A 115343-nucleotide genomic window follows, 5' to 3' on the forward strand; every position below is an offset into this window, starting at 1 on the left:
CGGATTGGTCGGGGCCGGCCGGGTCGGGAGGGGGCGCGGGTCAGTGCGGCAGTCCCACGGCCCGTTCGCCGCTGCGCCGCTGCTGGATGGCGACAGCCGCGACGAGGAGCGCGCCCTGGGCGACGTTCTGCCAGAAGGAGTTGATGCCCTCGACGGTGAGCCCGTTCTCCAGGCAGCCGAGCAGCGCGACCGCCAGCAGGGTGCCGCCGATACCGCCCTTGCCGCCCTTGAGCGCGGCGCCGCCGAGCGCGGCCGCGGTGATCGCCTTGAGTTCGAGACCTTCACTGCCGGAGACCGGCTGGCCCGATCCGGTACGCGCGGTCAGCAGGATTCCGGCGATCGCGGCCACCACCCCGATCAGGGCGTAGACACAGATCAGATACTTGTTGATCTTGATTCCGGCGAGGCGGGCGGCGGTGTCGTTGCCGCCGATGGCGTACAGGTTGCGGCCGATGTCGGTGTACTTGAGCAGCAGGTGCACACCGACCGCGACGACGACCAGAATCCACACCATCACCGGGAGCCCCGCGATCTTTCCGCGGCCGAGGAAGACGAAGACGTCGTCGTTGAGGACATAGCCCTGTGCGCGGCCGCCGGAGAAGAGCTGGGCGACACCCTTGTAGGCGGCCAGGCCCGCGAGGGTGGCGATGGTCGGGTTGACCCGTCCGTACACGATGATCAGGCCGTTCAGCACCCCGATCAGGATGCCGACGCCCGCCGCGGCGGCCATGCCGAGCAGGGCGTTGGAGCCGGTGCTGGTGAAGACCATGGCGCTGACCACCGAGGCGACGCCGACCTGCGAGCCGACCGAGATGTCCAGGCCGCCGCAGATGATCACCACGGTCTGGACGATGGCGAGCAGACCGGTGATGGTGGCCGCCTCGGCGACGACCTGCATGTTGTCCAGGCTCAGATAGTTGTCGTTGAGGATCCCGAACAGGGCCAGTACGGCGACCAGTGCGCCGACGAGAGAGAGGTTCTGCCCGCCGATGCCGCTGAGCAGTCTCGGTACGTCGAGCGAACGGGCGCCGCCCGTCGGCTTGTTCAAGGCCGGGGGAGGAGTGCTGGTGAGGGTCATGACGTGGCTCCAGGGGCGGCCTTGGCCAGGTCGTCTGCCATGGCCAGTTCGAGGATGGATGCTTCGTCGGCTTCGCCGCGGTCGAGTTCGCCGGTGATCCGCCCGCCCTGCATGACGACCACCCGGTCCGCCAGGCCGAGGAGTTCGGGCAGTTCGGAGGAGATGACGAGCAGCGCCACGCCCTCTTCCGCGAGGTCGGCGATGATCTGGTAGATCTCGGCCTTGGCGCCGACGTCGATACCGCGGGTGGGCTCGTCCAGGATCAGCACCTTCGGCCGGTGGGCGAGCCAGCGCGCGAGGACGACCTTCTGCTGGTTTCCGCCGGAGAGCTTGCGCACCTCGTGGCGGATCGACGGGGCGCGTACGCGAAGCCGGTCGCTGTACTGCTGCGCCAGTTCCCGCTCCGCCGTACGCCGGACGAAGCGAAAGCGCCGCAGCCGGTCGAGTACGACCAGCGAGGTGTTGTCGCGGATCGACTGCTGGAGGAACAGGGCCTGCGCCTTGCGCTCCTCGGGGGCCAGGCCGAGCCCGGCCCGGATCGCGGCGCCGGGACGTCCGCCGGGGAGGGACTGTCCGTCGAGCGTGACGGTGCCGCCGCGCACGGGCAGATCTCCCGCGAGCGCCAAGGCGAGTTCGGAACGCCCCGCCCCGACGAGCCCCGCCAGACCGACGACTTCACCGGCCCGGACCTGCAGGGAAATGTCCGTCACCGCGTCGGTGGTGACGTTCTTGACGTCGAGTACGACGCGGTCGGTGGCCACCCGCTGCCGTACGAACATCCCGGCGAGGTCGCGCCCCACCATCAGGCGGACCAGCTCGCGTTCGTTGGTGGCGGCCGCTTCCTGCACGCCGACGAGGCGCCCGTCGCGCAGTACGGCGATGCGGTCGGCGAGCCGGAAGATCTCCTGCATGCGGTGGGACACGTAGACCAGGGCGATGCCCTCGTCGCGCAGGCGGCGGATGAGCGCGAAGAGCGCCTCCACCTCGTGTTCGGAGAGCGAGGAGGTCGGTTCGTCGAAGGCGATCAGACGGGGCGGCGTGTCACCGGTCAACGCGCGCATGATCTCGACGAGTTGACGCTGGGCGGGGGTGAGCCGGGAGCCGAGCAGGCGGGGGTCGAGGACCTCGGCGAAGCCGAGCCGTGCCAGGTCCTCGGTGATCCGGCGGTGCAGTTCCGCCCGGTTCAGGACGCGTCCGCGTTTGCGGGGAAGCGAGCCCGCGTAGACGTTCTCCGCCACGGACACATGCGGGATGATCTCGGGTTCCTGCGGGATGATCCGGATCCCCGCGGCCCGGGCGTCCGCGGGGGAGCCCAGGTCGATACGTTCGCCGTCGACGGTGAGGTGGCCCTCGGTCGGCCGGTGGTCGCCGGTGAGGATCTTCAACAGGGTGGACTTTCCCGCCCCGTTCTCCCCCATCAGGGCGGTGACCTGCCCGCTGGGGAAGTCGAGGGTGACACCGCTCAGGGCCTGTACCGGACCGAACCGCTTGGTGATCCCGTGGACGCCGACCGCGCCTTGGGGGGCGGGGGCGCCGTGCGGTGCGGACGGCGGGCCCGAGCCGGTGGGCGGATCGGGGGCTCTGGTCATGTCGGTTCACCTCGAAGCAGTCGGGCGGGGGTGTTGGTGGCGGCGGCCCCGGCAGGGGGGCAGGGTGCCGGGGCCGCCGGGCCGAGGGCCGCCCGTGGGGTTGACGGCCGTCGGCGGGGGGATGGTCGGTCGGCGGCGGGCTGCATGCCGCCGCCGGGCGAGCGGTGCTCAGTGGCGACCGAGAGCGATGCTCAGTGGCAACTCAGGCCGGACGACTTCCAGTTGGTGCGGTCGACCATGGTCGTCGGGGCGAAGCCCTCGGCGGGGAACTCCTTGCCGTTCTTGAGCTTGTCGTACATGGTCTGCACCGCCAGGGCGCCGACGTCACGGCCGTTGATGAACAGCGCGGCCTTCATTCCCGTCGACGCGTCCGTGCCCCACTCCTTGCACGCCAGATAGCCGCCGAGGCCGACGCCGATGATGCGGGAGGAAGCGATGCCGGAGTTCTCCAGGGCGGTCACGCCGCCCATGGCGTTCTCGTCGTTGCAGCCCCAGACCACCCAGTTCTTGACCTTCGGGTTGGCGGTGGCCGTCGCGGCGACCTTGTCCTGCGCGCCGGTCGGGGTGTTGTCGGTCGGGACGTCGATCACCTTCACGCCCTCGACCTCGGCACGGAACGCCTTCTCGGCGGCCTTCACGCGGTCACCGCACACCGTCACGTCCTGCTTCCAGGCGGAGACGACCCGGGTCTCCCCGGCCTTCCAGCCCGCCTTGCGGAACTCCTTGGCGGCGCGCATGCCGACCTCCCGGCCCATCTGCTCGCCGCTGAAGCCGATACGGGGCACCAGGTCCTGCTTCTCGCAGTCTGCCGGGTCGGGACCGGTGATGCAGATCTGGTCGTCCGAGGTGAGCAGCGCGACCTCGGCCTCCCGCGCGGTCTGCACGACCTGCGGCCCGACCGCCGGGTCCGGGACGACGACGATGACGCCGTGGGTCTTCTGCGCGATGGCCGACTGCATCTCGCTGATGGTCTTGTTGGCGTCGTTGCCGAGGTTGACCACCTTGAGGTCCACCCCCAGCTCCTTCGCCTTGGCCTTGGCCCCGGCGGCCTCACCGACGAAGTACTCCTGGTCGCCCTGCTTCTGCAGATAGGTGAGGGAGATCTTGCCCTCCACCTTGTCGACGGAGTCGTCCCCGGTGCTCTCCTTGCCGGAGGAACAGGCCGTGGTCAGTCCGAGGGTGAGCAACAGGCCTGCGGCGGCTGCGCGTTGACGGGACGTACGGAACATCTCGGACTCCTTTGAGCGAGGCCGCGACACTTGGGCCCGAGCGCGGGCGAGTCGCGTGGCGAGGAACTGCGGGTGACCGGTGCGAGCGGCCGGAAGGAAAGGGTGGCCTCGAGCGCTCAAAACATCCGGAACAGAAACAGCACGTTCACGTGTGTGGGTCATATTGGCACTCACGCATACGGGAAATGTCAAGTGCGGTGAGGGTGCCGAGAGTTATTCGGGAGAAAATACCTGCCGCGCGATATGCGCCCGGCCGAAGGCATGCCGAAATCCGCCCTCACGAGCTTGTGCACAAAACGCGGAATGCAACTCGGGTGAGGACGGTCGGTCTTGGTGTGGAGGGGGACGGAACTCGGTAGGTCACCGGGCTCCGTGTGCCGCCGACCGGCCAGGTCGAACCGGCCGACGGCACACGGGATCAGGGGTGCTCAGCCACCCGGAAAACCCGCTCTACTTGTTGACGGTAAAGCCTTGTTCCGTGCCGTACTTGACGCTGGCGTCCTGCCAGGACTTCAGCGCCTCGGCGAGTGGCTTCGAGGAGACGTACGCCTTTCCTGCGGTGTCGTTGAAAATGGAGTTGGCGTACACCTGGTAGGGCAGGTACGACCAGCCCGTGCCGACATTGCGGGCGGAATCGGCGAAGATTCTGTTGGCCTGCTGCCCGCCGAAGTACGGGAATTCCTTCTTCTGGAATTCCTGCGACTCCAGGTCGGCGCGGGTGGCCGGGAAAGCACCGTCGGCCACGCGGGCGGCGGCACCGGCACCGGTCGTCGCGTACTCGATGAAGGCGTATGCGAGCGCCTTGTTCTTCGCGCCCTTGGGGACGGCGAGGGAGCTGCCGCCGTTCTCGGCGCTGGACTTGTCGCCCTTGGTCCACTGCGGGAGCGGGGCCACGCGCCAGTCGCCGGAGGCGGAGGCGACGCCCGAGGCGAAGTTGGCGGGCATCCAGGCGCCGATGGACAGGGTGGCGATGCTGCCGTCGGCCAGGCCCTTGTACCACTCGTCGCTCCAGGAACTGACGGGCGCGAGAAGGTCGTCGTCCAGGAGCTTCTGCCAGGTGCTGGTGTACTTCTTGCTGCCCGCGTCCCGGAAGTCGATGTCGACGTCGGTGCCCTCGGACTTGTAGGGGCGGCCGCCCGCCTGCCAGATGAGGCTGGTGGTCGCGCCCGCGTCGCCGGTGTCGTTGGTGATGAACACCTTGGGGTCGGCCTTGTGCAGCTTCCGCGCCGCCTCGACGTACTCGTCCCAGGTGGTGGGGACTTCGATGCGGTGCTTGTCGAAGACCTTCTTGTTGTAGAACAGCGCCATCGGGCCGGAGTCCATGGGCAGGGCGTACACGGCCTTGTCGTACTTGACCGCGTTCCAGGGGCCGTTGGTGAACTTCTTGGCGTGGTCGGCGGCGCCGTACCCGGCGAGGTTCTCGACGTTCTCGCCGATGGCGAACTGTCCGAGGGCGTAGTACTCGACCTGTGCCACGTCGGGTGCGCCGGAGCCGGCCGATATGGCGTTCTGCAGGGCGGTGTACTGCTTGTCGCCGGTGCCCGCGTTGACGAGTTCGATGTCGACCTTCGGGTGCTTCTCCTCGAACTCCTCGGCCGCCTTCTTCAGGGTGGGCTCCCAGGCCCAGACGGTGACCTTGCCGCCCTTCTCCAGTGCTGCGGCGACATCGTCCGGGCTGCCGTCGGCGGAGGGCTCGGAGGAGCCGCAGGCGGTGGTGCCGACGGCCATGGCACAGACCGTGACGGCCGCGGCGATCAGCCGCCGGGTGCTGTTCGTTCTCATGAGTGGTGCTCCTGGTTCGGTGTGCGGGAGAGCAGGGAGAGCAGGGAGAGCAGGGAGAGCAGGGAGTGCGGGGAGAGCGGGGAGAGCGGAGAGGGCACGGGGCGCGGGCGGGCGGCGGGTCGCGCCGCCGGGTTCATTCCTTGACGCTTCCCGCGGACAGGCCCGATTGCCAGTACCGCTGGAGCAGCAGGAAGACCGCGACGATCGGGACGATGGTGAGCAGGGAGCCCGTGATGATGAGGTCGAAGACGGCCTCGCCGCCCGCGGTGCGGGCCTGGGCGCTCCAGGAGTCGAGCCCGAGGGTGAGCGGGTACCAGTCCGGGTCCTTGATCATGATCAGCGGCAGGAAGTAGTTGTTCCAGGTCGCGACCATGGAGAAGAGCAGCACGGTCACGGTGCCCGGCATCAGCAGCGGCAGCGCGACCGTGAAGAAGGTGCGCAGTTCGCCGGAGCCGTCGATGCGGGCCGCTTCGAGGAGTTCGGTCGGTACCGCCTCGGAGGCGAAGACCCACATCAGGTACAGGCCGAAGGGGGAGATGAGCGAGGGGATGATGACGGCCCAGGGGGTGTTGGTCAGGCCCAGCTCGCTGAACATCAGGAAGGTGGGTACGGCCAGGGCGGTACCGGGTACCGCGACCGCGCCGATGACGACCGCGAACACCGCGCGCCGCCCGGGGAATTCGTACTTCGCCAGCGCGTAACCCCCGAGCACGGCGAGCACCGTGGCGCCGCCCGCTCCCGCGGCCACGTACAGCAGGGTGTTGAGCAGCCAGCGCACGAAGACGCCGTCGTCGTAGGTCAGGGTCCGGGTGATGTTGTCCCAGAGCTCGAAGTCCTCGCCGAACCAGAGGCCGAAGGAGTCCATCAGGTCCTTCTGGTTCTTGCTCGCGTTGATCACCAGCCAGGCCAGCGGGAGCAGCGTGTAGAGCAGGACCAGGCCGGTCACCAGCGTCAGGGGAATGCTGGGTCGGGGGTTGAGCGGGGTGTGCGGCCTGCGGCGGGGGCGAGCGGCGCGGGCGGCGACCGCGGTGTGCGCGCGGGCCGGCGGCTCGTTGGGCGTGGCCGGCTCGGTGGAGTCGGCGGTGGCACCGGCGATGTGGGTCGTCATGGCTCAGCCCTTCCGCATGCCGCGAAGCTGGACGGCGTAGGCGATGATCGCGGTGATGACACCCATGACGATCGCCACCGTCGCGGCGTAGTTGTGCTGCTGGCCGGAGAAGGACAGCGAGAAGGTGTACAGGTTCGGGGTGAAGTCGGTGGTGATCGCGTTCGGCGCCAGCTTCTGCAGGATGCTCGGCTCGTTGAAGAGCTGGAAGCTGCCGATGATCGAGAAGATCGTGGCGATGATCAGCGCGCTGCGGATGGCGGGCAGCTTCACCGAGGCGATGATCCGCCACTCGCCCGCGCCGTCGATCGCGGCGGCCTCGTAGAGGGAACGCGGTACGACCTTCAGCGCGGAGTAGAAGATCAGCATGTTGTAGCCGACGAACTCCCAGGTCACGATGTTGCCGATGGAGGCGAGTACGAGGTCGGGGGAGAGCGGGTCGGGCAGTTCGGTGCCGAAGGTGTCGTTGATGTTGCCGACCAGACCGAACCGGGTGCCGTACATGAAGCCCCACATGAGGCTGGCCACCACGGCGGGGACCGCGTACGGGAGGAAGATCGAGACGCGGAAGAAGGACTTGCCGTACAGCCGCCCGCTGTCGATGGCCAGGGCCACGAGCAGGGCGATACCGAGCATGATCGGTACCTGGATCGCCAGGAAGAGTCCGACCCTGGTCAGGCCCTCCCAGAACCGGGTATCGGTCAGCGCCGCCTCGTAGTTGTCGAGGCCGACGAAGGACGTCCCGCCGATGAGTCGGTCGCGGTAGAGGCTGAGGTGGATCGCGTAGCCGATGGGAGCGAGGAACACCAGCGCGAAGACCGCGACGAACGGTCCGGCGAAGCCCCATCCGGTGAGCGCCTGCCGACGGAAACGGGGACGGCGTGGTCGAGGCGGCGGCATGGCCTTCGCCGACGTCGGCATGAGCGTCATGTTGAATCCTTGTGTCGGTGACCGACCGGTCTGGGGAATGGAGGGGCCTCAGGCCGGAAGCGGCCGATCAGGGGCTGGACCGATGAGGAATGTTTACGTAATCATCGGTAGCGTGATGGTGGCACTCACACTGTGGGGCGTCAAGCACGAGGTGATGGTGAAAAGAAGGGATTTCGGTGACGGAGAGGGACAGGGCTGCCGAGGCGGAGCCCGGCGGCGGCGGTCGGCGCGGTGGCGGAAAGCGGGCCGGATCCCGGGTGTCGATGGCCGATGTCGCACGCCTCGCGGGTGTCTCGTCGCAGACGGTCTCCCGGGTGTCCAACGGGGACTCGGCGGTCGTCGAGAAGACGCGGCTCAAGGTCCTCGCCGCCATGGAGGAGCTGGGCTACCGCCCCAACAGCGCCGCGCGCGCCCTCAAGCGGGGCGAGTTCAGGACGATAGGCGTCATCACCATGGACCTCTCCAGCACCGGCAACGTCCGGACGCTGGAGGCCATCGCGAAGTGCGCGTCCCACGCCGGGTACGCGGTGACGCTGATGCCCCTCGACACCCCGACCCAGGACAACGTGCGGGGCGCCTTCACCCGCCTCGGCGAGCTCGCGGTGGACGCCGCCGTCCTCATCATGGAAGTCCATCTCCTGGACAGACAGGCGCTCACGCTCCCGCCCCATGTGAAGGTCGTCGTGGTCGACTCCGACGCCGGTGACCGCTTCCCCGTGGTGGACACCGACCAGCGCCAGGGTGCCGAGCTAGCGGTACGCCACCTCCTGGACCTCGGCCACCGCACCGTCCGCCATGTGGCCGGTCCCGAGGAGTCGTTCGCGGCGGGCCGCCGCGCCACGGCCTGGGAGGAGACCCTGCGCATGGAGGGCCGTCCGGTACCGGAGCTGCTGCGCGGCGACTGGACACCCGAGTCCGGCTACCGGGCCGGGCTCGAGCTGGCCCGGGATCCGCAGTGCACGGCGGTGTTCGTGGCCAACGACCAGATGGCCCTCGGTGTCCTGCGCGCCCTGCACGAGAGCGGGCGCCGGGTGCCCGAGGACGTGAGCATCGTCGGATTCGACGACATCCAGGAAGGCACCGCCTTCACCCCGCCCCTGACCACGGTCCACCAGGACTTCTCCAAGGTGGGGGAGCTGTGCGTGGAGACCGTCCTGAGGGAACTGCGCGGAGAGACCGTCGCCGAGGGCGCGCGGCTGGTACCGACCCGGCTGGTGGTCCGGGAGAGTACGGCGCCGCCGCCGCGCGCGGCGAAGAAGGCACGGAAGTAGCCCTGGGCGGGCGGGAGTTGGCGGGTTCGGTGGCGTCATCCGGTGGCTGCGGAGCTGCGTGAGGTGAGTTCCGGAGCGCGGTGGGGGAGGTGCGCGGCGCCAGCCCTGACCTCGGGCCGACCTGCCCGGGCTTCAGGCGACCCGCCCAGAATTGAGGCCGAGCTGCTCTTACCTCAGGCCGAGGCCCCGGGCGCTGGCGGTGCCGTACTGGAGCGCACCACCAGGACGGGCTCCACGGCCATCCGGCGTGCCCGGTCGCTGCGGTTGTTGATCTGGTCGAGGAGCAGTGTCACGCAGTGCTGCCCCACCAGGTCGAAGTCCTGGCGGACGGTGGTGAGCGGCGGCGGGAAGAAGGCCGCTTCCGCCATGTCGTCGAAGCCGACGACACTCACGTCCTCGGGCACCCGGCGTCCCGCCTCGTGCAGGGCGCGTACCAGGCCGAGCGCCATCTGGTCGTTGGCGGCGAACACGGCCGTCAGTTCGGGCAGCCGGGCCAGCCGCTGCCCGGCCCGGTACCCCGATTCCGCGGTCCAGTCGCCGTGCAGCGCGGCGGGTACCGGGGCTCCGGCCGCATCGAGCGTCTGCCGCCAGGAGTCCGCCCGCCGCTGCGCGGCGAAGGAGTCCGCGGGGCCCGCCAGGTGCCAGACCGTGCGGTGGCCGAGATCCAGCAGATGACGGACGGCGCTACGGGCGCCGAGCGCCTGGTCGAAGTCGACGTTGGAGTAGCTGTGCCCGGTGTCCCCGTCGGCGACGACCACCGGCATCGCGGGCGGCAGGTGCAGCGACGGGGTGTCCAGCATCTGTGACTCGACCAGCACGATGCCGTCCACGGACTGCAGCATCAGATGCCGGAACGCGTGCTGCACGGCCGCCTCGGTCTGTGCGCGTATGCCCATGAAGTTCACGGAGAAGTCGGCCTCGCGGGCGGCGTCCGCGATGGCGCCGAGGGTACGGGCGTTGCCGTGGGCGCCCACGTCGAAGCTGATCACGCCGAGGGCGCCGAATCTGCCGGTGACCAGCGCGCGGGCGGCCGTGTTGGGGCGATAGCCGAGCGTCCGCATCGCCGAGAGCACTTTCTCCCGGGTGCCCGCTTCCACGTTCTCCCGGTTGTTGGCGACCCGGGAGACGGTCTGCGAGGAGACGCCCGCCAACTCGGCGACGTCCGCCATCGACGGCCACTGTTTGGGCGGCCGTGAACGCAGGGACCTGCCCCTCTTGTCCGTCGTCATGGGTCCTTCCCGCGTCCGGCGGCAGTGGGTGGGCGCTGCACGGGCGCCCTGCGAATGTTGGCGTAAACATCACTGGCGGGTCAAGCGGGGGAGGTATCCCTGCCCAAGCTCTTGACACTCACTTGGGGTACTCCCACACTCTCCCCAAGCGCCGTTGTTTACGCAAACATTAAACAGTTGTCCCGTTCGCGTAACACGACGACGCGTCTCCGCGCCCCTCGTAGGGCCCGGGCTTTCCCCGGCTCGGACCGCGTGCCCGCTCCCCCGGGACACCCGGAACTCCGGCGCCGACCCGCACTGCCCGACAGACGGCAGCCCACACTGCCCGACAGACAGCAAGGGACACCCGACCATGCGCAGCAATCCACCAGGTACCGCACGGACCTTGGCCGTTCTCTCCGCCCTCGTGCTGGGATTCCTCGGCACCACCGGTACCGCCCAGGCGGAACCCGTCACCGTCCCCAACGGGACGCAGTTCACCGATCCGAACGGCGAGCCCGTCCACGCCCACGGCGGCGGCGTGGTGAAGGTGGGGGAGTACTACTACTGGTTCGGCGAGAACCGGAACGCGGACAACAGTTTCCGCTATGTCTCCGCCTACCGCTCCACCGACCTGAAGACCTGGGAGTTCCGCAAGCACGTACTGACCCAGGAGACCGACCCGGAGCTGAAGGGCGCCAACATCGAGCGGCCCAAGGTCATGTTCAACAAGAGCACCGGCAAGTTCGTGATGTGGATGCACAAGGAGGGCAGCCCCACCGACTACTCCGAGGCGCGCGCCGCGGTGGCGGTGTCGGACACGGTGGACGGGGACTACAGCTGGAAGGGCAGCTTCCGCCCGTTCGACGAGCACATGTCCCGTGACATCACCACGTTCGTGGACGACGACGGCACCGCTTACATGATCTCGGCCGCGAACGAGAACCGCGACCTGCACGTGTACCGGCTGAACTCCGACTACACCAAGATCGAGGAACAGGTCCAGAAGCTGTGGGCGGGCCAGTCCCGCGAGGCACCGGCCATGTTCAAGCGTGACGGCGTGTACTTCCTGCTCACCTCGGGAGCCACCGGCTGGGGGCCGAACCAGCAGAAGTACGCCACCGCGAGCAGCGTCACCGGCGAGTGGAGCGGGCTGCAGGACATCGGCGACAACACCACCTACCGCAGCCAGACCGCGTACGTGCTGCCGGTGCAGGGCACCAAGGGCACCGACTACATGTACATGGGAGACCGCTGGGGCAACTCCATGGGCGGCATGGTCAACGACTCCAAGTACGTCTGGCTGCCGCTGGAGTTCCCCACCAAGACCACCATGACCATGGACTACTCGCCGAACCTCACGGTGGACACCGAGGCGGGCTCCGTCTCCGGCATGGACGTCACCTGGGAGAAGCTCACCTCGCGCAAGAGCGGAAAGTGCGCCGACGTGAGCAGCTTCGACACCAACGACGGGGCCCAGTTCGTGCAGTGGGGCTGCGGTTGGGGCGTCAACCAGCACTACTGGTTCAAGAAGCTCGACTCGGACCACGTGCAGATCATGGCCAGGCACAGTGGCAAGTGCCTCGACGTGAAGGACGCCGCCACCGAGGACGGCGCCTATGCCGTGCAGAACACCTGCGACGGCAGGGAGTCCCAGCAGTGGAAGGTCGAGCAGACCGACACCGACGGCTATGTCCGGCTGATCGCCAAGCACAGTGGCAAGTGCCTGGACGTCGTGAACGAGTCGACGGCCGACGGCGCCGCTCTTCAGCAGTGGACCTGCGGCAACGGCGACAACCAGAAGTGGGAGCACTCGGCCGCCTGAGCAACTCGGCCATCTGAACGGTCGGCGCGTACGCGTCCTGGCCCTCGCGCCCACCATCGGCGCTCACCACCCCGCCCCTCACCAGGCGCTCACCACGGCGTACGCGCCCAAGTGCCCCGCGCGCTTCCCGCGCGGGGCACACCTCTGCGGCCCCAAGTCGGCGCCCCCTCCCCGGACCGCCCGGCCACCCGCCGCCGTACGTCGCCCCCTCACCCGAACCCGAATTGGAGCAGCACGTGTTCGCCATCCGCAGACCATCGGTGACCCGCCGCACCGCGGCGGCCCTCACCGCCGTGGCGGCCGTCACCGCCGCCGGGGTCGCAGCGCCCCACGCCGGGGCCGAGACCTCGGCCGCGGCCCTGACCGTCCGGCTCGATCCGAGTTATCAGCAACAGCCGTTCCAGGGCTGGGGAACCGCCCTGGCCTGGTTCGCCAATGTCACCGGCGGCTGGCCGGACGCCCAGCGCGAGCGCCTTGCCGACGACCTCTACGGCAAGGACGGGCTCGGCTTCACCATCGCCCGCTACAACATCGGCGGCGGCGACAGCCCCGAGACCCAGCCCTACATGCGCGCGGGCGGTGCCGTACCCGGCTACTGGAACCGGCCCGGCGAGGAGTCGCCGAACTGGTGGGACCCGGCCAACCCCGAGCACTGGAACCCCGAGGCCGACGCCAACCAGCGCTGGTGGCTCAAGGCGGCCAAGGAGCGCGGCGCGAAGACCTTCGAGGCCTTCTCCAACTCGGCCCCGTACTTCATGACCGAGAGCGGTCTGGTCTCCGGCCACAACGACCCCTGGAAGGACAACCTGCGGTCCGACCAGTACGAGAGGTTCGCCCAGTACCTCACCGGCGCGATGAAGCGCGCGCAAAACTCCACGGGCGTCACCTTCGACTCCCTCTCGCCGGTCAACGAACCGGGCACCGACTACTGGCGCGCGGGCGGACGCCAGGAAGGCTCGCACTGGGACCCGGCCTCCCAGGCCCGCATGGTCTCCACCCTGCGCGCCACCCTCGACAAGGAGGGCCTGCCCACCGGCATCGCGGCGATGGACGAGACCAACTCCGGCTTGTTCCGCAGCAATTGGGAAAGTTACGAGAGCTCCGTCCGGGACGCCGTCGGCCGGCTCAACACACACACCTACGGCACCGGCGGACGCACCGGCGCACGCGACATCGCCAAGGGCGAGGACACCCCGCTGTGGATGTCCGAAGTCGACCTGGGCGGCAGCGCACCACAGAGCTTCACCGACATGAGTCCGGCCCTGGACCTGGCCCGTCACATCAACGACGACATCAGGGAACTGGAGCCGAGCGCCTGGGTGTTGTGGCAGGCGATCGAGGACTACGAGAACATGACCCCGGAGCACGAGAACTCCAACTGGGGCCTGATCCAGACCGACTTCACCCCGGCCGACGCGGCCAAGGAGCCGCTGCGCAAGAACAAGAAGTACTGGGCCATGGGCAACTACAGCCGCTTCATCCGTCCCGGCGCCCGTGTCATCAACACCGACGACCCGGAAACCCTGGCCGCGATCCGGCCCGAGGGAGCGGGGACCGTCGTCGTGCACACCAACCCCACCGACTCCGAACGGGAGATCACCCTCGATCTGGAGGGCTTCCAGAACGTCGGTGACGCTCCCGTCGAGCGCTGGACCACCGACGGTGAGAAGAATCTGCACCGCGACAGCGACCTCAAGACCGAGGGCAGGACACTCAAGGCAGTCGTCGGCCCCGGATCGGTCACGACCTTCGTCCTCCCCGGCGTCGACGGGGTGAACCCCGAGACCGCCACCGCCCCCGTGGGCGCGCCGCGCCAGATCGTCAGCGACCACAGCGGCATGGCGCTCACGGCGTCCGAGGCCGACGGGACCGTCACACCCACCCAGCGCAACGCGAACCCGGACGACCCGTCGCAGCAGTGGACCTTCACCAAGCTGTCCGCCGACGACTGGGGCAACACCGCCACGTACCGCGTCACCAACAAGAAGACCGGCAAGGCGCTTTCGGTGTCCTCGGGCGCCCTCACCTTCGCCGAGCCGGGTAGCTCCGCGGAACAGCAGTGGCTGCGCTCGACCACCGGAAACGGCCATCAGACCCTGGTCAACAAGGCCACCGGCGAACTGCTCGACGTCATCAACGAGGCCACACACGACGGCGCCGCGGTCGGCGTCTACCGGCCCACGACCGGCAACAACCAGTCCTGGTCACTGCCGAGCGCCGGGTCCCGGAAGCGGTAGCGAGCCGTGAGCCGAAGGCCCTGACTCGAAGGCCGTAAGCAGGGCGACCTCAAAGGGCCGGGCACCGATCCTAGGATCGGTGCCCGGCCGCTGCATGTCTGCCGTTCGGCGCCTGTCGTTTGGCGTCTGGCGTGCGCCGGACGGCGGACGCCAAACGCCAGGCGCCAAACGCCAGGCGTCCTACTCCTCCGTGGGCCCGAGGTCGTGCGACTCGCGGAAGTCCACCGAGCGCGCGCGGGGGGCCGCGTGCAGTTCCAGTACGACGAGTTCGTTGGTGCCCGTGCGCAGTACCGGAGCGGGTACGTACAGGGACCGCTGGGGTCCGCGGGACCAGTACCGGCCCAGGGCGAAGCCGTTGACCCAGGCGTTGCCCTTGGTCCAGCCGTCGAGGTGCAGGAAGGTGTCGGCGGTCGCGGTGAGTTCGAAGGTGCCGCGGTGGAAGGCGGGGCCGGTGCGGGGGGCCGCGGTGGCGGTGAAGTCCAGCCCGTCCAGGCTGTCCAGTCGCAGTGGCCGACTGGTCCAATCGGCCAACTCGACGCCGTCCAGCAGGACTTGTCCGGGCAGTCCCTTGCGGTCGTGGATGCCGGGCCCGTAGTTGACGCGACCCTGGTTCTCCACGAGCACCGACAGGACACAGCCCGCGCGCGGCACCGTGAACGCGAGGGCGCGCTCGTGGTTCTCGCGCTCCAGCACTCCGACGGGCTGGCCGTCGAGGAAGAACTGGGCCCGGTCACGGACCTGTTCGACTTCGAGCAGCACCGGGCCCTCGGCGTTCAGGACCGTCTCGTAGAGGACGAACCCGAAGTCCTGTCCGAGCTGCTCCATGGTCAGGGGCCGGGGCCCCGCGACGGCCTCGCCGAGCACGGCAGCGGACTCGCGGAGATCCGCGCTGTGCGTCAACTCCAGGTTCTCCAGGGTGAGTTTGCCTGCCCTCGGCGGGACGGGCTCCGTCGGAACCGGTGCGTACTTGGCGATGACCTTGCGGAAGGCCCAGAACTTCTCGGTCGGGTCACCGGCCTCGTCGAGCGGGGCGTCGTAGTCGTAGGAGGTGACGGTGGGCCGGTAGGTGTGCTTGTCGTTGGCGCCGTTGGTGAAGCCGAAGTTGGTCCCGCCGTGGAACATGTAGAAGTTGACGGACGCGCCCGCCGCCAGCAGATCGTCGAGCTCCTGCGCCGCCAGGTCCGGCTCGCGGACCACATGGTGGCTGCCCCAGCGGTCGAACCAGCCGATCCAGAACTCCGTGCAGAGCAGCGGCCCTTGGGGCTGCTCGGCACGGAGCGCCGCGAGGTTCGTGACGGAGCGGCTGCCGAAGTTGGCCGTGGCCAGCGTGCCCGGCAGGCGGCCGCGCGCGAGGTCCGCGGGCTGGTCGCAGGTGAACAGCGGCACATCGACGCCGTTCTCGCGGAGCGAGGCGGCGAGGTGCTCCAGATAGCCGCGGTCGTCACCGTAGGCCCCGTACTCGTTCTCCACCTGCACCGCGAGAATCGGACCGCCACGGGTGGCGAGGTACGGCTGCAGCGGCGTGAGCAGCCGCGTGAAGTAGTCGTCGACCGCGGCGAGATAGCGGGGGTCGCGCGAGCGCAGCCGGATGTCCGGCTCGGCGAGCAGCCAGGAGGGCAGACCACCGCCCTCCCACTCGGCGCATATGTAGGGCCCGGGGCGGAGCAGTACGTGCAGGCCCTCGGCCGAGGCGAGATCGAGGAAGGCGGGCAGGTCGAGCGCGCCGTCCATCCGGAACTCGTCGGGCCGGGGCTGGTGAAGGTTCCAGGGCACATAGGTCTCGACGGTGTTGAGACCCATCAGCCGGGCCTTCCGGAGCCGGTCCGCCCACTGCTCCGGGTGCACCCGGAAGTAGTGCAGCCCTCCGGACAGGAGCCGGAAGGGTTCACCGTCGAGCCGGAACCCGTCGTCGATCTGAAGAAGGGGCATGTGCTGGTGCTCCTGTGCTGATTGCGGGGGCGCGCCGGTCGGGCGCAAAGGCGGGAAGGAGTTCCGCCCTAGTATGTTTGCGTAAACATAGTGAATGTGGCAAGACGTGGGTGAAGTGATCGAGCTCCCAGTCCGCGGGCCCTTGGAGTGTTTCGGCGTCAGAACGGCCGAAGTTGACGGGGTGGAGGGCGAACCTCCAGGTCGGCGGCGGCTCGATTGTCCTGGGCGCGGCTCCCGCTGTCCGAAAATCCCTTACTTCAAGTGACGTCTCACCTACGGGTTGTCACTGCCTCGTGCTCTCATACGACCTGCACGGGGATATGCCAATCGGCTTGTGAAGAGGGGTAGTTCTGCCATGTCGGCCACGAGGTTCACGTCTGCTTCGACGATGAGGACGGACGCGCGGTGAGCGGCCGCCGCCCGGTGCGCCGTGCACCCCGGCGCAGTCCCGTCCGCAGGGGCGGGAAGCGGAACCAGAAGTCTCCGTTGTGGTTGCCGGTGGCGGCGGGGGCGGGCGCGACTCTGGTGCTGGTGCAGTGGCTGCTCACGCATGTGTGGGTGCTCGTCGGTGTCGGCGCGGTCGCAGCGGCAGCGGCCGCGCTCCGGGTGCGCACAGCCCGTCGGCGCGCGGAGTGGGAACGCGTACGGGCGAGGGCGCTGCGGCTGCGCATCGCGGAACTGGACTCGCTGGACCACCGGTCCTTCGAGTTCGCGATACGGGACCTGATGCGCCGGGACGGCTGCGACGCGGAGCAACTGGGCGGCGCGGGCGACAACGCCTGCGACGTACGGGCCGTCGATCCGGCGGGCCGGGTCTGGGCGATCCAGTGCAAGCACCGGCGGGACGGCGATGAGGGCTCGGCCGTGGGCGTGGGCGTCCTCCAGCAGGTCAACGGCACTGCCCGGCAGATCCACGGCGCGGACGTCGCGGTGGTCCTGACCAACGGCCGCTTCTCCTCGAAGGCGGTGCCCTGGGGCAGGGAACACCGCATCCACCTGGTCGACCGTCGCGTACTCGGGACGTGGGCGGCGGGTTCCAGACCGCTGTGGGAACTCCTGGACCGCATCCCGCCGCCGCGCCGGCCGTCGGCTCTCTCGTGAGCGGGGCGGGTGGGGGCCGGAGTTGACCAGGAGAGTGAGAAGGGGAGCGTGGAGGTGTGTGGGTGGGGTCGGTGCCTGCTCCGCCGCGCGGGGAACAGGTCGTTCCTCCGCCTGAGAGGGGTATGCCCTACTCGACGTGCGTGCGGTGCGAGCTCCCCGTCGTCGCGCTCCCCGTGGGGCGACGACGGGGAGCTCACACCGCACGGGGCCGGGCTGCGAAAGGCCTGCCCCCCAGCCCGCACCCCGGCTTCACCGACGCCCAGGTAAGGAGCCCACCGTGCCCCTCAACCGCCGCCTGCTGTCCCCTCGCCGCTGGAGCCCGCCCCCGGCCCCGGCCGACAGTGGCCGTACGGCTGTGACCGGCCCCTTCACCGTCGACCGCCGGCTCGCGACGGGCGGTCACGGCCCCGAGGACGTCGTCTTCGACCGGCACGGCGCGCTGCTCACCGGCCTCGCCGACGGCAGCGTGGTGCGCATCGACCCGGACACCGGCTCGCGCACCGTGGTGGGGAACACCGGCGGGCGGCCTCTGGGGCTCGAAGCCTGCCCCGACGGCGGTGTGTTGGTCTGCGACCACGACCGGGGGCTGCTGCACATGTCCGCCGACGGCTCGGTCCGGGTGCTGGTGGACACCCTCGCGGGGAAGCCGCTCACCTTCGCCAGCAATGTGGTGCGGGCCCCGGACGGAACCCTCTGGTTCACCGTGTCCACCACGCGCTGGGACCTGGAGCACCACATCGGCGACATCATCGAGCACTCGTGTACGGGCATGCTCGTACGGCGCGACCCCGACGGCACCGTCACCGTCCTCCTCGACGACCTCAAATTCGCCAACGGCCTCGTCCTCGCCCCGGACGCCTCACATCTGCTGGTCGCCGAGACCGGCGGCTACCGGGTGCGCCGCTACTGGCTCACCGGTCCCAAGGCGGACACTCTTGAGCCGTTCGCCGAGAACCTCGCGGGGCTGCCGGACAACATGAGCCTCGGCAGCGACGGCCTCGTACGGGTCGCCGTGGCGGCCCCGCGCAACGCCCTCCTGGACAGGCTCCTGCCGCTCCCCGGCCTCCCGCGCACCTTGCTGTGGAACCTCCCCGAGGCCATCCGCCCCAAGCCGGTCCCGATCGCCTGGGTCATGGCCTACGACCTGGACGGCCGCCTGGTCCAGGACCGCCGCACGGACGACGGCTCGTACGGCTTCGTCACCGGCGTCGCCGAGTACGAGGGGACGGTGGTGGCGGGGAGCCTTCACGAGGAGGACGTGGTCGTGCTGACGTCGTCGTACTGACGGCGGCCCGACGGCTCACTGCCGCGCGTCAGCTCCTCAGAGCTTGCTCCACGCCTCGACGAGCACATGCCGGATGATCTCCTCCATCTCGTCGAACACGGCCTGGTCGGCGATCAGCGGCGGGGCGAGCTGGATGACCGGGTCGCCGCGGTCGTCGGCCCGGCAGTAGAGGCCGTTGTCGAAGAGGGCCTTGGAGACGAAGCCGTAGAGGATGCGTTCGGACTCCTCGTCGGTGAAGGTCTCCTTCGTCGCCTTGTCCTTGACGAGTTCGATACCGCGGAAGAATCCGTCGCCGCGGACGTCACCGACGATCGGCAGGTCGCGGAGCTTGTCGAGGGTGCGGGCGAAGGGCTCCTCGTTCTTGAGCACGTGGTCGCACAGGGCCTCGCGCTCGAAGAGGTCGAGGTTGGCCAGGGCCACGGCGCAGGAGACCGGGTGCCCGCCGAAGGTGTAGCCGTGCAGGAAGGTGTTGTCGCCGCGGTAGAAGGGCTCGGCGACGCGGTCGGACACGACGGTCGCGCCGATGGGGGAGTAGCCCGAGGTCATGCCCTTGGCGCAGGTGATGATGTCGGGGACGTAGCCGAGTTTGTCGCAGGCGAAGAGGGTGCCGAGGCGGCCGAAGGCGCAGATGACCTCGTCGGAGACCAGCAGGACGTCGTGCCGGTCGCAGATCTCGCGTACGCGCTGGAAGTAGCCGGGCGGGGGCGGGAAGCAGCCACCGGCGTTCTGTACGGGTTCGAGGAAGACAGCGGCGACCGTCTCAGGGCCCTCGAACAGGATCTGCTGCTCGATCTGGTCGGCCGCCCAGCGGCCGAAGGCCTCCGGGTCGTCGCCGTGCAACGGGGCCCGGTAGAAGTTGGTGTTGGGGACCTTGCGGGCGCCGGGAACCAGGGGCTCGAAGGGTGCCTTGAGCGCGGGCAGGCCGGTGATGGAGAGTGCTCCCTGCGGGGTGCCGTGGTAGGCGACGGCGCGGGAGATCACCTTGTACTTGGTCGGGTTGCCGGTCAGCTTGTGGTACTGCTTGGCCAGTTTCCAGGCCGTCTCCACGGCCTCGCCGCCGCCGGTGGTGAAGAAGACCTTGTTGAGGTCACCGGGGGCGTGCGAGGCGAGCCGTTCGGCGAGTTCGATCGCCTTGGGGTGGGCGTAGGACCAGACCGGGAAGAAGGCCAGTTCGCCGGCCTGCCGGGCGGCCGTCTCGGCCAACTCCCGTCGCCCGTGGCCTGCTTGGACCACGAAGAGGCCCGCGAGGCCGTCGAGGTACTTCCTGCCCTGCTCGTCCCAGATGTGCACGCCCTCGCCCCGCACGATCACCGGCACCCGGCCGGACTCGTAGGAGGACATACGGGTGAAGTGCATCCACAGGTGGTCGTACGCGCGCTGCGAAAGTCCTGCTGCGGCGGTCATCCGGTTCTCCAGGTGTAGGTCTGCTTGCGGAGTTTGAGGTAGACGAAGCTCTCGGTGGAGCGAACGCCGGGCAGTGTGCGGATCCGTTTGTTGATCAGTTCGAGCAGGCCCTCGTCGTCCTCGCACACGGCCTCGACCAGCAGGTCGAAGGAGCCTGCCGTCATCACTACGTAGGCGATCTCGGGAATCTCGGCGAGCGCCTCGGCCACCGGGTCGACGTCGCCCTCGATCTTCAGACCGACCATGGCCTGACGGTGGTAACCGATCGTCAGCGGGTCGGTCACGGCGACGATCTGCATGATGCCCTGCTCGGTGAGCCGCTGGACGCGCTGCCGGACGGCGGCCTCCGACAGGCCCACGGCCTTGCCGATGGCTCCGTAGGACCGGCGGCCGTCCTCCTGGAGCTGCTCGATGATCGCCTTGGAAACCTCGTCGACGGCGGGTGGACCGCCGCTCCTCTCACGTGCTGTCACACCTCCAGCCAAACATGAACCATGTCTGCCACGCAAGGCTTGAGAGACTAATTTCGTTGTGATGGCCCGTATTGACAACTGATTTCGATGCAGCGAGGGTCTAGAGCGACTCTTATAGTCGTTGCTTTGGACCCCCTCCGGTGGCCGAGGCCGACCGGCGGGACCCGTACGAGGAGAGATACGTATGAGCGAGCCGTATGTGCTGCGCAACCACATCGCCGGGGAGTTCCGCCCCGCGGCGGACGGGCGGACCATGGACGTCGAGGACCCCGCGACAGGTGAGGTCTACGCGACCGCACCGCTGTCGGGTACCGCCGACGTCGCCGCGGCGATGGCGGCCGCCGCCGGGGCCTTCCCCTCCTGGCGGGACACGACTCCGGCCCGGCGCCAGAAGGCGCTGCTCGACATCGCCGACGCGATAGCCGCACGGTCAGGTGAACTGCTCGCGGTGGAGTGCCGCGACACGGGGAAGCCGCCCGCGCCCACCGCCGAGGAGGAACTCCCGGCGCTCCTTGACCAGATCCGCTTCTTCGCCGGAGCGGCACGGGCGTTGGAAGGCAGGTCGGCGGGCGAGTACATGGCGGGCATGACCTCGTACGTGCGCCGGGAACCGGTCGGTGTCTGCGCGCAGATCACCCCGTGGAACTACCCGATGCTGATGGCCGTGTGGAAGTTCGCTCCCGCGCTCGCGGCGGGCAACACCGTGGTCCTCAAACCGGCCGAGACCACGCCCGCCTCGACCGTCCTGCTGGCGGGCATCCTGGCGGAGGTGCTCCCGCCGGGAGTCTTCAACGTGCTGTGCGGCGACCGCGAGACGGGCCGGGCCATGATCGAGCACCCGGTACCGGCGATGGTCTCCCTCACGGGTTCGGTGCGCGCCGGGCGGGAGGTGGCCTCGGCCGCGTCCGCCGGCCTCAAGCGCGCGCATCTCGAACTGGGCGGCAAGGCGCCGGTCGTGGTCTTCGAGGACGTCGATCCTGCCGCCACCGCGCGGGCCGTCGCCGAGGCCGGGTTCTTCAACGGCGGCCAGGACTGCACCGCCGCCACCCGGATCCTCGTACAGGAATCCGTGTACGAGGAGTTCGTCGCCGCGCTGACCGAGGCGGCCAGGGGCCTCGCGACCGGGCCCCCGGAGAGCCCCGGCGTGTTCTACGGGCCCCTCAACAGCGCCGCCCAACTCGACCGCGTCCACGGTTTCATCGACCGGCTGCCCGCGCACGCACGGGTCGAGACCGGCGGTGAACGCGTCGGCGACAAGGGCTACTTCTACGCCCCGACCGTCGTCTCCGGCCTCAGGCAGGACGACGAGATCGTCCAGGAGGAGGTCTTCGGGCCGGTCGTCACGGTGCAGTCCTTCCGCGACGAGGCGGAGGCCATCGCCTTCGCCAACGGTGTCGAGTACGCCCTGGCCTCCTCGGTCTGGACCCGCGACCACGCCCGCGCGATGCGGCTGTCCAAGCTGCTCGACTTCGGCTGTGTGTGGATCAACACCCATATCCCGCTGGTCGCCGAGATGCCGCACGGCGGCTTCAAGAAGTCCGGCTACGGCAAGGACCTCTCCGGCTACGGCTTCGAGGACTACACCCGCGTCAAGCACGTCATGACGTCCCTGGACGGCTGAGCCCCGGCGTACGAGTGCCCGCCTCCGTAGGCGTACGGAGGCGGGCACGGTGCGGCGGCGCGCGAGGGACTACCCGGCCGCCTCCTCGGCGCGCGGTTCGGCCCGGACTCCCGCGACCACCACGGTGAACACGCAGAAGGCGATGACCGGTTCGACCCAGAGGAAGGCGAGGTAGTCGAGCAGGCACCCGATGGGCGGGGCCCCGGGTGCGGTGTTGCGGAAGGCGGCCAGGGCGAACAGGGTGGCGGCCATCCAGCCGAGGGCGGGCCAGACCAGTCCCTTGCGGCCGCTGAGCAGGAACCAGGTGGCGACCAGGACGCCGACCGCCAGGGCCCACATCGCCGCCATCATGAAGAGGGCGAACAGGAACACACTGCTGGAGCGCTCCAGGTTCAGGTCGAAGACGGCGGCGCCGTCCGCCGTGTCGGCCCGTACGTTCACCGCGAAGAGCGCGTCGTTGTTGGACACGCTCATACGGACCGGCACCTCCCGGCCGCCCGCCTCCGCGCTGAACTCGAGGGCCGTCCGGTAGGAGTCGAACGGGTAGTCCGTGATCGAGCCGTCGGTCAGGGTGACCGGAACCTGGGCGGTCGCGATTCTGCTGTGCGCGGGGAAGGACAGGTCGCCGCGGACCGCGGAGGAGGTCTGCAGCACCAGGTCCCGGGCCGGTGAAAGACCCCCGGCCTCCGCCAGCCCGCCCCTGGGTGTGACCAGGACCCGCAGCGTCAACTGCCGTGCGGCGGCGTCCACTTTCTGCACCGAGGTGGTGATGTCCACCCGGTCCGCGGCGCCGCTGCCGGCGGTGTGCCGGGTGTCGGCACCGATGCGTTCGCCGTACTGCAGCCAGACACCCAGCGCGACGGCGGTGGCCACCGCGAGCGCGACCAGGCCGGGAGCGAAGAGCTTCCGTGCCACGGAGGCCGTACGACTGGTCCGGGTCACGATGCTCTCCGCTCGCGGCAGTTGGGGTCGGCTCAGGCGGCGGGCTTGCCGGGCTGGTCGTGGGTGGCGCAGTGGATACCGCCACCGCCCGAGGCGATGGTGTCGATCCGTACCGGCACGATGTCGCGGTCGGGGAAGTGCTCCTGGAGGATGCCCTTGGCCCGGTCGTCGGCGCGGGCGTCGCCGAAGCGGGGCATGAACACCGAGTCGTTGGCCACGTAGAAGTTGGCGTAGGTGGAGACGAAGTCGTCGCCGGCACCGGTGATCTTGTCGAGGTCGGGCTGCGGGAGGTCGATGACCTCCAGCTTCCTGCCGCGGGCGTCGGTCGCCTTGCGCAGGACCTTGCGGGCCTGGTCCGCCGAGCGGGACCACACGTCCGGCGGGGTGCCGGGGAAGGCCTTGTCGACGAGGACGACGCCCGGGGCCGTGAAGCGGACGAGACTGTCGACGTGGGCGTCCGTGATGTCCTGGCCGCGCACTCCGGCCAGCCAGATCACCTTCTTCACACCGAGGGCCCGCTTGAGTTCGGCCTCGATCCGGTCGCGGCTCTTGCCGGGGTTCCGGTTGGCGTTGACGATCGAGCTCTCGGTCACCAGGAGCGTGCCCTCGCCGTCCGTCTCGAACGAGCCGCCCTCACCGATGAGCGGGGCCTTGCTGCGGGCGATGTCGTACTCGGCCAGCACACGGCGGCCGACCAGGGCGTCGTTCTTGTGGACCTGCTTCTTGCCCCAGCCGTTGAAGTTGAAGTCGACACCGACGAGCTTCCCGCCTTCCTCCACGAAGACCGGAACGGTGTCACGGGCCCACAGGTCGTCCACCTCCAGCGGGATCACCTCGACCTGGGAGCCGCACGCCCGCTGCGCCGCGTCGGCCTGGCCCGGCCGGGCCATCACCACGACCTCCTCGTACTCCCCGATCGCGCGGGCGATGCGCGCGATGTCCTCGCGTACGTAGGGCAGGTCCTCCGCCCACACCGAGTCGAGGGCGGGCCAGGACATGAACGTACGGACGTGGCTGTCCCATTCCGCACCAAAGTGCCGGGAACCGGCGGAGGTCGAGGTCGTCGCACCGGCGTCGTCCTCCGGACCGCAGGCGGCGGCACCGAGGGCGAGCGCGCCGACTCCGGCGAACGTACGCAGGACACTGCGGCGGGACATCGGGTCAGGGGACACGGAAATCTCCAATGGTTCGGTGAAGCGGCGGTTCCGGACGGGACTTCCGGATTCCGCCCCGGATCAAGCTATCCGGCAATTGATTCGTACTCAGTTGTCTGCGGGTTTGTGTCGGATCAGGGCAGGGGTTCCTGCATCGTGGAGCAGTGAATTCCTCCGCCGCCCGCCATGAGCCGGTCGACGTCGATCTGTACGATCTCGCGGCCGGGAAATGCTCCGGCCAGGGCGTGACGGGCCGCGGCGTCCTTTACGCGGTCCCCGAACTGGGCGGTGACGACGGCGCCGTTGACCACATGGAAGTTCATATAGGAATCGACGAAGTCCCGCTTCCGTGAGCGCACCGAGTCGGGGCCCTCCACCGTCATCACCTCGAGGCGGCGTCCGCGGGCGTCGGTCTCCCCGGAGAGGATCCTGAACTGCTCGCGTGCGTCACGTGCCCACACGTCGTTGCGGTCGGCGGGCGGCAGCTGCACCATGACGACGCCGGGCCGGATGAACCGGGAGGTCACATCGATGTGGTTGTCGGTGATGTCCTTTCCCCGCACGCCCGGTACCCAGATCATCCGCTCGGCGCCATAGACATCGAGAACGGCGTCCTCGATTTCCTGCCGACTCATTCCGCGATTCCGGTTCTTGTTCACCAAGCTGCTCTCGGTGGCCATGACCGTGCCGTCGCCGTCGGTTTCGATCGATCCGCCTTCGCCGACGAACTCCGCGGTATGGAAAGGGAGGTCGTTCCATTCGGCGACGCACTCCGCCACGTCGGCGTCGTACGCGTGTTTTTGTTTGTTGCCCCAGCCGTTGAAATTCAGGCCGACCGCGTCGAGGTGCCCGTGGTCGTCGCTGCGGAACACGGCACAGATGTCGCGCATCCAGAGATCGTCGGTCCAGATCTCGTCGATGACGGTGACCGAAGAGCCGCAGGCCGCCCGGGCGTCGGCGGCGGTGTCGGCGTCGGGCGCGCACAGGACGACCGGCTCGAAGGCGGCGACGGTGCGGGCGATGAGGGCGATGTCCTCCTGCACTCCGCCCAGGTGCCGGCCCCAGACCGACCTGCGGGACGGCCAGGACATCCAGGTCCGCGTGTGCGGGACGTCGTCGGCCGGTACGTACCAGCCGGAGTGGCCGCCTTGGTGGTACGAGTCCCGCGGGGTGGGACGCGTACCGAAGGCGGCGTCGAACATGCGCCTGACCACGGAGTGTTCGTTCATGGGGGCTCCACATCGTGCTGGGCCGTCGAGCGGGCCGAGCCGTCGGGTGTGCGAGGGCTCAGCCTGCTCGCCGGTGCTGCCTCGGTGGTGGCGGCGCGCAGGCCGCCGTCCATCCACCCACCGTCGGCGTCGGCCGCTCGGCCTCGGTGGGGTCCGACGGGGGTCCCGGCAGGTGCGACAGGGTCCGGCGGCGATGCGCCGGGGGAGTCGCTGCCGGACCGGGCGGGTGGACGGCTCGGATCCACTTTGACACTGACTGGATTTTCAGTCAAATGAAGGTGGGGTCGCTCGTCGGGTGGGGCGTGCCCAGTGGCGGTGTGTCGCCGGAATCGCGAGGTCGCGTGCCCAGGAGGCGCCGGCCAGGTTTCGGGGCGCGTTCCGCCCGACCTCGGTCATCCCGCTCTCTTGACTGAAACTTCAGTCAGGTGCACGATGCGCTGAAACACCCGCCGACCCAGGAGCCCGACGGCCCAGTCGCCACCGCCCTCGCCGTCTCGCGAAAGAGCACCCCCGTGACCCTCCAGCCCGCCCACCCCAACCGGCACACCGGCCTGCCGCCGTTCGCCGCCCTGACCGCAGGCGATCCGCAAGAGATCGGCGGCTACCGGCTGTGCGCCCGGCTCGGTTCCGGGGGAATGGGGCACGTCTACCTGGCTTATACGCCCGCGGGGCGGCCGGTGGCGCTGAAGTCGGTGCGTCCCGAGCTGGCCGCGGATCCGGAGTTCCGGCGCCGTTTCGCCCAGGAGGTCGCCAGCGCCCGGCGCATCCACGGCCTGTACACGGCCCAACTGGTCGACGCCAGCACCGCGGCGGCGACGCCCTGGCTGGCCACCGCCTACGTGCCCGGACCCTCGCTGCACGACGTGGTCCGGCTGCACGGTCCGCTGCCCGAGCGCGCCGTACTGCTGCTGATGGCCGGTGTCGCCGAGGCGCTCCAGGCGATCCACGGCGCGGGCGTGGTGCACCGAGACCTCAAGCCCGCCAACGTCCTGCTCGCGGCGGACGGACCGCGCGTCATCGACTTCGGCATCGCCCGGGCCGCCGACGCGGTCGCGCTCACCGGTGCCGGGCTGCGGATCGGCACTCCCTCGTTCATGGCGCCCGAGCAGGCCACCGGCCGGCCGGCGACCGCCGCCAGCGATGTCTTCGCCCTGGGCGCGCTCGCCGTGTACGCGGCGAGCGGCTCCCCGCCGTTCGGCGCGGGATGTCCCGAGTCGGTGGCGCTGTACCGCGTGGTGCACGACGAGCCCGAGCTCGGCCGGGTGCCCCACGAGGTGCGCGAGCTGATACGGGGGTGTCTGGCCAAGGACCCCGGGCAGCGGCCCACGCCCGGTGGGCTGATCGAGGCCGTGCGCCGTCACCCGGCGGTGGGCGGGCGGCTGCTCTTCTCGGACGACTGGCTGCCGCCCGCGGTGCGTCACGAGACGGCGCTGCGCGGTGAACTCCCGGAGCCGGTGGAGTCACCGCACGCCCAGCCCACCGTCGCGGCGCCGCAGGCGACGCTGCACGCCGGGTCGCTCATGTCGGGGCCGGGCGCGTACCCCACGCCGGGTCCCCCTTCAGGCCCCGGCACCTACGCCGACCCCGAGCCGTATCCGGTCGCCGGAGCCCCCGCGACGCCCCACCACCTTGAGGCGCGTACCTACGACCACGATCCCGAAGCCGCGCCCGCCGAGCGCGGCCGAGGCAGCGGAAAGCGCCTGCTGAAGAGGCTCCTGCTCACGCTGCTGGTCGTCGCCCTGCTCGCCGCGGGCGTCGCCGCCTACCGGCACACCCGCGCGGGAAACGAACCGGAGGCGCGCCCGGACCGGACGGGCTCGGCGTCGCCGCAGCCGACATCCGAGCCCTCGCGAAAGCCGACCACCGCGCCGCCGCCCGAGTTCCGTGCGGGCTATCAGGAGGCCGAACTCACCGCGCCCGACGCCAGTTACGAGTTCGATCTGCGCAGTGGAACGGTGGCTCCGGAGTCGACCGCGGACTGGTATCTGGCGCCCGGGGCCGACGCCTTCGAGTTCCCCGAGGACAGCGACGCCTACATCGGGCAGGGCGAGGACCTGACGCCCGAGGAGTGCGTCGAGGGGATCGAGAGCGAACCGGTGACCGAGTTGCCGTACGCCGCTCTCGCGAACGGCGACACCTTCTGTCTGCGCAGCGCCGACGGCCGTGAACTCGTCCTCGGCTGGCTGGTCGAGGTCGCGCCGGACAGCGACTCGGTGACGGTCGCGGTGAGCCACTACCGCAGCAGCTGATCGGCGCCGGCCGAACCGTACGTACCGCTCGCCCCACCCGTCCGGAACCCCGTACCGCACGAGCCCGCACCGCACGAGCACAAGCCCGTACCGCAAAGACCCCCACCGCAAAGACCCGTACCGGAGGAGACCCCCATGCGCACCTGGCCACCGACCCGAACTCCCGCCCCGGCGGGTCGTGTTCCGGAGTCGCGGTCATGCAACTGACCCCGACCGAACGCGACCGGCTGCTGTTGCGGAGCGCGGCCGAGCTCGCCCGGGCGCGCCGGGCCCGTGGATGTGTGCTGAACGTGCCCGAGGCGACCGCGCTGATCGCGGACACGGTGTGCGAGGCGGCCCGTGACGGAGCCCGGCTCGCCGAGGCGATCGAGGCCGCCCGCGGGGTGCTGTCCGCGGCGGACGTACTGCCGGGGGTGCCCGACGTGGTGACGGACGTTCATGTGGAGGCGGTGTTCGACGACGGCACCCGGCTGGCCGTGGTGAGCGACCCGTTCGGCGGCGGCGGCCTCGGTGCGGGTGCCCCCGGTGCGTTGCTGCCCGGCGCCGAGGAGCCCGTAGTGCCCCAGCCGCAGCGGGTGTTGACGGTCCGCAACACGGCACCGGTACCGATCAGCGTGACCTCGCACTTCCACTTCTTCGAGACCAACCCCCGGCTGCACTTCGACCGCGCCGCCGCCTACGGCATGCGGCTCGCCGTCCCGGCCGGGTCGTCGGCCCGCTTCGACCCGGGGATGACGCGCGAGGTGGGCCTCGTCGCCATCGGCGGCGACCGGGTCGCGATCGGTTTCGCCGGCCTTGTCGACGGGCCGCTGGACGCGCCGGGGGCCAAGCGCGAGGCGCTGCGCCGCGCGGCCGCCTGCGGCTACCTCGGGGCGACGGCGGGAATGGGAGAAGCGGAAGAACAGGAGGGGGCGACGTGACCCGCAGTGCTGCCGACTCGTGCGGCAAGGCCACCGGTCCGGCCGGTGCCATCGATGCGTACGAATACGCGGCCACGTACGGACCGCGGGCCGGAGACCGGGTACGGCTCGGCGACACCGGGCTCGTCGTCCGCGTCGAGTCCGACTCGCAGGCGCCCGGGGACGAGTTCCTGGCCGGTTTCGGCAAGACGGCACGGGACGGGCTGCATCTGAAGGCCGCCGCCGTCCGCGACACCTGTGACGTGGTGGTCAGCAATGTGCTGGTGATCGACGCGGCGCAGGGGATCCGCAAGACCTCCATCGGGATCCGGCAGGGGCGCATCGTCTCGGTCGGGCGCGCGGGCAACCCGGACACCCTCGCCGGGGTGGAGGTGGTGGTCGGTACCGGGACCACGATCGTCTCCGGGGAAGGGCTGATCGCCACCGCGGGCGCCGTGGACACCCACGTGCACCTGTTGTCGCCGCGCATCATGGAAGCCTCGCTGGCCTCCGGGGTCACCACGATCATCGGGCAGGAGATCGGGCCCAGTTGGGGAGTGGGGGTCAACTCGCCGTGGGCGCTGCGGCACGCCTTCAACTCCTTCGACGCCTGGCCGGTCAACATCGGCTTCCTCGGCCGGGGTTCGTCCTCCGACCGGGCTCCGCTGGTGGAGGCCCTGGCCGAGGGCGGGGCCTGCGGGTTCAAGGTGCACGAGGATCTCGGTGCGCACGCCAGGGCGCTGGACACCGCCCTGCGGGTCGCCGAGGAGCACGACGTGCAGGTCGCGCTGCACTCCGACGGACTGAACGAGTGCCTCTCGGTCGAGGACACCCTGTCGGTGCTGGAGGGGCGCACCATCCACGCCTTCCACATCGAGGGCTGCGGCGGCGGACACGTGCCCAACGTGCTGAAGATGGCGGGGGTGCCGAACGTCATCGGCTCGTCCACCAATCCGACGCTGCCGTTCGGCAGGGACGCGGTCGCCGAGCACTACGGGATGATCGTCTCCGTGCACGCCCTGCGCACGGACCTGCCGGGCGACGACGCCCTGGCCCGGGACCGGATCCGGGCGGGAACCATGGGCGCCGAGGACGTACTGCACGACCTCGGGGTCATCGGGATCACCTCCTCCGACGCCCAGGGCATGGGCCGGGCGGGGGAGACGGTGCGCCGCACCTTCGCGGTGGCCGGGAAGATGAAGGCCGAGTCCGGGCCGCTGGACGGCGACGGCCCGGGCGACGACAACGCACGGGTGCTGCGCTACATCGCCAAACTCACCGTCAACCCCGCCCTCGCGCACGGTCTCGCCCACGAGGTCGGCTCGATCGAACCCGGCAAACTCGCCGACATCGTGCTGTGGCGGCCGGAGTCCTTCGGCGCCAAACCGCAGCTCGTCCTGAAGGCCGGCTACCCCGCCTACGGCGTGACCGGCGACCCCAACGCGGCCAACGACCGGTGCGAACCCCTCGTCCTCGGCCCGCTGTTCGGGGCGCACGGCGCGACGGCGGCGGACCTTTCGGTGGCCTTCGTCAGCCGCGCGGCCGCCGAGTCCGCCTCGTTCGGGCGGCCCTACGACGCGCTGGCGACGCGGCGCCGAAGGGTGGCCGTACGCGGTACCCGGGGCATCGGCCCCGCCGACCTGGTCAACAACGCACGCCTTGGCGAGGTCCAGGTCGACGCCTCCAGCGGCCTGGTCACCCTGGACGGGACGCCGATCCGTTCGGAGCCCGTCGACGAGGTGTCCCTGAGCCGTCTGTATTTCCTGTAGGTGAGGCGGGGGGGATCGGAACGGGCTCGTCCTGTTCAAGCTATTGACTGAATTTTCAGTCTGGACCACGATGCGGGTGCACCGGGCCCGGAACCGTGCCCCGGCCCCGGACCGCGAAGAGCGTCCCCGGCCCCTGCGCCCGCGGAACTCCTCCCGCCGCGCCTCTTCGACCGACACCGAACACAACCGGACGACCTCCGGAGAAACGAGTTCCGATGACTTTCCGTATGCCCGCCGAGTGGACCGCGCACGAGCGGTGCCTGATGGCCTGGCCCACCCGGCACGACCTGTGGGGCCGCGTCCTGAGCACGTTGCAGGAGGAGCACGCGGCGGTGGCGCGCGCGATCGCCGCCTTCGAGCCGGTGACCGTGGTCGCGCCGCCCGGACACGGGGAGAGCGCCCGGGCGCTGTGCGGTGACGGCGTCGAGATCCTCGAACTGCCCCTGGACGACTCGTGGTTCCGGGACTCGGCACCCATCTTCACGCTCGGCCCCGACGGCACCCGGGCGGGCGTGGACTTCCGCTTCAACGCCTGGGGCGGCAAGCACCACCCCTACGACGCCGACGACCGGATCAGTGCCCTGCTCCTGGACCACCTCGGCGACCCGGCCATCCGCTCCGAGATGATCCTGGAGGGCGGAGCGATCACGGTGGACGGCGAGGGCACGCTGATCACCACCGAGCAGTGCCTGCTGCACCCCAACCGCAACCCGGGGATGAGCAGGGCGGAGATCGAGGCCGAACTCACGCTGCGGCTCGGCGTCAGCAAGGTCATCTGGCTGCCGTACGGCGGTCTCCTGGACACCGAGACCGACGGGCACGTCGACGGAGTCTGCGCCTTCGTCGCCCCGGGCAAGGTCGTGGTGCAGCTCCCGGACGATCCGGAGCACCCCGACCACGCCCGGATGCGGGCCAACAGGGCGGTCCTTGAGGCCAGTCGCGACGCGCGGGGCCGCGCCCTGGAGATCGTCGACCTTCCGCAGAGTGCGTTCACCGAGGTGGACGGCAAGCCGGTGGAAGTGGGCTACCTCAACTTCTACCTGGCCAACGGCGGCGTCGTGGTTCCCGTCGCCGGTCTGCCGCAGGACGACGAGGCCCTGGCCGTCATCGCGGCCGCCTGCCCGGACCGCAAGGTCGTCGGGGTCGTGGCCCGCACCCTCGCGTACGGCGGAGGCGGCGTCCACTGCATCACCCAGCAGGTACCCGCCTCGGTGCTGCACGTCTAACCCGAGCCGCCCGCCTGCCCGCCGCCGGGCCCGCAAGGTCCCGGCGGCCCCCGCCCCCCGCCGTACGGAGAGGAACCGCGCCGATGCCCACACCGCCGCCCCGGCCCACCGCACGCAGAACCAGAACCCACCACCGGCTCGCCCTGGTCTCCGCGGCCCTGGCCGCCGCCCTCCTTCTGGTCTCCGCCTGCGCGGGACCCCCACCAGGCGGCCCCAAGGGCGACTTCCGGCTGTCGAAGGGCACCCCGGCGGCGACGGGCGGGATCGACTCGTTCCGCTGGGCCCTGTACGCCGAACCCCCCACGCTCGACTGGGTCTCCGCCTTCGACTACCCGCAGAACATGATTCTCTCCAACGTCTGCGAGAGCCTGCTGCGGTGGACCCCGGACCTCAGGACGGCCCCGGGCCTGGCCCGCAAAGCCACCCACCCCGACCCGCTGACCTGGGTCTACGATCTGCGTCCCGGTGTGCGCTTCCACAGCGGCGGCGTACTGGACGCCGACGACGTGCTGTTCAGCCTCGGCCGCCAGCGCGACCCCGACAGCGGATCCGCCTGGGCCGACGTCTTCCGGAACGTCGCCTCGCTCACCAAGACCGGCCCGCTCCAGGTCACCGTGAAACTGAAGCGCCCCGACTCGCAGTTCCCCCAGTACATGGCGACCGCGGCCGGAGTCGTGGCCAGCGAATCCGCGGTGCGCGCCGCGGGACGGGACTACGGCACCTCGGGCGGCCTCGGCTGCACCGGCCCGTTCGCACTCGGCTCGTGGAGCAAGGGCCAGTCGGTCGAACTGCGGCGCTTCGACGGCTACTGGGGCAGCAGGGCCAAGTCCGCCAGGGCCGAGTTCGTGTTCCTCACCGACCCGTCGGCCCGTACCAAGGCGATGCTCAGCGGCGAGGTGGACGGCGGCTATCTGCTCCCCACCGAGAGCTACGCGGCCCTGCGCGCCAGCGGCATCGGCAGCCTCTACTTCGGCGAGGGCCTGAGCACCGTCAACGTGAACGTCACCAGCATGCGGGGCGCGCTCGGTGACGTCCGTGTCCGGCGCGCCCTGTCCCTGGCGCTGGACCGCCAGGGGTTCGTCGAGGCCGGGCTCGGCGGCGCGGGCAGCGTCACCGCCTCGCTCACCACCAGGGCGGCCTGGGCGAGCGCACCGGAGCGGACGCGGCGGGACGCCTTCGGCCAACTCCCTTCCACGGAACGGGACATCGAGAAGGCGAAGCTCCTCGTCGAGCAGGCGGGCGCGCGCGGCAAGAAGCTGACCGTGGCGACCAGCTCGATCGGTCTCGACGTGTCACTGCTGGCCACCGCCGTCCAGGACGCGGGCACCCGGATCGGACTCGACATCCGGCTCAAGACCATCGCCCCCAACGCCTTCACCGCGCTGTTTACCGATCCCGCTGCACGCAAGGGAATCGACATGTTCCCGGAGACGTACTACCAGTCCATCACCGACCCCCTGGACCTGCTCGGCAACTTCCGCACCGGCGCCTCGCAGAACTACGCCGGGTACAGCAGCCCCGCGTACGACCGCCTGGTGGACAGGACGCGGGCCGCGCAGAAACCCGCCCAACGCATGGCCCTGGCGGCCGAGTTGCAGCAGAAGGCGGCCGACGAGGTGCTCTGGATACCGGTGGCCGAATGGCCCACGGCGGTCTTCCTGAACAAGCGGATCACCGGGGCGCCCACCACCATCTCCTACCTCTACTCCCCGTGGGCGGCCGCAGTGGGAGCGGCGACGTGAACTTCCTCAGATTCGCCGCCCGGCGACTGGCCGAAATGCTTGCCACCCTGCTCGGCGCCTCGTTCGTCATCTTCGGCGCGATGTACCTGGCGCCGGGCAGCCCGGCGAGCTTTCTGCTCTCCGGCAAGTCCAGTTCGCCCGCCGCCCTGGAGGCGGTCAGGGAGCAGTACCGTCTCGACGAGCCGTTCGCGACGCGCTACCTGCACTGGCTCTCCGGTGTCGCGCAGGGCGACTTCGGCCGGTCGCTGACCTATCGCACCGACGTCTCCCGCCTCCTGGCCGACCGCCTGCCCAGCACCCTGCTGCTCGTCGGGATGGCGCTGACGCTGGTCCTGGTCGCAGGACTCGCCCTGGGGCGCCTCGCCGCCGTGCGCGGAGGCACCGTCGACGCGACCGTCCTGGTCACCACCACCCTCGCCGCGGGAACCCCGTCCTTCGTCGCCGCGGTCATGCTCCAGGGCCTGTTCGCGGTCCGGCTGGGCTGGTTCCCGGCGGGCGGCACCGGCGAAGGGCTCGTGGACATGCTCTGGCATCTGACGCTGCCCGCGGTGGCGCTCGCCCTGTACCTGATCGGCATGCTCGCCCGGGTCACCCGCAGCGCGATGCTCGACGTCCTCGGTCAGGAGCACGTCACCGTGGCCCTCAGCCGCGGCGTGCCGCGTGGCAAGGCCGTCGGACGCCATGTGTTCCGCAATGCCCTGGGCACCGTGCTCACCACCGTCGGGCTGATCGTCGCCACCCTGCTGGTGTGCACCGTCCTGGTGGAGTCGGCCTTCGGCGTCGGCGGCATCGGCCAGCTTCTCGAACTGTCCATCACCACCAGGGACTTCCCCACCGTGCAGGCCATCTCGCTGACCATGGTCGCGCTCTTCATGGCGGTCAATCTCCTCGTCGACCTGATCCATCCACTGATCGACCCCCGTGTCGGACCCGGCAGCGGGAGGCCCGCCGTATGACCACCACCGCCCTGTTGCGCAGACCCGGTCTCACCCGAATCCGCACCGCCCGCGCACCCCTGTTCGTGCTCAGCCTGGGGTTCGCCGCCCTGGTCGTCCTGGCGGCGCTGCTCGCACCCTGGCTGGCACCGGCCGACGCCAACGCCGTCGACCTCGGCAACGCCCTCGCCGGACCATCCGCCGCCCATCCGTTCGGCGTCGACGCCTCCGGCCGTGACACCCTCTCCCGGCTGCTCCTGGGGGCGCGGACCTCGCTGCTCGGGCCGCTCGGCGTGGTGGTCTTCTCCACCGTGGCGGGCGTCGCGATCGGCGCCACCGCCGCCTGGAACGGGGGCTGGGCCGACTCGGCGCTGTCCCGCTGCACCGAGGTGATCTTCGCCTTCCCCGGGATGCTCCTGGCGATCCTCATCGTCGCCGTGTACGGCGAGGGCCTCCTCGCCCCGGTCCTCGCACTCGCCGTCGCCTATCTGCCCTACGTCAGCCGGCTGACCCGCTCCCTGGTGGCGGCCGAACGCCAACGCCCTTACGTCAGTGCCCTGTTGGTGCAGGGACACAGCGGTTTCCAGGTCTGTCTACGGCATGTGCTGCCCAATGTCGCGCCGGTCGTCCTGGCCCAGTCCACCATCAACTTCGGCTACGCCCTGATCGATCTGGCCGGTCTCTCCTTCCTCGGCCTCGGCGTTCCGGCCCTCACCCCGGACTGGGGCCGGATGGTCTACGACGGCCAGAGCGCGGTACAGCAGGGCTACCCGCTCGCGGCGATCCTGCCGTGCGCCGCCCTCGTCCTGACCGTGGTCGCGTTCAACATCGTCGGCGAACGCTGGGCCGACCACGTAGCGGGGAGGAACCGGTGAGCATTCTCGCCCTGCACGATCTGCGGCTACGGCTGCCGCGTACCGCCCGTCCCGTACTCGACGGCGTCGACCTCACCATAGGACCCGGCGAAACCGTCGCCCTGGTGGGCGAGTCCGGCTCCGGCAAGAGCCTCACCTCGCGCAGCGTCCTGCGTCTGCTGCCCCCGGGGGCAGCTGCCGAGGGGCGCGTGGAGGTGGCCGGTGACGACGTCCTCACCATGACCGCCGCACAACTGCGCCTGCTGCGCACCAGCACGGTGTCCATGATCTTCCAGGACCCCCGTGCCGCCATGAACCCCCTGCGCCGTACCGGCGACTTCCTGACCGAGAGCCTGCGCCTGAACACCGGGATGCCCGCGGCCCGTGCCACCGAACGCGCCGCCGAGATGCTCGACGCGGTCGGGCTCGACGCCGCCGTACTGCGCCGCTATCCCGGCGAGTTGTCCGGCGGCATGCTCCAACGCGTCATGATCGCCGCCGCGTTGATGGGGGAGCCCGCCCTGCTCCTGGCCGACGAGGCCACCACCGCCCTCGACGTCAGCACCCAGGCCGAGGTGGTGGCCCTGCTCGAGGACCTGCGGCAGCGCTTCGGCACCGGACTGCTCTTCGTCACCCACGACCTCGGGCTCGCCGCGGCCATCAGCGACCGGGTGTACGTCATGTACGCGGGCCGGATCGTCGAGACCGGCCCCGCGGCGACCGTGTTCGAGACACCCCGCCACCCCTATACGGCCGCCCTGCTCGCCGCCACGCCCCGGCTCACCGGGGCACCCGGCCGACTGGCCGCGATCGAGGGCCAACCTCCGGATCTGCGCCAGGAGTTGAAGGGGTGCGCGTTCGCACCCCGGTGCGCGTACGCGAGCGGTCTGTGCGCCGAGAAGACGCCCGCCGTCCGCGATGCGGCGGGGATCTTCGCATCCGACGGGGACGGTGCCGACGCGCATCTGGTCGCCTGCCACCACAGCGAGAGCCTTGAAGGGAGCACCGTTCATGGCTGAGCTTGCCGAGTCCGCCGAGTCCGCCGAGTCCGCTGAGTCCGCCGGGCCTGCCGAGTCCGCCGCGCACGCCGAGGCCGTGCTTGAGGTCGCCGGTCTGTGCCGTTCCTACGGTGGGACGCGCGCCGTGGACGACGTCTCGTTCCGTCTGCCCGCGGGCGGATCCCTGGGCATCGTCGGCGAATCCGGTTCGGGCAAGACGACCACCGCCCGGATCGTCGTGGGTCTGGAACGCGCGGACGCCGGCCGGGTGGTCGTCGGCGGCACCGAACGCACCGGCCGGGTACGCGGCCGCGCCGCCCGGCTCGCGCGGGCCCGCGAGGTCCAGATGGTCTTCCAGGACCCGTACCAGTCGCTCGACCCGCGCATCACCGTGGCGGCGGCCCTTCGGGAGACCCTGCGGCTCCACTTTCCGGACCGCGACCCCGCACGCCGCCTCACCGAACTCCTCGACCAGGTCGGACTCGGCACCCATGCCGCGGACGCGCTGCCCCGGCAGCTGTCGGGCGGACAGCGCCAGCGGGTCGCCATCGCCCGGGCGCTCGCCGTGGAACCCGCGGTCCTCGTCCTGGACGAGGCCGTCGCGGCCCTCGACGTCTCGGTGCAGGCGCAGATCCTCAATCTCCTCGCCGACATCCGCCGCGAGCAGCGCATCGGTTACCTGTTCATCACCCACGACCTCGGGGTGGTGCGCTGTGTCACCGACGACGTGGTCGTGATGCGGCGGGGCGCGATCGTCGAGTCGGGCAGCACGGCCCGCATCCTCGCCCAACCCGGGCACCCCTACACACGGTTGCTCCTGGACTCCGTACCCCGCCCCGGCTGGGACCCCCACGCCATCGCCGCGGCACGCCGCTCCCTGTAGCCGTCGGCCCACCCGGTACCACGCATCTCGCACCACGCACAGCGAACGGCCCCCCACCCGGACCACCGGTGTCATCAGGACCACCGGGATCTCGTACGACTGATCGGAGAGCTGAGATGAACTCCCCCCGCACTCCCCGCACTTCGGGCGCTCCACGACTCGGCAGGCGCGGCTTCCTCGCGCTGACAGGGCTGACGGCAGCCGGTGCCGCCGTGACCGTGGCCGGAAGGGAACGCGCGCACGGCACGCCCCCGCGCACGTCCGCCCGCGCGGGTTTCGCGGTGCCGCTCGACACGGTCCCGCACACCCGCACCTGGATGGCCTGGCCCGACAGCAGCGCCATCTGGGGTCCCCAACTGGGCGGAGTGCAGGCGGACATCGCCCTCATCGCCCGGACCGTCGCCGCGTACGAACCCGTCACGATGTGCGCCAACCCCGACGCGGCGGCAAAGGCGCGCGAGGCCTGCGGTTCCGAGGTGACGGTGATCGACTCGATTCCGGTGGACGACTGCTGGATGCGCGACAGCGGCCCCGTCTTCCGTACCGACGGATCCGGCGGGCTCGACACCGTCGGCCTGAGCTTCAACGGCTGGGGCGACAAGCAGACGCATGCGCGCGACGCCCTGGTCGCGGAGCGGATCGCGGCCGAGGTGGGGGTGCCCTTCACCCTGGCCGATTTCGTCGGCGAGGGCGGCGCCGTGGAGACGGACGGCAGGGGCACGCTCATGGCCACCAGGAGCAGCCTCGTCAACCCCAACCGCAACCCCGATCTGACGGAGCAGCAGATAGCGGACGCCATGTGCGAGGCCTTCGGGGCGACCCAGGTGATCTGGTTCGACGGCATCAGCGGCGAGGACATCACCGACGACCACGTGGACGCCACTTCCCGCTTCCTCGCCCCGGCCGAGGGCCTCGTCCAACTGCCGCTCGACTCCGAGACCGGCCCCTGGCCCGAGGACGCGCGTGAGCAGTACCGGATCCTGTCCGCCGCGTCCGGCGCCGGGGGAGAGCGCATCACTGTCACCCGGCTCCAGGGCCCGGACTACGACCTCATCCGCTCCAAGGACCCCGACTTCCTTGGCTCGTACGCGAATTACTACGTGTGCAACGGTGCGGTGATCTCGGCCCAGTTCGGCGACGAGCGTGCCGACGCGGCGGCCAAGGACACACTCCAGCGGCTCTTCCCCGACCGCGTCGTCGAGCAGCTGAACATCGACCATCTGGGCGCCGGTGGCGGAGGCATCCACTGCGTGACCCAGCAGGAACCCAAGCCGTAGGCACCGGGCCGCTCCGCACGCGGCACGGGCGTGACCGTCCTCGGCGGTCACGCCCGTGACACCGCCGGAGCGTCCAACCGGACTAAAGTTTCAGTCAACACACAACAGTTCTGTACGAAAGGTTGAGGGCGGACGCATGGCTTCCCGCAGCACCCAGATCCTGGAGGCGGCCGCACGACTGGTCGCCCGGCGTGGCGTCCGCGGCCTGCGCGTCGAGGAACTCGCCGCCGAGGCGGGTGTGTCCACCGGACTGATCTACTACCACTTCAAGGATCGCACCGGCATCCTGCGCCAGACACTGGTCTTCATCAACGACCGTGCCGCGCGCTACACCCAGGACCTGGCCCTCGACGCCGCACCGCTTGACCCCCACGAGGAACTGGAACAGGCCCTGCTCCTCGAACTCCAGGACACCCCCGAGGTCAGGGAGAACAGCTCCGCCTGGGGCGAGCTGCGGGCCAGCGCGGTCTTCGAGCCGGTACTGCGCGAGGACCTCGCACGGGCAACCCTCGTCTGGGTACAGGAGATCGCCTCACTGCTCGGCAAGATCCACCCCACCGCCTCGCCCGCCGTCCTGGCCACCGCCGCGGAACGGCTCACCGCCCTGGTGGAGGGCCTCAGCATGCGCTGGCTCAGTGGGGGCCTGACGACCGACCACGCACGCACCCTGGTGACGGACGCCGTCGCGACCGAACTGCTGCGGCTGGCGGGGGCTCGGAACTCCTGACTCTTCAGGCACGCCCCCGGACCCGTCGGCCACCTCCCAGACCGCGTCGACTACGTCCCGGGCCCCCCGGCGTCCGACCGCACCCCGGTCCTGGCGTCGGGGGCCGTCAGCCGCAGAACTCCGCCTCCAGCACCGCGTCTTCCGTGGCCTGGCTGCCCCAGTCGCCGTTTCGGTTGAGGGCCAGCACATGGCGGCCGTCGCGGGCGGCGGCCACCCGCGACAGGGAACCGGGCACCTGACCGCCGTGGCCCCAGACGGTCACGCCGCAGGAGAGCGTGTCCGACCGGATGCCCAGCCCGTAGAAGGCGGTGGCACCGGCATCGGTCCGCGCCCGGCGGGAGGTGCCCTCCTCCTCGACGATGGGCACGCCGGTCAGCATCTCCCGCAGCTGAGGGCGGGGGAGGAGCTTCCCTCGGAGCAGGGCGCCGTAGAAGCGGTTGAGGTCATGGGCGTTGGAGATGATCCGCCCGGCGGCACCGGCGACCGAGGGGTTGAACTCCGTGACGTCGTGCACGGGTGCGTTCGGGTCGTCGTCGTAGAGCTTCGAGTAGTGCCGGCCGTGCGGGTGCGGCACCGCGGAGGAGGAGCCGGGCACGGTGGTGGACCGGAGTTTCAGCGGCCCGATGATCCGCCGCCGGACCTGCTCGGCGTAGGAGTCACCGGTGGCCTGCTCGATGACCATCCCGGCGAGGATGTAGTTGGTGTCGGAGTACGCCCAGCCCGTGCCGGGCGCGAACAGCGGTGGATGGGACAGGCCGATCCGCACCAACTCGTGCGGGGTGGCACCGTCGTAGCGGTGGACGAGGAAGGACTCGCCGGTGAACCGGCCGAGGAATCCCTCGTCGCGGTTGTAGTTGAAGATTCCGCTGGTGTGGTTGAGCAGTTGGCGCAGGGTGATCTTCCGGCCGTCGTTGCCGTTGCCCCGCACGAGCCCCGGCAGCCAGTCCTCGACGGTGTCGTCGAGCGAGAGGACGCCCTGTGCGTCGAGTTGCAGCAGCACCGTGGCGGTGAACGTCTTGGTGACGCTGCCCACCCGGAAACGGTCGGCGGGCCGACGCCGTTCGCCCGTGCCGAGGTCCGCCACCCCCGCGTTCCCCGACCACCGCTCGCGATCCTCGCGCACGGCGGCGAGCGCGCCGGGCGTGCCCTCGGCGACAATGGCGTTCAGCGCCGCCCGAGTTGGGGCGTGCCGCCCGTGCGGGCCCCCGGACCGGTCGGCCGCGTCATCGGCGGTGGCCGGCACCGCCGCCACGGCGCCGACCGCCAACAGCGCGCCCACGGACGCCAGTACGGCGAGCCGACGTCCCGCGCCGCCCCGTTTGGCGGCGCGTGCTTTCCGCCTTGACGCGTGCCTGGGATCAGTCGTGGGATCAGTCGCGAGATCGGTCATCGGATCGGTCATCGGATCGGTCATTGATGTTCATTCCCCCCCCCGGGTCCTCGGCCACGCGGCGGTCCCCGCGCTCCTGTGGTCTCAGTGAACCGGGATCATCTGCCGACGACGTCGGGGATCGCCCCGGAACGCCCCCGAGGCGTGCCCGGAGCCTTCCCCGAGATCGGTGCGCGGTTGAGTCGCGGTCGGCCGAACTTCGTTGCCCTGGCGTCGAGTTGCTTAGTCGAGTTGCTCAGACGAGATGCCCAATCGAGTTGCTCAGCTGATCGCGCGGAACCAGCCGGACGCCGTTCGGTCCTTCGATCGGACCACGTAGCGGATGAACTGTTCCGGAACGGCCAGGCTGTACGGGCGCACGGATTCCTCGTACAGGTCCTCGGAGATCCCTAGGACGAGGTCGGCGCGCTCAAAGTGGCTGCTCCGGGCGCTGTCGGCATCGGCCAGTTGTACGGCGTCGGTGACCGTCCGGCCCAAAACCCCCTCCGGGCCCGAAACCCCCTCGCGAGACAGGCCGACCGCACCTTTCCGCGCTCCGACGCGAAGCCGGAGGCCCTGGCCGTCGGCCTTGGCCCGCTGCAGTTCCTCGTGCAGCAGACGGACCCACATACTCATGACGTAGGGAGTGGGCACAGAGGGCGGGAACAGCAGGAGATACCCGTCTCCCGTGTCCAGTCGGTGAATGCGGTGCGGCTCGACCTGCAGAGCTGAGGTCGAAGCATCGAGAGCCTCGGCGAGACGCTGATGCAGGGCAGCCAGCCAGCCGTCGTGGTGGTCCGCGGCGCCTGCCAGGTCGACCGCGACCACCAGTCGATTCGACGTCATACGCCCGGGTGAAGCATCCGTGTTGCGCCCCAAGTCCGTGCGCTGTGTGGGCTGTTGCTCCTGCTCCTCCTGCTGCTCCTGTTTCTGCCGGGGCGGGCCGTCGTGGCCAAGGGGAGATGCCTGAGGAGTCGCGGAGGTCTCGGTCACGGGTGCCGAACTGCCTTTTGCTTCCGGCTCGTTCGCCGTCACCGCGCCGCCGTTTCGCCGACGGGGAGGTCGAAGTGCTGCGAGGGCCACCCACTGTTCGCGCCACTCTGCCAGCTCGGTGGCTCGGCGGTCGGGCGGGGCGCACTTCTCGCCGTACTCGTCCCAGGAGAGCAACGTGCGCACGAGCAGCATCAGCTTGTCGAGGCTTACGTACTTGGCGCCGAAGGCGGCGCTCTGGGTCGAGATCGGCAGGGAGGTGTTCTCTCCGAACAGTGTCCGCGCGCGCACCTCGATGACGCGCAGGGAGGGATCACCGCGCTGCACCTTGAGCTGCTTGAGGCGGTTCGCCTGATCCTGGAGCCTGGCCTCGTAGGTGCTCACGCCCGTCGTGCCGTCGCGTTCCGCCATGTTCGCGTCCTCCCCCTGCCACTGCGGCAGCAGGCTAGCGTCCCGTTGTCGGAACAGTGCCGAACTTGACCGAACACCCCTGAACAATGCGCGAGTTGGCTTGCCGTTCGGCTGAACACAGTGGCTGTACGGGCGTGTTCCGCCGTTGATCGGTGTTCTGCGAATACGTTCCCTCCGTGCAGGTCGGCTGCCCGAGAACGGTCACAGTCGCAGCATGACGACACCTCAGAATCCTCGGCGGGCCAACCCGCCTGTCCAGAACGAGACTTCGCCCCCGCCGGAGCCCTTCCTCTCGCTGCACTCCGCGGTCATCCTCCTGGCCGGGCTCGTCATCGGCCTGGTCATCGGCTGCCTCACCGTGCTCGGCGGCGCGTCCGTGGCCGTCGCGGTCATCGCCGGACTGACGAGCGCCGGGGCGAGCATTCCGGTCCTGCGCACCCTCATCTGGTGAGGTGGGCGTTTCTGACTGCCCGGCCGGGTGCGGCCGGGCACCGAAGGGTGCACTTCCCGTTCCGACCGTTCCGACCGTTCCGAGAGACTCTTCGATCCCGTCCGATCGGTCGGGAACCACCTCGTGCCGTGCCACGTTTTCCCGACTGTGAACGTGTGTTCAGGATGATGAGAACTACGGGGGGAGGGGCGACTGTGGCGGTATGGGCCATGTCGTTCCCGGCTTTTGCGTGTCTGGTGGCCGTGTTCGCCCTGGTGGAGACTGCCTGGCGATGGTTCACCGGGCTGGGCTTGTTCCCGTGGCTGCGCAGACGTTCGGGACCGCCGCTGTCGAGCGTGGCTTTCGACGAGATCACCACGGTCATGAACGGGAACAAGGCCGCCGAACTGGAGCAGCGACGCGTGGAGTTGCTGAAACGCGACGACGAGAGCGACGGCGCGCCGCCGCGCTCCAGCATCGACCTCACCAACGGCACGGCGTTCATAGTGCTGCCGCAGGAAGCGCACGATCGGCGCACTGAGCCTGGTGCTGGTGCTGGTGCTGGTGCTGGTGCTGGTGCTGGTGCCGGTGCCGATGCCGCCGAGAGCCGACCATGAACCGTACGGCGGACTCGGCAGACTCGGTGGCCTCGGCAGAGCCGGTGGCCTCGGCGGCCTCAGTGACCTCACCGAGCGAGGCACCCCCGACCATGGCCGGGCGGATCGCCTGCGCGTGGGCGCTCGTGTTCGCCGCGGCGCACTTTTACTGGGCACTCGGCGGAGACGCGGGGCTGAGCGTCTCCGCCGGTCCGTTGGCCACCGAGCGTCCCCTCTGGTTCGTGTTGACCGGCCTGTGGGGTGTGGGCGCACTCTGTCTGCTCGGTGCCCTGCTGGCCTGGCAGCTCGCCCGGCCCGACATCAAGGGTGTTCTCCCCGCTCGGCCGGCACGGTGGCTGGGGTGGGGCGTCAGCGCCTGCCTCCTGGCCCGCGGTATCGGCCTTGAGGTGCTGCTCCTTACCGGCACGGCGCACCTGGACAGCTCCGTGAGCGAGGCACAGCGGGCCTGGACACTGGCCCTGTGGAACCCGTGGTTCATCGCCGGGGGAGTGGCCTTCGGTCTGGCGGCGCTGCGGTTCGGCAGGCGTACCGGGCAGGAAGCGGTGCACGCCTCGTAAGCGGGAGCGGGCGCGTGAGGTCGTGAGCGGGGCCCGGCTCCGGAAAGCGACGCGGCGACACGAGCGCCGTCGGCGCCCTGTTCAGAGCCTGACCGCGATCCCGGCGTGCGGCCGTTTCCCCCGCCGGGCGACGGTCGCCGGCCAGTCGGCCAACCACCACTGCCAGGTGTACTTGCGGGCCAGCCGCTTGCGCACGGCCTTGAGTCCGTCCGCGTCCAGCAGTCGGCCCGTGCCCGCCAGTTGTGTCGCGCCATCCGGGATCCGGCCGCGTACGTCGCACACGGCCACCACGACGCGCGGGTCGCGGCGGAGCCGTTTCACCTTCCAGGAGTTGACGTTGGTCCACACGTACAACTCGTCGCCCTCGGCGGCGGACCACACCGGTGTGGCCACCGGCGTCCCGTCCTTGCGGTACGTGGTCAGGCTGACGTAACGGGCCCGCCTCAGTTCATCGGGAATCATCGCGCGGTGCTCTTCCTCTCGGTCATGCGGGAGCGGTACGGGGTGTCTGCGCGGCCGCCGACTGCGACGTCACCGGCGAAGCACTGAACAGCGCGCGGACGGCACTGCCGACCTGCTCGGAGACGAGCTCGGGAGTGGAGGCGTCGAGTTTGCCGTCGAGGTGCAGAAAGGCGAGGCCGTGGACGAAGGCCCACACCGCGGTCGCCAGGGCCTCCGCTGATTCGGCGCCGGGAAAGGCGCGGCGGACGATGTCGACGACGTACTCGGTGATGGCGGCGGTCGCGGCGACCCGTTCCGCGTCGTTCGGGTCGCAGGGCTCGGCGAACATCACCCGGAACATCGCCGGATGCTCGATGGCGAAACGGACGTAGGCGACCGCGATGGCGGCGAGGTCGTCGACGGTCTCGGGTGAGGGGTGCGCCGCTGCCAGGTATCCGGCGAGTTCGCGGTAGCCCTCGGCGGCGAGCGCGGAGACCAGGGATTCGCGGTCCGGGTAGTGGCGGTAGGGGGCCGTGGGCGACACCCCGGCCCGGCGCGCCACCGCGCGTACCGACAGGGCGGCGCCGCCGTCCTCCTCCAGCAGCTCACGCGCCGCGCGCAGGCAGGCCGCGCGCAGGTCGCCGTGATGGTACGAGGCACTGGCCTGTGCCATGGGTCACCCTCCTGAATGTTTGCGATGCTTACATCATGCCCTAATGTGAGTGGTGCATACATCGTAGGTGATCGACAGGGAAGAGGGAGACGGGATGACCAGGAAGTTGTTCTCGCCACTGCGCCTGAGTTCCGGGCAGGTGCTGCGCAATCGGATCGCGAAGGCGGCCATGGAGGAGAACATGGCCGGCGACGGCCAGCTTCCCGACGAGCAGCTCTTCACGCTGTACCGGAGCTGGGCCGCCGGTGGTACCGGACTTCTCCTCACCGGCAATGTGATGGTGCACGCCGAGGCGCTGACCGGCCCCGCCGGTGTCGTCCTCGACGAGCACGCGCCCCTCGAACCGTTCATCGAGTGGGCCAAGGCGGGCAGGTCCGGGGGCGGTGCGATATGGATGCAGATCAACCACCCCGGCCGCCAGGTCGCCTCCGACATGCCCGGCGTCGTATGGGGGCCTTCCGACGTCGGCGTCTCCCTGGGCAAGCACAGCAGCCGCTTCGGCCGCCCGAGCGCCATGACCCCGCGGCAGATCCAGGACACCGTCGCCCGGTTCGCCGTCACGGCGCAGCGCGCCGAAGAGGCCGGGTTCGACGGCGTCGAGATCCATGCCGCGCACGGCTACCTGCTGTCTCAGTTCCTGTCCCCCCTGGTCAACAACCGAACCGATCAGTGGGGCGGCTTGCTGGAGAACCGGGCCCGGATACTGCTCGATGTCGTCCGCGCCGTCCGGGCCGCCGTCGCCCCCTCCTTCGCGGTCGCCGTGAAGCTCAACTCCGCCGACTTCCAGCGCGGCGGCTTCGACGCCGAGGACGCGCGTCAGGTCATCGGGATGCTCGAACCGCTCGGCGTCGACCTGGTCGAACTGTCCGGCGGCAGCTACGAGAGCCCGGCCATGACCGGCCGCCCCGCCGACGGCCGCACGCAGGCCCGCGAGGCCTACTTCCTGGACCTGGCCAAGGACCTGGTCGCCACCAGCCCGCTGCCGCTGATGCTCACCGGCGGCATCACCCAGCGCGCCACCGCCGAAAGGGTCCTCGACAGCGGTGTGGCGGTCGTCGGCATGGGTACGGCCCTCGCCGTCACCCCCGACCTGCCCGAGCGCTGGAAGCAGGACCGCGAGGCCGACCGCCGGATGGGACCGGTCACCTGGTCCGACAAGGCCCTCGCCTCGGCCGCGAGCATGGCGAAGGTCCGGTACCAGATGCGCCGCCTCGCCCGTGGACGCAAGCCCAGGCCCGGCACCCATCCTGCGGTGGCCCTGATCTCCGAGCGGCGCAAGCAGCGTCGGGCCCTGCGCGGTTACCGCGCCTGGCTGACCAAGGCGCAGAGTGCCGCGCGCCCGTGAACGTGCCCTCGTGACGATGTCACCGGAAGGTGCCCGGTGTCCCCGCTCGGTCGGGGGCATCGGGCACTTCCGCATGCGGCTCTCGGGCGCTGTCCGGTGTGGCCTGTACGACCCTCCGCAGGTGGGTGCCGGGGCGGAGCGATCGTCAGGCCGGACATGCGGCACCCTCCGCCGGGTGATGCGGCACACTTCGCCGGGTGATAGTGATGCAGCCCGTCCTGGAGATCTGCGTTCCTGACGGTTTCGCTCTCTGGCCTGTCGCCGAGATCGAGCCGTTCGGCTTCCTGCCTCTCAGCGGCGCGCTCTCTCCTGCCGAGGTCAGGACGGCGGTGATGCTCATCGCCGGTTGCAACGACATCGACCCCGACGGGGATCGCCCGGCCCGTCCCGCCGGTGCACTCGACTCGTTCCTGCACGGTCTCCTGACCTTCGAGGCCCCCTTCGCGTCCGGCGGCCTGCGCGTCGTCGACGATTCCACGGGTGTCGGTTTCGTACCCGGTTGCTGCGACGGGCTGGAGGACTGGCGCGACTGGTATCGGCTCGTCGAAGACGGCAGCGTGCTCGGGTTCGGCCACGACCCCGTGTCGCCGGTGGCGGAGTGCTTCGGCGACACGGTCCGGCTCACCGTCAACGCCGAGCAGAGCGACAGTCCGGTGATCGAGCTGTCCGTCGCCGAGATCCGCCACCTGCTCGCCGGGGCCGAACAGGACCTGGCCGACTTCCTCGCGCTGGCGGCTGTCTGGGCCTCCGAGCATGTGCCGGACCACGGCGCTCCCGTGACAGCCGCCCTCGCCCGCGTCCTCGGCTTCCCCGTGTCGGCAGTGCCGCGGGGGTCGTAGGGCGGTGGGCCCGGCCGCGGTCGGGCAGGTACGCGGAAGAGGGCGGGCCCGTCGTGTGGACGGGCCGCCCTCCTTTTTCATGGCGTGGCCCGATCGGGGCCTGGCCGGTTGGGAGTTGTTGTTCAGCGCATACCGGCGGCCTTCATCACCTTCAGTGCGTTGGTGAGCAGCACGGCCCAGGTTTCGGGGGAGATACGGGCGGGCGGGGTGAACCCCTGGATGCGCTGGTGGGCGACGGTCTGGGCCTCGGTGTACTTGAGGATGCCGTCGGCGCCGTGGCGGCGGCCGAGGCCGGAGTCGCCCATGCCGCCCATCGGTGCGTCGATGCTTCCCCAGGCGGCGGCGAAGGCCTCGTTGATGTTGACGGTGCCCGCGTGCACACGGGCGGCGACCGCACGGCCACGGGCCGCGTTGCGGGACCAGACGCTGGCGTTGAGGCCGTACTGCGTGGAGTTGGCCAGGGCGAGTGCCTCCTCGTCGTCGCGGAAGGAGTAGATCGAGACGACGGGGCCGAAGGTCTCGTGGTCGTAGAGCGTCATGTCGTACGTGATGTCGGTGAGGATGGTCGGCTCGTAGAACAGTGGCCCGAGGTCCGGCCGTGCCTTGCCCCCGGCGAGTACGGTCGCGCCCTTGGTGACGGCATCGTCGACATGCTCGGTGACGGTCTTCAGCTGGGACGCGGTGGTGAGGCTGCCGACGTCGACGCTGTAGTCGTACGCGGCGCCCATCGTGAGCTTCTCGGTGCGGGCGACGAACGCGGCGACGAACTTGTCGCGGATGGACTCGGCCACGTAGAGGCGCTCGATGGAGACACAGAGCTGGCCCGCGGAGGGGAAGCAGGCGGCGATGGCGCCGTCGGCGGCCTTGTCGATGTCGGCGTCGTCGAGGACGAGCATGGCGTTCTTGCCGCCGAGTTCGAGGGAGGCGCCGATGAGGCGTTCACCGGCGTCGCGCGCGATCTGGCGACCGGTGGCGGTGGAGCCGGTGAACATCATGTAATCGGCGTTGTCCATCAGGGCGCCGCCTATGGAGCTGCCCCGGCCGATCACCATCTGCCAGACATCCGCCGGGAGTCCGGCCTCGTGCATGAGGTCGAGCGACCACAGCGCGGTGAGCGCGGTCTGGGTGTCGGGCTTCTGGACGACGGCGTTCCCGGCCATCAGCGCCGCGATGACGTCGCTGGCGGCCATGCTGAGCGGGTAGTTCCACGGGGAGACGACCGCGACGACGCCCTTGGGATGGCGCAGTTCGGTGGTGTGGGTCAGCAGCGGGATAGCGCCCCGACGCCGCTTGGGGCTCAGGTGCTTGGCGGCGGTGCGGGCGTAGTAGCGGGAGACGATCCCGATGTCGACGACTTCGAGGAAGGCGTCGCGGCGGGTCTTGCCGTTCTCGGCCTGCATGAGGTCCAGTGCCTCGTCCTGGCGGGCCAGGACGAGGTCGTGAAAGCGCAGCAGGATCTTCTTGCGCTGGGCGATGGGTGTGGCGGCCCAGGACTTCTGGGCGGTGTGGGCGCGGGCGAAGGCGTCCTCGACGTCGTCGGGTGTGGAGACCGGAAGGTCGGCCAGCGGGACCCCGGTGTACGGGGCGTGGGTGGTGACCCGAGCGGCGTCCGGCGACGCCGAGACTCGGGCGGCCAGCCGTTCGATCCGGGCGGGGGTCAGCGAGGCGGGCAGGCCGGAACCCCGGCCGGTGGGGAGGATGGTGTCAGTGGTGGTCATGACAGGGGCTCCTGGCTACTTGTTCCGGCTCTGGACCGAGGTGGGGACGGGCATGTGCAGGGCGAGTTGTCCCTCGGTCATCACATCGAGCTGCACGGTCCTGATCGGCTTGAGCGCGCGCAGATCCTCGGACATGCGGCCCTCCCCGAGCTCCAGGGCGACCTCGCGCGGAAGGCGCGCCGTCCCCGCGGCCAGCACATTGGTCTGGCTCAGGGTCGAGTGCCAGGCACCGTTGATCGACGTGTACGAGGTGAGCGAGCCGACCCGCTCACCACTGCGGTAGGTGGTCTGGACGGGCGTGGGCACCGACAGCGACACATCGGTGCCGCCGGAGTCGTTGGCCACGCGGGCGCCGGTGCGCTGTGCGTCGATGTCGACGTCGAGTTCGGTGACCCACTTGGGGAAGCCGTACCCGTCGTGGCCACGGACCTGGGCGATCTCCGTGCTCACCGGCAGCGACAGCACGTACGAGTCGAGGTGCTCGTTCTTGAGACCGGTGACCAGGTCGAAGAAGCCGAGCCTGCCGTGGCGTGCGGGCTTCACGGCGATGCCGACCGCGGCCTCGGTGTAGAAGTCGATGTCGCACACGTCGTAGCGGAAGAACATCACCGACGCCAGGCCGAGGCCCGGAGCGACCTCCAGCGGTGCCAGCTCCGCGGGCAGGCGGCTGCGGATCGCGCGGGACGGCGCGAGCATCGTGAGCCGGGCGGTCGAGACGCGGTAGTAGAAGTTCGGCGTGAGGGTCGAGCCGATCGGGGAGTCCACCCTGGTCTTGGGCAGCCGCCGGAAGAAGTCCACGCCACTGACGCGGGGATCGCGGGCGACCTCGTCGAGATCGGTGTCCATCCGGAAGCGGTCGTACAGACCACCCTTCGGCACGTTGACGGTACGACCGCCGAGGTCGTACTTGACTGTTTCCTGTTCCTGCGCGGACGAAGACATGGGCGCGGCTCCCGGGCTCGAATGTTAGCGGTGACCACATCAGAGTAGGGATGAATGTAAGCACCGTCAACAATGGGGTGGGGTGAGCTCTTCGGACGGCCGCGGAAACGCGGAAACGGCCCGGGCCCGCCCGCGCCGCGGAGGGCGCCGGTGGACCCGGACCGCCGTGCATCCGTACCCGGACCCGTGTGCGGGTTCGGCGGGCTGGACTCGGGGCGTTTCAGCCGTCGTGCAGTGCTTCGGTCAGGGCGTCGACCGCGAGTTTGCGGGCGACATTGGCGGCGCGGGTGTCGCGCAGGCTGTCCAGGAGCAGGAAGTCGTGGACCATGCCGGCGACGCGGACCGAGGTGACGTCCACACCGGCCTCGCGCAGCTTGTTCGCGTACAGCTCGCCCTCGTCGCGCAGCACGTCGGCCTCGTCCGTGATGACCAGCGTGGTGGGCAGCCCGCGGAGCTGGTCCACGGACGCCTGCAGCGGGGCTGCGTACGGCTCGGAGCGCTGGGCGGGGTCGGTGGTGTAGGCGTCCCAGAACCACTTCATCCCGTCGCGCGTGAGGTAGTAGCCCTCGGCGAACTGGAGGTAGGACGGGGTGTCGAAGTCGGCGTTGGCCACCGGGTAGAGCAGCACCTGCGCCTTGAGGTCGATCCCGCCGCGCTCCTTGTTCATCAGCGCGAACACCGCCGACATGCAGCCGCCGACCGACTCGCCGGTGACCGCGATCCGCGAGGTGTCCAGGCCGTGCTCGGCGCCGTGCTCCATGACCCACTGGCCCACGGCGTAGTTCTGCTCGACCTGGGTCGGGTACTTCTTCTCCGGTGCCCGGTCGTACACGGGGAACACGCCCGCCGCGCCCGCTCCGACGGCGAGTTCGCGGAAGAGGCGGTCATGGGTCTGGTTGTCGCCGAAGACCCAGCCGGCGCCGTGGATGTAGAACACCACCGGCAGCGGTCCCTTCACGCCCTTGGGCCGGATGATGCGGGTACGGACCATGCCCCACTTCCCGGCGTCCACGTCGACCCACTCCTCGTCGACGTCCGGGCGGGGTACCCCGGACTCGGTCTGCAGGCCGAGCAGGATGTCGCGCCCCTGCTCCGGGGGTACTTCGTAGATACGCGGGTGCGGGTCGGTGGCCTCGGCCAGTTCCTTCGCTTCGGGTTCGAGGTACGGGGCGAGCGGCGGCGCGGTCATGGGCACTCCCTGTCGCGAGTGGATGCGTGCTCTCTCGTACGGCCTCACCGGCTACTTCTGATGCAGCCGGGGCCGACCCCCCCCGTCCATCGTGATGCCTTCTGCGCGAGGTGCAAATCGTCACAGAAGTGTGCAGACGGGATGTCGTGTCCCGGCGGGGTGGTGTACCTGGGGGGAGTGCTCGATCAGGCGTGGGGGAACCGCACGAACCCGAAGACTTCGTCAACGAGGGTGACGAGCGAATGCTCGGCGCCGTTGTCGGACCACCGCATGAGGGCGACGTCGAAGCAGCCCAGCGCCGTGTTGATCATCGTCTGGGCCTGCAGCGCGGGGTCGGGGACCACGGGGTCGATCCGGGGCGCGATCTCCGGTACGAGGGCGTCGGTCCAGGCGAGGTGCTTCTCCAGGTAGCGCGCGCGCAGCCCGGGAGTGTGGCAGATGACCCGGGTGGCCCGCTTCCAGTGCCCCGTGTCCTCGTCCATCTGAAGGGCGCCCACACGGAACGTGGCGTGCAGCGCGTCCCAGACCGGGCGCCCGTCGAGGTGCTCCAGCAGCGCCTCCCGGACTTCCGGGGCGGAGGGGATGCGGTCGCCGAAGACGACGTCTTCCTTGTTGGTGAAGTAGCGGAAGAAGCTGCGCTGGGAGATGCCGGCCGCCGCGACGATGTCGGCGACGGTGACCTGGTCGAAGCCGTTGGTGTCGAAGAGTCCGAGGGCTGTGTCCGTCAGCGCTTCCGTGACGGCTTGGCGGGTCTTCATGCGCAGGCCGGATGCGGTGGTCTCCCTCATGTGGTCAGGTTATCAGTGCCAGTCCTGGCAGTCTGTGCCAGAAATGACGTATGCTGTCGTCACGTGAGGTGCGAGGTCGCCGACGGTGATCGGTCGCTCGGGCCCTTCTCCGGGCCGATGATGATTTTGAGGCACTCACGCCACATCTCTATCGATTTGTCCCCGGCGTCGGCAGTGGGGACGTCCCGGCGGGAGGAAGTGGTCGTCATGACCAAGGTGCTGTTCGTGGTGTCCGCGGCGGATCGTTGGACGCTGCGCGACGGGGAGGTGCATCCGTCGGGGTTCTGGGGTGAGGAACTGGCGATGCCGCACAAGATCTTTTCCGGGGCGGGGTGGGAGACCACGATCGCGACGCCCGGCGGGAAGGTTCCGACGCTGGACAGCCTGAGCATGTCGCGTACCGCCGGGTGGCCGTCGAAGCTGCGCGAGGTGGCTTCGTATCTGGAGGCGATCGAGGGGGAGTTGAACAGTCCCCGGGTGCTGGCGGAGATCGATCCGGACGACTTCGACGTGGTGTTCTACCCGGGTGGGCACGGCCCGATGGAGGATCTGTCGGTCGACCCGGTGTCGGGTGCGCTGATCACACGGGTCCTGCGTTCGGGCAAGCCGCTGGCCTTGTTGTGCCATGCGCCGGCCGCGGCTTTCGCGGCGCAGAACGAGGACGGGTCGTGGCCGTTCACGGGCTACCGCATGACGGGGCTGTCGAACCTGGAGGAGAAGTTCAACAGCTTCGGCCGGAAGGCGGTGTGGCTGCTGGAGGACCGGCTGCGGGAGAGCGGCGCGGAGTATTCGAAGGCCCGGCTGCCGCTGCGGCCGTACGTCGTCGTCGACCGCAATGTGTACACCGGTCAGAACCCGCCGTCCTCGGAACGTCTCGCCGAGCGGCTCGTCGCCGATGTGAACGCGGCGTCGAAAGCACGCTAGCCGCCCCTCGGCCCGAACACCGCCCCCGCCCCCGCCTGGAAGGCTCGTGCACCCATGACCGGCACCGCTGTTCCCGTCGCACCGCAGGACCTGTACATCCCGGAGACCGTCGATCGGCTGCGGGCCACCTTCGACTCGGGCGTCACCCGCCCCGCGGCCTGGCGCCGACGCCAACTCCGCGCCCTGCGGCGCCTGTTGACGGACCACACCTCGGACATCGAGGAAGCGCTCTACGACGACCTGCGCAAGGGGCGTACCGAGTCGCACCTCACCGAGATCGGGCAGGTCCTGGCCGAGGTCGAGCACGCCCTTGGCCACCTCGACCGCTGGATGAGGCCGCGCCGGGTCGGCGTGCCCCTGAACATGAAGCCGGCCACGGCCCGGATCCACCCCGAACCCCTCGGCGTGTGCCTGATCATCGCGCCCTGGAACTATCCGCTGACACTCACGCTGAACCCGCTGGTCGGCGCGTTGTCGGCCGGGAACGCGGCCGTCGTCAAACCGAGTGAGCTGGCTCCCGCCACCAGCGCCCTGCTCGCCGAGCTGCTGCCCCGCTACCTGGAGGCCGTCGCCGTCGTCGAAGGAGCCGTGGAGGAGACCACCGAGCTGCTCGCCCAGCGCTTCGACCACATCTTCTACACCGGCAACGGCACCGTGGGCCGCATCGTGGCCGCCGCCGCGGCGAAGAACCTGACCCCGATCACCCTCGAACTCGGCGGCAAATCACCCGTCTTCATCGACGAGACGGCCGACATGACCGTCACCGCGCGCCGACTGGCCTGGGGCAAGTTCACCAACGCCGGCCAGACCTGCGTCGCACCGGACTACGTCCTCGTCACCGAGGCCGCCCGCGACTCGCTCCTTGCGGCACTGCCCAAAGCCATCGGGGAGATGTTCGGGCCCAACCCGCGGGCCAGCGCCGACTACGGACGCATCGTCAACGACCGCCACTTCCGGCGCCTGACCGGCCTCCTGGCGGAGGGCGACCTGCTCGCCGGAGGGGTGTCCGACGCGGGTGAGCGCTACCTTGCGCCGACCGTGCTGGCCGACGTACCGCAAGGCGCCGCGGTCATGGCCGAGGAGATCTTCGGACCGATCCTCCCGGTGCTGACCGTGCGCGACGTCCACGAGGCCATCGACTTCATCAACGCCAGGGACAAGCCCCTCTCCCTCTACGCGTTCACCCACGACAGGGAAGCCCGGCAAGCCCTCCTGGACAAGACCTCCTCCGGAGGACTCGTCTACAACGCGCCGGTGATCCACCTCGGCGCGCCGAACCTGCCGTTCGGCGGTGTCGGCGAGTCCGGCATGGGCGCTTACCACGGCAAGACGTCCTTCGACACGTTCAGCCACCGCAAGTCGGTCCTCTCCAAGCCCACGCGGCCCGACACACTGCGCCTGCTCTATGCCCCGCACACCTCCCGCTCCTTCGCCTTCATCGCCAAGGCCGTCTCCCGTACCCACCCCCTGGTGGGCAGGAAGCGATGAGCGGCCGCATCATCCTGCTCGGCGCCACCGGCTACACGGGCGACCTCGTCCTCGACTCCCTCCTGCGCAGGGGCGTACGACCGACGGTGGCCGGACGCAACCCCGCCGCTGTGGAGGGCGTGGCCCAACGCGCGGGCGGCCTGGACCACTTGGTCGTCGACGCCGCCGACTCCGACGGCCTGAAGAAGCACCTGCGACGCGGCGACGTCCTCATCACCACCGTCGGCCCCTTCGCACGCTTCGGCTTTCCCGTCGCACAGGCCGCCGCGGATGCGGGCGCCCACTACATCGACTCCACCGGCGAGGTCGGATTCGTCCAGGCCCTGCACGACCGGCATCACAGGCGTGCCCGGGAGACCGGCGCGGTGATGCTGCCCGCCTTCGGGTACGACTACGTCCCAGGCGTCCTCGCCGGTGCACTCGCCCTCCAGGAGGCGGGAGCCGCCGCGCGCGCACTCGATGTCGGCTACTTCTCCACCGGCCCGATCTGGCGCGGGATCAGCCAGGGCACCCGTACCACCATGCGCGACGGCATGATCCTGCCCTCGGCGCGCTGGCACCGGCACCGGCTGGTCGACGAGCGCACCGCCTCACGCGTCCACCGCTTCACCGTCCGGGGCCGCCGCAAGTCCGCGTTCCTCGTCTCCGGCACCGAAGTGCTGTTCCTGCCCCAGGAGTTCCCGGCACTCGACGACGTCACCGTCTACAACGGCTGGTTCTCCGGGCTCAGTCGGCCTGTCTCCTTTTACTCGGCCTTCGCCAACGCCGTCACGCGCCTTCCGGCGGGCCGCAAGCTGGCCGACGCGCTGACCCGCCCGCTGCTCCTCGGCCCACCGGGCGGTCCCGACGCGGCCCTGCGGGCACGGATTCCCTCCTACGCGGTCGCCGTCGCCTCCACCGGCGTTCCGGGCAGCGCCCCGCTCGCGGAGGTCCACCTGGAAGGCCCCAACCCGTACAGCCTCACCGGTGAACTCATCGCCTGGGCCGCCGACCACATCGCGGCGGGTTTTGACGTGACACCCGGCGTCGTCGGACCCACGGCGGCCTTCGGACTCGACACACTCCGGCAGGGCTGCGCCGAAGTCGGGCTCGTCACGGTCTGACCGGCCGACTGCGCCGGAGCGAGCGTGCTTCGGCGCCGTCGGCGGCGAACGGTCGCGCTCACTCGGCGTACTGGGCGGCCCTCTCCAGGAGTTGGGGGACGCCCGCCTCCAGGGACGGCCCGAAGACCGTGTCGTCCGGGCGTTCGCCACGCCGCCAGCGGGTGTGGATGGCTTCGCAGAAGATCGCCGCTTTCCACAGCGCGAGAGTCTGGTACCAGGGGAGCGGGGTGAGATCGAGGTCCGTGCCCGACCGGTAGCGCTCTGCCAGCTGGAGCCTGGTGAGGTAGCCGGCAGCCCGGGTCACCGGGGTGAGTTCAAGCGGAGTGGCGGGGGCGCCCTCCTCGGAGTAGGTGGCGGTCAGATAGCCCAGGTCCGCCAACGGGTCGCCCAGTGTGGCCATTTCCCAGTCCAGGATCGCGACGATCGCGGCGGGCGACCGGTCGGTGGACCGGGGAGCGAACATGAGGTTGCCCATGCGGTAGTCGCCGTGGACCACGGAAGCCGCCTGGCTCGTCGGCAGGTTGCGGCCGAGCCAGTCCGCTATCCGTTCCACCGCGGGGAGTTCGCGTGAGGCGTTGACCTCCCACAGTCCGCGGAAACGGTCGACCTGGCGCCGGAGATACCCGTCGGGGGAGCCCAGGGAAGCGAGCTCGCCTTCGGTCACATCGATGCGGTGCAGGGCGAGGAGAGCGTCGACGACCGCCGCACTGGTGGCCCTGCGGTGTTCGAGGGAGGAGAGATGGGCCGGGATCGTCTCGGTGATGACCGTCCCGTCGAGGTGGGCCATGACGTAGAAGGGCACGCCCAGGACCGAGTCGTCCTCGCAGACGGCGAGGATCTCCGGCACCGGCACCCCGTGCCGGTGGAGGATCTTCTGGATGCGGGCCTCGCGCACCATGTCGTGCGTCGACTTCGGCAGCGGCGGGCGGGGACCACGGCGCAGGACGGCCAACTCGCCGCCGCGCTCGATCAGATAGGTGATGTTGGAGTGGCCGTCGCCGATGCGCTGCCATGCGAGCGGACCGCGTCCGATGCCGTGCGCGTCGAGGAAGCCGGTGACCGCGTCGACGACCAGAAGCGGCGGGCTTTCCAGCTGCCGGGCCCCCTCCCGGTCCGCGACGACCTCCACTCCGTCCGGGACGGTACGCATCACACGCCCCCGCTCCGGCCGACGACGGCGTCGCCCCGGTACCGCTCCCCGGCCTGGACCGCCGCGCGCCGACCGGCCGAGGCACGGCGGGAAATCGCCCACTTGTGGGTCTCGTTGGGGCCGTCGTAGATACGGAATGGACGGACCTCGCTCAGGTACTGCGCCAGCGGGAGCCCGTCGGAGACCCCGTCCCCGCCGCAGATCTGGACGGCCCGGTCGACGACCCGGAAGATCGCCTCCGAGCAGTGCACCTTCGCGATCGAGGACATCGCGGACCCCGCCTTCGGATCGGCGTGCAGCAGTGCCGCGGTCTTGGTGATGATCGCGTCGGACGTCTCGATGTCGATCACCGACTCCGCGATGAGTTCCTGAGCCAGACCGAGCGAGCCGAGCGAACCGCCGAACAACTCCCGCGTCTCGGCCCGGTCCAAGGCGATGTCCAGCGACCGCCGCGCCAGTCCCAGCCACCGCATGCAGTGGGTGAGCCGCGCCGGACCCAGCCGCACCTGGGCGTAGCGGAAGCCGAGTCCCACCTCGCCGAGCACCGCCTCGTCGGGGACGAAGCAGTCTTCGAGGTAGAGGTGCGGGTGGCCGCCGTCGATGGCGCGGTCGACGGTGTGGATCGCCTCGCCGACCCGGACACCGGGGTCCGCCATGTCGACGAGGAACATGGTGGCCCCCTCGGGGGCCCCGTCCACGGCCGGGGTCCGCGCCATGACGATGACGAATCCGGCGCCGACGGCGCCACTGATGAACCGCTTGTGGCCGTCGATGATCCAGCCACCACCGGTACGGACGGCCTTCGTCCGCAGGGCCGCCGGGTCGGAGCCCGCTCCCGGGTGCGGCTCGGTCATGGCGAAGCAGGACCGGATGTCTCCCGCGGCCAAGGGCACGAGATGGCGCTGCTTCTGGTCCTCGGTCGCGATCAGATGGAGCATGTGCATGTTTCCCTCGTCGGGAGCCATGCAGTTGAGCACACTGGGGCCGATCGGCGAGTACCCGGCCTCCTGAAGGACCGGGGACCAGTGCTCGATCGACAGCCCCTGCCCGCCGTACTCCTTCGGCACGTGCGGCGCGAAGACGCCCGCGTCCTTCGCCGCTGCTTGCAGCCGCTCGCGGGTGGCCCGGTGGAGTCGGTCGCCCGGCGCGGGTTCCGCGTCGATGACGACCTCGCGTACGAACCGGCGTGTGCGTGCGTACAGTTGGGCCACATCGGGAGGGAGGTGAGTGAAGGTCATGGCTGTCCTGCCTTTCGGAGCCGGGCCGGTCGTTACGCGGTGCCACCGGCGACCGCGAGGCCGCCGTCGACGGTGAGGATGTGGCCGGTGACCCAGGAGGAGTCGTCCGAGGCCAGATAGGCCACCGCGGAGGCGACGTCGGAGGGGACACCGAGCCGCTTCATGGGGTACTGCTCGGCGACTGCCTCCTCCTTGCCCGCATAGAGGGCCTTGGCGAACCGCGTCTTCACCACGGCCGGCGCCACCGCGTTGACGCGGATCCCCGGACCGAGTTCGACGGCGAGAGTCCTCGTCAGGTGGGACACGGCCGCCTTGCTCACCCCGTACAGGCCGATACCGGGCGCCGGAGTCTCTCCGGTCACCGAGGAGAGATTGACGACGGCCCCCTGACGTTCGGCGAACCGGAGATCCCGGTGGGCCACCGCGCCCTGGACCCAGGCGAGCGTGGCGAGGACGTTGACCTCCAGCACCTTGCGGGCGACGTCGAGGTCCAGCTCGGCGACGGGACCGTAGGCAGGGTTGATACCGGCGTTGTTCACGAGGACGTCGAGCCCGCCGAACTCGCGGGCGACGGTGTCGAAGACTTCGCGACGATGCTCGGGATCGTCCGCCTTGCCCGCGACGGTGATCACGCTGCCCCGGGGCAGCGCGGCCGCGGCCTCTTCGAGTGGTCCGGCCTTGCGCGCGGTGAGGCACACCCGCGCCCCCTCGGCCACGAGCCGTTCGGCGATCGCGAGGCCGATTCCCCGGCTCGCGCCGGTCACGACGGCGCTGCGGCCCGAGCAGCGGCCGTTCTGGTTCAGGTTCAGATCCAGGTTCAAGGGTCAGTCCTTCTTCGGCGAGGACGGCCCGGTGCCGTCGCTCTCGCGGAGTCCGGTGCCGCCGCTCTCGCGGAGTGCGGCGCGCCGGATCTTGCCGCTCTGGGTCTTGGGCAGGTCGGCGACGAGGTGGATCCGCCGGGGGCACTTGTAGGCGGCCAAGCGCTCGCGGCAGAAGGCGATCAGCTCCTCCTGCCCGGCGCTCCGCCCCGCCTTGAGCGAGACGTAGGCGGCGACCGTCTCACCGCGGTAGTCGTCCGGCACCCCGATGACGGCGGCCTCATGGACCGCCGGGTGCTCGTACAGCGCGTCCTCCACCTCGCGGGGCCAGACCTTGTACCCGGAAACGTTGATCTGGTCCTTGAGCCGGTCCACCAGAAAGACCCAGCCCCGCTCGTCGATGACGGCGACGTCACCGGTGCGCAGTCGCCCCTGCGGCATCGTCCGGCGCGTGGCCTCGGGCTTGCCCCAGTACCCAGGCACCACCTGCGGCCCGCTCAGTTCGAGTTCGCCCTCCTCCCCGTCGGGCACCGGCCTGCCGGACGAGTCCACGACGCGTGCTGTGAGGTGCGGCAGCGGCAGCCCGATCGACAGGGTTCCGCTCGGCGGGTGGACCGGCGCCCTGCCTCCCAAGGGCACGGCGATGACGGCGGAGGTCGTCTCGGTCATTCCGTAGACGTTGTGGATGTACAGGCCGAATCGCTCCCGGAAGCGCTCGACGGTCGCCGGCGGGATCGGCGCGCCTCCGGAGTACAGGGCCTTCACGGACGAGAAGTGGTGCGCCCCGGCCTGCGGCAGCTCGTAGAGCGCGTTGTACGCCGTGATGGAGCCGATGGTGAAGGTCACCCCGTGCTCGGCGATGGCCTCCAAGGCGACTTCGGGGTGGAATCGGCCCGCCAGGACGAGCGTGGTGTCGTTGAGCAGGGAGAGCGCCGCGTTGACCACCGCGCCGGTGATGTGGAACAGCGGAGCGACGGCGAGCACCACGTCACCGTCGCTCAGGCCGGTCCACGCTCCGTAGGTGGACACCACGCCGAGGACGTTGCCGTGGGTGTTCATGGCGCCCTTCGGCGGTCCTGTCGTGCCGGAGGTGTAGGTCAGGAACGCGACGTCGTCGGGGCCGAGTTCGACGGGCGCGGGCCGGGAACCGCCGAACTCCTCGATCAGCGCGAAGAGATCGCCGTCCGGAGCCGGGGCGGGGCGCTCCGTCGTCGCGAAGACCCGCGGATCGTTCCGCGACTGGCAGTCCAGCGCCGAGGTGCTGATCAACCACCTGACCGTGCCGCCCCTCAGGGTGCCGAGGGTCTCCTCGACGTCGGTGTCCGCGCAGACCACGCCGACCGCCCCCGCGTCGTCGACGATCCGGCGCAGCTCCTGACGCCGGTACATCGGGTTGAGCCCCAGTGCCGTGGCCCCCAGCTTCCACAGGGCCAGCAGTACGAGGGCGTACTGCGGGACGCTCTGCAGGTACACGCCGACGCGGTCACCCCGTCCGGTCCCGAGGGCCTCGAATGCGGCGGCCAGGGCGTCCGACGCCGCGTCCACCTCCCGCGCGGACAGAGCGCCGTCGAAGTAGCGCAGCGCCGTGGCATCCGGATTGTTCGCGACCCGTGCTTTCCAGGCGGCCACGAGCGAGTCGTGGACGTCACCCGTCCCCGTATCCGGCTCGGCCGGGGGGAGGGCGTCCGGCCGCGGCTCCTCGTCCAGCGTCATGTGCTGTCCTTCCTGCCCGCATCTGTCCCGGATGCAGGGCTACCGAGCGGCCGCTCGGCTACCGAGCGCTCGCTCGGTAAAGTGAAGAGGTGCGCCGAGGGCATGTCAAGAGGTCCGTACTCCGGCGGCCGGAGCGGCGCGGCATACTGTGCCGATGCGACGAGGGCCCGCGGGGAGTGGAGCGTTGTGACGAAGACCGATGCCGGGGCGGACTGGAGGGCCTACTCGGGCAGCGGGCTGCCGCCGATCCTCGACGCCGCGCTGGACTGCTTCGTGGAGCACGGCTATCACGGGACCACGATCCGCACCGTGGCCTCCCGCGCGGGACTCTCGGTGCCGGGGCTGTACCACCACTACGCCTCCAAGCAGGCGCTGCTCGTCGCGATCGTCTCCTACGCCATGGACGACCTGTGGGTACGCAGCAGCGCGGCACTGGAGGAGGCCGGAACCGACGTCCGGGGGAGGCTGGACCTGCTCGTGGAGTGCCTCGTGCTGTTCCACGCCCACCAGCGGGACCTCGCCTTCATCGCCGCCAGCGAGATTCGCAGCCTCAACGGAGAAGCCCGCGACACCTACATCGCCGCCCGTGACCGCCAGCAGCGACTGATGGACCAGGTGATCGCGGCCGGCGTCGCGCAAGGTGTCTTCACCACCGCCTATCCGCGCGAGGTCAGCAGGGCGATCGTCACCATGTGCACGGGTGTTTCCCAGTGGTACCGCGCGGAGGGTGAGCACACCCCCCAGGAACTCGCCGCGCGATACTGCGAGATGACACGTAGGACGGTGGGTGCCCTGTCACCGTCCCGGTCATGAGCAACCGGGCCCGGTGCGCGTGCCCTTGACCGGGCGAGCACGCGGCGCAGGTGGGCGTTGGTGAAGGTGCCCTGCGGATCGAGTCGCGATCGGATCGCCTGGAACCGTTCCCACTCGGGGTAGCGGGCGTCGAGTTCGTCCGCCGTCATCAGATGCCGTTTGCCCCGGTGCGGCCGGCCCTCGAAAGCCAGGGCGATGTCCTGGGCGATCCGGAAGTACCGCTCCCAGGGCATGCCCCGGTACATTTGCACGGCGAGGTAGGCGGTCTCGCGCCCGTAGGCCGGGCTCAGGTGGGACAGCTCGTCCGCGGCGACGAACCGCACCTCGATGGGGAAGCCCACGTCAGGCGTTCGCGGTCGATGGCCCGCAGGATCTCCTGGAGAACTTCGGCGCGGGCGGCCCGGGGCACCGCCCATTCCCTCTCCGTGAAGCGCACCGAACGCCGGCTGGCGCCACTCCCGGAGTGAGGAAGTGGAAGTCGTCGCCGCCGGGATGGCCTGCAACATCACCCCCGTGGCGGCACATCGCCACTCGCCTCACCCCAGCGTCCGGTTCGTCCCGAACGGCGACCACCCCGGCCCGGCCCGGCCCGGCCCGGCCCGGCCCGGCCCGGTCCGCGGCAGGCGGACGTGCGGACGAGTGCCGGATCAGCCGCGCTGCAGGGTGGCCGCCGCAGCGCGGATGAAGGTCATGGCGGTCTCGAGGTCGCCCGGACCGGACCGGTGCCTCAACTCGGCGATCACGCTCGCCACCGTCGACGCCAGGATGCGCGGGGCGAAGTCGTCCGGACCCCGGCCCTGCTCCTCGGCGAGGAGGCGGGTGCCCTCCTGGATGGCGTCCGTCAGCCGGCCTCGGCAGAGCCCCTTGAGCTGAGGGTTCGACTGGAGCATCCGGTCGTGGAGCACGTCGAACTCGTCCTGCGGTGCCGTCTGTTCGCGCAGCCACTGCTCCAGAGTGTCGATGATGCCCTGCCCCATGGGCCTGGCGTGCAGCGCCGCGGTCAGCCGGTCGACGAAAGCGTTGAAGTGCGCCGTCGCCAGTTCGAGCTTGGTGGGGAAGTACAACGTCACCGTGCGCGGCGAGACCTCGGCCGCCTCGGCGATGTCCGCGATGCTCGTGGCGTCGAAGCCGCGCTCGGCGAACAGCTCGTAGGCGGCGGTGAGGATCGCTTCCCTGCGCCGCGCCTTGCTGCGTTCCCTCAGGCTGTCACCCGTCATGGGGCGAGTTTACCAGCGGTAGCGAAGTTACCGGCAGATGTGAATTTACAGTCAACGGTAGAAATGCATTACCCTGCAAGTCTGCGGAAGTGCCTCGATCTGCTCCGCTGCTTCCGTTACCTCCCTTATCCCTGTTTTGCTCCTCGGTCGTGGCACGACCGGTTAGGAAGTCGTCGATGGCCTCATGCCTGTACGCCTGGGCGCGGTGGATGGTTCGCCGCCGCCGCTGGGTGATAGCCGCCTGGATCCTCCTTCTTGCCGTCGTCGGCGGCATGGGAGCGACCTTGCACGGAAAGACGTCCACGGAGTTCACCGTCCCCGGTGTGGAGTCCCAGCAGGCGCAGGACCTGCTGAAGGAGAAGTTCCCCTCGGCCGCCGGCGGTGTCGTGCGCGTAGTGGTCGCCGCCCCCGAGGGGAGGACCGTCACGGACCCGGCGCAGCGGCAGGCGCTCGACGGCGCCCTGCGCGAGGCGGCGAAGGTACCGGGTGTCGTCAACGTCACCCGGCCGGCATCCGTCGGTGCGGTGTCGTCGGACCGGACCATCGCGTACTCCGACGTCCGGTTCGCCGAGGAGGCCGCCGAGGTGCCCGAGGAGGCCAAGGACGAACTGGACACCGTGGTGCAGCCCCTGCGTGAAGCAGGGATGCAGGTCGAGCTGGGCGGATCGGCGATGCTTCCGCAGGCGGAGGCGGGAGGTCCGGCCGAACTGGTGGGTGTCGTCATCGCCTTCGTGGTCCTCGCCGTCGCGCTCGGCTCCCTCGTGGCGGCCGGACTGCCGCTGGTGACCGCGCTCCTGGGTGTGGCCGTCGGCGTGCTCGGCACGATGTTCGTCTCCCGCTTTGTGGAGATGACGGGCACCGCGACCGTACTGGCGCTGATGATCGGCCTGGCAGTCGGCATCGACTACGCGCTGTTTGTCATCTCCCGGCACCGCGAGCAACTCGTCGACCCGGACACCGGCTGGGAAGAGTCGATCGCACGCGCCACCGCCACGGCCGGCGGCGCGGTCGTGTTCGCCGGTGCCACGGTCGTCATCGCGCTGGCCGCATTGGCCATCACCGGTATCCCGTTCCTCACCGTCATGGGCCTGGCCGGCGCCGTGACCGTACTGATAGCCGTTCTGGTCGCCATCAGCCTGCTCCCGGCAGTACTCGGAGTGTTCGGCGAGCGGATGCGCCCGCGCCGCAAGCGGAAGGCCAAGGGCAGGGACCGTACCCCCGGCGCCTGGGGTCTGGCCTGGGCACGTACGGTCACCCGCGCACCCGCCGTCGTACTGCTCGTCGGTATCCTCGGCCTGCTCGCGCTCGCCCTGCCCGCCCGCGACCTGCGCCTCGGCCTGCCCAGCTTCGCCTCCCAGCCCGAGGCCACCACACAGCACAAGAGCTATGACCTGCTCACCGAGGGATTCGGACCCGGCTTCAACGCCACCCTCACCACCGTGGTGGACACCGGCGGGATCCCGCAGGGCGAGCGTCAGGCCACCTTGACCCAACTGCGCGGTGCGCTGGCCGCCGACAAGAACGTGGCCGCCGTCTCGCCCGTGGTGTCCGGCCCCTCCGGCGGCATCGTGGTCATGTCCGTCGTACCGAAGTCGAGCCCCGACGCCCAGGCCACCACCGACCTGGTCCACCGCATGCGCGACCAGGCACCCAAGGTCGCCGAGGCGGGCGGTGCCCTCTATGTCACCGGGCAGACGGCCATGGCCATCGATGTCGCCGGCAAGCTCGGCGACGCACTGCCCCTGTTCATCGGCGTCATCGTCCTCCTGGCCCTGATCCTGCTGGCCATCGCCTTCCGGTCGGTGCTCGTGCCGCTCAAGGCCGCGCTCGGCTTCCTGCTCTCGGTCGGTGCGAGCCTGGGCGCCGCGGTCTGGGTCTTCCAGCAGGGCCACCTGAACGGTCCGCTGGATGTGGCGGCCGCTGGTCCGGTCACCAGCTTCCTACCGGTACTGCTGATCGGTGTGCTCTTCGGGCTGGCCATGGACTACGAAGTGTTCCTCGTCAGCCGGATGCGTGAGCACTACGAGAACAGCAAGGATCCCGCCGAGGCGATCGCGCAGGGTGTCTCGCGCAGTGCAAGGGTCGTCGTGGCCGCCGCGCTGATCATGGTCGCGGTCTTCGGCGGATTCATCTTCAACGAGGACCCGATCATCAAGTCCATCGGCTTCGCACTCGCCTTCGGCGTGTTCGTCGACGCCTTCGTCGTCCGCATGACGCTCGTGCCCGCGGCCATGGCTCTCCTCGGGCGGCGCGCCTGGAGCATGCCCGGGTGGCTCGACCGGCTGCTCCCGGACGTCGACATCGAGGGCGCACGGCTGCCGGCCGCGAAGCCGGCCGAACCCGCCACCGGCGCGGCGGGCAACACGCGGAAGGACTCGTCGGAGGACATGGGCGCCGTCCGGGTCTGACCCAGTCGGCGGCGGCCCTTCCGCCCTCGCCAATGTTGACACTGCATACTTTCACCCGTAATGTATGCAGCGTCAACATTCGGCTCGGGTATAGGCCACCAAAGTCGGGCATTCTTGCCGTGCCCGGTATCGCGTGACGGTGCGTTTTGACGCATGTTGGCGCCGGCCGCCCCGGGGCAGCGTGCCGCGAGCACTCTGCCCCCGGTCGCCGTAGGAGCCCTTCACCCCCAGTCGTAGGAGCGGAGAACCATGAAGGCTGTATCGATCAAGGAACCCGGTGGCCCCGAGGTCCTGGAGTGGATCGACGTCGAGGACCCGACACCCGGCGCAGGGGAAGTGGTCGTCGACGTGGCGGCCGGCGCCCTGAACCGGGCAGATGTCATGCAGCGGTGGGGCCTCTACCCGCTGGAGCCGGGCACTTCCCCATACCCGGGGCTCGAAGTCTCGGGCCGTATCAGTGCCGTGGGCGAGGGAGTCACCGGCTGGCAGATGGGCGACGAGGTCTGCGCCCTGCTGACCGGGGGCGGCTACGCGCAGAAGGTCGCCGTGCCCGCGGGGCAGCTGCTGACCATCCCCAAGGGGGTTGGCCTGGTCGAGGCGGCCGGTCTGCCGGAGGTCGCCTCGACGGTGTGGTCCAACCTCGTCATGACCGCGGGCCTGAAGGCGGGCGAGACCCTCCTCGTGCACGGCGGCGCCGGTGGTGTGGGCACCTCGGCGATCCAGATTGCCAAGGCCCTGGGAGCCCGTGTCGTCACCACCGTCGGCGGGCCGGAGAAGGCCGCCCAGGTCCGGGAGTTGGGTGCCGATGTGGCCGTCGACTACCGCACCGAGGACTTCACCGAGCACGGCCCCTACGACGTGATCCTCGACGTCATCGGCGGCGCCTACCTGGACCGCAACATCGGATCCCTGGCGGCCGACGGCCGCCTGGTCGTCATCGGCCTGCAGAACGGACTCGAAGGCCAGCTCAACCTCGCCGAGATCGTCTTCAAGCGGATCTCCGTGTACGGCACCACCCTGCGTACCCGCTCCAAGGAGCAGAAGGCCGCCATCGTCGCCGAGGTACAGAACAACGTCTGGCCGATGATCGAGAACGGCACCGTCCGGCTCGTCATCGACAAGACCCTGCCCATGGCCGACGCCGCCGAGGGGCACCGGCTCATGGAAGCCGGAGGCCACCTCGGCAAGATTCTCCTGGTCAACGACGAAGGCGTATGACGCTTTCGGCACCAGAGGCGAGCCCGTCCGCCCGGTCCCGGCCCGAAGTGCCAGAGAAGTCCCAGGAGGCCGCCGCGCTCCCTCGGGACCCGCATCGGCGCAGGTCACGCGAAGTGCGGCGGCATCTGAGCGCGGCGGCATCCGCCGTCAGATGTCCCGAAAGATCTCGATCTGTGCCCCCACCGAGTTCAGCCGCTCCGCCAGATCCTCGTAACCCCGGTTGATGACATAGACGTTGCGCAGCACAGAGGTGCCGTCGGCGGCCATCATGGCGAGGAGGACGACCACGGCGGGGCGCAGGGCGGGCGGGCACATCATTTCGGCGGCGCGCCAGCGGGTCGGGCCGTCGACCAGGACGCGGTGCGGGTCGAGCAACTGGAGCCTGCCACCGAGGCGGTTGAGGTCGGTGAGGTAGATGGCGCGGTTGTCGTAGACCCAGTCGTGGATCAGGGTCTGGCCCTGGGCGGCGGCGGCGATGGCCGCGAAGAAGGGGACGTTGTCGATGTTGAGGCCCGGGAAGGGCATCGGGTGGATCTTGTCGATGGGCGCCTCCAGTTTGGAGGGACGCACGGTGAGGTCCACCAGGCGGGTGCGGGCGTTGTCCGCGACGTACTCGGCCGAACGGTCGTGGTCCAGGCCCATCTCCTCCAGGACCGCGAGTTCGATCTCCAGGAACTCGATCGGCACCCGGCGTACGGTCAGTTCGGAGCCGGTGACCACCGCGGCGGCCAGCAGGCTCATCGCCTCGACCGGGTCCTCGGAGGGGGAGTAGTCCACGTCCACGTCGATCTCCGCGACGCCGTGCACGGTGAGGGTCGTGGTGCCGATGCCGTCGACGCGTACGCCGAGTGCCTCCAGGAAGAAGCACAGGTCCTGGACCATGTAGTTGGAGGAGGCGTTGCGGATGATGGTCTTGCCGTCGTAACGGGCGGCGGCCAGCAGGGCGTTCTCGGTCACGGTGTCGCCGCGCTCGGTCAGCACGATGGGGCGGCCGGGGGCGATGTCGCGCTCCACCTCGGCGTGGTACAGGCCCTCGGTCGCCGTGATGTCCAGGCCGAACCGGCGCAGGGCGATCATGTGCGGTTCGATGGTGCGGGTGCCCAGGTCGCAGCCGCCCGCGTAGGGCAGCTTGAAGTGGTCGAGGCGGTGCAGCAGCGGGCCGAGGAACATGATGATCGAGCGGGTGCGGCGGGCCGCGTCCGCGTCGATGGCGTCGAGGTCGAGCTTGGCGGGCGGGACGATCTCCAGGTCCACCCCGTCGTTGATCCAGCGGGTGCGCACGCCGATCGAGCCGAGCACTTCGAGGAGCCGGTAGACCTCCTCGATACGGGCCACCCGGCGCAGCACCGTCCGGCCGTTGTTGAGCAGCGAGGCACACAGCAGGGCGACACAGGCGTTCTTGCTCGTCTTGACGTCGATGGCGCCCGAGAGGCGGCGGCCGCCGACGACTCTCAGGTGCATCGGGCCCGCGTAACCGAGCGAGACGATCTCGCTGTCCAGGGCCTCGCCGATCCGCGCGATCATCTCAAGGCTGATGTTCTGGTTTCCGCGTTCGATCCGGTTGACCGCGCTCTGACTTGTGTTGAGCGCTTCCGCCAACTGCGACTGGGTCCAGCCCCGGTGCTGCCGGGCGTCACGGATGAGCTTGCCGATGCGTACGAGGTAGTCGTCTGCCATGACGGCAGGCTATCTCAGATATGAGATGCCGTCCGCGTGGCGGGGCCGATCGGGTGAGCCCCTTGTGTCGCGCCCGCGGCACCTTTGACGCTCCGTCGGGTCTCCGGCGGCGCGCTCACCGGGCACGGGCCGTGGCTGCCGTCGCCTTCGGCGGGATCTCACCCGCCGCCGACAACGGCTCCCGGTCGCGGGTGGCGCGCGCCAGTCGGCGGGCCGTTTCGGCGAACAGTCCCACCGTGCCTCCCCCTTCGCCTGCCCGCCACATGAGTCCGTAACCGAACGGCGCGGCATCGGCCAGCGGCAGGTACGTAACGCCGGGCCGGGCGAAGTAGGCAGCCGTGTGGGCGGCGACGATCAGGGCGCCGCGACCGCCGGAGACGAGGGTCAGTGCCTCCTGGAGGCTGGTGACTTCCAGGCCGTGGTGGACCGGGCGGCCCGAGGGCGTGTGGCGGGGCATCCGCTCGTCCAGCCAGTGGCCGGGTGTGTCGGCGGGCAGCGAGAGCAGGGTGAGGTCGCCGAGGTCCTCCAGGTCGAGGAACTCGCGTTGGGCCAGGGGGTGTTGGGATGGCAGGGCCAGTGCCCGGGTCTCGGTGAAGAGCACCGGGCCGCCCTCCACGTCGGCCTCCCGCGCCGGGAAGTCGGTGAGCTGTACGTCGAAGTCCCCTCTGCGCAAAGGCCCGTAGGGATCGGCGAAGGGCACCTCGCAGATCTCCACGCGCAGTCCGGGGTGCTCGACGCGCAGCACATCGGCGGCGCGCATCGCGTGTTCGCCCGCGAGCGGGGTCGTGAAACCGACGTGCAGCAGACCGCTGTGGCTGCGTGCCGCAGCCACGGCACGGTCGAGGGCGGAGCGGATCCCGCGGTGGTGCGGGGCCAGGTCCGCGTACAACTGGCCGCCCAGTGCGGTGAGTTCGACCCTGCGGCTCGTACGGTCGAACAGGCGCCCGCCCACGCGCCGTTCCAGGCGCTGCACCAGCTGGCTCACCCGTGCCCGGGACAGCCGCATCCGCTCGGCCGTGCGGCCGAAGTGCAACTCCTCGGCGAGCAGCAGAAAACACTCGAGTTCCTCGCGTTCCACGGCCACCCTCCGCCTCGCGTCCGATCGGTAAGCCTGGCTGAACGAACAGCGTGCGGTTCGCCGTTGTTCCGCCCGGCCCGCCGCCGGAGGGTGGAGTCACAGCCAACTCCCTTACTTCTGCGAGGAATTGCGATGACTTCGCCTGCTTCGAGAAACTCGCTGACGGCACGCCAATGGGCCGTGCTCTTCGTCCTGTGCGGCGCGATCTTCCTGGAGGGCATCGACGTCGCTATGCTGAACGTCGCCCTGCCCTCCATCCGGGCCGATCTCGGCCTGTCCACCGGCGAGTTGCAGTGGGTGATGAGCGCCTATGTCCTCGGCTACGGCGGCTTCATGCTGCTCGGCGGCCGGGCCGCGGACCTGTTCGGGCGACGTACGGTCTTCATCGCCTCGCTCACCGTCTTCCTGCTCTTCTCCGGCCTCGGCGGTCTCGCCGACGAGGGCTGGACACTGATCCTGGCCCGCTTCGTCACCGGCGTCGCCGCCGCGTTCATGACGCCCGCCGGACTCTCCCTGATCACCACCGGCTTCGCCGAGGGCCCCGAGCGCAACCGCGCGCTGATCGTCTACTCGGCCACCGGAGCGGCGGGCTTCTCCACCGGTCTGGTCATCGGCGGGCTGCTCACCTCGCTCGGCTGGCGCTGGGTCTTCTTCGCGCCCGTCGTGCTCTCCGCCCTCATCCTGTGCGCGGCGCTCGCCAGCATTCCGCGCACGCCGCGGCCCGACGCCGCCGGACGCGTCGACGTCGCCGGAGCGATCACCGGCACCGGAGCGATCGTGCTGCTCGTCCTCGCCGTCGAACGCGCCGCACACAGCGGCCTCGGTCTCACCTCGGCGGTACTCGGCGCCGGACTGCTCCTGCTGCTCGCCTTCGTGCTCGTCGAGCGGCGCTCGGCAACTCCCTTGGTACGCCTGGGAATTCTGCGCAGCGCGTCGCTCGTGCGGGCCAATCTCGCCGCGCTGCTGTTCTCGGCCGGGTTCTTCGGCTTCCAGTTCCTGGTCGTGCTCTACCTCCAGGAACTGCGCGACTGGTCGACGCTGCGGACCAGCCTGGCGATGATCGTCATCGGCGTCGACGCGATCCTGGCGCCCACCCTCACCCCGCGCCTGGTGGCCCGCTTCGGCAACGGCCGGGTGATCGTGGTCGGCCTGCTGCTCGCGGCGGCCTCGTACGCGCTGTTCCTGCCGGTGACCGAGGACTGGTCGTACGCGGCGATGTTCCCCAGCCTGATCGTGCTCGGTCTGTCCTTCACGCTCACCTACGGGCCGCTGACGATCGTGGCCACCGAGGGCATCGCCGAGGAGGAGCAGGGTCTGGCGGGCGGGCTGTTCTACACCTCGTTCCAGTTCGGCGCGGCGCTCGGCCTCTCGGCGGCCACCGCCGTCAACGTCGCGGCCACCGACACGGGCAGTACGGCCGGACTCCTCGACGGCTACCGGGCCGGACTCCTCGTCCCGCTGGCCGCGGCTCTGCTCGCGGTCGCGGTCAGCCTGCCGGGCCTGCGGAGCGCCCGGAGCGTCGTCGTCGCCGGGAAGGAAGCGGCCCCGGGCGAAACGCCGGGCGCGGCCGGGATGCCGAGTGCGGCGGGCGCGCCGGATGCGGCCAAGGGCGCGGGAGAGGCGGCAACCCGATCGGCCCCGTGACGGCGAACGCGTTTCGCTCGCTCACCGGTGGTCCTCGACAGCGGCGCCGGACGGGCGCCGCTGTGCCGCCTGCGTAGATCGGGTCGGCCGGGGTTTGTCGAGGTGGGAGCCGTGAGGGGGCCGCGCGGCGCGACGAGGAGGGTCCGCGCATGACCGAGCGGCGGCGATGTACTAGAGTTATCTCGACATCGAGATATCTACGAGGCACACCGCAGCCGCCACTTGGTAAGGGTGACCTTACTTAGTCTTGCCTCAGTAAGCCAGTCGGAAGCTGTGACGGCAGGATGCGGTGGAACGCGCACACATATGAAGGAGACTGTCGTGTCGGCGAACAGCTTCGACGCCCGCAGCACGCTGCGCGTGGGCGACGAGTCGTACGAGATCTTCAGGCTGGACAAGGTCGAGGGCTCCGCTCGCCTTCCCTACAGCCTGAAGGTTCTCCTTGAGAACCTGCTCCGCACCGAGGACGGCGCGAACATCACCGCCGACCACATCCGGGCGCTCGGCGGCTGGGACTCGCAGGCCCAGCCCAGCCAGGAGATCCAGTTCACGCCGGCCCGCGTGATCATGCAGGACTTCACCGGTGTTCCCTGCGTGGTGGACCTCGCCACCATGCGCGAGGCGGTCAAGGAGCTGGGCGGCGACCCGGCGAAGATCAACCCCCTCGCCCCGGCCGAGCTGGTCATCGACCACTCCGTCATCGCCGACAAGTTCGGCACCAACGACGCCTTCACCCAGAACGTCGAGCTGGAGTACGGCCGCAACAAGGAGCGCTACCAGTTCCTGCGCTGGGGCCAGACCGCCTTCGATGAGTTCAAGGTCGTCCCGCCCGGCACCGGCATCGTCCACCAGGTCAACATCGAGCACCTGGCCCGCACCGTCATGGTCCGCAACGGACAGGCCTACCCGGACACCCTGGTCGGCACCGACTCGCACACCACCATGGTCAACGGCCTCGGTGTGCTCGGCTGGGGCGTCGGCGGCATCGAGGCCGAGGCCGCGATGCTCGGCCAGCCGGTCTCGATGCTGATCCCGCGCGTCGTCGGCTTCAAGCTGACCGGCGAGCTCAAGCCCGGCACCACCGCCACCGACCTGGTGCTCACCATCACCGAGATGCTCCGCAAGCACGGTGTGGTCGGCAAGTTCGTCGAGTTCTACGGCGAGGGCGTCGCCGCCACCTCGCTGGCCAACCGCGCCACCATCGGCAACATGTCGCCGGAGTTCGGCTCCACCGCCGCGATCTTCCCGATCGACGACGAGACCCTGAACTACCTGCGCCTGACCGGCCGTGACGCGCAGCAGGTCGCGCTCGTCGAGACGTACGCCAAGGAGCAGGGCCTGTGGCTGGACCCGGCCGCCGAGCCGGACTTCTCCGAGAAGCTGGAGCTGGACCTCGCCACGGTGGTCCCGTCCATCGCCGGTCCCAAGCGTCCGCAGGACCGCATCGTTCTGGCCAACGCCTCCCAGCAGTTCGCCCAGGACGTGCGCAACTACGTGAGCGAGGACGAGGAGGCGGGCAAGGAGTCCTTCCCGGCCTCCGACGCCCCGGCCTCGGCCAACGGTGTGCCGACCCGTCCGACCACGGTGACGGCCCCCGACGGCTCGACCTACGAGATCGACCACGGCGCCGTCACCGTCGCCGCGATCACCTCCTGCACCAACACCTCGAACCCCTACGTCATGGTGGCCGCCGCGCTGGTCGCCAAGAAGGCGGTCGAGAAGGGCCTGACCCGTAAGCCCTGGGTCAAGACCACCCTGGCCCCCGGCTCCAAGGTCGTCACCGACTACTTCGACAAGGCGGGCCTGACCCCCTACCTCGACAAGGTCGGCTTCAACCTGGTCGGCTACGGCTGCACCACCTGCATCGGCAACTCCGGCCCGCTGCCGGAGGAGGTCTCCAAGGCGGTCAACGAGCACGACCTGGCCGTGACCTCGGTGCTCTCCGGCAACCGCAACTTCGAGGGCCGGATCAACCCCGACGTCAAGATGAACTACCTGGCCTCCCCGCCGCTGGTCGTCGCGTACGCCCTCGCGGGTTCCATGAAGGTGGACATCACCAAGGACGCCCTGGGCATCGACCAGGACGGCAAGCCGGTCCACCTCGCGGACATCTGGCCGACCGAGGCCGAGGTCAACGACGTCGTCGCCAACGCCATCGGCGAGGACATGTTCAACAAGTCCTACCAGGACGTCTTCGCGGGCGACGCCCAGTGGCAGGCGCTGCCGATCCCGACCGGCAACACCTTCGAGTGGGACGCCGAGTCCACCTACGTCCGCAAGCCCCCGTACTTCGAGGGCATGCAGATGGAGCCGGCGCCCGTCAAGGACATCTCCGGCGCCCGTGTGCTCGCCAAGCTGGGCGACTCGGTCACCACCGACCACATCTCCCCGGCCGGTGCGATCAAGGCCGACACCCCGGCCGGCACGTACCTCACCGAGCACGGTGTGGAGCGTCGTGACTTCAACTCCTACGGCTCCCGCCGAGGCAACCACGAGGTCATGATCCGCGGCACCTTCGCGAACATTCGCCTCCGCAACCAGATCGCGCCGGGCACCGAGGGCGGCTACACCCGCGACTTCACGCGGTCCGCCGAAGGTGAAGGAGGTGCGCCGGTCTCCTTCATCTACGACGCCTCGCGCAACTACATCGACCAGGGCATCCCGCTGGTCGTCCTCGCGGGTAAGGAGTACGGCTCCGGTTCCTCGCGCGACTGGGCGGCCAAGGGCACCGCGCTGCTCGGCGTCAAGGCCGTCATCGCCGAGTCCTACGAGCGCATCCACCGCTCGAACCTCATCGGCATGGGCGTACTGCCGCTCCAGTTCCCGGAGGGCGCCTCGGCCGAGGCCCTTGGCCTGACCGGTGAGGAGACCTTCTCCTTCGCCGGAGTGACCGAGCTGAACAACGGCACCACCCCGCGCACGGTCAAGGTCACCACCGACACCGGTGTCGAGTTCGACGCGGTGGTCCGTATCGACACCCCCGGTGAGGCCGATTACTACCGCAACGGTGGCATCATGCAATACGTGCTGCGCAACCTGATTCGCGGTTAGTTCCCGCGCCGCGCGAGCGGCACAGGAGCCACGTGGAGGGCCGCATCCCCGGATTCGGGGGTGCGGCCCTTTTCGTGTGCCACACGGCGGGGTACGCACCCTTCGCGCGTCGCCGCGAGGCCGAATCCTGCGGTGGCGGAGGGTGGGGCGGACACGTATTTCTGAAGGATGAACTGGCGCGGCGAAAGGAGCTCCGTGCAGGTCTGGCCGAAAATTGCCGAGGTCTCAACTCGGGAAAGACTGACGGTCAACCCTGCACCCGATCTTGCTCCCGTTTCGCAAGTGGACTATACCTATCGGCACACCAACTGGCCGTCGACCGCCAGAGGGACGGCCAGGGGCCGGTGGAGCCGTACGCATGGGGGCGTCGCTCCGGTCCGCAACGAACCCCTGGCCACGGAGCACCAGTAACACAACCGCTCGAATCGCCGCGGTGCCGGAAGGGTCCGGTTCACCGCCTGAGTCCTGGAGAAGGCGAGGACTTAGCATGGGTTCCACTTCCGACAACAGTCACGAAGGCGTCGGCCGCCGCGATCTGATCAAGCGGTCCGCCGCACTCGGCCTGATCGCCGTACCCACGATGGGTTTCCTGTCCGCCTGCGCGAGCAGCGACAGCGGTGGCGAGGACAAGGTCAAGGACGGCAAGAAGTCCGCCAAGAACCCGCTGGGTGTCAACGACACCGCGGGCCTCGAAGTGGTCATCTTCGACGGTGGCTTCGGTGACCAGTACGCCATCGACGCCGAGGCGATCTACAAGAAGAACTACCCGAAGGCCAAGGTCAGCCACCGCGGCATCCAGAAGATCCAGACCGAGCTGCAGCCGCGCTTCAACGGCGGCACCCCGCCGGACCTGATCGACAACTCCGGCAGCGCGCAGATGGACCTCGGTGTCCTGGTGAGCAAGAAGCAGCTCACCGACATCACCCCGCTGATGGACGCGCCCTCCCTCGACGACCCGAACGTCAAGGTGCGCGACACCCTGCGCCCCGGCGTCCTGGAGATGGGCCAGTTCGACGGCGACGCGGTGTGGGTCATGTACTACGCGTACACCGTCTACGGCATCTGGTACTCCCAGACCAACCTCGAGAAGCTCGACGCCGAGTACCCCGAGACCTGGGACGACATGCTCGCCCTGTGCGCCAAGGCGAAGAAGCAGGGCGTCGCCGGCTGGACGTACCCGGGTGTCTACCCGTACTACATGCCGTTCTCGCTCTTCGCCTTCATCGGCAAGATCGGTGGCCGCGAGGTCCTCGACGCGATCGACAACCTGGAGCCGAACGCCTGGAAGCACCCGGCGGTCAAGGCGGCCTTCGACGCGTACTACGAGCTGGTCCGCAAGGGCTACCTCCTCAAGAACAGCTCCGGTTACACGCACATCCAGGCCCAGACCGCGTGGAACCAGGGCAAGGCGCTGTTCATCCCGAACGGTTCCTGGGTGGAGAACGAGTCCTCCAAGACCACGCCCAAGGACTTCAAGCTGGCGGTCGGAGCGCACCCGAGCCTCGACAAGAGCGACAAGATGCCCTACGGCACCATCTGGGCCAGCGGCGGCGAGCCCTTCATCGTCCCGGCCAAGGCCAAGAACCCGGTCGGCGGCATGGAGCAGTTGCGCATCATGCTCGGCAAGGAGTCCGCGCGGAACTTCTCCAAGCAGGTCTCCTCGCTCACCTCGGTCAAGGGCAGTGAAGAGGGCCTGACGCTTCCGCCCGGCCTCACCTCGGCCGTCGCCGCGCTCGACAAGGCCGGTGACAACGTCCTCAACCCGCGGCTGCAGGACTGGTACGTCGAGCTCAACAAGCAGCGGATCGGCGTCGGCTGTCTCGGCGAGCTGATGGCCGGCCGTATGACGCCGGACGAGGCCATCAAGAAGATCCAGAAGTTCGCGGACGAGACCGCGAACGACAGCGACATCGTGAAGTTCAAGCACGCGTGAGTACGTGTTCCCAGCGGCGGCAACAACGCAGAGACCAGGACCGGTAGATCATGCAGCACGGCAAGTACCGTTTCATCGCGGGATTCCTCGTACTCCCGCTGGCCTTGTATGCAGTCTTCGTCATCTGGCCGTTCATCCAGGCGATCTACTATTCGTTCACGGACTGGACCGGTCTGAGTTCGGACTTCCAGATGGTGGGATTCCGCAACTACGAGAAGATGCTCGACGACGAAGTGTTCTGGAAAGCGCTCCAGCACAGCGTCCTCTTGGCGCTGTTGCTGCCGCTGGTGACGCTCTCACTGGCGCTGTTCTTCGCCTACATGCTCAATGTCGGCGGGCGGCGGCGTAAGAACTCCACTGTCGGCGGTGTACGCGGGGCGGGCTTCTACAAGATCGCCTACTTCTTCCCGCAGGTACTGTCCATCGCCATCATCGCCCTGCTTTTCCAGTTCGCCTACAACCCCGGAAACGGCGCCATCAACGGCGCCCTCGACATGGTCGGGGTGGAGGGACCGAACTGGCTGGGCGACCCGGACATCGCCCTGTGGTCCGTCACGGCCGTTCTGGTGTGGAGCACCGTCGGATTCTTCGTGGTGCTCTTCTCCGCGGGCATGGCGTCCATCCCGAAGGACTTCTACGAAGCCGCGCTCCTCGACGGCGCGAGCCGGGTCACCACCTTCTTCAAGATCACCCTGCCCCTGCTGTGGGACACCGTGCAGTCCGCCTGGGTCTACATGGGGATCCTGGCGCTCGGCGCGGAGGCGTTCGCCGTCGTGCAGATCATGACCGTCGGCCCCGGAGGCCCGGCGGACTCGACGACGGTCCTGCCGCTGTACGTGTACCAGAAGGCATTCTCGGGCGGTCAGGCCGCCTACGCGACAACGATCGGTGTCGCCCTGCTCTTCGTGACGCTGCTCTTCGCGGCGATCGTGATGCGGCTGGGCCGGCGCGAGCGGCTGGAGTTCTGATGAAGACGACCGACACCCCTCCCGCGGCTCCGCTGGAGGACCAGCCGCCGCAGGTGAACAAGACCGCCCCGGAGCCCGCCCGTAAGAAGCAGGGCGCGGGTGAAGGCGTCCTGAACCTCTTCTCGCACGGTGTCCTGATCATCTGGGCGATCCTGGTGGTCTCGCCACTGCTGTGGGCCGTGATGACCTCGTTCAAGAAGGACAAGGACATCTTCGGGTCCCCGTGGTCGCTGCCGGACAAGCTGCACTTCGAGAACTGGTCGCGTGCGTGGTCCGACGCGCACATGAGCGACTACTTCCTGAACACCGTTCTGGTGGTGGCCTGTTCGCTGGTGGGCACCCTGGTGCTCGGCTCGATGGCGGCCTATGTACTGGCCCGGTTCGAGTTCCCGGGGAGGCAGTTCATCTACTACCTCTTCATCGGTGGCATGAGCTTCCCCATCATGCTGGCGCTCGTGCCGTTGTTCTACGTCATGAACAACACCGGTCTGCTGAACACCCTGCACGGCCTGGTCCTGGTGTACATCGCCTACTCCCTGCCGTTCACGGTCTTCTTCCTGACCTCCTTCTTCCGGACGCTGCCGAACTCGGTGGCGGAGGCGGCGTTCGTCGACGGTGCCTCGCACACCCGGACCTTCTTCCAGATCATGCTGCCCATGGCCAAGCCGGGCCTGATCAGCGTGGGCATCTTCAACTTCCTCGGGCAGTGGAACCAGTACATGCTGCCGACGGTCCTCAACACGGACCCGGACCGGAAGGTGCTCTCCCAGGGTCTGGTCGAACTCGCGGTCAGCCAGGGGTACAAGGGCGACTGGTCCGGTCTGTTCGCCGGTCTGGTGATGGCGATGCTGCCGGTGCTCGCCGCCTACATCATCTTCCAGCGACAGGTGGTGCAGGGCCTCACGGCGGGCGCCGTGAAGTAACCCGACGTCCGTCCGAGCGCCCGGTACCACGATGTGCCGGGCGGTCCGGAATCCGAATGCGCGGCTCCTTTGTGGGGGGTGCCGCGCATTCGGCGTTCCCGGGGAGGGGGCGCATGGCTGAGCGGGTGCGTACGGGGCCCGGTGGGTGCGTACGGCCCGGGCCGCACGCACCCACCGAACTCGCCCTGTCAGCGCAGCAGTTCCACCTCCGCGACATCCGCGGGCGTGTCGAACACCAGCCGGTAGCTGCGGTACGTACCCGGTCGCGGAACCGAGAAGACCCGGGTCTGGCCGGTCCAGTCGAAGTCCTGGTCGCGCCGCCGGTCCAGGCTCGTAAACCGCTTCCCGTCGTGCGAGCCCTGAAGGGTCCAGCCGCGCGGTGCGGCCCCCTTGTCGGCCGAGGTGAGCGTGTACTGCACCGCGCGCTCCGGCCCCGGCAGCGGGAGTTCGGCAGTGGCGGTGCGGGCCGAGGTGGCCGAGGTGTTGTCGGTCAGCGGGCCCGAGACCGGCAGGGCGTCGGTACGGGGCTCGGGCACCCGGTCGTCCTTGGTGATCGACTCCGGAGCCGCGTGCGCACCGCTGCCCCAGGCCGAGGGTCTCGGGCCCATGTCGAACTCCAGGACCGCGCCGCGGGCGAGCAGCTTGTGCGGCAGCGCGGTCGAGTTCCAGCGCTTGCCGTTGACCTTCAGGCCCTGCACATAGACGTTCTCGGCGCTGTTGTCGGGCGCCTTGACCACCAGGTCACGGCCGTTGTCCAGGTGCACGGTCGCCTTGGTGAACAGCGGGGAGCCGACGGCGTATTCACCGCTGCCCATCACCAGCGGGTAGAAGCCGAGCGCGGAGAAGAGGTACCAGGCCGACTGTTCGCCGTTGTCCTCGTCGCCGTGGTAGCCCTGCCCGATCTCGCTCCCGGTGTACAGCCGGGACAGCACCTCGCGCACCTTCTCCTGGGTCTTCCACGGCTGCCCCGCCGCGTCGTACATGTACGTGGCGTGGTGGGCGACCTGGTTGGAATGGCCGTACATGCCCATCCGTACGTCACGCGCCTCGGTCATCTCGTGGATGATGCCGCCGTAGGAACCGGCGAACTCGGGGGAGGCGGTCTCCGGGGTGGCGAAGTAGGTGTCGAGCTTCTCGCCCAGCGCCGCACGGCCGCCGTAGAGATTGGCCAGGCCCCGGCTGTCCTGGACCGCGGTGAAGGCATAGCCCCAGCCGTTGGTCTCGGTGTAGTCGTGGCCCCAGACGCGCGGGTCGTACTTCTTCGAGTCCAGCCGCCAGCCGCCCTTCTCGTCCTTGCCCTGGAAGAACCCGGCCTCGGAGTCGAAGAGATGGACGTAGTCGCGGGCGCGGTTCAGGAAGTACTCGGACTCCTCGCGGTAGCGCTTCTCGCCGGTCTTCTCGTACAGCGCCCGGCCCATCCGCGCGATGCCGTAGTCGTTGAGATAGCCCTCCAGCGCCCAGGACAGGCCCTCGTAGGTCTCGGTGCTGGTGTAGCCGAGGAACGGTGAGGTGCGCATGCCCTTGCGGCCGACGCCCGGTGTCGGCGGGACCACGGAGGCGTTCTTCACGGCGGCCCGGTACGCGGCCTCGGCGTCGAACTTCACGCCCTTGACGTACGCGTCGGCGAACGCGACGTCGGAGGAGGTGCCCGTCATCAGGTCCGCGTAGCCGGGCGAGGACCAGCGCGAGATCCAGCCGCCGTCCTTGTACTGCTGGACGAAGCCGTCCACCAGTTCACCCGCCTTGCCGGGGGTGAGCAGGGAGTACGCGGGCCAGGTGGTGCGATACGTGTCCCAGAAGCCATTGTTCACGTACGGCTTGCCCTCGACGATCTTGGCGCCGGTGTGGGTCGGGGTGTCCGGACGCTCCATCGGGGAGAACGGCGAGGCGTACTTGTGCGTTGAACCGACCTTCTCGAAACCGGAGTTGGGGTAGAGGTAGAGCCGGTAGAGGGAGGAGTACAGCGTGGTCCGCTGGTCCTCGCTCGCGCCCTCCACCTCGACCTTGCCGAGCAGCCGGTCCCACTGCGCGCGGGCGTCGTCGCGTACCGACTCGAAGGACCTGTCCTCGGGGATCTCCCGCTCCAGATTGGCCTTGGCCTGCTCGGTGCCGATCAGTGAGGTGGCCAGGCGCAGGGTGACGGTGCGGTCGGTACCGGCGTCGAAGCGCAGATGTCCCTTGACGCCCTCGGCGTGCCCGTCGGTGACCGGCTTGTCGAAGACGCCGTACACGAACAGCCGGGTGGCGCCCGTCGAAAGGCCCGACTTCACGTCCGAGAAGCCGGTGACAACGCCCTTGTCCTTGTCGAGGCTGAGCCCGCCCTGCTCGGAGACGTTGTCGAAGAGGACGCTCGCGTCGTCGCCGGGGAAGCGGAAGCGGAGCGCGGCGGCGTGGTCGGTCGGCGCCATCTCGGCCTTGATGCCGTTCTCGAAGCGCACCCCGTAGTAGTACGGCCGCGCCGTCTCGTTCTCGTGCCGGAAGGCGAGGGCACGGTCGGCGCGGGCGGTACGCGGGGAGCCGGGCGCCGCCGACGGCAGGAGCTGGAAGGTCTGGCGGTCGCCCATCCAGGGGCTCGGCTCGTGGCTGGCGCTGAGCGCCTCCATCGTCGGCAGGTTGTCGGCGTTGTTGTCGCGGGAGTAGTCGTACAGCCAGCTCAGGGAGCCCGCGTTGGTCACCGGCGTCCAGAAGTTGAAGCCGTGCGGCACCGCGGTCGCCGGGAAGGTGTTGCCGCGCGAGAAGGCGTTGGAGGAGTTGGTGCCGCGGCGGGTGTCGGCGTAGTCCGACAGATGCGCCTTGGGCTCCTCGCGCGGTGCCTTTCCGATCCGTACGTCGTCCAGCCAGCCGCGGAACTTGGCCGGTCCCTCGGGGGAGTCGTACGCCACCAGAACCCGGTCCACCGTCCGGCCCGCCGCCACACTCCCGATGTGCGAGGCGACCGCGTTCCACTGGTTCACGTACAGCCGCTTCGCCTCGCCCTGACCGCGCGGGGTGAGCGGGCCGCCGTGGCTGTCCTTCGCGCCGAGATCGCTGAGGTAACTGCCGTCGGTGAAGGCGAGATCGACACTGACGTGGGTGGCGTCGTAGTCGCGGTCGCCGTCCGCCATGCCCGGGAAGATCCGGTACGACAGCTCGGTGTCGCGCGCGACGGCCAGGTTCACGTCGAAGACCTTGTTGTACGAGTACGCCCGGCCCTTGGCCCTGTGGGTGCCGGTGTAGCGCAGCGCGCGCTTGCCGGTGAAGCCCACCCGGGCCTTGGCGGTGGGGGAGCCGGTGGGGCCGCGGTCGACCAGGGACAGCATGTCCTTGGGTACGGGCTCATCGGTCTCGCCCGTGGCCAGGCGCAGGTCGGCGAGCTGGGTGGCGTCCTTCGCGCCGTTGTTCTCGCTGATCTCGAACCGGAAGTGCCGGTAGGAAGCCGGTTCGGCGAGCTCGAACTTCCTTGTCTGGAAACGCTGTTCGAACTTCTCGCCGGTGCGGGTGTCCAGCGTCTTCCAGTCCTTGCCGTCGGTGGAGCCCTGGAGCGTGAAGTCGCTCGGGTCCCGTTCGGCGAAGTCGTTGGCCGAGGTGAGCGCGTAGGTGGTGATCTCGGCAGGTTCCTCCAGCGTGTACTCGATCCAGCCGGTCGGCTTCAGGGTGAGCCACTTGGTGCCGGGCGCGCCGTCGAGCAGGTTCTCCTTGGTCTCGCCACCGGCCGTGTTCTCGTCGCTGGCCCTGACCTCGGCCACCTTGTCGCTGACGTCGCCGGGAAGTCCGCCGCTGTATCCGCCGTCCACACCGTGCGCGCGCGGTGAGCCGTCCGGCCCCGTCTCCACGGTGCTGACCCAGTCGGGCGCGGGCTGGCCCGCCTCGAAGGAAGTGCTGAACTCCCGTTCGGTGGCGGGTTCCTGGGCGGGCAGTGTGATCGCGGCGCTCTCGGCCGTGGCGAGCAGCAGCAGGGCGGCCGCACCCACGGCGGCCCGGTACCCGGTCGCGGGTCTTGGTTTCAACGGCATGCGTAGGGGCCTCCGAGCACTTGGACACACATGGACAACGTTGTCGGGCGGTAGTGCCGGATCAGTTGTGGCCCAAGTGACCTTTGTTGTCAAGGGTATTGGCGGGAGGTCGGATCATGTCCGTGCGCGCCGGGGGCGGTCGGCCGGGGGCCCGACCGGCTGAGCTTCGGGCGCCGGACCGGTTGAGCGCCCTGCGCCGGACCGCCTCAGCCGAGCAGTCGCGAGGCCATCTCCGCGAGCGGCTCCTCCAGCGCGCGCAGACCGTCGATGTCGTTCGCGACGATCCTGTCGGTGGCCAGTTGCGCCGCGGCGGAGACCACGGCCTCACAGAGGAACCGGGCCTCGTCCGACTCGCGGTGGAAGATCTCCGCGATGGCTTCCGCGTACTGCATGTGCGCGGCCCGGCGCCGCTCGAAGGCCTCGGGGCCCACGGCGTAGACCTCGACGAGGAACAGCCGGGCCAGTGCGGGCTGGTCGGCCACGGCCTGGAGATACTTGCGCAGCAGTTCCCGGAAGATGTCCGCGGGCGGGCGGTCCCAGTCCGTGACGGAGTCCGGCAGCCGGGAGATGAACTGAAGGGCGCTGTCCAGGGCCTGGAGGAAGCAGTCCTCCTTGGAGCGGAACTGCTGGTAGAAGGTCTCGCGTGACACGCCCGCGCGTTTGATGATCGCCGAGACCGGGGTGCCGATGTAGCCCTTCTCGCGCATGGCGTCGGCCATGGCGGCCATCATCCGGTTGCGCTGCGAGGTGACGACCTGCTCACGGGAGAGCCGGTGCCGGCCGCTGGGCAGCGGACCGGCCGGTGGAGCGTCCCGTGAGGTCCTCATCACGTCTTGGGTGCCTCCGCTCGGCGAGTCCGGTCGGGCTCCAGCCGGAGCACTCTGAGTGTGGTGGCCAGCATGTCGTAGTGGCCGACCAACAGCAGGAGCTCGATCGTAGCGGCATCGTCGAGATGTGCCCTCAGGGCATTCCATTCCGTTTCGTCGAGGTCGCCCCGCCCGAGCAGCGCGTCCGTCGCGTTCAGCAGGCTCAGCTCGCGTTCCGTCCAGCCGGTCGCCCCGGGCCCCTTGCGCACGCGCTCGACGTCCGCGGCCGTCACCCCCGCCCGGCGGCCGAGACGGACGTGGTGCGCGAACTCGTAGGCGCACTCGCGCAGATGGGCCACCCGCAGGATCACCAGCTCCGACTCGCGGCGGGGCAGCCGCCCGCCCGGCATCAGCCGTCCGGCGAAGCGCAGCCAGCCCCAGAACAGGCGGCGGTTGCGGCCGAGGACCCGGAACAGTGCCGGTGGTTCGGTGCCGGTCACCCTTCCGGCCAGGGCGCTGAAGGCCCAGATGGGGAATCCGGTCTCGGCGCGGCGGCCGGGGCGGATGCGCGGGGCGCTCATCGCTTTGCCGCCGGGCTCTGGTCTCCGGTTCGCGGCGGTCGCTCGTGGCGGGCCGGTGCGAGCAGCCGGTGGAAGGCGCGGTTGAGGGCGTGCATCGCGGCGGCGTAGAGGGGCGGCGCCCACCGTTGCAGGAGGTGCAGTGCGCGTACGGCGCCGGAGGTGTGGACGAGGTATGTGTTCCGGGCGACCGCGTCGAGGATGCGGGCCGCGACCTCCTCGGGCGCCGCCGCCGTACGACGGAAGCCCGCCCGCAACCGGCGGAAGCTGCTGCTGTCCTCGTCGATGCCGCGCACTCGTACGGTGTCGACGAGCGGGGTGTCGACCGCGCCGGGGCAGACCAGGCTGACCCCGATGCCATGGCGCCCGAGGTCGAAGCGCAGGACCTCGCTCACTCCGCACAGGCCCGACTTTCCCGCCGTGTAGGCCGCGTGCCAGGGGAGCCCGAGCAGACCGGCCGCGGAAGCGACGTTGACCAGATGGCCGCCGCGGCGTGCCGCCACCATCGGCGGCACGAACGCGGAGATGACGTGCACCGGGCCCATCAGGTTGACGTCGACCATGCCCCGCCAGTCGTCCGGGGTCAGTTCGCTCACGGATCCCCAAGTGGCCGCGCCCGCCGCGTTGATCACGAGGTCCATCGGGCCCTCGGCGGCCGAATGCACATGACGGGCGAGGGCGTCCACGGCGTCCCGGTCGGTGAGGTCGGCGCTCTCGGCGTGTACGACGCGGCCGCCCTCGGCCCGCAACTCCGAGGCCAGCGCCGCCAGTTTGGGCCCGTCGAGGTCGGTCAGGAAGAGCAGGGCGCCGTCCCGCGCGGCGAGCCGGGCGGTGGCCCGGCCGATGCCGCCCGCGGCGCCCGTGAGGAGCACGTTCCGGCCGTGCAGATGGCTGAGGTCGGGTCGGCGCATGGCACTCCTCGGGGAGGGTGGGGCCGTGAGGGGGAGCTGCGGGGTGGGCGTGAGGGTGCGGCTGCGGGGGTGAGGCTGTGGGGTGGTGGCCGGTGGGACGCGAGGAGTCCTCGCGTCCCACCGGTCCTGTCCCGCCTTCTTCCGCCCGGGTGGGTCGTCTCGTCCGTTCGTTCCTGCCGGTCAGGAGTCCTCGCGGCGCGGGATCTCCACGCGGACGGGGTCGGCGCCTCGGTGGCTCACCTCGGCCTCGTGCTCCATGTGCCCTCCGGTCAGCAGCGTCCATGCGTACGCGGGGCGCGTACAGACCTGGCTGTGCTTGGTCACCTCGTCACCGCCCTTGACGGTGCCGAAGGAGACCGGCTCGGAGGTCACCGTGCCGAGGTCGAGGCCGAACAGGTCCCGCACCTTGGTACGGAAGACGATCTCCCCCTCGGTGACCGGCTGTTCGCCGGTGTTGGCCAGGGTGAGGGCGATGTCCTCGCACCACACGTGGTCGCCGGGGTTCCGCTTCGGGTCGCGGACCTCGAGACCGGCCGCGGTCTCGGGCGGCGTGGGATCGGGCGCGGGCGGGGAGGGCTCGCCGGGTTCCCCGGGCTCTCCCGGCTCCGGGGCCTCGGGATCCGTACCGGGCTCGTCGGTCCCGGGCTTGTCCGAACCGGGCTTGTCCGACCCGGGTTTGCCGGGTTCGGGTGTGCCGGACCCCGGCTTGCCGGAGGTGTCCAGGGGCTTGCCGTCCCAGGCGGGGGGCAGCTTCGTGAACGGGATCGGCTCCCCGCCCGTGCTGATGCGCAGCCCGTCGAGCACCAGCTCGTCCGCGGTCACCAGGGCCTGTTCGGCCTTGACCTTGGTGAGGAAGATGAGCGGCGGGATGATCGGCGGCGTGGGCAGACCTTCCGGGGAGAAGGTCACGCAGATCAGGCCCTCGATACAGCCGGAGAACTTCTTCACGTAGAGCTTGACGTTCCCCTTCAACTGCAGGTCTTCCGCGGCCAGTTGCTCCTGCGGTCCGTCGCCGTCCCGGGTCTGCAGGCGGTAGTCGGTCAGCGAGGCCGACCGCATGGAGAGCACCAGGACCTTCATCGGCCCGCGGGCCGTGGGGATCTCCTTGATGCCGGAGAAGGTGAAACCGTGCGGGGAGAACCGGGTCGCCGTGACCTGTGGGGCGGTGGCCGCCACCATCGGCACCTCGGCGGGTTCGGCCCGCGCCTCTCCCGCGGCGGGGCCGAGCGTGGCGCCGGCGAGGGCTACGGGCAGCAGTACGGCCAGGGTGCCGCGGACGCCGCCGGTGGCACCGGAGCCCCGCTCACCGCTCGGTTCGTCCGCGCTCTCGCCGTCGCCGGTCGCGCTCTCCCCGTCGGGGTCCGCGCCCGGGTCCCGGTCGGCCGTGCCGCTACCGGACCCCTTGCGCGGACGCCTTCCCCGCCCCGCTGATCCTTTTCCCGCGCCTTCGCCCTCCTGCCACCCGAAACCGAGGGCACTGCCCGCGACGCCGAGCAGGGTGCCGAGCAGGAAGCCGCCCAGGTTGGTGGCCGCGAAGGAGAGCACCGAGAGGATCATCGCGTTGACGCTGACGTACGTATGGGCGTGCGGCGCCGCCCACAGGAACACCCCGGCGACGATGAGCGCGAGACCGATACCGATCGCCGCGATCCCGCCGATGCCGAGGTTGATCAGGACGTCGAACGGGGACAGCGGGACGATGAGGAGCTCGGCTCCGGATGCCATCAGCAACGCGCCCGCCCAGAAGGGCCGACGGCGCCGCCAGTCGCGCAGCCGCGCCCGTGGTCCCGGCCAGGGCAGAAGCGCGTCGATACGGCCGCCGGAGCCGCGCGCCACCGCGGACTCCGGCCGGCCTGTCCGCCGCCTCAGAAGCATTCCTTGCCGCCCAGACCCACGTTGATCTTCAGGCCCTTGAGCTTGAAGTTGCCGCCCATCGCCGACCACGCGTGGGACTTGACCCCGGACACGCTGACGCCCTTGACCTGGAGGCCGAAGCTGCCCGGCTTGCCCTGGGTGCCCGGCACGGCGTCCAGGGTCGAGGCGTCCCGGCCGATCTCGACCTTGCCGAACTTGGCGTCACCGGCCAGGTCCTCGGCGTCGATCACCAGGCTGTCCGCGGTGACCTTTCCGGCGTCACCACCGGCCGACAGACGGAAGGTCACCCTGCCTATCGGGGTGTTCACACCGGTCGACTGGCAGATGTCCGACAGCGCCGCCTGCTTGAGGGAGAGCAGGGAGACCGGGTGTCCCTTGCCGTCCACCGAGCGGTCGACCTCGACATAGGAGGCGAGCGCGTCACTGGTCAGTTCGCCGGAGGTCACCTTGAAGTTGGTGCCGGAGACGGCGAAGGTCGCGGCCATCGCGCCCTGCGCCATGGCGATTCCCATGGCGCCGATCGCGACGAAGGCGGGCACGGCGAGCACCGCCGCCCGCTTGTAGGAGGTCCGTCCGTGGGCGGCACCGTGCGTCTCCGCATCCGGTGTCTCGTTTTCGGTCACTGCTGCTCCCGCCAAGTCGATCCGAGCTGAATGTTCCGAAAGTGCTGTGGTCGAGCCGAAGGGCTGCGAATGCCGGGGTGGGGGCCGTACGGCGCCGGTGCGTGGGGCTCGCCCGGGACCGGGCATGGCCCGACAGAACCGGTGGCGTGGAGCGGCTCGGGCCACCGGCTTCCGGTCAGTATGAGAGAACACTCACGTACATGGAAGACCATTGGTGTACGTGTATTTTTTGTAATGAGCTTGCGATGGTGCTGTGTTGGCAGAGAGTGAAAGCGGTGCAACCGGCTCCGCGAGCGGGCTGGCGCCTCGCGCCGACGGTGTGCGGCGCCCGCCGCCGCTGCCGGAGCGGCACGTCTCACCTGGCACTCCCGCTCCGTTCATCTCCCCGCGCCGCGGAAAGCGACAACAGGTCGGTCAGGGGAGTCCAAGGGTCCGATTGCCTCAAGGACTTGACGGCCCCACCCTCCAGACCCGAGCTTGGTCTTCACAACTTGTAAACGACGGGGTCGGGCTGCTTGGGGCTGCTCCGGCCCACGTCACGGGTGGCACGGGGTGCGCCCGGCAACGGGGCAGGAGTGGATGGTCCGATGGAGACTCCGGGGTCGCAGTCGTCGCTGCACAGGGCGAATCTGGAGCGGGTCGTACGCGCCGTACGCCTGGCCGGTTCGCTCACCCAGGCCGAGATCGCGCGGACCACGGGCCTGTCCGCGGCCACCGTCTCCAATATCGTGCGCGAGTTGAAGGAGGCCGGGACGGTCGAGGTCACGCCGACCTCGGCGGGCGGCCGCCGGGCCCGCAGCGTCTCGCTGAGCGGGGACGCGGGCATCGTGATCGGCATCGACTTCGGCCACCAGCACCTGCGGGTCGCCCTCGGCAACCTCGCCCACCAGGTGCTCGCCGAGGAGTCCGAGCCGCTCGACGTGGACGCCTCCGCGGCGCAGGGCTTCGACCGGGCCGAGGAACTCGTCGGCCGCCTGATCGCCCAGGCCGGGGTGGACCGTTCCAAGCTCGCCGGGATCGGCCTCGGCGTACCGGGCCCGATCGACCTGGAGTCGGGCACCCTCGGCTCCACCTCGATCCTGCCCGGCTGGGCGGGGACCCGGCCCGCCGAGGAGATGCGCGGCAGGCTGGGTGTGCCCGTCCATGTGGACAACGACGCCAACCTCGGCGCGCTCGGCGAACTCGTCTGGGGCAGCGGCCGCGGAGTGCGCGACCTCGCGTACATCAAGGTCGCCAGCGGTGTCGGCGCGGGCCTGGTGATCAGCGGGCAGATCTACCGGGGTCCCGGCGGCACCGCGGGCGAGATCGGGCACATCACGCTGGACGAGGCGGGGCCGGTGTGCCGGTGCGGAAACCGCGGCTGCCTGGAGACCTTCACGGCGGCCCGGTACGTACTGCCTCTCCTGGAGGCCAGTCACGGCACCGACCTGACGATGGCCCGGGTGGTGCGGCTCGCCAAGGACGGTGACCCGGGCTGTCGCCGGGTGATCGCGGACGTGGGCCGGCACATCGGCAGCGGAGTCGCCAATCTCTGCAATCTTCTGAACCCCAGCCGGGTAGTGCTTGGGGGAGACCTCGCGGAGGCGGGGGAGTTGGTGCTCGGTCCGATCCGGGAATCCGTGGGGCGGTACGCGATTCCCAGCGCCGCGCGTCAACTGTCCGTACTCCCCGGGGCACTTGGCGGTCGCGCGGAGGTGCTCGGCGCGCTCGCCCTCGCGTTGAGCGAGATGGGCGACTCGGCGCTGCTCGACGGCACGCTCCAGTCGACGGCGCCCGTCTTCACTTAGTTCACGCATGGCACCGTTGTCATCTCGTTAAGGATTTACTCCTTGACGGCGTTGTCGGGGCCGAGTTGACTTCCAGCCACCTCAGGCCGCGACGGCGCGGCCTCGTGTCAGGGAGGCATCCGGATGAACGCAATGGCGCGTCGCGCCGTCATAGGCACGGTCGCGGTTGCCATGGCACTTGCCACTGCCGCCTGTGGCAAGGCCGGTGACGGAGACAAGGCTTCCGAGGGTGACGGCAAGACGATCGGTCTGCTGCTGCCCGAGAACAAGACCACGCGCTACGAGACCTTCGACCGCCCGATCATCGAGTCGAAGATCAAGTCCCTGTGTTCCGAGTGCGAGATCAAGTACAACAACGCCTCGCAGGACACCGAGACCCAGAAGAAGCAGTTCGAGGCGCTGCTGACGCAGGGTGTGAAGGTGATCATCCTGGACTCGGTGGACTACAAGGCCACCAAGTCCTGGGTGAAGAAGGCCAAGGACCAGGGCGTCCAGGTCGTCGCCTACGACCGGCTCGCCGAGGGTCCGCTGGCCGCGTACGTCAGTTACGACAACGAGAAGATCGGCCGTCTGCAGGGCGAGGGCCTGGTCGAGGCGCTCGGTCCGAAGGCCGCGTCGAGCAAGGTCGTCATGATCAACGGCTCGCCCACCGACCCCAACGCGCCGTTCTTCAAGAAGGGCGCGCACACCGTCCTGGACAAGAAGGTCGACGAGATCGTCTACGAGCAGGACATCCCCGACTGGTCCCCCGACGAGGCCAACCGGAAGATGTCCAGCGCCATCGACAGCCTCGGCAAGGACGGCTTCCAGGGCGTCTACTCCGGCAACGACGGCATGGCGGGCGGCATCATCACCGCACTCGAACGACGCGGCATCAAGGTCCCCGTGGGCGGCCAGGACGCCGAACTCGCGGGCCTCCAGCGGATCCTGAAGGGCGAGCAGGCCTTCACCATCTACAAGCAGATCAAGCCGGAGGCCGAGACCACCGCCTCCATCGCCGTCAGCCTGCTCAAGGGCAAGGAGCTCGGCACCCTGGTGGACACCAAGGTGGACAGCCTCAGCGGCGAGTTCAAGGGCATCCCCGCGAAGCTGTACGACGCGCAGATCGTCACCAAGGACGACATCGCCGACACCATCATCCGGGACGAGGTCTACAAGGCGTCCCAGATCTGCAAGGGCGACTACAAGAAGTACTGCGCCGAGGCCGGTATCAGCTAGCTCCAACCGCCCTGCCGGGCAAGGCGGTTCACCCGAGGTGGACCGCCGCCCCCCGGTGCCCGCCCCTGTTCGCCGGGGGCGGGCACGACCCCCCGCACCCGCAGTACGCGCTCCCGCCGGGGCGCGCCCGTCCGCCGCCCACGCGGCGTGAGGAGATGATTCACGTGTCCGCTACGCCCGTGCTGGCGTTGCGCGGAGTCTCCAAACGGTTCGGAGCCGTCCAGGCGCTCACGGACGTCGAACTGGAGATCCACGCCGGTGAAGTGGTCGCCCTGGTGGGCGACAACGGCGCAGGGAAGTCGACCCTCGTCAAGACGATCTCGGGGGTCCACCCGATCGACGAGGGCGCCATCGAATGGGAGGGCAGGCCGGTACGCATCGGCCGCCCGCAGGACGCCCAGGGCCTCGGCGTCGCCACCGTCTACCAGGACCTCGCGCTCTGCGACAACCTCGACGTCGTCGCCAACCTCTTCCTCGGCAGCGAACTGCGCACCGGCCCGGTGCTCGACGAGATCGCCATGGAGAAGCGGGCACAGGAACTCCTGGACACCCTCTCCATCCGTATCCCCAGCGTGCGCATCCCGGTCGCCTCGCTCTCCGGCGGCCAGCGCCAGGTGGTGGCCATCGCCCGCGCGCTGATCGGCGACCCGCGCGTGGTCATCCTGGACGAGCCCACCGCCGCGCTGGGCGTCGAACAGACCGCCCAGGTACTCGACTTGGTGGAGCGGCTGCGCGAACGCGGCCACGGCGTCATCCTCATCAGCCACAACATGGAGGACGTACGCGCCGTCGCCGACCGGGTCGCGGTGCTGCGCCTCGGCCGTAACAACGGTGTCTTCACCGTGGCGGACACCACACACGAAGAGATCATCGCCGCGATCACCGGCGCCACCGACAACGCCGTGACCCGCCGCCGGGCCCGCACGCTCACGAAGGAGGACGCGTCATGAGCGACCTCGCGCAGAACACCGACGACGAGCGGTCCGGCGGGCCACAGGACGCCGGACCCGCCGTGAAGGAACCGGCCGTGGAGCCCTCCGCGGCCCCGATACCCGCCGTCGACCCGCGCCTGCTGGTCCGCGAGGAGGGCTTTTGGGGCTACTGGACGGAGTTCGTCCGCAAGATCCGCGGCGGTGAACTCGGCTCGCTGCCCGTCGTGGTGGGCCTGATCGTCATCGCGCTCGTCTTCCAGACCCAGGACGACAGCTTCCTGTCGGCGAGCAGCCTCGCCAACATCGCCGTGTTCACCTCCGGCATGGGCATCATGGCCGTCGGCATCGTCTTCGTCCTGCTGCTCGGCGAGATCGACCTGTCGGTGGGTTCGGTGGCCGGTATGGGCGCCGCGGTCTGGGCCGTACTGAGCGTCAACCACGGCTGGAGCGACTGGAGCGCCGTCCTGTTCGCCGTCCTCGTCGGAGCGGGCATCGGCGCCCTGCACGGCGTCTTCTTCGCCAAGGTCGGCGTGCCCGCCTTCGTCGTCACGCTGGCCGGATTCCTCGGCTGGAGCGGCCTGCAGATCTGGCTGATGGGCAAGGAAGGCAGCATCAACACCCCCGAGGGCAGCCTGGTCGAGGACCTGACCGGCTACTTCTTCGAGTACAAGATCGCCGCGTACGCACTCGCCCTGGTCGCGGTCGTCCTCTACGCGGCCTCCCTGCTCGTGGAAGCCCGGCGCCGCCGCGACGCCGCGCTGCCCACCCGGCCGTTCAGCGAGATCCTGCTGCGCACCACCGTGGTCGCGGTGATCGCCTTCGTCGTCGCCTACGAGCTCAACGAGCCCTCGGGCGCCCGCGGTCTGCCGCTCGCCCTGGTGCTGTTCCTCGCGGTCCTGGTGATCGCCGACTTCGTGGCCCGCCGTACCACCTTCGGACGTCAGGTCTACGCGGTCGGCGGCAACGCCGAGGCGGCCCGCCGCGCGGGCATCAACGTCGATCTCGTACGGATCGCCGTGTTCAGCATCTCCGGCATGCTCGCCGCCTTCGGTGGCCTGTTCATCGCCAGCACCGCGGGCGGCGCCACCAAGAACCTCGGCTCCGGCAACACCCTGATGCTGGTCATCGCGGCAGCCGTGATCGGCGGCACCAGCCTCTTCGGCGGCCGCGGCAAGGTCTGGTCGGCGCTGCTCGGCATGCTCGTCCTGCAGTCCATCCAGCAGGGCCTGAACCTGCTCGGCATGGCCAGCGAGATCCAGTACATGATCACCGGTGCGGTGCTGCTCGCCGCCGTCGTGATCGACTCGGTCTCCCGGCGCACCCAGAAGACAGCCGGGCGCGCCTGACGGCTCCGCCCGACCGCACCAAGAATCGCTCCGGCTCGTACGGAGAATTGCCCGGCCCCGCGAACTCGCCGAAGGGGCCGGGCACTTCACTGTTCCCGTGGCCGTGGTCAGTTCCCCGCCCCGCGCGGCCCGGGTCGGCCTCCCGCGCGGTCGGCGGCCCTGATCAGCAGGACCAGGGTCACGGCGACGACCGCGTAGCCGACGGCGAGGATCTCCATCGCGGTGTCGGCGCCGGCCAGTTCGTCCCCGGCGAGGGCCAGGAACACCCCGCCGACGAGGGTCACCCCGAGCGAGTTCGCGAACTGCTGGGCGGTGTTGAGGGTGCCGGAGGCGGCACCGGCCTGCGCGGACCGTACCCGGCTCAGGGCGGCGCCGAGCAGCGGCGGCAGCAGGAAGCCGTTGCCCATACCGACGAGCGCCAGCGGAGGGATCAGCCACCAGCTCGACAAGTCCCCTTCACTGACCGCGAGTTCGGCGACGATCAGCAGCATCCCGGCGACCACCAGAGAGCCCCCGGCCGTCGGTACCCGCGTCCCGTACCTGGCGACGAGCCGCCCGCCGAGCATCGAGGCCACCGTGAACAGCAGCCCCTGGAGCAGGAACACCACCGCCGCCTGGTCCGCCCCGGCGCCGAGCCGCTCCTGGACCAGCAGCGGCACCGCGAACAGGAAGCTGCCGAAGTACAGCTGGTAGAGCGAGGCCGCGAGCAGTAGCAGCGCGTACGGGCGATTGCGGAACAGCTCGGGGTTCACCACCGGGTCGCCGCCCCGGTCGGCCAGGGTCCGCTGCCAGCGCATCGCCAGGAACCCGGTCGGCACCGCCGCGCCGACGCAGAGCCACGCCCACACCGGCCAGCCCTGCTCCCGGCCGAGCGAGAGCGGCACCAGGACCAGGGCGAGCGCCGAGGAGACGGCGAACGCGCCGACCGGGTCGAAGCGGGCGGTGCGGCCGTGCGGCCCCTTCGGCAGGACCCGCAGCGCGAGCAGCACCGCCACCAGGGCGAGGGGCACATTGATCAGAAAGATGGTCCGCCAGCCCAGCCCGAAGGCGTCCGCCGCCACGAGCACACCGCCGAGTATCTGCCCGGCGAGCGAGCCGAGACCGGTGATCGCCCCGTACCAGGCGGTCGCCCGCCCCCGGTGCGACGCCGGAAAGGTGACCGTGATCAGCGAGAGCACCTGCGGCACCATGGCCGCCGCCGTCAGCCCTTGCAGCAGCCGCGCCGCCACGAGCTGGCCGGGCGAGAGGGCCAGCGCGCACAGCAACGAGGCGACGGCGAAGGCGCTCATGCCAAGCACGAACATCCGGCGGTAGCCGAACCGGTCACCGAGCCGGGCACCGGTGACCAGACCGGCGGCGTAGGCGAACGCGTACCCCGACACCACGAGTTCGAGCGAGGCGTCGCCCGCGTCGAGATCGGCACGGAGCGCGGGCGTCGCGATGCTGACGATGAACAGATCGAACACGGCCATGAACGCCGCACTCAACGCCACCGCCAGGATGCGCCATTCACGGGGGCCTGGCGGCGTCCCGTCCTCGGGGACCGTCGTCGCATCGGAGCGGGTGAGGGCCATGCCGTTCTCCCAGGGGTCGTTTCCGCCCGGACAGACACAGGGACGCAGAGGATGCAGAGAACACAGAAGACGCAGACGGATGCAGCCGGACGCGGACTGATACGGACGGACACGGGATGTCTACCAAGACGGGATGCCCGCCAGGGAAGGCGGGTCCGCGTTCAGCCCGGGGCAGTCGTACCGCCCGGGGCAGTCGCAACGCCCGGTGGGGAGAATCGCGCTACTTATTCGAAAGGTGAAGAAGAGGGTGATATCGGGCGATGATGCAGCATTCGCCCCATCCATCCACCCTGTTGTGTCTCGAAACCGCCACAGCGAAAGCGCCCCGAATCCGCCCCCCGGAACGGCGCTCCGGCGTCCCCGCCGAGCAGTGCCGCCCCGCTCGCGGGCCGCACCCGAGTGCTTCCGGCACCGCGACGACCTGGGACGGAACGCCGTGCGCCCCCCTCCGCCCCGTCCCGCACTCCGGCGCGGACAACGCTGCCGCGTGCATCGATTGCACCCGGCTGGGCGAGGCCGAAAAGGATGGGCTGCCCGTCAAGGGTGAAGTCAGAACATTAGACTCCATGGACCCGGCAATGCTCGAAGAGCTCTAGCGCAAGGAGGCACGGGTGCCGCTGCTGACCCGCATCACGGGACCGCGCGATCTGGACCGGCTCAGCCCGCAGGAGCTGGTCCGGCTGGCCGAGGAGATCCGGAGCTTTCTGGTCGACGCGGTGTCCAGGACCGGCGGCCACCTCGGCCCGAACCTCGGCGTCGTCGAGCTGACCATCGCCCTGCACCGTGTCTTCGACTCGCCGAAGGACAAGGTCCTCTTCGACACCGGACACCAGTCCTACGTACACAAGCTGCTCACCGGCCGCCAGGACTTCTCGGGTCTGCGGGCCAAGGGCGGCCTGTCCGGCTACCCCTCGCGCGCCGAGTCCGAGCACGACGTCATCGAGAACTCGCACGCCTCCACCGTGCTCGGCTGGGCCGACGGTCTCGCCAAGGCCAACCAGGTGCTCGGCCGCCGCGACCACACCGTCGCCGTGATCGGCGACGGCGCCCTCACCGGCGGCATGGCCTGGGAGGCGCTGAACAACATCGCAGCGGCCAAGGACCGTCCGCTGGTCATCGTGGTCAACGACAACGAGCGCTCGTACGCCCCGACCATCGGCGGTCTCGCCGACCACCTGGCGACCCTGCGCACCACCGACGGCTACGAGCGCTTCCTCGCGCGTGGGAAGGATCTGCTGGGGCGCACCCCGGTCGTGGGACGCCCCCTGTACGACACCCTGCACGGGGCGAAGAAGGGGCTGAAGGACTTCATCGCTCCGCAGGGCATGTTCGAGGACCTGGGCCTGAAGTACGTGGGGCCGATCGACGGCCACGACATCGAGGCGCTGGAATCCGCCCTCGCCCGCGCCAAGCGCTTCGGCGGCCCGGTCATCGTGCACTGCATCACCGAGAAGGGCCGCGGCTACAAGCCCGCCGTCGAGGACGACGCCGACCGCTTCCACGCGGTGGGCGTCATCCACGCCGAGACCGGCCTGCCGACCAAGGCCGCGGGCCTGGACTGGACGTCCGTCTTCGGCGAGGAGATGGTCGAGCTCGGCCGCGAGCGCGAGGACATCGTGGCGATCACCGCGGCGATGCTCCAGCCGGTCGGCCTGAAGCGGTTCGCCGAGGAGTTCCCCGAGCGCATCTACGACGTCGGCATCGCCGAGCAGCACGCCGCCGTCTCCGCCGCGGGCCTGGCCACCGGCGGACTCCACCCGGTCTTCGCGGTCTACGCGACCTTCCTCAACCGGGCCTTCGACCAGATGCTGATGGACGTGGCGCTGCACAAGTGCGGCGTGACCTTCGTACTCGACCGTGCCGGAGTGACCGGCAGCGACGGCGCCTCGCACAACGGCATGTGGGACATGTCGATCCTGCAGTGCGTGCCCGGGCTGCGGATCGCCGCCCCGCGCGACGCCGACCAGTTGCGGCGCCAGTTGCGCGAGGCCGTCGAGGTCGACGACGCCCCGACCGTGGTGCGCTACTCCAAGGGTGCGGTGGGTCCGGCCGTGGAGGCCCTGGCCACCGTCGGCGGCATGGACGTCCTGCGCAGGCCGGACGAGAACGTGACCATCGGGGGCACCGGGGCCGATGTGCTGCTGGTCTCCGTCGGCGCGCTCGCACCGATGTGCCTGGAGATCGCGGACCTGCTCGACAAGCAGGGCATCTCCACCACCGTCGTCGACCCCCGCTGGGTCAAGCCGGTCGACGCGGCGCTCCCCGCGCTCGCCGAGCAGCACCGCGTCGTGGTCACCGTCGAGGACAACTGCCGTGCGGGCGGCGTCGGTTCGGCCGTCTCGCAGGCCCTGCGAGACGCCGGTGTCGACGTCCCGCTGCGCGACTTCGGCATCCCGGCCCGCTTCCTCGACCACGCCTCCCGGGGCGAGGTCATGGCCGAGATCGGTCTCACCGCACCGGACATCGCCCGCCAGGTGACCGGCCTGGTCGCCAAGCTGGGCGGCCGCTACGAGTCCCCCGACGACACCGCCGACACGGCCGAGGTCGCCGCCCGCGACTGACGAGCGTCCCGCGACCGCCGAGCCGCGGGCGACGGACAAGCCGCCCGCGCGGCCGCGCCATTGGGCCGGTCGGACCACCCGAGAGGGGTCCGGCCGGTCCTTTCGTGTGAATGGCCCGGCCACGGCGGGCATTGCCCCGTACCCCTCTCGATCATGGGCGGACAGCCCCATGGGTACGGAGGTACGCCGGTGAGTACGGCCCAGCAGTCACGAGGTTCCGGGATGTTCCGGACCAAGTCCGTCGAACAGTCGATCCGCGACACCGAGGAACCCGAGCACGGACTCAGAAGGACGCTCTCCGCCTGGGACCTGACGGTGTTCGGCGTCGGTGTCATCATCGGCACCGGCATCTTCGTGCTCACCGGCAAGGTCGCCAAGGAGACCGCGGGCCCGGCCACCGCGCTCGCCTTCGTCGCCGCCGGTGTGGTCTGCGCGCTGGCCGCCCTGTGCTATGCCGAGTTCGCGTCGACGGTGCCCGTCGCGGGCTCGGCGTACACCTTCTCGTACGCCTCGCTCGGCGAGCTTCCGGCCTGGATCATCGGCTGGGACCTGGTCCTGGAGTTCGCCCTGGGCACCGCCGTCGTCGCGGTCGGCTGGTCCGGGTACGTGCGTTCGCTGATGGACAACGTCGACTGGAGCCTGCCCGCGGCGCTGCAGGGACCTGACGCGCCGGGCGGCAGCTTCGACATCCTGGCCTTCGTCCTGGTGCTGCTGCTGACCGCGATCCTGGTGGTCGGCATGAAACTGTCCGCGCGGATCACCGCGCTGGTCGTCGCCATCAAGGTCACCGTCGTACTGATCGTGATCATCGCCGGTCTGTTCTTCGTCAAGGCCGACAACTACAAGCCGTTCATCCCGGAGGAGCAGGGCCAGGTCTCCGGCTCCGGCCTGGACGCCCCGATGGTCCAGCTCATCTTCGGCTACGAACCGACCACCTTCGGCGTGCAGGGCATCTTCACCGCCGCGGCCATCGTCTTCTTCGCCTTCATCGGCTTCGACGTGGTGGCCACGGCCGCCGAGGAGACCAAACTGCCGCAACGCGACATGCCCCGCGGCATCCTCGGCTCACTGGTCATCTGCACCACGCTCTACGTCGCCGTCTCGCTGGTCGTCACCGGTATGCAGGACTACCGCGAACTGTCCGTCAGCGCACCGCTCGCCGACGCCTTCAAGGCCACCGGGCACCCCTTCTACGGCGGCGTCATCAGCTTCGGCGCCGCCGTCGGTCTGACCACGGTGTGCATGATCCTGCTGCTCGGGCAGACCCGGGTGTTCTTCGCCATGAGCCGCGACGGACTGCTGCCACGCTTCTTCTCGGTCACCCACCCCCGCTTCCGTACGCCGTACCGGCCGACCGTCCTGCTGGGCGGGATCATCGCCGTCGTCGCGGGCTTCACCAGCATCGACGAGCTGGCCACCCTGGTGAACATCGGCACCCTCTTCGCCTTCGTGGTGGTCGCCATCGGCGTCATGATCCTGCGCCGCACCCGCCCCGACCTGCCGCGCGCCTTCCGCACCCCGCTGGTCCCGCTGGTACCCATCCTCTCGGTGGCCGCCTCGGTCTGGCTGATGCTCAACCTGCCGGCCGAGACCTGGCTGCGGTTCGGCATCTGGATGGCGATCGGCGTCGTCGTGTACTTCCTCTACGGGCGCTCGCACAGTCGGATGAATAGGGAGCCGGCCGGCCGCCGCTGACACGGACGGCTCCCGGCCCCCGCACGGGGAACCGGGAGCCGCACCTGTCTCGGCCGTGGGCCGAGGACCGTTCGACCGTCAGCTCGCTAACAGACCGGCACCCCCGGCAACTGCGCCGACGGATGGTCGATGTAGATGTTGGAGATGAACCCGCGCTGGTCGCGCAGCTTGCTCCACCAGTTGTTGGTGTAGCCCTCCGCGTTGACCGTGTCGCCCTGCTTCTGGCACTCGACGAAGACCTGGGTCGGGCCGCCGAGCACCGTCACCACCGGCGAGCTGAGGTACGCGTCCGCACGGACCCGCACATCCGAGCCCCAGGTGCTGAAGTTGCTGCTGCCGCCACCGCAGTTGTCGCTGGTCAGGTAGTACTGGTGGTACGAGCCCGGGTAGGCAAGGCCCTGACCGTTGATCACGATGTTCTGGCCGACTCCGTTGAGCAACTGCTCGTAGTGGATGTGCGCACCGCTGGAGTTGCCGGTGGAACCGGTGACACCGATCTGCTGGCCCTGGGCGACCTGGGCGCCGTCCGGCACGGAGTACGAGGCGAGGTGAAAGTAGTACGTCTTCCAGCCGCCGCCGTGGTCGATGACGATGTAGTTGCCCGCGCCGCTCGGCTGGGAGTGGCGGGTGGCCCGGCCCGGCGCGGAGGCCAGTACGGGCGTGCCCGCGGTGCTGCCGCCGTCGGCGCGTATGAAGTCCAGGGCGCGGCGTACCTCGGCCGAGTGGTGGCTGTAGGTCCACTTCTGGCCGCAGGGGTAGGGCGCCTTGAAGTTCGGGGCGGCGGCGATCGAGGGGCCGGGCTCGGGGGCCTGCTGCGCCTGGGCGGGCGCGGTCAGGCCGAAGAAGGCGAGCAGCGCCATGGCGAGGCAGGGCAGCAGGCGTCTGACATGCATGCCGGTCAACTCCTTTGTGGGGGCCGGGACTTCCGGCGGATCCGCCGGGTCGGTGGGGTGGGGGGTGGGGACAGCGGGGCCGGGTGCGGCCGGACTCAGCAGTTCGGTACGCCGGGCAGCCAGGCGTCGGCGACGTCGATGAAGATGTTGGAGAGGTAGCCGCCGAGCTCGGGCAGGAAGGACCAGGCGTCGTTGGTGATGCCGTTGTAGGTGACGCTCTCGCCGTGGACCTGGCACTTGACGTTGACCGTGGTCGGGCCCGGCAGAGTGCTCACGGTGGCCGAGGTGGTGTTCGGCTCCTTGCGGATACGGACGTCGCTGCCCCAGGTCGGGAAGGGCTTGGTGCCCTCCGAGCCGCCGGTCCACAGATAGGTGACGGTCACCCAGCCGTTGTCGTTCAGGCCGACGTTGTAGAAGGTGCCGTCGGCCAGGTCGATCCCGGCCGGGTTGGCGACCCGGCGCCCGAACTCGTCGAGCCCGCCGTTGTAGCCGTTCTCGTACGCGGCCTGCGCCTCGGGCTTGCCCTGCGGCAGGTCCTTGAAGGTCTCGCGTACGGCGGAGGGGTTCCAGTAGTCGTCGTGGGTGTTCCACGGGCCGACGTCCCAGACCGGCGCCACCTCGCAGCGGGCGGGGCCGCAGACCTGGACGGAGTACTGGCCCGAGCCGTTGGGGGAGAGGGCGCGCCGGGAGGGCAGCGCGACGAAGTGGTCGTTCGGCTGGATGACATGGCCGTTGGCGGTGGTGCCGCCGACCAGGCCCTCGCGGGTGGCGAACACGCGATAGCTGAGGGCGTTGGCGCCCACCGCCCCGCGTGCGGCCGCGCGCTCCCCGGCGCCCTCGTGGGCGGTCAGCCGCAGTCCCTCGACGCGTACGGTGCCGCGCGGGTCCTGGAGCGTGAGACGGGCCTGCACGGAGGTGACGGCCTTCGCCAGGGCGGCCTCGCCGCGGTCGGCCCGGCGCCACTCCGTCCACACGCCGTCTGCGGTCCGGCCGCGGACGTCGACCACCACGCTCGCGCCCTTGGGCACCGAGGCGTCCAGCGCGGCGGTGACCCGGTCGACGGGCTTGTCCAGCCTTCGCGCGGGCAGCAGTTGGGAGCCGTATCCCGCCGGGCTCTGGGCGGAGGCCGTACGCAGCTCGGTGCTGCGCAGCTTCAGGGCGCCGTCGGCGTACCGGACGTTGACATCGTCGTCATCGATGCCGCGCAGATCCACGGACCAGGAGGACGAAGGTGCGGAACCGGGCGCTACGCGCGTCGACTTCGCGGAGTCCTCGGCCAGGGCGCTGGGCGTGGCGGCGGCGAGTCCCATGCAGGTGAGGACGGAGAGGGCGGCGGTCAGGCGCCGCCGCGGGATCGGTCTGGGCGACATACGAGTCTCTTCCCCGTGCGGTCGTTGCCGCCCCACGGGCGGCGCGGCGTCGATCACGCTAACGAGGTGGCATGTCTGCGACAAGAACGCGTCGGTAACTTCACCCGGGCGCCACACTCCCGTGTCCGCCCATGCGGTACGAGCTGCCCTGATTCCTCCGGTTCCGCCCCCGCGGGCGCGTCGTCGGCGCGTAGGCGGCAGGCGTACGCGAAACCCGCCAAGGAAGGGAGGGGCGGCCGGTGCGGCCCGTCCTCAGCCGGCCCGCCCGCGGCCCCCGTACACCGTGCGCGGTCCGTGCACGGCGGCCCCCAACTCGCCTACACGGCGCCGTAGTTCACGATCCGCGGTGATCACCACACAGGGGCCCTCGGTCTGCGCCACCAGCTCCACCATCCGGTCGTCGCCGCTGCCCGGAGCCGGGTCCACCCGTACCCCCGGCACGGACTCCACCCCGCGCGCCGCGCCCTCCACCACGAGTACGACCTCCAGCGGGCCCGGATGCCCCTCGACGCCCGCCTGCGCGTACGGCACGAGCGCGTCCCGCAGCCGCTCGGCGGCGCCCTTGCGGTCCCGCCACCAGCCGTCGGGAACCGAGCCGACGACATTCGCGGCGTCCACGATCAGCAGGGTCGTCGGTGTCATCGGTGTCATCGGTGTCATTGGTGTCGTCGGCTCCGTCATGGCGGTCCGGGCCCTCTCCACTGCGTGGTCCGGCGGCGCTACGGTGCCCGGTTCCCGTACGAACGCCCCCGCTGTCGCGGCCCGTTGTGCCGTACACCGCGCCGTCCACGGGTGCGGACAGCGGAACGGGCCGCACCGGATCGAATCCGGTACGGCCCGTTCACGGGCATGCGCCGACCTTACGCCGGGACGCTCGCCACACCAGGCGCGAGGAACGGCTTGCCGTTCACCCGCTGGCTGACGCCCGCGCGGTCCAGGTACGGCGTGATGCCGCCCAGGTGGAAGGGCCAGCCGGCGCCCGTGATGAGGCACAGGTCGATGTCCTGGGCCTCGGCCACGACGCCCTCGTCGAGCATGATGCCGATCTCCTCGGCGACCGCGTTCAGGACCCGCTCGCGGGCCTGCTCCTCGGTCAGCACCACGTCACCCTGCTTGAGCAGCGCGGCGACCTCGGGGTCGAGCTCCGGCTTGCCGGAGTCGTAGACGTAGAAGCCGCGCTTCTTCGCCTCGACGACCGCCTTGAGGTTGGGGGAGACCTTGAAGCGGTCCGGGAAGGCGCGGTTGAGCGTCTCGGAGACGTGCAGACCGATCGCCGGGCCGACCAGCTCCAGAAGCACCAGCGGCGACATCGGCAGACCCAGCGGCTCGACGGCGCGCTCGGCGACCTCGACCGGGGTGCCCTCGTCGATGACGTTCTGGATCTCGCCCATGAAGCGGGTCAGGATGCGGTTCACGACGAACGCCGGGGCGTCCTTGGTGAGGACCGCGGTCTTCTTCAGCTTCTTGGCGACGGCGAAGGCCGTGGCCAGCGAGGCGTCGTCGGTCTGCTCGCCGCGCACGATCTCGAGCAGCGGGAGGATCGCGACCGGGTTGAAGAAGTGGAAGCCGACGACCCGCTCCGGGTGCTTCAGCTTCGAGGCCATCTCGCTCACCGACAGCGAGGAGGTGTTGGTGGCGAAGATGGCGTGCGCCGGAGCCACCGCCTCGACCTCGGCGAAGACCGTCTGCTTGACGCCGATCTCCTCGAAGACCGCCTCGATGACGAAGTCGGCGTCCGAGAAGCCCTCGGCCTTGTCCAGGACACCGGTCACCAGGGCCTTGTAGCGGTTGGCCTTGTCCTGGTTCAGGCGGCCCTTGAGCAGCAGTTTGTCGATCTCGGCGTGGACGTAGCCCACACCCTTGTCGACGCGCTCCTGGTCGATGTCGGTCAGTACGACCGGCACCTCGAGGCGGCGCAGGAACAGCAGGGCGAGCTGCGAGGCCATCAGGCCCGCACCCACCACGCCGACCTTGGTCACCGGGCGGGCCAGGCTCTTGTCCGGGGCGCCGGCCGGGCGCTTGGCGCGCTTCTGGACCAGGTTGAACGCGTAGAGACCGCTGCGCAGTTCACCGCCCATGATCAGGTCGGCGAGCGCCTGGTCCTCGGCGTCGAAACCGGCCTGGAGGTCGCCGTCCTTGGCGGCCGCGATGATGTCGAGAGCGCGGTAGGCGGCCGGGGCGGCGCCGTGCACCTTGCTGTCGGCGATCGCGCGACCCTTGGCCACGGCCTCGTCCCAGGCGGCGCCGCGGTCGATCTCGGGGCGCTCGACCTTGGTCTCGCCCTTGAGGACCGAGGCGGTCCACAGCAGCGACTGCTCCAGGAAGTCGGCGCCCTCGAAGATCGCGTCGGCGATACCGAGGTCGACGACCTGCTGGCCCTTGAGCTGCTTGTTCTGGTTCAGCGAGTTCTCGATGATGACCGAGATCGCCTTCTCGGGGCCGATCAGGTTCGGCAGCAGGGCGCAGCCGCCCCAGCCCGGGACCAGACCGAGGAAGACCTCGGGCAGCGAGAACGCCGGTACCGACTTCACGATGGTGCGGTACGTGCAGTGCAGACCGACCTCGACGCCACCGCCCATGGCGGCACCGTTGTAGTACGCGAAGGTCGGCACGGCCAGCGCGGACAGGCGCTTGAAGACCTCGTGGCCGCTCTTGCCGATGGCCAGCGCGTCCTCGTGCTTGGTGAGGATCTCGACGCCCTTGAGGTCGGCGCCGACGGCGAAGATGAACGGCTTGCCGGTCAGGCCCACACCGACGATGGAGCCCTCGGCGGCCTCCTTCTCGACCTGGTCGATGGCGGCGTTGAGGTTCGCCAGCGAGCCGGGGCCGAAGGTGGTCGGCTTGGTGTGGTCGAAGCCGTTGTCCAGGGTGATCACGGCGAGGCGGCCGGCACCGAGGGGCAGGTCGAGGTGGCGCACGTGCGCCGAGGTGACGACCTCGTCCGGGAAGAGCTCGGCAGCGCCCTTCAGCAGCTCAGCGGTGGTGGTGCTCACTTGGTGCCTCCGTCGAAGTGGGGGTTCTCCCAGATGGTGGTCGCACCCATGCCGAAGCCGACGCACATGCTCGTCAGGCCGTAGCGGACGTTCGGCTGCTCCTCGAACTGACGGGCAAGCTGCGTGAGCAGACGCACGCCGGAGGAGGCCAGCGGGTGGCCGAAGGCGATCGCGCCGCCGTACTGGTTGACGCGCGGGTCGTCGTCCGCGATGCCGTAGTGGTCAAGGAGGGCCAGGACCTGGACGGCGTAGGCCTCGTTCAGCTCGAACAGGCCGATGTCGTCGATGCTCAGACCGGCCTTGGCGAGCGCCTTCTCGGTGGCCGGGATCGGGCCGTAGCCCATGACCTCGGGCTCGACACCGACGTAGGCGTAGGAGACCAGGCGCATCCGGACCGGCAGACCGGCCTCACGGGCGAAGTCCTCGGAGGCGATGAGCGAGGCGGTGGCACCGTCGTTCAGACCGGAGGCGTTGCCCGCGGTGACGCGGCCGTGGACGCGGAAGGGCGTCTTCAGGTTGGCGATCGACTCCAGCGTGGTGCCCGGGCGCATCGGCTCGTCCTGGGTCGCCAGACCCCAGCCGAGCTCGCCGCCCTCGGGGGTGGTGCGGCGGATGGCGATCGGCACCAGGTCCTGCTGGATCTTGCCGTTCGCGTAGGCCTTGGCGGCCTTCTCCTGCGAGCGCACCGCGTACTCGTCCGCGCGCAGCTTGGTGATGTGCGGCAGGCGGTCGTGCAGGTTCTCCGCGGTCATGCCCATCACCAGGGCGGAGTCGTCGACGAGCTTCTCGCTGACGAAGCGCGGGTTGGGGTCGACGCCCTCACCCATCGGGTGGCGGCCCATGTGCTCGACACCACCGGCGACGGCGACGTCGTACGCGCCGAAGGCGATGGAACCGGCGACCGTGGTGACGGCGGTGAGCGCACCGGCGCACATCCGGTCGATGGCGTAACCGGGCACGGACTGCGGCAGGCCGGCGAGGACACCAGCGGTGCGGCCGATGGTCAGGCCCTGGTCACCGGTCTGGGTCGTCGCGGCGATCGCGACCTCGTCGATCTTCGCCGGGTCCAGGTTCGGGTTGCGGCGAAGCAGCTCACGGAGGGACTTGACCACGAGATCGTCGGCTCGCGTCTCGTGGTAGATGCCCTTCGGGCCCGCCTTGCCGAACGGGGTACGAACGCCGTCGACGAAGACGACGTCCTTCACGGTACGAGGCACGATGGCTCTCCTCCAGAATGCGGGGTGGCACTGCCGCGCGGCACGCCGCTCAGAGGCAGAGCGCGCTGCGAATACCGACATGCTACTTACGAGTAACCAAGCTGCACAGTCATACCGCCCCAAGCGGCGAAGGTCACATCAAGTGACGGTGCCGTAGGTACCTCCGCAGTGTGGCGCGCAGGTGCCCACGGCACTGTTCCGTCGTACGTCTTCGGCGTCCCGTACGTCTTCGGGTCCCGTACGTCGCGGTCAGTCGCTCTTGGCGTTGAGAGCGGTCACCAGTACCGGCGTCACCAGCTCGATCTGCCAGGGGCGGGCGCCGTGCGCGACGAGGGCCGCGGTCACCGACTCGGTGTCGGCCACGGCGGGCGGTTCCCAGCAGACGCGGCGGACAGTGTCCGGGGTGATCAGGTTCTCCTGCGGCAGGTTGAGCTCCTCCGCGAGTGAGGTGACCCCGGCGCGCGCGGCCGAGAGCCGGGCGGCGGCCTGCGGGTCCTTGTCCGCCCAGGCACGCGGCGGCGGCGGACCGGCCAACGGCTGCCCCGGCTGCGGGAGTTCGGAGTCGGGCAGCGCCTTCGCGCGGTCCACCGCCGACTGCCACTGGTCGAGCTGGCGGCGTCCGACCCGGTGCCCGAAGCCGGGCAGCGCACCGAGTGCCTGCACGGTGGCGGGCAGGGCGAGCGCGGCCTCCACGATGGCCGCGTCGCTGAGCACCTTGCCGGGCGAGACGTCGCGCCGCTGGGCGATCCGGTCGCGGGTGAGCCAGAGTTCGCGCACCACGGCCATCTGACGGCGGCGGCGCACCTTGTGCATGCCCGAGGTGCGGCGCCAGGGGTCCTTGCGCGGCGGCGGGGGCGGGGCGGCGGCGATCGCCTCGAACTCCTGGCGCGCCCAGTCGAGTTTGCCCTGCCGGTCCAGCTCCTTTTCCAGCGCGTCGCGCAGGTCCACCAGGAGCTCGACGTCCAGCGCGGCGTACCGCAGCCAGGGTTCGGGCAGCGGGCGGGTGGACCAGTCCACGGCGGAGTGGCCCTTCTCCAGTACGAAGCCGAGCACGTTCTCGACCATCGCGCCGAGCCCGACCCGGGGGAACCCGGCGAGACGGCCCGCCAGTTCGGTGTCGAACAACCGGCTGGGAACCATGCCTATGTCCCGCAGACAGGGCAGGTCCTGGGTGGCCGCGTGCAGAACCCACTCGGCGTCCCCGACGGCGGCGCCGAGGGCGGAGAGGTCGGGGCAGGCCACCGGGTCGACGAGCGCGCTGCCCGCACCCTCGCGGCGCAGCTGCACCAGATACGCGCGCTGGCCGTAGCGGTAGCCGGAGGCGCGCTCGGCGTCCACGGCGACGGGGCCGTGGCCCGCGGCGAAGGCGTCGATCACCGCGGCCAGGGACTCCTCGTCCGCGGTGACCGGCGGGATGCCCTCGCGGGGCTCGAGCAAAGGGGTCGGCGCCGTTTCGACGTCGTCCGGAGGAGCGCCTCCGGTGGTTCGCAGTGAAGCGTCTGCTGCGGTCTCTCGGGCGTCGGTCACCTGTCAAGGGTATCCGCCGACCCGAACCGGCTTCCTGCGCCTTCCCAAGAAAACCCTTCCCACCTGGGAAGAGAGCGGCCCCGGCAGGGTGGACCACGGCGTGGGGCCCGACGACTAAACGTTCCGTCGTCGGGCCCCACGCCCGCGCGTCCGCTTTACGGACAGGCGATCTTTCGGCTGTTCAGTCGCCGGGCTGCTCGGTTGCCGGGCTTCTCGGCTGTCCGGTTGCCCGGCCGGTCGGTCAGTGGATGATCCCGGTCCGCAGGGCGACCGCGACCATTCCGGCGCGGTCACCCGTGCCGAGCTTGCGGGCGATGCGGGCGAGGTGCGACTTCACGGTCAGCGCCGAGAGGCCCATCGAGACGCCGATGGCCTTGTTGGACTGACCCTCGGCCACCAGCCGCAGCACCTCGACCTCCCGGCCGGACAGTTCGCGGTAGCCGCCCGGGTGGCTCGGGGCACCCGGGGGGCGACGGTGCATACGTGCCGCCGCCGCACCGATGGGCGCGGCGCCGGGCCGGGTGGGCAGGCCGATGTTGGTACGGGTGCCGGTGACGACGTAGCCCTTGACTCCGCCCGCGAGTGCGTTGCGCACCGCGCCGATGTCGTCGGCGGCGGACAGGGCCAGACCGTTGGGCCAGCCTGCGGCCCGGGTCTCGGAGAGCAGCGTGAGACCGCTGCCGTCGGGAAGGTGGACATCGGCGACGCAGATGTCACGGGGGTTGGCGATTCGGGGGCGGGCCTCCGCGATCGACGACGCCTCGATGACGTCGCGCACTCCGAGCGCCCACAGATGACGGGTGACGGTGGAGCGGACCCGCGGGTCGGCCACCACCACCATGGCGGTCGGCTTGTTCGGGCGGTAGGCGACCAGGCTTGCGGGCTGCTCGAGGAGAACGGACACCAGGCCTCCTGGGGTGCGGGAACGGCCGTCGGCTTGGGGGAGAAGCAGTGACGAACCGTGCTTTGTAGGTCACAGACGTCTTCGGCAGCACCCTCGCCCGCCTTTAGGCAATGATCACGATTTGGTGAGTAATAATTCGTGCAATTCGGACGGGCGATCGATCAGTCGCAGAGCCAACCGATCGCGAACAAGGGCCAAAGCCGGACGCGAAGAGGCTGAAAAGGCGTCAGAAATATGTCAGGAATGCGCCGGGAATCGCCTCGACAGCACGGCGGGCACGCTGACGGCGCGGGTAGGCCGACGCGGCGCGGGAGGCGGGCCGAGGAAGGAGCGAAGAAGGAGCCGAGCGGGAGAAGGGGTGACGGGGGAAATGCCACGGGCCCTCCCGTAAGAGGGAGGGCCCGAGTCTGTGTTCGTGTGTGTGCTTCGTGCGGGTACCGGCGCTGCTCGCTCGCTCAGTGCGTCTGCGGCCCCCGCCGCTGCGGCAGGGACACCACCGAACCGTCGGCCGAGCCGGCGGGCGGCAGTCCGGCGAGCTGGCAGAGCAGTTCGCACCAGGCGAGGAGATGCGCGGCGGTGTCCGGCACCTCGCCGCCGGATTCGTGCGGCGTCCACGAGGCGCGGATCTCGATCTGGCTCGCGGACGGCCGTTCGGACAGGCCGCCGAAGTAGTGCGAGGCCGCCCGGGTCACCGTGCCCCCGGCCTCGTGGTAGGTCAGGCCGCGTGCGTCCAGGGCTCCGGTCAGCCAGGACCAGCAGACGTCGGGGAGCAGGGGATCGGCCGCCATCTCGGGTTCCAGTTCGGCCCGGACCAGGGTCACCAGGCGGAACCGGCCCTGCCAGGCCTCGTGGCCCGCCGGGTCGTACAGCAGGATCAGACGGCCGTCGGCGAGGTCCTCGTCCCCGTCGAGTACGCAGGCCTCGATCGCGTGGGCGTGCGGGGCCAGGCGGCGCGGCGCGCGTACCGTCTCGATCTCGATGCCGGGGCGCAGGCGCGCGGAGTGCAGAGCCTGCACCGCGGCGCGGAAGGCCCAGGGGGCCTGGTCCGCAGGGTCCGTGTGGGCGTCGTCCTGTGCCGTGATCGCGTCCGCCCCGTTCGTGCCGTCCGACAGTTGTTCATGAGCCGCAGCCATGCCGAGGAGAGTAAGGGGAACCGGGCCCGTGCGTGCGGAGGGACACCCCCCTAGCGCCCCGCCCGGCCGGATCCCGTGCCGGTACTGGCCGAAGGGCGGCACTCCGGCCGGGACGGACGGGCCCTCCCGTGGACGGAGCGGCCCGCTCAGCATGCGAGACTTTCGTTCGTGAGCGCCAACGACCTTCCCCGAGCTGCCGGATCCGACGCGGCAGGGCAGAGTTCCGGCACCGGCCGGCCGCCCGTGAAGACGTACGACTCCGCGTTCCTGCGGGCCTGCCGCCGTGAGCCGGTGCCGCACACGCCGGTCTGGTTCATGCGACAGGCGGGCCGCTCGCTGCCCGAGTACCTGAAGGTGCGCGAGGGCATCGCGATGCTGGACTCGTGCATGCGCCCCGACTTGGTCGCCGAGATCACCATGCAGCCGGTGCGCCGCCACCGCGTCGACGCGGCGATCTACTTCAGCGACATCGTCGTACCGCTCAAGGCCATCGGTATCGACCTCGACATCAAGCCCGGTGTGGGCCCGGTGGTCGAGTCGCCCATCCGCAGCCGGGCCGACCTCGCGCGGCTGCGCGCGCTCACCCCGGACGACGTCGCGTACGTCACCGAGGCCATCGGCCTGCTCACGGCCGAACTCGGCGAGACGCCGCTGATCGGCTTCGCGGGTGCGCCGTTCACGCTCGCCAGCTACCTCGTGGAGGGCGGCCCCTCGCGCAACCACGAGCACACCAAGGCGATGATGTACGGCGACCCGGAGCTGTGGGCCGACCTGCTCGACCGGCTCGCGGACATCACCGCCGCGTTCCTGCGCGTGCAGATCGAGGCCGGAGCCTCCGCCGTGCAGCTCTTCGACTCCTGGGTGGGCGCGCTGGCGCCCGCCGACTACCGGCGCTCGGTGCTCCCGGCCTCCGCGAAGGTCTTCGACGCGGTCTCCGGGTACGGCGTCCCGCGCATCCACTTCGGCGTCGGCACCGGTGAACTCCTCGGCCTGCTCGGCGAGGCGGGCGCGGACGTGGTCGGCGTCGACTGGCGGGTCCCCCTCGACGAGGCCGCCCGCCGCGTCGGTCCCGGCAAGGCCCTCCAGGGCAACCTCGACCCCGCCGTACTGTTCGCAGGAGAGCGGGCGGTCGAGGCCAAGACCCGCGAAGTCCTGGACGCCGCCGCCTCGTTGGAGGGCCACGTCTTCAACCTCGGCCACGGTGTGCTCCCGACGACCGACCCGGACGCGCTGACCCGCCTCGTCGAGTACGTGCACACGCAGACCAAGCGCTGAGCGCTGGCTGTACTGACCCGCAGGGCTGTCCCTCGGCGTCGGCCTCTCGCCGCCGAGGGGACCCCGGGCCGCCGCTGTGTCGGCGTCCCGCGCCGTCGGCGCCGGGGGTGTCCGCGCCGCGCCGACGGTTACCGCCCTGCCGTCTCCCGCACCGCCACCGCCGCCTTGCGGGCGGCCACCAGGACCGGGTCCCAGACGGGGGAGAACGGCGGTGCGTAGCCAAGGTCGAGTGCGGTCATCTGCTCGACGGTCATCTGGGCGGTGAGGGCCACGGCCGCGATGTCGACGCGTTTCGCGGCGCCCTCGCGGCCGACGATCTGGACGCCGAGCAGCCGTCCGGTGCGGCGCTCGGCGAGCATCTTGACCCGCATCGACCCGGCGCCCGGGTAGTAGCCCGCGCGGCTCGTCGACTCGACGGTCACCGGGACGAACCGCAGGCCCGCCGCGCGCGCCTCCTTCTCGCGGAGCCCGGTGCGCGCGATCTCCAGGTCGCACACCTTGCTCACCGCCGTGCCCACCACACCGGGGAACGTCGCGTAACCGCCGCCCACATTGGTGCCGATGACCTGCCCGTGCTTGTTGGCGTGGGTGCCGAGCGCGATGTGCCGTTCGCGGCCGAGTACCAGGTCGAGCACCTCGACGCAGTCGCCGCCCGCCCAGATGTTCTCGTGGCCGCGTACCCGCATGGCCAGGTCCGTGAGCAGCCCTCCCTGGTCGCCGAGCGGCAGCCCGGCCGCCTCGGCGAGGGTGGTCTCGGGGCGCACACCGGTGCCGAGGACGACCACGTCGGCGGGATACTCCGCGTCCGCGGTCGCCACCGCGCGGACCCGGCCCGCGTCGTCGGTACGGATCTCGGTGACCGCGGCGTCGTTGACCATGGCGATACCCATGGCGGTCATGGCCTCGCCGACCTGCTGCCCCATGTCGGGGTCGAGGGTCGCCATCGGCTGTGCGGCGCGGTTGAGGACCGTCACCTCGTAGTCCCGCTGGACCAGCGCCTCGGCCATCTCCACACCGATGTACCCGGCGCCGACCACGACCGCCCGACGGCCCTCGGTGGCGGCAAGGGAGTCGAGCAGCGCCTGGCCGTCGTCGAGGGTCTGCACGCCGTGCACGCCGGGCGCATTGATGCCCGGCACCGGCGGGCGCACGGGCCGTGCGCCGGTGGCGATCACCAGCTTGTCGTACGAAGTCCACTCCTCGGCGCCGGAGTCGAGCGTCCTGACGCGGATCCGCGAGCCCGCCGGGTCGATCTCCACGACCTCCGTGCGCATCCGCAGGTCGATGTCCCGGGCGCGGTGCTCCTCGGGGGAGCGCGCGATCAGCGCGTCGCGCTCCTCGACGACTCCGCCCACCCAGTACGGGATTCCGCACGCCGAGTACGAGGCGAAGGAGCCGCGCTCGAAGGCGAGGATCTCCAGCTCTTCGGGTCCGCGCAGCCGCCGGGCCTGCGAGGCCGCCGACATCCCCGTGGCGTCGCCGCCGATGACCACAAGACGTTCCCGCATCGCCCGCTCCTCGGCAGTCGCCACCCGGCCGCCGTCGCTCCGGCAGCCGTACGTCCCAAGCCCGCACACCCTCCGGCCCCGTGGGCCGGACCGGTCGCCGGGAGGGCCCGGGACCGCACCGCACACCGTATCCGCCCCGGGGACACGGCAGTTCACCGGCGCCGCGGGCGGTCTGACACAGTGGGCAGATGCACGCAGTGGACAGTCCGGCGGGTCCGGGCACGCACACCGTGGTCGTGGGCGGCGGCATCGCGGGCCTGGCCGCCGCGCACCGGCTGCTCGTCGCCGGCCACCGGGTGACCGTCGTCGAGGCCACCGACCGGCTCGGCGGAAAGCTGCTCCCCGGCGAGATCGCGGGCGTCCGGGTCGACCTGGGCGCCGAGTCCCTGCTCGCCCGCCGCCCGGAGGCCCTCGACCTCGCCCGCGAGGTCGGCATCGGCGACCGCCTGGAGCCCCCGGCCACGGCCACCGCCGCCCTGTGGACCCGGGGCACCCTGCGCCCGATGCCCAAGGGCCACGTCATGGGCGTACCGGGCGACCCGGCCGTACTGACCGGTGTGCTGTCCGAGGAAGGCCTGCGCCGGGCCGACCGGGAGCGCGAACTGCCGCCCACCGAGGTCGGCGAGGACATCGCGGTCGGCGCGTACGTCGCCGCGCGCCTCGGCCGCGAGGTGGTGGACCGTCTGGTCGAGCCCCTGCTCGGCGGGGTGTACGCCGGGGACGCGTACCGGATCTCGATGCGGTCGGCGGTGCCGCAGCTCTTCGCGGCGGCCCGTGCGCACGCCTCGCTGCTCGACGGCGTCGGCGAGATCCAGCGCCGCGCCGCCCGCGCGCAGCAGACCGGCCCTGTCTTCTCCGGCGTGCGCGGCGGAGTGGGCACCATGCCGCTCGCCGTCGCCGAGCGGGTACGGGCCCTGGGCGGCCGCATCCTCACCGGCACCCCGGTCACCGCGCTGCGCCGTACCGCGCCGGGTGCCGCCTGGCGGATCGAGACCCCGGCCGAGGCCCTCGACGCCGATGCCGTGGTCCTCGCCGTGCCCGCCGGTGCCGCCGCCCGGCTGCTCGGCGCCGAGGCCCCGGCCGCCGCGGCCGAACTCGGCGCCGTCGAGTACGCGTCGATGGCCCTGATCACCCTCGCCTACCGCACCTCCGAGGCCCAACTCCCCGAAGGCAGCGGGTTCTTGGTGCCGCCGGTGGACGGCCGCACCATCAAGGCCGCCACCTTCGCGAGCCGCAAATGGGGCTGGATCGGCGAGGAGGACCCGGGCCTGCTCGTGCTGCGGACCTCGGTCGGCCGGTACGGCGAGAGCGCGATTCTGGAGCGCGACGACGAGGAACTCGTCGAGGTTTCGCGCGCGGACCTGCGCGCGGCCACCGGCCTCGACGCACGGCCCGTCGCCGCGCGGGTGACCCGGTGGCAGGACGGGCTGCCGCAGTATCCGGTCGGGCACCTGGCCCGGGTGGCGCGGATCCGGGCCGAGGTGGCGCGGCATCCGGGGCTCGCGGTGTGCGGGGCCGCGTACGACGGGGTCGGTGTGCCCGCCTGTATCGCGAGCGCCCACGCGGCCGTGGACGCGCTGCTCGGCGACCGGCGCGGTCTGACGGACCTCATCCGGAACCCGGTGCAGAGCTTGCACGGCGGCGCGGGAGAATAGCCGCATGAGCGACGACGCACCCGCCAAGATCCCGAACATCGGCAAGAAGGCCAAGGACCTCAACGAGGTCATCCGCTACACCCTGTGGTCGGTCTTCAAACTGCGCGACGTGCTGCCCGGCGACGCCGACCGCGCAGGGTACGCCGGCGAGGTCCAGGAGCTGTTCGACCAGCTCGCCGCCAAGGACGTCACCGTGCGCGGCACGTACGACGTGTCCGGGCTGCGCGCCGACGCCGACCTGATGATCTGGTGGCACGCCGAGACCGCCGAGGCGCTGCAGGAGGCCTACAACCTCTTCCGCCGCACCCGGCTCGGCCGCGCCCTGGTCCCGGTCTGGTCGAACATGGCGCTGCACCGCCCCGCCGAGTTCAACCGCGCGCACATCCCGGCCTTCCTGGCCGACGAGACGCCCCGCGACTACATCAGCGTCTACCCCTTCGTGCGCTCCTACGACTGGTACCTGCTGCCCGACGAGGACCGCCGCCGGATGCTCGCCGACCACGGCAAGATGGCCCGCGGCTACCCCGACGTGCGCGCCAACACCGTCGCCTCGTTCTCGCTCGGCGACTACGAGTGGATCCTCGCCTTCGAGGCCGACGAACTGCACCGCATCGTCGACCTGATGCGTCACCTGCGCGCCTCCGAGGCCCGGATGCACGTACGCGAGGAGATCCCCTTCTACACCGGCCGCCGCCGCAGCGTGGCCGAGCTCGTGGAGGGGCTGGCCTGATCCGGCCGGGGGCACGAACTTCCGTACGCGCCGGGCGGTGCCCCGGCGGGACGCGGCGTGACGAGGGCGGGGCCACCGGAAATCCGGTGGCCCCGCCCTCGTCCGCGTACCGCACCTTCCTGGCGCCTGCGCCCTACGGCGCGTCGGCGGCCCTCACTCGCCGCGCCGCACGTCGAAGGCCGCCCGCCCGCCGGTGGCCAGCGGGCGCGGCTGCGGGTGTGGGGCGCAGCGGGCGTCCTCGGCGGGGAGTCTGCCCTCGACCAGGTAGTCGTCGAGGTAGCCGTTGACGCAGTCGTTGGGGCCGCCGCCGACCCCGGTCATGCCCGCGCCGCGCTCCGTCACGAGCACCGAACCGGCGATCCTGCGGTGCAGTTCGCGGGCGCCCGGGTACGGGGACACGGCGTCGTGTTCGGCGGCAAGCACCAGGGTCGGCGGGAGCCGGCCCGGGGCGGTGCGGACGTCGACCGGCCGCTGTCCGGGCAACGGCCAGCTGGCACAGGGGAGTTGGGGCCAGACCTGGTCCCAGGCGGCGAACGGCGCGGTCCGTGCGAGCCGCGTCGCGTCCCGGTCCCAGGTGGTCCAGGAACGCGGCCAAGGGGAGTCGTTGCACCGTACGGCGGTGGACACCGCGGCCGTGTTCTCGCGCTCCTTGGCCGCCTCGGGGACGGGGGAGGCCTGCTGGATCAGGAAATCCGGCTCGCCGTCCACGAAGGCCGCCAGGGCGGTGGCACGCAGCGGCCAGTAGTCGTCGTAGTACACGACCTTGGTGAACGCCGCCTGGAGCTGCCCGGGTCCGACGATCCCGCCCGCGGCCTCGCGGGTGAGCCGTGCGTGCACACCGTCGTACGCGCGCTGCACGGCGGCGGCCGTGGTGCCGAGGCCGTAGGCCTTGTCGTGCCGGGCGACCCAGCCGAGGAACGCCTGCCAGCGCCGCTGGAAGGCGGCCGACTGGCGCAGCAGCGTGGGGTAACCGACCTGCTCCGGCGCCGGATCGGGTACCGAGTCGAAGACCATCCGGCGTACGTGACGCGGGAACAGGGTGGCGTACACGGCCCCGACCTGGCCGCCGTACGAGACGCCCATGAAGGTCAGCCGCCGTTCGCCGAGTGCGGCGCGGAGCACGTCCAGGTCGCGGGCGTTGTCGCGGGTGGAGTAGTGCCGCAGCCGCTCGCCCGCGTTCCACAGACAGCCGCGCGCGTACGCCCGCGCCTGCGCTCGGCGCTTGTTCTTCTGCGACGGGTCGGGGCGGCGGGGCGCGTCGGTGGGCGCGGCCGTGAACCGGCCGGGGTCCTGGCAGGACAGCGGGGCGGCCCGGCCGACGCCGCGCGGCGTGTAACCGACCAGGTCGTACGCGGCGTGCATGCGCTGCCAGGTGCGCAGCCCGGCGACCATCGGGAAGTAGATCCCCGAGGTGCCGGGGCTGCCGGTCCTGAAGACCAGCGAACCCTGGCGTTTCACCGGGCGGCCCTCGGCGTCGGCGCCCGAGGCGCGGGCCCGGCTCACCGTGAGCGTGATCTGCTCGCCGTCGGGGCGGGCGTAGTCCAGCGGTACGCGGACGGTTCCGCACTGGGTCGGCGGGTCCAGGTGCAGGTTCTCCGGGCAGGGCCCGAACCGGATCCCGCGGGCTGCGGCACGTTCGGCGGCCAGGGCCGTGCCGAGGGCGCGGACGTCCGGCGTGCCCCCGGCCTTGACCGGGGCGGCGGGTGCCGTGGCGGCGACGGTCACGAGCAGGGAACCGGTGATCGCCACCAGGACTCCGAGGCGCAGGGCCATAACCCCTCCCATTCGTTTCCCGGGCGTTCCGAGGACGGACGGCCGAAGGCGAAGGCCAAGGGCTCAGGGCTCGAAGTCGCATGCCCATCGCGCGGGGCTCCACGCCGAGCCAGGCCCTCGAAAGCCGTGAATCGGACGAAAGGGATGCTCGGGGGCGGGAGTCCGGGATGTAAAGCACCCCGGCGGCCGGTGTCCGCTCAAAGAGTGCGCTGTGCCGCCGAACGCACCGAGAACGCCGCCTCCAGCTGTGGGTCTCCGGCCGCGCCTATTCCGCACAGGGCCACCCGCGCGAGCGGAACGGGCCGCTGGTCCCGCTCGCCCGCCGGAAGGTCGGCGAGGAGTCTGCGCCCCGCGAGCGAGGCCCAGCGGGTGTACGGGTGGGTCTCGTACCGGGCGATGGCGAGCGAGGTGAGGGTGAGCATCAGGGGCAGCGTGAACCAGGTCAGCAGGCTGGTGCCGGTCTCGCCCTGACCCGGGATCAGCATCGCGGCCAGGCAGAGCGCCAGTGTCGCGAGGGCCACGGCGCGTACCTGGCGCACCGCACCCGCGACTGTGCCACGGGCGCTGTCCGGCACCGCGAGCCCGGCCCCGACGAGACCCTCGGCCAACTCCCGTACCGGACCCGCCGCCGCGGCCGCCTTGCGCACTTCCGCGATCGGCGACTGCCCCTGCGGGCCCATCGCCTCGATGACCGCCTCCTCCATGGCGTCCCTGGGCTCGGGGTCGACCACGGTGGCCCAGCCGGTGTGCGCGAGCAGGACACGGCGTTCGCGGGCCATCGAGACCAGGGTGAACTCGGCGGCGCGGTACGGCCCGCCGGAGAGGAACGCGGCCTCGTAGAGCGACAGTTCACGCCGCGCTCCCGGGCGGGCGTCGGCCGCGGCGGCACGGACCGCGGCCCGGCACAGACGGACACAGGACACGACGGCAGCCACACAGGCGAGCGACAGGAGAAGCAGCCACAGCATGCGCCGAGTTGTATGCGAGACAACCCTCTTCGCGCCACGGCTTATTCAGGATACGGACAGAATGTGGGGCTTCGCACACCTGATGGTGGGCGTACAACCGTCGACCCGGCGCGGTGCGCGAGGGCTCGGGTCGACCCCGTATCGGCCCGGCCATCGCTTCTAGGACGACCCTCCGCAGCCGCCCCCGCCCCCGCTCGAACCACCGCCGCACGACGAGCCCGAGGAACCCCCGCAGGAGGACCCGGAGGATCCCCCGCAACTGCCCGAGGTCCCGCTGCACGAGGAGCCGCCGCAGCCGCCGCCCCCGCAGCCCGTGCCGCCGCCCCCGCACCAGTTGACGGGGACGTCGAAGGCGGGCGTGAGGAACAGGTCGCCGCCCGTGCCGCCGCCGCGCCGGGCCGAGTTGCGGGCGACGGACAGGAAGACCGCGCGCAGCCCGGGGTCGGGCAGGGTGCGCGGGCCGCCGACCGCGACCCTCGTCAACGCGTCGCCCGCCGCCGCGCCCGCCGCGAAGGAGCGCAGCACCCGGCGGCCGGTCACGCTGAGCACGCCACGGGAGCGGACCACCGAGACCACCCCGAGGACGATGCCGAGGACAAGCCCGGGGAAGACCGCGATGAAGAACGGCACCGGGAAGCCGGAGCCGCCGCTTCCCGCGTACTGGAACACGGTCAGCACGATCGACAGCGGCACCGCGACCACGCAGACGAGGGTGTGCAGGATCGCCCACTGGCGCAGCGGTCGCAGGCCCTCGGGTCGTACCAGCAGGCCGCGTTGGGCGAGCGAGTCGCCGACCGTCTGCACCTCGTGGCCGCGCATCACCGTCGTACGGACCCAGGCCAGGGAACCGCTCGGCGCGCTCGCGCAGGCGTTGA

Annotated in this window: 90 protein-coding genes and 1 pseudogene (1 of these 91 cut by a window edge); 42 read left to right on the top strand and 49 right to left on the bottom strand. The window is 70.3% G+C overall.

What is annotated here, in order from left to right; translation table 11 throughout:
- Nucleotides 1-40: 40 nt before the first annotated feature.
- From HUT18_RS28870 to HUT18_RS28900, 7 genes are all read right to left on the bottom strand, one after another.
- Nucleotides 41-1078, bottom strand: a complete 1038-nt coding sequence (locus HUT18_RS28870) for an ABC transporter permease (RefSeq protein WP_176103461.1) — start codon at nucleotides 1076-1078, stop codon at nucleotides 41-43.
- Nucleotides 1075-2667: a sugar ABC transporter ATP-binding protein gene (locus HUT18_RS28875; RefSeq protein WP_176103462.1), complete on the bottom strand. Its 1593-nt coding sequence runs from the start codon at nucleotides 2665-2667 to the stop codon at nucleotides 1075-1077. Before HUT18_RS28875 ends, HUT18_RS28870 begins: the two co-directional genes overlap by 4 nt.
- Before the next feature lie 191 nt (nucleotides 2668-2858).
- Nucleotides 2859-3896 carry a substrate-binding domain-containing protein gene (locus HUT18_RS28880; RefSeq protein ID WP_176103463.1) on the bottom strand — a complete coding sequence of 346 codons (1038 nt, stop codon included), beginning with the start codon at nucleotides 3894-3896 and terminating at the stop codon, nucleotides 2859-2861.
- Nucleotides 3897-4346: 450 nt separating this feature from the next.
- Nucleotides 4347-5678: an ABC transporter substrate-binding protein gene (locus HUT18_RS28885; RefSeq protein WP_176103464.1), complete on the bottom strand. Its 1332-nt coding sequence runs from the start codon at nucleotides 5676-5678 to the stop codon at nucleotides 4347-4349.
- Nucleotides 5675-5815: a hypothetical protein gene (locus HUT18_RS28890; protein ID WP_176103465.1), complete on the bottom strand. Its 141-nt coding sequence runs from the start codon at nucleotides 5813-5815 to the stop codon at nucleotides 5675-5677. The genes HUT18_RS28885 and HUT18_RS28890 overlap by 4 nt, the downstream gene beginning before the upstream one ends.
- Nucleotides 5812-6786: a carbohydrate ABC transporter permease gene (locus HUT18_RS28895; protein WP_176103466.1), complete on the bottom strand. Its 975-nt coding sequence runs from the start codon at nucleotides 6784-6786 to the stop codon at nucleotides 5812-5814. The genes HUT18_RS28890 and HUT18_RS28895 overlap by 4 nt, the downstream gene beginning before the upstream one ends.
- A 3-nt stretch (nucleotides 6787-6789) precedes the next feature.
- Nucleotides 6790-7713: a carbohydrate ABC transporter permease gene (locus HUT18_RS28900; RefSeq protein ID WP_176103467.1), complete on the bottom strand. Its 924-nt coding sequence runs from the start codon at nucleotides 7711-7713 to the stop codon at nucleotides 6790-6792.
- A gap of 263 nt (nucleotides 7714-7976) precedes the next feature.
- On the opposite strand from HUT18_RS28900, the gene HUT18_RS28905 reads away from it, so the two are divergent.
- Nucleotides 7977-8984 carry a LacI family DNA-binding transcriptional regulator gene (locus HUT18_RS28905; protein ID WP_176104861.1) on the top strand — a complete coding sequence of 336 codons (1008 nt, stop codon included), beginning with the start codon at nucleotides 7977-7979 and terminating at the stop codon, nucleotides 8982-8984.
- 173 nt (nucleotides 8985-9157) lie between these two features.
- On the opposite strand, the gene HUT18_RS28910 is transcribed toward HUT18_RS28905, so the two are convergent.
- Entirely contained in the window at nucleotides 9158-10153 is a 996-nt protein-coding gene (locus tag HUT18_RS28910) for a LacI family DNA-binding transcriptional regulator (RefSeq protein WP_176104862.1), read from the bottom strand.
- A gap of 412 nt (nucleotides 10154-10565) precedes the next feature.
- On the opposite strand from HUT18_RS28910, the gene HUT18_RS28915 reads away from it, so the two are divergent.
- Both HUT18_RS28915 and HUT18_RS28920 read left to right on the top strand, forming a co-directional pair.
- The gene (locus HUT18_RS28915; protein ID WP_176103468.1) at nucleotides 10566-12017 is read left to right on the top strand and encodes an RICIN domain-containing protein; all 1452 of its coding nucleotides are present in this window, start codon (nucleotides 10566-10568) and stop codon (nucleotides 12015-12017) included.
- A 236-nt stretch (nucleotides 12018-12253) separates the two neighbouring features.
- Nucleotides 12254-14254 (top strand): glycoside hydrolase, encoded by a 2001-nt coding sequence (locus HUT18_RS28920; protein WP_254878853.1) that lies wholly within the window; start codon nucleotides 12254-12256, stop codon nucleotides 14252-14254.
- A 180-nt stretch (nucleotides 14255-14434) separates the two neighbouring features.
- Here HUT18_RS28920 and HUT18_RS28925 read toward each other — a convergent pair whose 3' ends face one another.
- Nucleotides 14435-16183, bottom strand: a complete 1749-nt coding sequence (locus HUT18_RS28925) for a beta-galactosidase (RefSeq protein ID WP_176103470.1) — start codon at nucleotides 16181-16183, stop codon at nucleotides 14435-14437.
- A gap of 486 nt (nucleotides 16184-16669) precedes the next feature.
- Here HUT18_RS28925 and HUT18_RS28930 point away from each other — a divergent pair, with 486 nt between their 5' ends.
- On the top strand, nucleotides 16670-17284 hold the full coding sequence (locus tag HUT18_RS28930) for a restriction endonuclease (RefSeq protein WP_254878854.1): 615 nt from the start codon (nucleotides 16670-16672) through the stop codon (nucleotides 17282-17284).
- Between the two features lie 277 nt (nucleotides 17285-17561).
- Nucleotides 17562-18569, top strand: coding sequence for an SMP-30/gluconolactonase/LRE family protein (locus HUT18_RS28935; protein WP_176103471.1), 1008 nt, complete (start codon nucleotides 17562-17564; stop codon nucleotides 18567-18569).
- A 36-nt stretch (nucleotides 18570-18605) separates the two neighbouring features.
- On the opposite strand, the gene HUT18_RS28940 is transcribed toward HUT18_RS28935, so the two are convergent.
- Both HUT18_RS28940 and HUT18_RS28945 read right to left on the bottom strand, forming a co-directional pair.
- Nucleotides 18606-19973: an aspartate aminotransferase family protein gene (locus HUT18_RS28940; RefSeq protein ID WP_176103472.1), complete on the bottom strand. Its 1368-nt coding sequence runs from the start codon at nucleotides 19971-19973 to the stop codon at nucleotides 18606-18608.
- Complete coding sequence (locus HUT18_RS28945; protein ID WP_176103473.1) at nucleotides 19970-20446, bottom strand: Lrp/AsnC family transcriptional regulator; 477 nt, start codon at nucleotides 20444-20446, stop codon at nucleotides 19970-19972. The genes HUT18_RS28940 and HUT18_RS28945 overlap by 4 nt, the downstream gene beginning before the upstream one ends.
- 184 nt (nucleotides 20447-20630) lie before the next feature.
- Here HUT18_RS28945 and HUT18_RS28950 point away from each other — a divergent pair, with 184 nt between their 5' ends.
- Nucleotides 20631-22067 (top strand): gamma-aminobutyraldehyde dehydrogenase, encoded by a 1437-nt coding sequence (locus tag HUT18_RS28950; RefSeq protein WP_176103474.1) that lies wholly within the window; start codon nucleotides 20631-20633, stop codon nucleotides 22065-22067.
- A gap of 69 nt (nucleotides 22068-22136) precedes the next feature.
- Here HUT18_RS28950 and HUT18_RS28955 read toward each other — a convergent pair whose 3' ends face one another.
- The 3 genes from HUT18_RS28955 to HUT18_RS28965 form a co-directional block, all read right to left on the bottom strand.
- A complete protein-coding gene (locus HUT18_RS28955; protein ID WP_176103475.1) occupies nucleotides 22137-23009 on the bottom strand; it encodes a DUF4436 family protein in 873 nt (290 codons plus the stop codon).
- A gap of 32 nt (nucleotides 23010-23041) precedes the next feature.
- The gene (locus HUT18_RS28960; protein WP_176103476.1) at nucleotides 23042-24166 is read right to left on the bottom strand and encodes an agmatine deiminase family protein; all 1125 of its coding nucleotides are present in this window, start codon (nucleotides 24164-24166) and stop codon (nucleotides 23042-23044) included.
- 131 nt (nucleotides 24167-24297) lie between these two features.
- Nucleotides 24298-25392, bottom strand: a complete 1095-nt coding sequence (locus HUT18_RS28965) for an agmatine/peptidylarginine deiminase (RefSeq protein WP_176103477.1) — start codon at nucleotides 25390-25392, stop codon at nucleotides 24298-24300.
- A gap of 551 nt (nucleotides 25393-25943) precedes the next feature.
- On the opposite strand from HUT18_RS28965, the gene HUT18_RS34020 reads away from it, so the two are divergent.
- The 11 genes from HUT18_RS34020 (at nucleotide 25944) to HUT18_RS29020 (ending at nucleotide 38951) form a co-directional block, all read left to right on the top strand.
- A complete protein-coding gene (locus HUT18_RS34020) occupies nucleotides 25944-27641 on the top strand; it encodes a serine/threonine-protein kinase (protein ID WP_254879112.1) in 1698 nt (565 codons plus the stop codon).
- Nucleotides 27642-27838: 197 nt separating this feature from the next.
- Entirely contained in the window at nucleotides 27839-28561 is a 723-nt protein-coding gene (gene ureA, locus HUT18_RS28975) for an urease subunit gamma (protein ID WP_176103478.1), read from the top strand.
- On the top strand, nucleotides 28558-30309 hold the full coding sequence (locus HUT18_RS28980) for an urease subunit alpha (protein WP_254878855.1): 1752 nt from the start codon (nucleotides 28558-28560) through the stop codon (nucleotides 30307-30309). Before ureA ends, HUT18_RS28980 begins: the two co-directional genes overlap by 4 nt.
- A gap of 215 nt (nucleotides 30310-30524) precedes the next feature.
- On the top strand, nucleotides 30525-31535 hold the full coding sequence (locus HUT18_RS28985; RefSeq protein ID WP_217710523.1) for an agmatine/peptidylarginine deiminase: 1011 nt from the start codon (nucleotides 30525-30527) through the stop codon (nucleotides 31533-31535).
- A gap of 83 nt (nucleotides 31536-31618) precedes the next feature.
- Entirely contained in the window at nucleotides 31619-33277 is a 1659-nt protein-coding gene (locus tag HUT18_RS28990; protein ID WP_176103479.1) for an ABC transporter substrate-binding protein, read from the top strand.
- On the top strand, nucleotides 33274-34233 hold the full coding sequence (locus HUT18_RS28995) for an ABC transporter permease (protein ID WP_176103480.1): 960 nt from the start codon (nucleotides 33274-33276) through the stop codon (nucleotides 34231-34233). Before HUT18_RS28990 ends, HUT18_RS28995 begins: the two co-directional genes overlap by 4 nt.
- Complete coding sequence (locus tag HUT18_RS29000) at nucleotides 34230-35087, top strand: ABC transporter permease (protein ID WP_176103481.1); 858 nt, start codon at nucleotides 34230-34232, stop codon at nucleotides 35085-35087. The genes HUT18_RS28995 and HUT18_RS29000 overlap by 4 nt, the downstream gene beginning before the upstream one ends.
- Nucleotides 35084-36085 (top strand): ABC transporter ATP-binding protein, encoded by a 1002-nt coding sequence (locus HUT18_RS29005; RefSeq protein WP_368661555.1) that lies wholly within the window; start codon nucleotides 35084-35086, stop codon nucleotides 36083-36085. Before HUT18_RS29000 ends, HUT18_RS29005 begins: the two co-directional genes overlap by 4 nt.
- Nucleotides 36078-36947 carry an ABC transporter ATP-binding protein gene (locus tag HUT18_RS29010; protein WP_176103482.1) on the top strand — a complete coding sequence of 290 codons (870 nt, stop codon included), beginning with the start codon at nucleotides 36078-36080 and terminating at the stop codon, nucleotides 36945-36947. The genes HUT18_RS29005 and HUT18_RS29010 overlap by 8 nt, the downstream gene beginning before the upstream one ends.
- A gap of 116 nt (nucleotides 36948-37063) precedes the next feature.
- The gene (locus HUT18_RS29015) at nucleotides 37064-38224 is read left to right on the top strand and encodes an agmatine/peptidylarginine deiminase (RefSeq protein WP_176103483.1); all 1161 of its coding nucleotides are present in this window, start codon (nucleotides 37064-37066) and stop codon (nucleotides 38222-38224) included.
- A 136-nt stretch (nucleotides 38225-38360) separates the two neighbouring features.
- Nucleotides 38361-38951, top strand: coding sequence for a TetR/AcrR family transcriptional regulator (locus HUT18_RS29020; RefSeq protein ID WP_176103484.1), 591 nt, complete (start codon nucleotides 38361-38363; stop codon nucleotides 38949-38951).
- Between the two features lie 106 nt (nucleotides 38952-39057).
- On the opposite strand, the gene HUT18_RS29025 is transcribed toward HUT18_RS29020, so the two are convergent.
- Nucleotides 39058-40365 carry a serine hydrolase gene (locus tag HUT18_RS29025; RefSeq protein ID WP_254878856.1) on the bottom strand — a complete coding sequence of 436 codons (1308 nt, stop codon included), beginning with the start codon at nucleotides 40363-40365 and terminating at the stop codon, nucleotides 39058-39060.
- A gap of 237 nt (nucleotides 40366-40602) precedes the next feature.
- On the bottom strand, nucleotides 40603-41721 hold the full coding sequence (locus HUT18_RS29030) for a hypothetical protein (RefSeq protein WP_176103485.1): 1119 nt from the start codon (nucleotides 41719-41721) through the stop codon (nucleotides 40603-40605).
- A gap of 214 nt (nucleotides 41722-41935) precedes the next feature.
- Here HUT18_RS29030 and HUT18_RS29035 point away from each other — a divergent pair, with 214 nt between their 5' ends.
- The 3 genes from HUT18_RS29035 to HUT18_RS29045 all read left to right on the top strand — a co-directional run bounded on the left by HUT18_RS29035 (nucleotide 41936) and on the right by HUT18_RS29045 (nucleotide 43325).
- Nucleotides 41936-42172, top strand: a complete 237-nt coding sequence (locus HUT18_RS29035) for a hypothetical protein (protein ID WP_176103486.1) — start codon at nucleotides 41936-41938, stop codon at nucleotides 42170-42172.
- A 194-nt stretch (nucleotides 42173-42366) separates the two neighbouring features.
- Complete coding sequence (locus HUT18_RS29040; protein ID WP_176103487.1) at nucleotides 42367-42768, top strand: DUF6191 domain-containing protein; 402 nt, start codon at nucleotides 42367-42369, stop codon at nucleotides 42766-42768.
- Nucleotides 42765-43325: a DUF3995 domain-containing protein gene (locus HUT18_RS29045; RefSeq protein WP_217710524.1), complete on the top strand. Its 561-nt coding sequence runs from the start codon at nucleotides 42765-42767 to the stop codon at nucleotides 43323-43325. Before HUT18_RS29040 ends, HUT18_RS29045 begins: the two co-directional genes overlap by 4 nt.
- An 81-nt stretch (nucleotides 43326-43406) precedes the next feature.
- Here the strand turns inward: HUT18_RS29045 and HUT18_RS29050 are convergent, their stop codons facing one another.
- Complete coding sequence (locus HUT18_RS29050) at nucleotides 43407-43787, bottom strand: PPOX class F420-dependent oxidoreductase (protein WP_176103488.1); 381 nt, start codon at nucleotides 43785-43787, stop codon at nucleotides 43407-43409.
- A 22-nt stretch (nucleotides 43788-43809) separates the two neighbouring features.
- Nucleotides 43810-44439: a TetR/AcrR family transcriptional regulator gene (locus HUT18_RS29055; protein ID WP_176103489.1), complete on the bottom strand. Its 630-nt coding sequence runs from the start codon at nucleotides 44437-44439 to the stop codon at nucleotides 43810-43812.
- A 94-nt stretch (nucleotides 44440-44533) separates the two neighbouring features.
- Between HUT18_RS29055 and HUT18_RS29060 the strand changes: the two genes are divergently transcribed.
- Nucleotides 44534-45784 carry an NADH:flavin oxidoreductase/NADH oxidase family protein gene (locus tag HUT18_RS29060; RefSeq protein ID WP_176103490.1) on the top strand — a complete coding sequence of 417 codons (1251 nt, stop codon included), beginning with the start codon at nucleotides 44534-44536 and terminating at the stop codon, nucleotides 45782-45784.
- A gap of 206 nt (nucleotides 45785-45990) precedes the next feature.
- Nucleotides 45991-46623, top strand: coding sequence for a hypothetical protein (locus HUT18_RS29065; RefSeq protein WP_217710583.1), 633 nt, complete (start codon nucleotides 45991-45993; stop codon nucleotides 46621-46623).
- 122 nt (nucleotides 46624-46745) lie between these two features.
- Here HUT18_RS29065 and HUT18_RS29070 read toward each other — a convergent pair whose 3' ends face one another.
- The 4 genes from HUT18_RS29070 to HUT18_RS29085 form a co-directional block, all read right to left on the bottom strand.
- Nucleotides 46746-48341, bottom strand: a complete 1596-nt coding sequence (locus HUT18_RS29070) for a succinic semialdehyde dehydrogenase (protein WP_176103492.1) — start codon at nucleotides 48339-48341, stop codon at nucleotides 46746-46748.
- A 15-nt stretch (nucleotides 48342-48356) separates the two neighbouring features.
- On the bottom strand, nucleotides 48357-49283 hold the full coding sequence (locus HUT18_RS29075) for an acetoacetate decarboxylase family protein (RefSeq protein ID WP_176103493.1): 927 nt from the start codon (nucleotides 49281-49283) through the stop codon (nucleotides 48357-48359).
- A 220-nt stretch (nucleotides 49284-49503) separates the two neighbouring features.
- Nucleotides 49504-50472, bottom strand: coding sequence for an alpha/beta hydrolase (locus HUT18_RS29080; RefSeq protein ID WP_176103494.1), 969 nt, complete (start codon nucleotides 50470-50472; stop codon nucleotides 49504-49506).
- Nucleotides 50473-50657: 185 nt separating this feature from the next.
- Nucleotides 50658-51260, bottom strand: coding sequence for a TetR family transcriptional regulator (locus tag HUT18_RS29085; RefSeq protein WP_254878857.1), 603 nt, complete (start codon nucleotides 51258-51260; stop codon nucleotides 50658-50660).
- Nucleotides 51261-51467: 207 nt separating this feature from the next.
- On the opposite strand from HUT18_RS29085, the gene HUT18_RS29090 reads away from it, so the two are divergent.
- The 3 genes from HUT18_RS29090 to HUT18_RS29100 are packed head-to-tail and all read left to right on the top strand — an operon-like array spanning nucleotide 51468 to nucleotide 54775.
- Entirely contained in the window at nucleotides 51468-52184 is a 717-nt protein-coding gene (locus HUT18_RS29090) for a type 1 glutamine amidotransferase domain-containing protein (RefSeq protein ID WP_176103495.1), read from the top strand.
- A gap of 54 nt (nucleotides 52185-52238) precedes the next feature.
- Nucleotides 52239-53672 (top strand): aldehyde dehydrogenase family protein, encoded by a 1434-nt coding sequence (locus HUT18_RS29095; RefSeq protein WP_176103496.1) that lies wholly within the window; start codon nucleotides 52239-52241, stop codon nucleotides 53670-53672.
- Nucleotides 53669-54775 carry a trans-acting enoyl reductase family protein gene (locus tag HUT18_RS29100; RefSeq protein WP_176103497.1) on the top strand — a complete coding sequence of 369 codons (1107 nt, stop codon included), beginning with the start codon at nucleotides 53669-53671 and terminating at the stop codon, nucleotides 54773-54775. The genes HUT18_RS29095 and HUT18_RS29100 overlap by 4 nt, the downstream gene beginning before the upstream one ends.
- A gap of 58 nt (nucleotides 54776-54833) precedes the next feature.
- Here HUT18_RS29100 and HUT18_RS29105 read toward each other — a convergent pair whose 3' ends face one another.
- From HUT18_RS29105 to HUT18_RS29120, 4 genes are read right to left on the bottom strand one after another with little or no spacing between them, the layout of a single operon-like run.
- Nucleotides 54834-55925, bottom strand: coding sequence for a phosphotransferase family protein (locus HUT18_RS29105; RefSeq protein ID WP_254878858.1), 1092 nt, complete (start codon nucleotides 55923-55925; stop codon nucleotides 54834-54836).
- Nucleotides 55925-57163 carry an acyl-CoA dehydrogenase family protein gene (locus tag HUT18_RS29110; protein ID WP_176103499.1) on the bottom strand — a complete coding sequence of 413 codons (1239 nt, stop codon included), beginning with the start codon at nucleotides 57161-57163 and terminating at the stop codon, nucleotides 55925-55927. The genes HUT18_RS29105 and HUT18_RS29110 overlap by 1 nt, the downstream gene beginning before the upstream one ends.
- 32 nt (nucleotides 57164-57195) lie before the next feature.
- Entirely contained in the window at nucleotides 57196-57984 is a 789-nt protein-coding gene (locus HUT18_RS29115) for an SDR family oxidoreductase (protein ID WP_254878859.1), read from the bottom strand.
- 3 nt (nucleotides 57985-57987) lie between these two features.
- Nucleotides 57988-59694 (bottom strand): class I adenylate-forming enzyme family protein, encoded by a 1707-nt coding sequence (locus tag HUT18_RS29120; protein ID WP_176103500.1) that lies wholly within the window; start codon nucleotides 59692-59694, stop codon nucleotides 57988-57990.
- 186 nt (nucleotides 59695-59880) lie between these two features.
- Here HUT18_RS29120 and HUT18_RS29125 point away from each other — a divergent pair, with 186 nt between their 5' ends.
- Nucleotides 59881-60507 carry a TetR/AcrR family transcriptional regulator gene (locus tag HUT18_RS29125; protein ID WP_254878860.1) on the top strand — a complete coding sequence of 209 codons (627 nt, stop codon included), beginning with the start codon at nucleotides 59881-59883 and terminating at the stop codon, nucleotides 60505-60507.
- A gap of 50 nt (nucleotides 60508-60557) precedes the next feature.
- Here the strand turns inward: HUT18_RS29125 and HUT18_RS34375 are convergent.
- Nucleotides 60558-60943, bottom strand: a pseudogene (locus HUT18_RS34375) (D-arabinono-1,4-lactone oxidase); the annotation flags it as partial.
- A gap of 211 nt (nucleotides 60944-61154) precedes the next feature.
- Complete coding sequence (locus HUT18_RS29130; RefSeq protein WP_176103502.1) at nucleotides 61155-61724, bottom strand: TetR/AcrR family transcriptional regulator; 570 nt, start codon at nucleotides 61722-61724, stop codon at nucleotides 61155-61157.
- Nucleotides 61725-61900: 176 nt separating this feature from the next.
- Here HUT18_RS29130 and HUT18_RS29135 point away from each other — a divergent pair, with 176 nt between their 5' ends.
- Nucleotides 61901-64132 carry an MMPL family transporter gene (locus HUT18_RS29135; RefSeq protein ID WP_176103503.1) on the top strand — a complete coding sequence of 744 codons (2232 nt, stop codon included), beginning with the start codon at nucleotides 61901-61903 and terminating at the stop codon, nucleotides 64130-64132.
- 249 nt (nucleotides 64133-64381) lie between these two features.
- Nucleotides 64382-65350 carry an NAD(P)H-quinone oxidoreductase gene (locus tag HUT18_RS29140; RefSeq protein WP_176103504.1) on the top strand — a complete coding sequence of 323 codons (969 nt, stop codon included), beginning with the start codon at nucleotides 64382-64384 and terminating at the stop codon, nucleotides 65348-65350.
- Between the two features lie 147 nt (nucleotides 65351-65497).
- Here HUT18_RS29140 and HUT18_RS29145 read toward each other — a convergent pair whose 3' ends face one another.
- Together HUT18_RS29145 and HUT18_RS29150 are read right to left on the bottom strand one after the other, a co-directional pair.
- Complete coding sequence (locus HUT18_RS29145; RefSeq protein ID WP_176103505.1) at nucleotides 65498-67027, bottom strand: UDP-N-acetylglucosamine 1-carboxyvinyltransferase; 1530 nt, start codon at nucleotides 67025-67027, stop codon at nucleotides 65498-65500.
- Between the two features lie 115 nt (nucleotides 67028-67142).
- Nucleotides 67143-68105, bottom strand: a complete 963-nt coding sequence (locus HUT18_RS29150; RefSeq protein ID WP_176103506.1) for a LysR family transcriptional regulator — start codon at nucleotides 68103-68105, stop codon at nucleotides 67143-67145.
- Nucleotides 68106-68237: 132 nt separating this feature from the next.
- On the opposite strand from HUT18_RS29150, the gene HUT18_RS29155 reads away from it, so the two are divergent.
- From HUT18_RS29155 to HUT18_RS29175, 5 genes are all read left to right on the top strand, one after another.
- Nucleotides 68238-69749, top strand: a complete 1512-nt coding sequence (locus HUT18_RS29155) for an MFS transporter (protein WP_176103507.1) — start codon at nucleotides 68238-68240, stop codon at nucleotides 69747-69749.
- A 321-nt stretch (nucleotides 69750-70070) separates the two neighbouring features.
- Nucleotides 70071-72800, top strand: coding sequence for an aconitate hydratase AcnA (gene acnA, locus HUT18_RS29160; RefSeq protein ID WP_303246561.1), 2730 nt, complete (start codon nucleotides 70071-70073; stop codon nucleotides 72798-72800).
- 487 nt (nucleotides 72801-73287) lie between these two features.
- Entirely contained in the window at nucleotides 73288-74733 is a 1446-nt protein-coding gene (gene ngcE / locus HUT18_RS29165) for an N-acetylglucosamine/diacetylchitobiose ABC transporter substrate-binding protein (RefSeq protein ID WP_176103510.1), read from the top strand.
- A gap of 50 nt (nucleotides 74734-74783) precedes the next feature.
- On the top strand, nucleotides 74784-75701 hold the full coding sequence (locus HUT18_RS29170) for a carbohydrate ABC transporter permease (protein WP_176103511.1): 918 nt from the start codon (nucleotides 74784-74786) through the stop codon (nucleotides 75699-75701).
- Complete coding sequence (locus tag HUT18_RS29175; RefSeq protein ID WP_176103512.1) at nucleotides 75701-76624, top strand: carbohydrate ABC transporter permease; 924 nt, start codon at nucleotides 75701-75703, stop codon at nucleotides 76622-76624. The genes HUT18_RS29170 and HUT18_RS29175 overlap by 1 nt, the downstream gene beginning before the upstream one ends.
- A 188-nt stretch (nucleotides 76625-76812) precedes the next feature.
- Here the strand turns inward: HUT18_RS29175 and HUT18_RS29180 are convergent, their stop codons facing one another.
- The 6 genes from HUT18_RS29180 to HUT18_RS29205 form a co-directional block, all read right to left on the bottom strand.
- On the bottom strand, nucleotides 76813-80616 hold the full coding sequence (locus HUT18_RS29180; protein WP_176103513.1) for a GH92 family glycosyl hydrolase: 3804 nt from the start codon (nucleotides 80614-80616) through the stop codon (nucleotides 76813-76815).
- 206 nt (nucleotides 80617-80822) lie between these two features.
- Nucleotides 80823-81443, bottom strand: a complete 621-nt coding sequence (locus tag HUT18_RS29185; protein ID WP_176103515.1) for a TetR/AcrR family transcriptional regulator — start codon at nucleotides 81441-81443, stop codon at nucleotides 80823-80825.
- Nucleotides 81443-82003: a carboxymuconolactone decarboxylase family protein gene (locus HUT18_RS29190; protein ID WP_176103516.1), complete on the bottom strand. Its 561-nt coding sequence runs from the start codon at nucleotides 82001-82003 to the stop codon at nucleotides 81443-81445. The genes HUT18_RS29185 and HUT18_RS29190 overlap by 1 nt, the downstream gene beginning before the upstream one ends.
- The gene (locus HUT18_RS29195) at nucleotides 82000-82911 is read right to left on the bottom strand and encodes an SDR family oxidoreductase (protein WP_176103517.1); all 912 of its coding nucleotides are present in this window, start codon (nucleotides 82909-82911) and stop codon (nucleotides 82000-82002) included. The genes HUT18_RS29190 and HUT18_RS29195 overlap by 4 nt, the downstream gene beginning before the upstream one ends.
- A gap of 180 nt (nucleotides 82912-83091) precedes the next feature.
- Entirely contained in the window at nucleotides 83092-84747 is a 1656-nt protein-coding gene (locus HUT18_RS29200; RefSeq protein WP_176103518.1) for a DUF6114 domain-containing protein, read from the bottom strand.
- Between the two features lie 29 nt (nucleotides 84748-84776).
- Entirely contained in the window at nucleotides 84777-85409 is a 633-nt protein-coding gene (locus HUT18_RS29205) for a DUF6230 family protein (RefSeq protein WP_254878861.1), read from the bottom strand.
- A 587-nt stretch (nucleotides 85410-85996) separates the two neighbouring features.
- Here HUT18_RS29205 and HUT18_RS29210 point away from each other — a divergent pair.
- From HUT18_RS29210 to HUT18_RS29225, 4 genes are all read left to right on the top strand, one after another.
- Nucleotides 85997-87196 carry an ROK family transcriptional regulator gene (locus tag HUT18_RS29210; RefSeq protein ID WP_176103520.1) on the top strand — a complete coding sequence of 400 codons (1200 nt, stop codon included), beginning with the start codon at nucleotides 85997-85999 and terminating at the stop codon, nucleotides 87194-87196.
- Nucleotides 87197-87319: 123 nt separating this feature from the next.
- Entirely contained in the window at nucleotides 87320-88414 is a 1095-nt protein-coding gene (locus tag HUT18_RS29215) for a substrate-binding domain-containing protein (protein WP_254878862.1), read from the top strand.
- Nucleotides 88415-88569: 155 nt separating this feature from the next.
- The gene (locus HUT18_RS29220; protein WP_176103521.1) at nucleotides 88570-89364 is read left to right on the top strand and encodes an ATP-binding cassette domain-containing protein; all 795 of its coding nucleotides are present in this window, start codon (nucleotides 88570-88572) and stop codon (nucleotides 89362-89364) included.
- Nucleotides 89361-90692: a sugar ABC transporter permease gene (locus tag HUT18_RS29225; RefSeq protein ID WP_176103522.1), complete on the top strand. Its 1332-nt coding sequence runs from the start codon at nucleotides 89361-89363 to the stop codon at nucleotides 90690-90692. Before HUT18_RS29220 ends, HUT18_RS29225 begins: the two co-directional genes overlap by 4 nt.
- Nucleotides 90693-90799: 107 nt before the next feature.
- On the opposite strand, the gene HUT18_RS29230 is transcribed toward HUT18_RS29225, so the two are convergent.
- A complete protein-coding gene (locus HUT18_RS29230; RefSeq protein WP_254878863.1) occupies nucleotides 90800-92266 on the bottom strand; it encodes an MFS transporter in 1467 nt (488 codons plus the stop codon).
- 611 nt (nucleotides 92267-92877) lie between these two features.
- Between HUT18_RS29230 and dxs the strand changes: the two genes are divergently transcribed.
- Complete coding sequence (dxs, locus tag HUT18_RS29235; RefSeq protein WP_176103524.1) at nucleotides 92878-94827, top strand: 1-deoxy-D-xylulose-5-phosphate synthase; 1950 nt, start codon at nucleotides 92878-92880, stop codon at nucleotides 94825-94827.
- A gap of 222 nt (nucleotides 94828-95049) precedes the next feature.
- Entirely contained in the window at nucleotides 95050-96522 is a 1473-nt protein-coding gene (locus HUT18_RS29240) for an amino acid permease (protein ID WP_176103525.1), read from the top strand.
- Nucleotides 96523-96608: 86 nt separating this feature from the next.
- Here HUT18_RS29240 and HUT18_RS29245 read toward each other — a convergent pair whose 3' ends face one another.
- The 8 genes from HUT18_RS29245 to HUT18_RS29280 all read right to left on the bottom strand — a co-directional run bounded on the left by HUT18_RS29245 (nucleotide 96609) and on the right by HUT18_RS29280 (nucleotide 106559).
- On the bottom strand, nucleotides 96609-97415 hold the full coding sequence (locus HUT18_RS29245) for a M23 family metallopeptidase (protein WP_176103526.1): 807 nt from the start codon (nucleotides 97413-97415) through the stop codon (nucleotides 96609-96611).
- A 95-nt stretch (nucleotides 97416-97510) separates the two neighbouring features.
- Nucleotides 97511-98785, bottom strand: a complete 1275-nt coding sequence (locus HUT18_RS29250; RefSeq protein ID WP_176103528.1) for a hypothetical protein — start codon at nucleotides 98783-98785, stop codon at nucleotides 97511-97513.
- Between the two features lie 252 nt (nucleotides 98786-99037).
- Complete coding sequence (locus HUT18_RS29255) at nucleotides 99038-99436, bottom strand: NTP pyrophosphohydrolase (RefSeq protein ID WP_176103530.1); 399 nt, start codon at nucleotides 99434-99436, stop codon at nucleotides 99038-99040.
- Between the two features lie 209 nt (nucleotides 99437-99645).
- Nucleotides 99646-101778, bottom strand: coding sequence for a 3-hydroxyacyl-CoA dehydrogenase NAD-binding domain-containing protein (locus tag HUT18_RS29260; RefSeq protein ID WP_176103532.1), 2133 nt, complete (start codon nucleotides 101776-101778; stop codon nucleotides 99646-99648).
- Nucleotides 101775-102995, bottom strand: coding sequence for an acetyl-CoA C-acyltransferase (locus tag HUT18_RS29265; RefSeq protein WP_176103534.1), 1221 nt, complete (start codon nucleotides 102993-102995; stop codon nucleotides 101775-101777). The genes HUT18_RS29260 and HUT18_RS29265 overlap by 4 nt, the downstream gene beginning before the upstream one ends.
- Before the next feature lie 249 nt (nucleotides 102996-103244).
- Nucleotides 103245-104522 carry a ribonuclease D gene (locus HUT18_RS29270; RefSeq protein ID WP_176103535.1) on the bottom strand — a complete coding sequence of 426 codons (1278 nt, stop codon included), beginning with the start codon at nucleotides 104520-104522 and terminating at the stop codon, nucleotides 103245-103247.
- A gap of 241 nt (nucleotides 104523-104763) precedes the next feature.
- A complete protein-coding gene (locus HUT18_RS29275; RefSeq protein ID WP_176103537.1) occupies nucleotides 104764-105426 on the bottom strand; it encodes a response regulator transcription factor in 663 nt (220 codons plus the stop codon).
- Between the two features lie 455 nt (nucleotides 105427-105881).
- Nucleotides 105882-106559 carry a DUF3000 domain-containing protein gene (locus tag HUT18_RS29280; protein ID WP_176103539.1) on the bottom strand — a complete coding sequence of 226 codons (678 nt, stop codon included), beginning with the start codon at nucleotides 106557-106559 and terminating at the stop codon, nucleotides 105882-105884.
- A 243-nt stretch (nucleotides 106560-106802) separates the two neighbouring features.
- On the opposite strand from HUT18_RS29280, the gene hemE reads away from it, so the two are divergent.
- Nucleotides 106803-107834, top strand: coding sequence for a uroporphyrinogen decarboxylase (hemE, locus tag HUT18_RS29285; protein ID WP_176104874.1), 1032 nt, complete (start codon nucleotides 106803-106805; stop codon nucleotides 107832-107834).
- A gap of 128 nt (nucleotides 107835-107962) precedes the next feature.
- Here hemE and HUT18_RS29290 read toward each other — a convergent pair whose 3' ends face one another.
- Entirely contained in the window at nucleotides 107963-109342 is a 1380-nt protein-coding gene (locus HUT18_RS29290; protein WP_176103541.1) for an FAD-dependent oxidoreductase, read from the bottom strand.
- Nucleotides 109343-109530: 188 nt separating this feature from the next.
- On the opposite strand from HUT18_RS29290, the gene hemG reads away from it, so the two are divergent.
- The gene (gene hemG, locus HUT18_RS29295) at nucleotides 109531-110997 is read left to right on the top strand and encodes a protoporphyrinogen oxidase (protein WP_176103542.1); all 1467 of its coding nucleotides are present in this window, start codon (nucleotides 109531-109533) and stop codon (nucleotides 110995-110997) included.
- A 4-nt stretch (nucleotides 110998-111001) separates the two neighbouring features.
- Nucleotides 111002-111727 (top strand): hydrogen peroxide-dependent heme synthase, encoded by a 726-nt coding sequence (gene hemQ / locus HUT18_RS29300; RefSeq protein ID WP_176103544.1) that lies wholly within the window; start codon nucleotides 111002-111004, stop codon nucleotides 111725-111727.
- Between the two features lie 153 nt (nucleotides 111728-111880).
- On the opposite strand, the gene HUT18_RS29305 is transcribed toward hemQ, so the two are convergent.
- The 3 genes from HUT18_RS29305 to HUT18_RS29315 form a co-directional block, all read right to left on the bottom strand.
- Nucleotides 111881-113500, bottom strand: a complete 1620-nt coding sequence (locus tag HUT18_RS29305; RefSeq protein ID WP_176103545.1) for an alpha/beta hydrolase — start codon at nucleotides 113498-113500, stop codon at nucleotides 111881-111883.
- A 197-nt stretch (nucleotides 113501-113697) separates the two neighbouring features.
- The gene (locus tag HUT18_RS29310; protein ID WP_176103546.1) at nucleotides 113698-114468 is read right to left on the bottom strand and encodes a TIGR04222 domain-containing membrane protein; all 771 of its coding nucleotides are present in this window, start codon (nucleotides 114466-114468) and stop codon (nucleotides 113698-113700) included.
- 159 nt (nucleotides 114469-114627) lie between these two features.
- Nucleotides 114628-115343, bottom strand: partial view of a TIGR04222 domain-containing membrane protein gene (locus HUT18_RS29315; protein ID WP_176103547.1) — the 3' portion only. 271 nt of this gene lie beyond the right edge of the window; 716 of the gene's 987 nt are visible here — the last part of the coding sequence; the start codon falls outside the window, past its right edge; the stop codon is at nucleotides 114628-114630.

It is taken from the genome of Streptomyces sp. NA04227 (assembly GCF_013364195.1).
Classification (GTDB): Bacteria; Actinomycetota; Actinomycetes; order Streptomycetales; family Streptomycetaceae; genus Streptomyces.

What these genes read in the sequence shown, in the direction of transcription:
- HUT18_RS28900 (WP_176103467.1), bottom strand. Translation starts at nt 7,713, where the DNA reads ATGACGCTCATGCCGACGTCGGCGAAGGCCATGCCGCCGCCTCGACCA.
- HUT18_RS28870 (WP_176103461.1), bottom strand. Translation starts at nt 1,078, where the DNA reads ATGACCCTCACCAGCACTCCTCCCCCGGCCTTGAACAAGCCGACGGGC.
- HUT18_RS29170 (WP_176103511.1), top strand. Translation starts at nt 74,784, where the DNA reads ATGCAGCACGGCAAGTACCGTTTCATCGCGGGATTCCTCGTACTCCCG.
- HUT18_RS28905 (WP_176104861.1), top strand. Translation starts at nt 7,977, where the DNA reads ATGGCCGATGTCGCACGCCTCGCGGGTGTCTCGTCGCAGACGGTCTCC.
- HUT18_RS29175 (WP_176103512.1), top strand. Translation starts at nt 75,701, where the DNA reads ATGAAGACGACCGACACCCCTCCCGCGGCTCCGCTGGAGGACCAGCCG.
- HUT18_RS29220 (WP_176103521.1), top strand. Translation starts at nt 88,570, where the DNA reads ATGATTCACGTGTCCGCTACGCCCGTGCTGGCGTTGCGCGGAGTCTCC.
- HUT18_RS29280 (WP_176103539.1), bottom strand. Translation starts at nt 106,559, where the DNA reads ATGGCTGCGGCTCATGAACAACTGTCGGACGGCACGAACGGGGCGGAC.
- HUT18_RS29250 (WP_176103528.1), bottom strand. Translation starts at nt 98,785, where the DNA reads ATGTCGCCCAGACCGATCCCGCGGCGGCGCCTGACCGCCGCCCTCTCC.
- HUT18_RS29240 (WP_176103525.1), top strand. Translation starts at nt 95,050, where the DNA reads ATGTTCCGGACCAAGTCCGTCGAACAGTCGATCCGCGACACCGAGGAA.
- HUT18_RS29080 (WP_176103494.1), bottom strand. Translation starts at nt 50,472, where the DNA reads ATGACCGCGCCGCCGCTCGCCCCGTACCTCGAACCCGAAGCGAAGGAA.
- HUT18_RS29065 (WP_217710583.1), top strand. Translation starts at nt 45,991, where the DNA reads ATGCAGCCCGTCCTGGAGATCTGCGTTCCTGACGGTTTCGCTCTCTGG.
- HUT18_RS29130 (WP_176103502.1), bottom strand. Translation starts at nt 61,724, where the DNA reads ATGACGGGTGACAGCCTGAGGGAACGCAGCAAGGCGCGGCGCAGGGAA.
- HUT18_RS29310 (WP_176103546.1), bottom strand. Translation starts at nt 114,468, where the DNA reads ATGCTGTGGCTGCTTCTCCTGTCGCTCGCCTGTGTGGCTGCCGTCGTG.
- hemG (WP_176103542.1), top strand. Translation starts at nt 109,531, where the DNA reads ATGCACGCAGTGGACAGTCCGGCGGGTCCGGGCACGCACACCGTGGTC.
- HUT18_RS28925 (WP_176103470.1), bottom strand. Translation starts at nt 16,183, where the DNA reads ATGCCCCTTCTTCAGATCGACGACGGGTTCCGGCTCGACGGTGAACCC.
- HUT18_RS29195 (WP_176103517.1), bottom strand. Translation starts at nt 82,911, where the DNA reads ATGCGCCGACCCGACCTCAGCCATCTGCACGGCCGGAACGTGCTCCTC.
- HUT18_RS29145 (WP_176103505.1), bottom strand. Translation starts at nt 67,027, where the DNA reads ATGGCAGACGACTACCTCGTACGCATCGGCAAGCTCATCCGTGACGCC.
- HUT18_RS29305 (WP_176103545.1), bottom strand. Translation starts at nt 113,500, where the DNA reads ATGGCCCTGCGCCTCGGAGTCCTGGTGGCGATCACCGGTTCCCTGCTC.
- HUT18_RS29105 (WP_254878858.1), bottom strand. Translation starts at nt 55,925, where the DNA reads ATGCGTACCGTCCCGGACGGAGTGGAGGTCGTCGCGGACCGGGAGGGG.
- HUT18_RS29245 (WP_176103526.1), bottom strand. Translation starts at nt 97,415, where the DNA reads ATGCATGTCAGACGCCTGCTGCCCTGCCTCGCCATGGCGCTGCTCGCC.
- HUT18_RS29230 (WP_254878863.1), bottom strand. Translation starts at nt 92,266, where the DNA reads ATGGCCCTCACCCGCTCCGATGCGACGACGGTCCCCGAGGACGGGACG.
- HUT18_RS29060 (WP_176103490.1), top strand. Translation starts at nt 44,534, where the DNA reads ATGACCAGGAAGTTGTTCTCGCCACTGCGCCTGAGTTCCGGGCAGGTG.
- HUT18_RS29225 (WP_176103522.1), top strand. Translation starts at nt 89,361, where the DNA reads ATGAGCGACCTCGCGCAGAACACCGACGACGAGCGGTCCGGCGGGCCA.
- HUT18_RS29020 (WP_176103484.1), top strand. Translation starts at nt 38,361, where the DNA reads ATGGCTTCCCGCAGCACCCAGATCCTGGAGGCGGCCGCACGACTGGTC.
- HUT18_RS29000 (WP_176103481.1), top strand. Translation starts at nt 34,230, where the DNA reads ATGACCACCACCGCCCTGTTGCGCAGACCCGGTCTCACCCGAATCCGC.
- HUT18_RS28990 (WP_176103479.1), top strand. Translation starts at nt 31,619, where the DNA reads ATGCCCACACCGCCGCCCCGGCCCACCGCACGCAGAACCAGAACCCAC.
- HUT18_RS29015 (WP_176103483.1), top strand. Translation starts at nt 37,064, where the DNA reads ATGAACTCCCCCCGCACTCCCCGCACTTCGGGCGCTCCACGACTCGGC.
- HUT18_RS29185 (WP_176103515.1), bottom strand. Translation starts at nt 81,443, where the DNA reads ATGAGGACCTCACGGGACGCTCCACCGGCCGGTCCGCTGCCCAGCGGC.
- HUT18_RS28960 (WP_176103476.1), bottom strand. Translation starts at nt 24,166, where the DNA reads ATGTCCCGCCGCAGTGTCCTGCGTACGTTCGCCGGAGTCGGCGCGCTC.
- HUT18_RS28940 (WP_176103472.1), bottom strand. Translation starts at nt 19,973, where the DNA reads ATGACCGCCGCAGCAGGACTTTCGCAGCGCGCGTACGACCACCTGTGG.
- HUT18_RS29025 (WP_254878856.1), bottom strand. Translation starts at nt 40,365, where the DNA reads ATGACCGATCCGATGACCGATCCGATGACCGATCTCGCGACTGATCCC.
- HUT18_RS29095 (WP_176103496.1), top strand. Translation starts at nt 52,239, where the DNA reads ATGACCGGCACCGCTGTTCCCGTCGCACCGCAGGACCTGTACATCCCG.
- HUT18_RS29010 (WP_176103482.1), top strand. Translation starts at nt 36,078, where the DNA reads ATGGCTGAGCTTGCCGAGTCCGCCGAGTCCGCCGAGTCCGCTGAGTCC.
- HUT18_RS29090 (WP_176103495.1), top strand. Translation starts at nt 51,468, where the DNA reads ATGACCAAGGTGCTGTTCGTGGTGTCCGCGGCGGATCGTTGGACGCTG.
- HUT18_RS29190 (WP_176103516.1), bottom strand. Translation starts at nt 82,003, where the DNA reads ATGAGCGCCCCGCGCATCCGCCCCGGCCGCCGCGCCGAGACCGGATTC.
- HUT18_RS28910 (WP_176104862.1), bottom strand. Translation starts at nt 10,153, where the DNA reads ATGGCGGACGTCGCCGAGTTGGCGGGCGTCTCCTCGCAGACCGTCTCC.
- HUT18_RS29120 (WP_176103500.1), bottom strand. Translation starts at nt 59,694, where the DNA reads ATGACGCTGGACGAGGAGCCGCGGCCGGACGCCCTCCCCCCGGCCGAG.
- HUT18_RS29110 (WP_176103499.1), bottom strand. Translation starts at nt 57,163, where the DNA reads ATGACCTTCACTCACCTCCCTCCCGATGTGGCCCAACTGTACGCACGC.
- HUT18_RS28915 (WP_176103468.1), top strand. Translation starts at nt 10,566, where the DNA reads ATGCGCAGCAATCCACCAGGTACCGCACGGACCTTGGCCGTTCTCTCC.
- HUT18_RS29255 (WP_176103530.1), bottom strand. Translation starts at nt 99,436, where the DNA reads ATGACACCGATGACACCGACGACCCTGCTGATCGTGGACGCCGCGAAT.
- HUT18_RS28895 (WP_176103466.1), bottom strand. Translation starts at nt 6,786, where the DNA reads ATGACGACCCACATCGCCGGTGCCACCGCCGACTCCACCGAGCCGGCC.
- HUT18_RS28885 (WP_176103464.1), bottom strand. Translation starts at nt 5,678, where the DNA reads ATGAGAACGAACAGCACCCGGCGGCTGATCGCCGCGGCCGTCACGGTC.
- HUT18_RS28985 (WP_217710523.1), top strand. Translation starts at nt 30,525, where the DNA reads ATGACTTTCCGTATGCCCGCCGAGTGGACCGCGCACGAGCGGTGCCTG.
- HUT18_RS29210 (WP_176103520.1), top strand. Translation starts at nt 85,997, where the DNA reads ATGGAGACTCCGGGGTCGCAGTCGTCGCTGCACAGGGCGAATCTGGAG.
- HUT18_RS29075 (WP_176103493.1), bottom strand. Translation starts at nt 49,283, where the DNA reads ATGTCTTCGTCCGCGCAGGAACAGGAAACAGTCAAGTACGACCTCGGC.
- HUT18_RS28880 (WP_176103463.1), bottom strand. Translation starts at nt 3,896, where the DNA reads ATGTTCCGTACGTCCCGTCAACGCGCAGCCGCCGCAGGCCTGTTGCTC.
- HUT18_RS28965 (WP_176103477.1), bottom strand. Translation starts at nt 25,392, where the DNA reads ATGAACGAACACTCCGTGGTCAGGCGCATGTTCGACGCCGCCTTCGGT.
- HUT18_RS29155 (WP_176103507.1), top strand. Translation starts at nt 68,238, where the DNA reads ATGACTTCGCCTGCTTCGAGAAACTCGCTGACGGCACGCCAATGGGCC.
- HUT18_RS29055 (WP_176103489.1), bottom strand. Translation starts at nt 44,439, where the DNA reads ATGGCACAGGCCAGTGCCTCGTACCATCACGGCGACCTGCGCGCGGCC.
- HUT18_RS29085 (WP_254878857.1), bottom strand. Translation starts at nt 51,260, where the DNA reads ATGAGGGAGACCACCGCATCCGGCCTGCGCATGAAGACCCGCCAAGCC.
- ngcE (WP_176103510.1), top strand. Translation starts at nt 73,288, where the DNA reads ATGGGTTCCACTTCCGACAACAGTCACGAAGGCGTCGGCCGCCGCGAT.
- HUT18_RS29180 (WP_176103513.1), bottom strand. Translation starts at nt 80,616, where the DNA reads ATGCCGTTGAAACCAAGACCCGCGACCGGGTACCGGGCCGCCGTGGGT.
- HUT18_RS29050 (WP_176103488.1), bottom strand. Translation starts at nt 43,787, where the DNA reads ATGATTCCCGATGAACTGAGGCGGGCCCGTTACGTCAGCCTGACCACG.
- HUT18_RS29045 (WP_217710524.1), top strand. Translation starts at nt 42,765, where the DNA reads ATGAACCGTACGGCGGACTCGGCAGACTCGGTGGCCTCGGCAGAGCCG.
- HUT18_RS29070 (WP_176103492.1), bottom strand. Translation starts at nt 48,341, where the DNA reads ATGACCACCACTGACACCATCCTCCCCACCGGCCGGGGTTCCGGCCTG.
- HUT18_RS29140 (WP_176103504.1), top strand. Translation starts at nt 64,382, where the DNA reads ATGAAGGCTGTATCGATCAAGGAACCCGGTGGCCCCGAGGTCCTGGAG.
- hemQ (WP_176103544.1), top strand. Translation starts at nt 111,002, where the DNA reads ATGAGCGACGACGCACCCGCCAAGATCCCGAACATCGGCAAGAAGGCC.
- HUT18_RS29100 (WP_176103497.1), top strand. Translation starts at nt 53,669, where the DNA reads ATGAGCGGCCGCATCATCCTGCTCGGCGCCACCGGCTACACGGGCGAC.
- HUT18_RS29290 (WP_176103541.1), bottom strand. Translation starts at nt 109,342, where the DNA reads ATGCGGGAACGTCTTGTGGTCATCGGCGGCGACGCCACGGGGATGTCG.
- HUT18_RS28890 (WP_176103465.1), bottom strand. Translation starts at nt 5,815, where the DNA reads ATGAACCCGGCGGCGCGACCCGCCGCCCGCCCGCGCCCCGTGCCCTCT.
- HUT18_RS29035 (WP_176103486.1), top strand. Translation starts at nt 41,936, where the DNA reads ATGACGACACCTCAGAATCCTCGGCGGGCCAACCCGCCTGTCCAGAAC.
- HUT18_RS28950 (WP_176103474.1), top strand. Translation starts at nt 20,631, where the DNA reads ATGAGCGAGCCGTATGTGCTGCGCAACCACATCGCCGGGGAGTTCCGC.
- HUT18_RS28875 (WP_176103462.1), bottom strand. Translation starts at nt 2,667, where the DNA reads ATGACCAGAGCCCCCGATCCGCCCACCGGCTCGGGCCCGCCGTCCGCA.
- HUT18_RS29030 (WP_176103485.1), bottom strand. Translation starts at nt 41,721, where the DNA reads ATGGCGGAACGCGACGGCACGACGGGCGTGAGCACCTACGAGGCCAGG.
- ureA (WP_176103478.1), top strand. Translation starts at nt 27,839, where the DNA reads ATGCAACTGACCCCGACCGAACGCGACCGGCTGCTGTTGCGGAGCGCG.
- HUT18_RS29215 (WP_254878862.1), top strand. Translation starts at nt 87,320, where the DNA reads ATGAACGCAATGGCGCGTCGCGCCGTCATAGGCACGGTCGCGGTTGCC.
- HUT18_RS29135 (WP_176103503.1), top strand. Translation starts at nt 61,901, where the DNA reads ATGGCCTCATGCCTGTACGCCTGGGCGCGGTGGATGGTTCGCCGCCGC.